Source organism: Lentzea sp. NEAU-D7, assembly GCF_026242055.1.
Taxonomy (GTDB): Bacteria; Actinomycetota; Actinomycetes; order Mycobacteriales; family Pseudonocardiaceae; genus Lentzea.
This window is the reverse complement of record NZ_JAPJDL010000016.1, coordinates 1-113,090: the sequence shown is the minus strand read 5'-3', so window position 1 is coordinate 113,090 and position 113,090 is coordinate 1. Positions and strand designations below refer to the sequence as shown.

Below are 113,090 nucleotides of genomic sequence, written 5' to 3'. Positions count from 1 at the left end.
CCGGCTCGACGTCGAAGCTGACGCCGTCGACCGCGCGGAACGGTTCCTCGCCACGACGCTGGAACACGACGGTGAGGTCACGAACTTCGAGCAGTGCCACGACGACTCACCGCCTGTTCTTCGGGTCGAGGGCTTCGCGCAGGGTCTCGCCCATGAGCGTGAAGCCGAGCGCGACGATGATGATGCAGACCGCGGGCCACGCGGCGAGGTGCGGATGCGTGTCGAAGACGTTCTGCACGTCGCCGAGCATCTGCCCCCACTCCGGGATCCGGTCGTCCGGGTTGCCGAGGCCGAGGAACGACAGCGCCGCCGCCTCGATGATCGCGGTGGCCAGCACGAGCGTCGACTGCACGATCACCGGGCTGAGCGAGTTCGGCAGCATGTGCCGGAACACGATCGCGCCCTTCTTCACGCCGAGCGCCGTCGCCGCGAGCACGTGGTCGCTGTGCCGTTGCGCGAGCATCGACCCTCTGAGCAACCGGGCGAACACCGGGATCTGCACGATCGCGACCGCGAGGATCACGGTGAACTGGCTCGGTCGCGCGAACATCGCCGCGATCGAGAACGCCAGCAGCAGCGACGGCAGCGACAGCATGACGTCGACCAGGCGCATGACCATCGAGTCGACCCAGCCGCCGATGGCGCCCGCGAGCGTGCCGAGGATCAGGCCGCCGGTGAGTCCGATCAGCGTCGCACCAACGCCGACGATCAGCGTCTGCTGCGAGCCGACGAGCAGGCGCGAGAAGAAGTCGCGGCCCTGCAGGTCACCACCGAGCGGGTGGCCGGGCTGGGCGGGCGGGATCTCGTTGCGCGCCTTGACGACCTGGTCGATCAGCATCTTGTCGGACGGGTCGTGCGGGGCGAGCCACGGCGACAGCAGCGACACCACGATGAAGATGCCGATGATCACCGCGCCGATGATGAACACCGGGCTGCGCTTGAGCCGCTTCCACGCGCTCGCCGCGAGCGAGACGCCCGCGGTCTCGGCGAGGTCGTCGATCTTTTCCTTCTTGGAGACTCCGAGTGCCACTGCGCTCACCTCGTCCTGATGCGCGGGTCGATGAGCGCGTACGAGAGGTCGACCAACAGGTTGACCACGACGTAGACGATCGTGGCCATGATGATCAACAGCAGCAGCACCGGGTAGTCACGCCTTTCGAACCCGATGGCGAGCGCCTGACCGACACCGGGGATCGAGAACACCTTCTCGGTGAGCACCGCGCCGGAGAGCAGCGCACCGGTCTGCAGGCCGATCGTCGTGACGACCGGCAGCATCGCGTTGCGCATCACGTGCCGGCGGCGGATCAGCGGTGCGGTGAGGCCCTTGGACTCGGCGGTGCGCACGAAGTCCTCGTCGAGCACGTCGAGCACGGCCGCCCTGGTGATGCGGAAGATCACCGCGAACGGGATCGTGGCGAGCGCGATGGACGGCAGGATCAGGTGTTCCAGCGCGTCCAGAGTCGCGTCGAACTCACCGGTGAGGATGCCGTCCAGCGTGAAGAAGCCGGTGACGCGGGTGGCGTTGATGTCGCCCTGCCTGCCCTGCGACGGCAGGCCGAGCCCGACCGATGCCGCGTCCTTGAGCACGTAGGCGAGGAAGAACACCGGCACCGCGACGCCGATGAGCGAGCCGATGACGCTGAGGTTGTCGAACCAGCCGCCGCGGCGCTTCGCGGCGAGGTACCCGAGCGGAACGCCGATCGCGATCGCGATGACGATCGCGAAGAAGCTGAGCTCGATGGTCGCGGGGAACCGCTGGAGGAAGATCTCGAGCGCCGAGTCACCGGGCTGAACACCGGTGGAGACGCCGAAGTCGCCGCTCGCGGCGCGACCGAGGAACTTGAAGTACTGCACGATGATCGGCTGGTCGAGGCCGAGCTGCTTGGTGAGGGCTTCGCGCGACTCCGGCGTAGCGCGCTCTCCCAGGAGGGCCGAAACCGGCCCTCCTGGGAGGAGTCGCATCCACGCGAAGAGCAGCAGCGAGAGCACCAGCACCACGCCGACCAGCTGAACCAGCCGTCGAATGGTGTAGCGGAGCACTTGAGCTACCCCGTTGTTCTCTTGTGGTGGGAGCTAGTCAGCTCAGCCCTTGGAGGCCGGGCCGAACTTCTCGTCGGTCAACGGGCTCGGGACGACACCCTTGATGTCCGACTTCAACACCAGAGCGGGCGGGGAGTGCGAGATCGGGATCGCGGGCAGGTACTCGTCCATGATCTTCTTGTTGATCTCTTCGTACAGCTTGGTGCGCTTGGCCTCGTCCGGCTCGGAGTTGGCCTTGGCCAGGTCGTCCTTCAGGGTGTTGCCCCACGCCGACACGCCGGTGTTGAAGCGGTTGTCGGTGCGGCCGAAGAACGTGCCGACCCAGTTGTGCGCGGTGCCGTTGTCACCGGTCCAGCCGAGCAGGAACAGGTCCGGGATGCCCTGGTCGACGTCGGTCAGGTAGCCACCGTTCCACGGCTTGGTGACGACGTCGATCTTGATGCCGGCGGCCTGCAGGTCGGTCGAGATGGCGCCGAACAGGTCCTTCGGGGACGGCATGTACGGACGCGTGACCTCGGACGGCCAGTAGAACTTCAGCGTCAGGTCGGAGGCACCGGCCTCGGCCAGCAGCGACTTGGCCTTGGCGGCGTCGTAACCGACGGCCTTGATGTCCTTGTTGTAGCCGTTGACGGTGTCCGGCATGAACTGCGTCGCGACCTTGGCGCCCTCGGGCAGCTGCGACTTGACCAGCTGCTCGCGGTTGATCGCGTACATCAGGGCCTGGCGGACCTTGAGGTCGGCGAGCTTCGGGTTGTTCTTCTGGTTGATGCCCAGGTAGAACACGTTGAACGCCGGGCGGATCGCGACGTTGAAGCCGTCGGACTTCAGGCCGGCCCAGTCAGCCGCGTTCGGCAGGTCGTACCCGTCGATGTCGCCGGCCTTGAGCGCCTGCTTGCGGGCGGTCTCGTCCGGGATGATCTTGAAGATGATCTTGTCCAGCTTGGCCTTGGCGCCGTGGTAGGCGTCGTTGCGCACGAGCTCCACGGTGTTGTTGGCCTTGTCGTACTTGCCGAACTTGAACGGGCCCGTGCCGGTCGGGTGCTCGTTCGCGTAGGCCGGGTAGGTGAACGCGTCACCGGCGGCCTGGACGTTGTCCGCGTCGTACTTCTTCAGCGCGTCGGGGCTGGAGATCGAGAACGACGTGAAGCCGAGGACCGACGGGAACTGCGAGGTGACCTCGTTCAGCTCGACCACGGCGGTCTTGGCGTCCTTGGCCGTGCAGGCCTTGAACAGCGAGGGCTTGTCCGGCGTGGTCGCGAACCCGCCGAAGTTGTCCAGCCAGTACTGCGAGACGGCGTCGGACTGGCCGGCACCCTTCTGGTTGTACCAGCGGTTGAAGTTGAAGCACACGGCCTCGGCGTTGAAGTCCGTGCCGTCGTGGAACTTCACGCCCTCCTTGAGGGTGAACGTCCACGTCTTGCCGTCGGCACTCGGCTCGTACTTCGTGGCCAGCGCGGGCTCGACCTCGGCGGTACCCGGCTTGAAGCCGACCAGACCCTCGAACATCTGGCGGGAGACCCGGAAGGTCTCACCGTCGGTCGCGTAGAACGGGTCGAAGAGCTTCGGCGCGCCGGCAGCGCCGAAGGTCAGCGTGCCGCCTTCCTTGCCGCCGCCGCCAGAGTCGCGCTGGGATTGCGCGCAACCGGACAGGGCGAGCGCGCTGACGCTGAGGAAGCCGATCGCGGCAACCCAACGGCGGCGAGCCGTTACTGAGTGGACCATCAAACACCCCTTGGACAATCCGCACATCTCACGGTGTGGTCGCCGACCATAACCGTTGTAGATACCCCGTCCGGGGTTACTCAGGTCACGATCCGGCCACTAGACCAGGCATTCTGATACGTCCGGCGCACGACCGCTGACCCAACGTGAGCACGGCAGATGCGTCGGACGCTCTCTTAGGCTGTAGAAACAACACCGACACGCGGAGGAGGTCACATGAGCAGAATGGTCGAGTTCCGCGTGCTCGGCCCCCTCCAGGTCCTCCTCGACGGTGAACCTCTGCTGGTCAGGGCGGGCAGGCAGCGTGCTCTGCTCGTGTCGCTGCTGCTGCGCGCGGGCACGTCGGTGTCCGTGGACGAACTCGCCGGAAACGTGTGGGGTGAAGATCCACCCGCACGTGCGCGCGCCACGCTGCAGACATATGTGATGCGTCTCAGACAACTGCTCGGGCCGTCCGTGCCGATCAAGACGGTGCCCGACGGATACCTGATCGACGTGGACGAGAAGACCATCGACCTGATGCGCTTCGAACCCCTGATCGAACAGGGCGAGCAGGAGCGCGCCGCCGGAAACCTGCAGGCCGCGTCGGCCGCGTTCGCCGCCGCCCTGGGCCTCTGGCGGGGTCCGGCCCTGGTCGACGTGCCGTCGGAGATCCTGCACCGCGACGAGGTGCCGCGGCTCAACGAGCGCCGCCTGCACGTGCTGGAACGCCGGGTCGAGGTCGATCTCGAACTGGGCCGCCACGGCGAGCTGGTCGCGGAGCTGTCCCGGCTGACCAGCGAACACCCGTTGCGCGAGCGGTTCTGGGCGCAGCTGATGGTGGCGCTGTACCGGTCCGGCCGGCAGAGCGAGGCGCTGGCCGCCTACCAGCGCGTTTCGCGGTTGCTGGGCGACGAGCTGGGCATCGACCCCGGCGACGAGCTGCGGCGCGTGCACAGCCAGGTGCTGTCCGGGTCGATCGACGCGGTGGCGGCCTCGGCCGGTGCGCCGGTGGTCGCCGCGAAGCCGGAACGGGTCGTGCCGTCGCAGCTGCCCGCGGACATCCCCGACTTCGTCGGCCGCGACGAGGCCGTGTCGCTGATCGTGGCCCTGCTGCGGACCGCGCAGGGCGTGCCGGTCGTGACGCTGGCCGGGCCGCCCGGCGTGGGCAAGACGGCGTTGGCCGTGCACGCGGCGCACCGGATGCGTGCCGACTTCGCGGACGGTCAGCTGTACGTCAACCTGCGCGGATACGCCCCCGGACCGCCGTTGAGCGCGGTGGACGTGCTCCCCCGGTTCCTGCGGGCGCTGGGCACCGAGCCCGACCAGGTGCCGCTGGACCAGGACGAGCAGGAGGCCATGTTCCGGTCCACGTTGACCGGTCAGCGGGTCCTGCTGCTGCTGGACAACGCGTCGTCCGCCGAGCAGATCCGTCCTCTGCTGCCCGGCTCGCCGGGGTGCGCGGTGCTGGTGACCTCGCGCGACACGCTGCGGGGTCTGGCCGTCTCGCACGCGGCGTCGAACGTGCGGCTCGACGTGCTCGACTGGCACGAGACGAAGTCACTCCTCGCAGGCATCCTGGGCGCGGACGAGGTGGCGTCCCAGGAGGACGCCGCGCTGGAGCTGGCGGCCCTCTGCGCACATCTGCCATTGGCTTTGCGTATCGCAGCCGCGAACCTCGTGTCGCGCCCGGAGCTGTCCATCGCGGACTACGTGGAGGAGCTGCGGGCGGGCAACCGGCTCGCGGCCCTGGCCGTCGAGGGCGACGAACGGGTCGCGGTGCACGCGGCGTTCGACCTCTCCTACACGGCGCTGAAGCCCGAGCTCGCGCAGATGTTCCGGGTGCTGTCGCTGGTCCCCGGCACGGACTTCACGCCCGAGATGGCCGCCGCGCTGAGCGGTCTGACCACTCAGGACGCTCGCCGGCGGCTCGACCGCCTGGCCACCGCGAACCTGATCTCGAACCACGCGCCGTCCCGCTACCAGTTCCACGACCTGCTGCGCGACTACGCCTCCGAGCGCCTGGCGTTCGAGGAGGGCCGTGCGGACGCGCGGCTCGCGTTGCGCCGCCTGCTGGACTGGGCGGTGCGCTCGGTCGACAACGCCACCGCGGCCATGAAGTCGACGCTGTTCCGCTTCCCGCGCCCGGCCCCGCTCGAAGGCGTGGTGCCGCGGACGTTCAGCACCTCCACCGAGGCCCTGACCTGGCTGGACGTCGAACGCGCCAACCTGGTCGCGCTGGTGGCGCACTCCGTTGAGCGCGATCCCGAGAATTCGCCGTGGCAGCTGGCCGACGCCCTGCGCGGCTACTTCTACACGCAGTCGTTGACCGCGGAGTGGCGAGAGACCGCGAAGGCCGGCCTGCTGGGTGCGCGTGCGCCCCGCGACGAGCTCGGCCAGCTCGCGATGCTGTCCTCCCTGGGCACGCTGTACTGGGTGACCGGGCAGCACCGCAACGCGCTCGGCTACTACCAGCAGGCCATCGCGCTGCAGGAGCACATCGACCTGCCCCAGGCCGAGGCCGCCGTCCTGTCCAACGCGGGCAGCGTCTACATCGACCTCGGCGAGCTCGAACACGCCGCCGACCACCTCGAACGCTCCCTGGTGATCGCCCGCCGGGTCGGGGCGCCCCAGCTGCTCGCGAACGCGCTGTTCAACCTCGGCGGCGTCTACATGCAGCTCGGCCAGCTCGACCGCGCCGCGTCGACGTTCGAGGAGGCGCTGGAGGACGGCAAGCGCCTCGACTCGTGGATCCTGCAGGCGAACTCGATGCGCGCACTCGGCGAGGTGCAGGCGTGGCGCGGCAAGCCGGACCTCGGCGAGGACTACTTCGTGCGCGCACGGGAGCTGTACGAACGTGCGGCCGCCCGCAACTTCGGCCACACCATGCACGAGGGCATGGCCATCACGCTGATCATGCGCGGCCGTTACGAGGAAGCCGCGCTCGAGGCGTCCGCAGCCATGCAGATCGCGCAGGACCTGGAGAACGTGAAGAGCGTCTGCGACGCGCAGAACCTGCTCGGCCGCGCGCTGGAAGGCGGCGGCCGCTACGAGGACGCCCTGGAGCAGTTCTCGGCCGCGCTGGCCATCGGCCTGGAGACCGGCTACTCGTGGGGCATCTGCTCGGCCCGCCGCGGCCTGGCCTCCTCCTACCGCGCGGTCGGCCGTTACGAGGAGGCTCTGGCCACGGCCACCGCGGCGCTGGACGAGGCGGGCAGGTCGCAGTTCCGCCTGGCCGAGATGGAGGCGCTGCTCGTGCTCGGCCGCACCCACCTCGACACCCTGGACGCCGCCGAGGCCCTGGACTGCGCGCTGCGAGCCGTCTCGGTCGGCGCGGACTCAGGTCACCGCTGGGTGTTCGGCCGCGCGCTGCAACTGGCCGGCGACGCGTCCGCCGCGCTGGGGGATGCCGCGGCCGCCCGGTCGTACTGGTCGACGTCGCTGGAGGTCCTCAGCGCGATCGGGACACCCGAGGCGTCCGTCGTCCAGGCTCAACTGCTTGACGTGACAACGTAGTCAGCTCTGGCCCTGGTCTCGTCGACCGCGAACCAGCCCCGTTCGTACTGCTGCCAGCGGATGAAGTGCTGGCGCTGATGCTCGCCGTCGCGTTTCACCGCGCGTTCCAGCCTCGCTCGTTCGTCCTCGTGGTCCACGAAGATCGCGAGGCTCAGGCGGGTGTTCGCCTTCCTGGCCGAGGAGAAGCCTTCCAGGATGATGGTCCTCTGTGGAGTGATGACGACCTCGTCGCCGTCTCCGATGCACGGAAACCCTTGGGACCAGTCGGTTTTCCGGTAGCGGCCCTCGCGGTTGTGCGCCACCTCGTCGAGTGCTCGTTGCAGCCGCGGCCACCACTGCGTCGTGGGGTCGTCCCACGTGGCGAAGTGGTCGGTGCTGATGAGCTGCGCGCCGAGCTCGTTCGCCAGGCTCCTCGCGAACGTCGACTTGCCCGCACCCGACGGGCCGTCCACCGCGACCAGGCGGGTGTCGCCCAGCCGCGGTGGAGTTCCGGCTACATGCTCCGGCGACCAGATAGCGCACGTCCCAGCGTCAGCTCGTCCGCGAACTCCAGGTCGCCGCCCATCGGCAGACCGCTGGCGAGCCGCGTGACGGTCAGGCCCGGGAAGTCCCTGAGCATCCGGACGAGGTAGGTGGCCGTGGCCTCGCCCTCGGTGTTCGGGTCCGTGGCGATGATGACCTCGGAGATGTCGACACCGTTGACGGCCGTGCCGATGCGGTTGAGCAGCTGCCTGATCCGGAGCTGGTCCGGCCCGACACCGCTCAGCGGGTCCAGCGCGCCACCCAGGACGTGGTAGCGGCCCTTGAACTCCCTGGTGCGCTCGATCGCCTGGACGTCCTTGGGCTCCTCGACCACGCAGACCAGGCTCAGGTCCCGCTTGGGGTCGCGGCAGATGCGGCACGTCGTCTCCGCGCTCACGTTGCCGCAGACGTCGCAGAAGACGACGCCTTCCTTGACCTTCTGCAGTGCCTGCTGGAGCCGTTCGATGTCAGCGGCTTCCGTTGCCAGCAGGTGGAAGGCGATGCGCTGCGCGCTCTTCGGGCCAACGCCCGGGAGTCTGCCCAGCTCGTCGATGAGGTCCTGTACCGGGCCTTCGTACATCGGTGTTAGCCGAGCAATCCGCCGAGGCCGCCCTGGGCGAGCGGGCCGAGCTTCTGCTCCACCAGCTCCTGCGCCTTGGCGTTGGCGTCCTTGATCGCGGCGATCACCAGGTCCTGGAGGGTGTCCACGTCCTCCGGGTCCACGATCTTCGGGGCGATGGCGAGGTTGACCAGTTCGCCGCCGCCGGTGACCGTCGCGGTGACCAGGCCGTTGCCCGCGTTGCCGGTGACCTGCGTTTCGGCCAGCTGCTGCTGGGCGTCCGCCATCTGCTGCTGCATGTTCTGGGCCTGCTGGAGAAGGGCCTGCATGTCGAACTGACCGGGTTGCACCGCTGGTCCTCTCGGTGGGGTTTGTTGTGGTCCAGCGTACGGGGGTTGGCGCTTCGGGTTTCGGAGGCAGTCCCTGTTTCCTGGGGCTCCGCCCCAGACCCCGCCAATCTGATCCAAAGCCGGGTCCACGCCGCACGCGGGTAGATGGCACGCCTGTTGCGTTGGGCGGCTGCCTGTTGCGTAGAGGGGCGCGTCGGTGGGGGGGGGGGGGGGCGGCCAGGGGCCCGAGCGGCGCGCCCGGGGGGGGGGGGGGTGGCGCACCCCCGCGACCCCCCCCCACCCCACCCAGACCTTTTGGTAACGACGGCTCGCCTTCGGCATCGCTTGAGTGTCAGACCCCGTCGCTATGTTGGGTCGCGGGGGACCCAGATCTGAAGGGGACCCCTGCGTGAGCGTGCATTGGGCGTCGCTCCTGGGTGCGGCTAGGCCCCTTTCGCGGGCGGCTAGGCCTTCTTCAGGGGGCGGGCGCCCAGTTCGTCTGCCAGCAGCTGGAGCATGACCGACTCCGGGTCCTTGGCCTGGACCTCGTTCACCGAGCCCGGATCTGCCGGGCGGGCGGCCTCGGCCAGCATCGCTTCTTCGTCGTCCGGTTCCGGCGGGAGCGGGTCGTCGGGCTCCGGGGGCTCCGGCGGCGGTGGGACGTCGTCCTGCGGCGGGCGCGGGGCTTGGGTCTGCTGCGGTTCTGGCTGGGGGCGGGCCTGCTGGTTCTGCGCCTGGCTCGGGCGGATCGGGGCCGGGCGGGCCGCCTTCACCTGGGTTGCCTGCTGCGGGGTGGCGCCCGGTGTGCCGTGGGTGCAGCGGACCTGCCAGGTGCCGCCCAGCACCGAGGACAGGGCTGCGGCGATCGCCTCGGTGTTGCGGGGCTCCGCCAGGCGGCGGGCCAGGGGGGCCGAGGTGTGGGTGATCGTCACCACGTTGCCGTCCACCTCGCCGACCGTGGCGTTGGTCAGCATCGCCTCGGTGCTGCGGCTGGTCGCGCGGACCGCGGCCAGCAGTTCCGACCAGATTCGGCGCACCGCCGTGGCGTCCATGCCACCGGACGCGGCAGGAGCGGAAGGGGCCGGAGCAGCTGCGGCGGGCTGCGGGGTGGCGGCAGGTGCCGCTAACGGGGGTGCGGGCTGCGCTGGGGCCGGGGTGGGCACTGCCGCCGGTGCCGGAGTGGCGGCCGGTGCGGGCTGGGCTGATACCGGGGCTGCGACCGCGACCGGGGTCGGGGCTGCTCGCTGGGGTTCCGGCTGGGCCGGGGGCTGGTCCGCCGGTTGCTGGGACCTGCGGGTGAAGACCGGGCCGCCGGTCGGGGCCGCGGGGTCGCCCGAGGTTGCCGCGATGGCGGCCGGCGGGCGGCGTTCCAGCTGTTCCAGGCGTTGGAGCAGGGCGGCTTCCGACTGGCTCACCGACGGCAGGAGCATCCGGGAGACGAGGAGTTCCAGCAGCAGGCGGGGGGCGGTGGCGCCCCGCATGTCGACCAGGCCCTGGTGCACGATCTCGGCGTAGCGGGTCAGCGCTGCCGGGCCGATTCGTTCTGCCTGGGCCGACATCGTGGCCAGCTCGTCCTCCGGGGCGCTGACCAGGTTGCGGTCCGCCGCGTCCGGGACCGCGCAGAGCAGGACCAGGTCGCGGAGGCGGTCGAGCAGGTCGGAGGCGAAGCGGCGGGGGTCGTGGCCGGCGTCGACCAGGCGGTCGATGGTGCCGTAGACCGCGGCGCCGTCGCCTGCCGAGAGGCCGTCGACCACGTCGTTGATCAGGGCCGAGTCGGTGACGCCCAGGAGCGAGATGGCTCGTTCGTACTTCACCCCGTCGGGGCCCGCGCCGGAGAGGAGCTGGTCCATGACGGACTGGGTGTCCCGGGCCGAGCCGCCGCCCGCGCGGATCACCAGCGGGAAGACGGAGGGTTCCACCGCCACGCCCTCGGCGGCGCAGTTGCGTTCCAGCAGGGAGCGCATGACGCCGGGCGGGATCAGGCGGAACGGGTAGTGGTGCGTGCGCGAGCGGATGGTCGGGAGGACCTTGTCCGGCTCGGTCGTGGCGAAGATGAAGATCAGGTGCTCCGGCGGCTCCTCCACGATCTTCAGCAGGGCGTTGAAGCCCTGCGTGGTGACCATGTGCGCCTCGTCGATGATGAAGACGCGGTACCGGGACTCGGCCGGGGCGTAGAAGGCCTTGTCACGCAGGTCGCGGGCGTCTTCCACACCACCGTGCGAGGCCGCGTCGAGCTCGACGACGTCGACACTGCCGGTGCCGTTCGGGGCGAGGCCGATGCAGCTGTTGCACTCGCCGCACGGATCGGGCGTCGGGCCCTTCACGCAGTTGAGCGAGCGGGCCAGGATGCGGGCCGACGACGTCTTGCCGCAGCCGCGGGGACCCGAGAACAGGTAGGCGTGGTTCACCCGGCCTGCCGACAGGGCGACGCGCAGCGGGTCGGTCACGTGCTCCTGGCCAACGACCTCGGAGAACGTGGCCGGACGGTACTTGCGATACAGAGCGAGCGCCACGCCGCAGACAGTACCGGTGGACCCCGACACGAAAAGGGGACCCCGTGCACCCACCAGAGCCCGCTTATCCTTGCTGCCTTCCGGCCCTGGGGAGGTTCGCGAGATGTGTGCCGCACGAGGTCCGACGCTAGTGTAGCGAACCCTCTAGATCGAACGTGTGTTCGAGTTGCCCACAGTGTTGTCCCCAGGTGTGGACAACTTCCGGCCCGTGGCGATCATCAGCAGGTCAGGGGCAGGAAGATCGGAAATTCCGGACTCCCGAAAACGCTTGCGAGCACCCCAGAACGGACTCTTCAGCACGTGTTCGAGGGCGGCCTGGGCCGGTTCGAGCGGCATCTCGCGGACGCGGCCCAGCGGGCGCGCGATGTCCTGGCCGTGGACGAGGAAGTCGACCAGCGGGTCGATCGGGGCGGCCATCGGCGCGCGCTTCGGCGAGGCGGCGGTCTCGCGGATCTGTGCGATCAACTCCGACCGGGTGAACCGTGCGGCGATCGCACGGGCCTTCTGGTCCTCCATGCGCTCCCAGTCGAAGCGCGCCTTCACGACGCCGGTGAGCACGTCGCGCCAGCCCGTGCGGGTGGACGTGGTCAGGTGGGCGGCCATCGTCTGCATGGTCCAGCCGGCGCAGAGGGTGTCGCGCCGCCACTCGTCGTCGGTGAGGTCTTCGAGGAGGTCGGCGACGCCCAGGCGTTCGGCCTCCAGCCATTTCATGATCATGATTGCTCCTCGACGGCGGTCAGCCTGCGGCGCAGGAAGTCCTGTTCGGATTCGGTGCCCGCGAGCGCGATGGCCTCGCGGTAGGCCTCAGCGGCCTCGGCGTCGCGGCCCAGCCGGTGCAGCAGGTCCGCGCGAGCCGCCCGGTACGGGTGGTAGTCGCGCAGCCTGGGTTCGCCGGCCAGCGCGTCGAGCAGCGCGAGGCCGGTTTCGGCACCGTCGCGCATGGCGATCGCGGCGGCCCTGTTCAGGGCGACGACGGGCGACGGCGCGAGCTTGCCCAGCACGTCGTAGAGCGCCACGATCTGCGGCCAGTCGGTGCTGTCGAAGTCCGGCGCCTCGTCGTGCAACGCGTTGATCGCCGCCTGCACGCCGTACGGCCCGTACCCGCCCGTCAGCGCCCGTTCGGCCAGCGCGCTGCCCTCGTCGATCATGTCGCGGTCCCAGAGCGCGCGGTCCTGGTCCTCCAGCAGCTCCGCGCGGGCGTCGCGGCGGGCGTGGATCAGCAGCATCAACGCCAGCAGCCCCGTGACCTCCCGGTCCGGCAGCAGGTCCTGGAGGATCCGCGCCAACCGGATGGCCTCGTCGGCCAGGTCGTCCCGCTGGGCCGCGTAGCCCTCGGTGAAGATCGAGTAGACGGCCTGCAGGACGCCGGGCAGGCGTTCCGGGAGCTCGTGCGGGTCCGGCACGCGGAACGGGATGCGCGCTTCCTTGATCTTCTTCTTCGCGCGCACGATCCGCTGCTGCATGGTCGTGACCGGCACCAGGTAGGCCCGCGCGACCTCGGGCGTCGTGAAGCCGGCCAGGCAGCGCAACGTCAGCGCGCCGCGGTCCTCCTCGGCCAGCGCCGGGTGCGCGCACGTGAAGAACAGCTCCAGCCGCTCGTCCGGCAGCCCGTCCCCGGCCGGCGGATCCGCGCGGTCGACCTCCACCTGCAACAACGCCAGCCGTGCCGCGTGGACCTGGTCGCGCCGCAACCGGTCGACGGCCTTGCGGCGCGCGGTCGTGAGCAACCACGCGCCAGGCCTGTCCGGCACCCCGTCCACCGGCCAGTGCTTCAGCGCCGCCTCGATGGCGTCCGAGGTGACCTCCTCGGCCAGGTCGAGGTCGCCGAAGCGCTTGACCAGCGTCGCGAGCAGCCTGCCGCGCTCCTCCCGGAACACCTGCCCGACGTTCATCGCGCCGGGCTCAGAAGTCGAACTCGGCGATGGGCCGCACGACGACCGCCCCGCCGTCGCGCGAGCCGGGGCACTTCGCGGCCCACTCCAGCGCCGCGTCGAGGTCGGGCACGTCGATGACGTCGTAGCCGCCCAGCACCTCGCGGGTCTCGGCGAACGGCCCGTCGGTGACGGTGCGCTTCCCGTCCTGTCCGACCTGGACGGTGGTCGCGGTGACCAGGTCGGCCAGCGAGTGCCCGGAGACCAGGACGCCCGCGTCCCTCATCTCCTTCTCGTAGGCGATCCAGTCCGCAACGGTGCAGGTAGGCTGCTGGTCGGCGGCCGCGTAGATCAACAGCATGTACTTCACGTTCGTCCTCCTCGGTTCGGTCTTACGGGATCACGACGAGCGGCCCCCCGCCAGATCGACACGGACGTCAGGATTTTTCCGGCGCCGCGTCGGCCCCGGACTCCGGCGCGGGCGGGAGGTCACGCCGAGCGCGTCGGGAGCGGACGAGGGTGACGATCGCGGCGGGAACGGCTACGAGAGCGCTGAGGATTCCCGCGACGTCGTTGAGGACGTCGAGAACGGCGAGCACGTTGGAGCCTCCGGTTTAAGCGCATGGCAGCTAAACCGGAGGTCTCCTCCACCAGCGAAACGATCTCGTTGGCCAACGGCACCGGGCGCCCCGCAGTGGGCTCCGTGTTGACGACACCGCTGCTTCGGGAGTACTCCCCTCCACATGTGTTCACCAGGCTAGGCGCGTTGCCGGACGGGGTCTGCGTCCACGCGGGTGACGGGAGCCGGACCGGAGGTCCACCCCCGTTTTGGGCCCCGGAACACCCGTCCGGTAGGGTTCTCCACGGAGGATTCGCATAGCGGCCTAGTGCGCACGACTGGAAATCGTGTTGGGTTCACCCCCTCACGGGTTCAAATCCCGTATCCTCCGCTCAGGTCAGAGGCCCGGCACCTACTCAGGTGGCTGGGCCTTTGTCATCTGCGGGTCTCAGTCGCTCTGGCTATCAGACTGCGCTGATGGTTGTCGCACCCGCTTACGCCGACACGGGAGCGCCGTTGGGACCGTCCTCCTCGGCGTCGCCTGGGAGCACATCGGCGAGCCTCGTCGCCAACTCCGCGGCAGGGTGGAGACGAGCTGGACAAGAGCCGCGCGTTGCTCCTCGATCAGCTCGGCTTCGTCGACCGCTGTCGGAGTTGCCCACGAGGGCCTGCCAACCCGCGCCACGATGGCGTCGGTCAGTTCGTGCGGGATGTGCAGGTACCGCGTCAACATCGCGTGTTCGGACCATTGTGCGGTGAAGGAGATGCGCCGTGCCCGGCTCCAGCCCGTTCGCGATCATCCGGGCGTGGAGAACTTCCAAGTGCCCAGGCCGCAAGCGGTCGATGCGGCGCAGCCAACGCCGAGATGAGATGCTTGTGGACCGACGCGCGATAGACCCACCATCGTGTTTGGTCAGGCTGTGGGCGCAGCGATGTTCTCCACCAGTGCGTCAGCCACTTCTCAACGACCATGCACGACGCTTTCTTGACCTTCCGCTGTCGCGCTGCCGCTTGAGTTCGCGGAGGCGACGAGCTCCGCTGCTAATGAGGCTTGTGCTGCTCGGAATCACCGCCTTCGTGCGCCCCGCTCGCCATCATCTCGTCCGGCACCGCCGCTCTGGACACCGCTGCATTGGACACCGTCACGCCCAGTTGGACATCACGGCGTCCAACGGCCACGTGCTGTGACCAGCCGGCAGAAGACCCCAGCTGAACCATTGATCTCGCGGACGAAGCGCTGCGACTCGCTAAGCCCTACGCGGCGACCATGCTCCACCCTGGTGGACGAGGGCGCCATGACGACCTCAGGCCAACTGCGCGAGCTGACCGGCATGCAGGAGCTCAACTGCTCGACGGGAACCTGAGGGGACCGTCCGCAATCTGCCGAAGGAGCCTGGACGGCCGTTCACAGATCCTATGCCGTGCCCGCGCTCAGCCTTCGGGGAAAGGCTGAGCGACGTGCGCGAGCAAAGCCGCGAACTGCAGGCGGGGGGCCGTGCTGCTTTGGGACGCCACGCTCAAACGGCGCGGCCACTGACCCGCGCTGAAGCTGCGTTGTCACTGGAACGATCAACCGTCGTTCAGCCAGCCTTGAGTTGGACGGCCCAAAGCAAAGCCCCAGATCACGCGCTGCGGCGGGCGATCTGGGGCTCCGCGGTGTTATCGGTGATGGCTGCCCGTTGCCGCGGACAGGTCCATCGTTTTGTTCCTTCCGGCGGTGCCCGACTGCATCCCTCTGCGAGAGCACCAATACAGAACGACCTTTAGCTTCCCTAACTGCCGTTCCGCGTACACGAATACTAGGTACGTCCAACGCTTGCATGGTGTCCAACCGGACGTTGGAGTTTCGCAAGGGCCCTGAACAGCGCCGATGCCCTCGATGAAGTTCGAGTGAGACACTCGCGTCGCGAAATCCAGACGAGTTGGAATGGGCTCTGTTGGACACTGAAAGCATTTCCAATGGCAAACGCACGCTTCCAAGACGTCGTGAATCTGGCCTCCGCTGGACACCTTCTCCCTCGCGAGTCTGTTTTCCGACTTACACGCGTGAAAGCATGATCGTCGTATCCCTCTTGGTCCGACGCCAAGAGGGTGCCTGTCGTTCGGATTGCCGTCCACTCGACAGGTGTCGGGCTCTCGTTCCTACTGGCGAGCTTGACTGCATCCCTCAGCGGGGGCCCTGGACGTCCCGCTTCCGTCCGCGGGAGCTGGGCTCCAGGGCCCCCGCAAGCGGCCAGCCCCGCCTCGGGGCTGGCGGAAGCGAGCATCGACGTGCCGCCGAACAAGAAGGCGCCACGGGGCGCAAGTCCCCGAGCTAACCGGGGCTCAAGCCTCAGCTTGAACAAGAACAGGGACTCAAGCCCGAACCGGCCGGAGACAACACAACGGGCCAATGAAGAGCCAGCACACCCGTCGATGACGTGGCCCCAAGCAGCGGCGGTGTGCGCCACGGTCGTCGGCGGCTTCATCTTCGACTTCCTGCTGATCTTCCTGGTCACGCTCGATCCTCTGGTCGCGACGGGTCTCACCGTGGTCTTGGTCGCTGCGATCGTGACCGTGATCATCCCCCCACGAAACGGCCTGCTGCAGCGCCTCAGTACCGCGGTTCAGGCGTTCTTCACCGCGTTGTTCGGTTCCGGAGGTGCGCGATGAAGCCGCAACCGCACCCCCTGGGCCGAATCGATCGCGGGCCGGACGAGTTCGATGAACAACTCGTGCTCGACGCAACGGACGAGCTCGAGTTCGTCGCGATGATGCGCAGGATGGTGGAGTGGTCCGGGCGGACGCGAGGTCAGATCGCCCTCTACGGTGGCCTGCCGAGGTCGTCGGTCTATCACTTCGTGGCGCCGAAGACGCGCACGATGCCGAGGAAACCCGACCAGGTGCGGGCGTTCGCGCAGGCGTGCCAGCTGAACCCCATCGAGATCCGCAGGGTGATGTGGTTGTGGGAGAGGATCCGCGAGACCCAGCCTCGCGACGCGCGGAGCTACGCCATCCCCACCAGCATGATGGATGAGGCGATTGATGAGGAGGTGGTCAGCGAGCTGGTCGAGGACAGGGCAGCAGACTGCTTCGACGCGCTAACCCCTCAGGTTCGGGCACACTTGCTCCGGGTCATCAGTGAGCGTCACCTGAGCGGGGTCGGTGCAGATGTGCTTGAGCGAAACCGACTTGCTGGCGACCAGGCAGACGAACCAACGGCCAGCACCACGCGGGACGTCGTCTTTGACGGCAACCTCACGGTGAACAACCGTCTCGAAGACGCCAAAGACGATGGCGAGCAAGAAGACGGTGATCTTCCGAACACGGGACATAGGGTCGGCGACCGTAGTCATTCCCCGCGCATGGCAGCGCTGCGTGATGACGTGAGGTTCCATCGGATGCTGATCTCGATCAGCATCATACTTGCTGCAGTGGTCCTCACCTTGGCCGTCGTCGTCGCCGCCGTGACCCTCGCTTCGACCCTTGAGCTAATGGAAGCCCTGATCCTTGGAATCGTGTTCGTGGTGAGCACGTCGATGGTGTGCAGCATCTGGCGACTGTCTCGGAGACTTCGAGGGACGGACGACTGGTGGAGCTGATCTCCAGCAGTCAAGGACCCAGCCCGAGAACGTTCGGGCTGGCCCTTGGCGCCTAGTGTGACTTCTGGCGGTTTTGAGGATGTGCAAAAGGTCAGGTGCGGCCACCGGCGTTTTGTGTTCCCGCTTGCTGACGCCGCCCGCCTGAGCAGAGAACGTCACCTGCGTAACCCCGTTCCCGACGTGGTCCGATGACGTCGCCCTAACTCGCACGAGCGCGGCGGCATCGGCGCGCTGGCGGCCGTATCCTCCGCTCTCTTGGAAGGGCGCCGAACTTCAACGTTCGGCGCCCTTCCGGCGTTAACGTTGCATGATGCTGGCCGAAGACCTGATGCTGCTCTTCCTCGACGAGGTCGCCGGCGGCGTGCGGATGGACTCGACGTCGGTCCAGAACGCGCTCGCGGGCGCCGTGCTGCTGGAGCTGGTCGACTCGGGGCGGGTGGCGTTCGAGGCGGACGGCAGGAAGCTCGCGGTCGTGGACCCGGCGCCGCTGGACGACGAGTTCCTGCAGGAGTTCCTCGGCAGGATCACCAAGCCGATGAAGCCGCAGCGCGCGGTCGAGAAGCTGCGGAACCGCGTGAAGGACCACGTGATGGCGCGGCTCGAGGCGCGCGAGGTGCTGACCGTCGAGAAGTCCAAGATCCTCGGGATCTTCCCGACGAAGACCTACACGCTCGACGATCCCGGCGCGGTCATCGACCTTCGTCGTCAGGTGGGCGACGTGGCGCAGGGGTACAGGGCGCCGGACGAGCGCACCGGTGCGCTGATCTCCTTGCTGTACGCGGTGAAGGGCCTGCACAAGGTGTTCACCGGTGACAAGCGGGAGATGAACGCGCGAGCCAAGCAGATCTCGGCGGGCAACTGGGCGGGGGTCGCGGTGAAGAAGGCGCTGGAGGCGGTGCACGCGGCGGTGACCGCGGCCGTGATCGCCTCCACCGTGGCCGCGTCCGGGGGAGGTTCGAGCTGATGTTGCAGGAAGATCTGGCTCTGCTGTTCATCGACAGCAGGACCGGCAGGGTGAACTCCAGTTGGGCGTCGGTGGAGAACGCGCTCGCCGGTGCCGTGCTGATCGAGCTCGTGGACACGGGACGTGTCGCGTTCGAGCCCAACGGCAAGAAGCTCGGGGTCGTCGATCCGACGCCGTTGCGGGATCCGGTGCTGCAGGAGGCGCTCGGCAGGTTCGACAAGCCGATGAAGGCGCACCGCGCGGTGGAACGCATCCGGAAGCGGCTGTGGAACAACGTGGTCGCGCAGCTCGAAGGCCGCGAGGTCGTGCGGGTCGTGCCGCGGAAGGTGTTCGGGATCTTCCCGGCGAAGAGCTACCCGATCGTCGACGAGGCGGCGGCCGGCGAGGTGCGGAAGGCGACCGGTGAGGTCGTGCACGGGTACCGGGGAGCCGACGCGCGCACGGGGTCGTTGATCACGCTGCTGCACGCCGTGAACGCGGTGCACGAGGTGTTCGAGGGCGACAAGCGCGAGATGAAGAAGCGGGCCAAGGAGATCGCCAGGGGCAACTGGGCGGGCGATGCCGTTCGCCGTGCCGTGGAAGCGATCCAGGCGGGTGTGACGTCCGCGGCCGCTGCCGCCGCGTCGGGAGAATGACGCGGCGGCAGCGGCAGGCGGTCACTTCTTCAGGCAGTCGATGAGGTCCTCGAGCGCGAACACGATCCTGTCGACGTTCGCGTCACCCGTGGACGGGCGGGCGCGGACGATCTGCGGGTCGTGGTCGCTCGCCTGGTCGGCGAACTCGGCGTTGATGTGGACGACGTCGTAGCTGAAGCGCGTGATGTTCTTGCTCATGACGAGGTGGTCGAGCGTCTGCGAGTTGCCCTCGAAGACGTAGCTGTACCGCTCGTTGGCGGGCAGCGACTCGATCAGCGCCTTGAGGTTGCCGTCACCGGTCAGCGTCTTGAGCGCGGGCGAGAACTGGTAGTCGTTCAGGTCGCCGGCGAGGACGACGTTGGCGCCCTTGTCGACCGCGCGCAGCTGCTCGGTGAACGCCTTCAGCGCTGCGGCCTGCTTGGCGCGCTGCACCTCGGACGTCCGGTTCGGCGGCTGGTTGCGGCCGTGGATGGCCTCGTCGCCGCCCTTGGAGTTGAAGTGGTTCGCGACCACGAAGACCGTGCGGCCGCGGAACTTGAACTCACCGGCGAGCGGCTTGCGGCTGTTCGCCCACGCGTCGTTCAGCGGGTCGATCCGGCCCGGTGACACGGAAAGCGCCGCGCGGCCGTTCTTCTTCACGACCTGGACGGGCGTGGAGAAGTCACCGCCCGGACGGTCCACGAAGGACACCCGCTGCGGGTTGAAGAAGAAGCCGACGCGGATGTTGCCGCCGGGCTCGCCGCCGTCCTTGAGGTTCTCCGGGTCGATCTGACGCCACTGGTAGCGCGGGCCGCCCTTGGCGACGATCGCGTCGGAGAACTTCTGCAGCGTCTGGTCCGCCGCGACGACACCGTCGTTGGTCGCGCCGTTGTTGTCCTGGATCTCCTCCAGCACGACGACGTCCGGGCTGCGCAGGTTCGTCGTGACGCCCTCGGCGAGCCGGTCGAACTTGGTCTGCGGGTCGGACGGGTCGAGGTTCTCGACGTTGTAGGTCGCGACCGAGAGCTCGGACTCCTTCTGCTGCTCGGTGATCTCGCGCTGCAGGTTGGACGACGTGTGCGCGCCGAGCGTCAGAGCGGCCAGCGTGTAACCGCCGAAGTTCGTGTACTCGATCGCACCCACGGTCGCGCCGGCGAACACGTCACCGACGTTGGCGGCGGGCAGCGTGCCGACAGCCTTGATCTTCAGGCGGCCGCTGTTGGCCTGGTCGTAGGCGGTGTAGGTGGTGCCGCCGCGCTGGTTGCGGTTCTGGTCGGGGTTGACCGTCACCCAGACCTCGCCGAAGTTGTTGCTCGGGCCCACGACGCGGGCGTCGTCGACCTGGACCAGCGTGCCCTCGAGCGACTCGAAGTAGTCGAGACCGTACTTCGCGGGCTCCAGCGGGAGCTGCTCGATGCTGCCGCCCGGCGCGGGCAGGTAGCCGGCCGGGATGTTCTTCACGACGACCGGCGCCGGGACGGGGTTGCCCTTGGAGACGGTGATCGTGGTCGGCGCGGTGATCTCGGTGAGGGTCTGGTTGGACCCGGTCTCGCCGCCCGGCCGGTACTCCGCGATCGTGCCGCTGACCAGCACGCTGTCGCCGACCGCGACGGTCGGCGCGCTGCCCGCGGTGTAGACGAAGACGCCCTCGCTGGTGCGCGGGTCGGCGTCGGGGGCGGTCGTGTCCTGGATCCAGAAGCCGCGGTCACCCGTGGCGCGCGTGCCGGTGACGACGCCGGGGACGTTGGTGACCTTCTGGCCGTTCAGCGGCGAGATGCGCGTGACGCCCTGGATGTCGTGGATGCGCTTGTCGCCGGGGGTGGGGTCCGGGTCGGGATCGGGATCCGGGTCGCCGCCGCCCGGGGTCTCGCCCTTGGAGTTGGTCGGGGTCGGGTTGCCGACTGCGAAGTCGGCGGAGTTGTCGTCCGTGTCGGGGAGCCCGGTCTTGCGCGCCGCCGAGGTGGTGTTGCCCAGCGCACCAGCCGCGGTGGCCTCGCGGACGACCGCCGTGCCGTAGCCGACGAGGTCCTTGATCCGCGTGTCCGCGGCGCAGTCGGCGGCCGTCTTGCAGGTCAGCGCCGTGGTGCCGGCGACCAGTGCGATGGTGCCGTTGGTGCCGCTCATGGCGATCGTGCCGGTGGCGTCCGGGGCCGGCAGCTCGACGGTGCCGCCGGTGCCCTTGGCCTCGGCGACGAGGAACGTCTTGCCGGGCGCGATCGAGCCGGTCAGCGGGGTGACGCCCCACTGCGTGGTCGCGCCGGGGGTGGCCGAGATGTACTGGACGCTGTAGCCGTCCAGGCTGACCGCGCTCGTGCCCTTGTTGGCGAGCTCGACGAAGTCCTGCGTCAGCGTGGCGCCGGAGTTGCCGCCGCCTCCGTAGACCTCGGAGATCAGCGCGTCGGTGCTGGGTGCGGCGACGGCGGGGACGGCGGCGAGCACGAGTGCCGCCACCGCTGTCCCGACGACGGGCAGGGTGGGTCTCAAAACTTCCTCCAGGGGATGCGGCGGACCGACGCATCTTTCCCCGATCGGGTGAGCTTTGGTAGCCGTTGTTACTAACGGTTAACCGGTTGGCCCATCAATGATCACTCGAACAAGTGTTCGATCATGGTGTATGCTCACTCTCGGAACGCCGGCCGGTGGGCCCCTCCCAGGCACAGGCCGGCGTCCCTACATTCGGACGTGTGGGGATTCCGAGCTACGAGCGCCGCTGCGCCGAGATCATCAACCAGACCGACCTGCTGGTCTCTTCCCTGAACGACGCTGACCTGCGCATACAGGTCCCGTCGACTCCGGACTGGACCCTCAACCAACTGCTGCGCCACGTCGGCCACGCACACCGCTGGGCCGACTCGATGCTGCGCGACAGACTTCCGGAGATCGACTTCTCGCGCAACGGCGCGCAACACCTGTCGTCGTACGAGGGTGAACGCGCGTCCACGCTGATCCCCTGGCTGACTGACGGCGCGGCGTCGCTGGCGGAAGTGCTGCGCGAGGTCGACCCGGACGAGATGATCGCGCCGGTGAACGGCCATCCCGGCCCGCGGGTGTGGTCGCGGCGGATGGTGCACGAGACGGCGATCCACAGGTGGGACGTGTGCAACGCCCTGGGCGTGCCGTTCTCGCTGGACCCGGAGATCGCCCAGGACACGCTGCGCGAGTGGACCGGTCTCGCCCTGCCCTACGCGTTCCAGCGGTGGCCTTCCGAGACCGCCGCCCTCGCCGGTTCCGGGACCGTGCACCTGCACGCCACGGACGTCGAGGCGGAGTTCGTGATCGATCTCACCGGTCCCGCGCCCGTGGTCACGGAAGGGCACGCGAAGGCGGCCGTCGCGGTGCGCGGCCCCGTCGTCGACCTGGTGCTGGCCGTGTACCGGCGGCGGCCGGTGGACGGGCTGGAGGTGTTCGGGGACGCGGACCTGCTCTCACTGCTGCTGGAGCACGTGCGTTTTTGACCATGGGCGCGATGAGGTTCTGAGAACGCAAGAAGGGCCCCGGATCGCTCCGGGGCCCTTCAACAGCGGTGGCGGTGGGATTTGAACCCACGGAGGCTTTCACCTCACACGCTTTCGAGGCGTGCTCCTTCGGCCGCTCGGACACGCCACCGGTAAGAACAATACACAGCCCTCGCAGGTGGCTTAACGCTGGGTCCGGAAGAAGCGTTCCAGCAGGTCAGCGCACTCCTGCTCCAGCACGCCGCCCTGCACCTCCGGCCGGTGGTTGAGCCGGCGGTCGCGCACGACGTCCCACAGGGAGGCGACGGCGCCGGTCTTGGGCTCCCAGGCGCCGAAGACGAGGCGCGACACGCGGGCGAGCACCAGGGCGCCGGCGCACATCGTGCAGGGTTCCAACGTCACCGCGAGGGTGCAGCCGTCGAGGCGCCAGCCGTCGCCGTACCTGGCCGCGGCGGCGCGCAGCGCCAGGATCTCGGCGTGCGCGGTCGGGTCGCCCAGCGTCTCACGGGCGTTGCAGGCCTCGGCCAACACCGTGCCGTCCGGTGCGTAGACGACGGCGCCGATCGGGACGTCCGCGCCCGCGTTCGCGGCCGCCTTCAGGGCGGCTCGGACCATGTCCTCTGAGGAGATCACGCCTGGATCGTGTCGAGCAGCTTCGTGAACTCGTCGATGAAGCCGATGCGCTGGGCGATCATCTGGAGCTGCTCGTCCGGGTAGAGGTCGACCTCGTCGACGATGATCTGGAGTTCGTGCGCGGGCATGCCCAGGTCGGTCAGGACGCCGAGGTCGCCTTCCGGCCAGAGCTCGTTGTCCTCCTCGTCCGGCGGGTCGACGCGCAGGAGGTCGAGGACGTCGGCGGCGATGTCGTAGTCGAGGGCCGCGGCCGCGTCGGACAGCAGGAGCGCGACGCCGCCCGGCACGGGGCGCAGGATGATGAAGAACTCGTCGTCCACGGCGAGCAGCCCGAACACCGCTCCGGTCGACCTCAGTTGGCGCAGCTGTGTGATCGCCGCGTCCAGCTCCGACAGCGCGGAGCTGTCCATCCTGCTGCACCGCCAGCGGCCGTCCTCTCGGACGACCGCGACCGCGAAGCCGTTGACCGGCTCCTGCTGTGTCATGTGCACACCGTAGGGCCCAGACGACCTTCCCGGTAGCCGAGGTGGTGGCACCATCGGGAGATGAGCACAACTACGCCGGACCCGCGTCTCGCCGGACTGCTCGAAGGGGCGCGCTCGCTGCAGCCCCGCACGGTGGCGCTGCGTCGTCAGATCCACCGGCACCCTGAACAGGGCCTTCACCTCCCCAAGACGCAGGCCGCGATCCTGCACGCGCTGGAGGGGTTGCCCGTCAAGGTCACGAAGGGCGAGTCGACGACCTCGGTCGTGGCGGTCCTCGAGGGTGACCAGCCGGGGCCGACGGTGCTGCTGCGCGGCGACATGGACGGGCTGCCGCTCCAGGAGGAGACGGGGCTGCCGTTCGCGTCCGAAGTGGACGGCAACATGCACGCCTGCGGTCACGACACGCACGTGGCGATGCTGGCCGCCTCCGCCCGGCTGCTGTCGGACCGGCGTGACGCGCTCAAGGGCCGCGTGCTGTTCATGTTCCAGCCGGGCGAGGAGGGCCACCACGGCGCCCGGTACATGATCGAGGAGGGGCTGCTCGACGACGGCGTGGAGAAGGCGTTCGCGTTGCACATCACCTCGACGATGAAGTCGGGCGTGGTGACCTGCCGGCCGGGGCCGATGATGGCCTCCGCGGACACGTTCCACGTGCACGTGAAGGGCCGCGGCGGACACGGCGCGATGCCGCACAACGCGCTGGACCCGGTGCCCGCGGCCGCGGCGATGGTCGGGGCGATCCAGACGATGCTCGGGCGGCGGGTGAGCGTGCACCAGCCCGCGGTGGTGACGGTCGCACAGATCAACGCCGGTACGACGACGAACATCATCCCCGAGGTCGCGACCCTCGACGGGACGATCAGGACGTTGTCGGAGGAGACGCGGACCCTGGTCCACAAGGAGCTCAAGCAGGCCGTCAAGCACACCGCCGCCGCCTACGGGTGCCACGCCGAGGTCAGCATCGTGCCGGGGTACCCGGTGACGGTGAACGACGACGTCGTCGGCCAGCACGTGGTGGACCTGGCGGCCGCGGCGATGGGTGCTTCGTGGAGCGAGCCGATGCAGGATCCCTTGATGGGCGCTGAGGACTTCTCCTACGTGCTGCAGCGGGTTCCCGGGGCGTTGGCGTTCCTCGGGGCGTGCCCGCGCGGGATCGACCTGGAGGAGGCCGCCCCGAACCACTCGAACCGGGTGCTGTTCGACGAGGCCGCCATGGAGCACGGGGTCGCGATGTACGCGGCGTTCGCGCTGGACGCCCTCCGGTAGTTGCAGGTACGCGTCACACGGAATGATGGACGCCGTGCGAGACGTGTGCGTGATCGGACTGGGACTGATCGGCGGCTCCGTGCTGCGAGCCGCCAAGGCTGCCGGGCGCACGGTGTGGGGTGCGACGGCGAGCAAAGAGGACGCGGACAAGGCACGTGCTGAGGGCTTCGACGTCGTGAACGTGGACGAGGCCCTCAGCCGCAGCCCCGAGGCGCTCGTCGTCCTCGCCGTGCCGCTGCCCGCCCTGCCCGACCTCCTGCGCAAGGTTCCCGCAGGTACGAGGCTCACGGACGTCACGAGCGTCAAAGGTCCCGTGCACGACGCCGTGCACCGGTACGCGCCGCACGCGCGCTTCGTCGGCGGGCACCCGATGGCCGGCACGAGCAGGAGCGGGTGGGACGCGGGCACCGCGGACCTCTTCGACGGCGCCGCCTGGGTCGTCACGCCCGAGGAGGCCGACGACCACCTCAACGACGTCATCCGGCTCGCGCTCGACCTGAAGGCGCACGTGGTGCCGACGACGCCGGAGGAGCACGACGAGGCCGTGGCGCGGATCAGCCACCTCCCGCACATCATGGCGGCGATCCTCGCGGCGGTCGGAGCCGACGGCGGGCCGCTCGCCATGGCGCTCGCGGCCGGCAGTTTCGGGGACGGCACGAGAGTCGCGGGCAGCCGTCCCGAGCTCGTCAGGGCGATGTGCGAGGGGAACCGGGACGCACTGCTGATGGCGGTCGACGACGCGCTGGGCAGGCTCGGCGCGGCCAGGGGCTCGCTGGCGTCCACCGGAGGCCTCGCCAAGACCATCGAGGCCGGTCACGAGGGCCGGAACGCGCTGGTCAACCAGCCGGGCCGCACCCCGGTCACGATCGACCTGACCAAGCCGGGAGCGCTCGCCGCACTGCGCAACCTCGGCTCTCGTGGCGGACGCCTGGTTGGTCTGAACGGCAGCACCGCCCAAGCGGAAACGTCGTAAGGTCGCCGGGTGGATCGACGGACACTCGCCGGTGGGCTCGGTGGTCTCGCTCTCGTCGTCGCCGCCGTCGTGGCGCTCCGCAGCGGTGACGCGCCGGACACCCTGAAGAAGGAAGTCGCGGACGGCGTCGAGGTCGTCGCGCTCCAGGAACCGATGAAGCCCGCGAACCCGAGGGCCCAGGCGCTCGACGCCGACGCTGTGCAGATCGCGTGGAACGGCTCGGCGTCCGCCTACGAGGTGCGCTGGAACGGCAACGAGCAGCTGGTGCCCACCCCCGAGGTCGAGCTGCCGGGGCTCGATCCCGAGCAGGAGACCCAGGTCGAGATCCGGGCGGTGAGCGCCACCGGCAAGCGCAGCGAGCCGCTCAAGATCGCCGCGAAGCCGAAGGACCTCTACAACGGCAAGTGGGACGACCAGCTCGTCGGCCAGCCTGACAAGTTCGGCGGCCCGGAAGCGCTCGACCCGCGCAAGTGGCGGGTCGAGGCGGAACCGGACTGCCTCGGCCTCAGGCCGTTCGGGCCGGGCAAGCGCGTCGACGTCGACTGCCCGATGGCGGCTTTCCAGTCGAACACGCCCATCCGCTTCGGCGTGCCGGCGAACGACGGCGCGACCGGCCGGGCGATCATCAGCGTCGCGGGCGCGGTCGAGTCCAGTCACGTGCGGCTGACGTTGCTGCCCGACCCGTGGCAGTACCTGCCGGAGACCGAGGCGCAGCCCAGGGGCTCGGTCAGCCTCGACATCACGACGCAGGGCACGCGGATCGTCGCGGACCCCGAACTGCCCCGCACCGGCAAGCAGGTCACCCTCGGCGACTCGCCCATGACCGGGCTCGTCGCGGGCGTGCGGCACCGGTGGGAGATGCGGGTGCTGCCGGACGCGGTGGTCGCGCTGCGGGACGGCGTCGTGGTCGCCTACGAGCCCGTCGCGATCGCGGAACGGGTGGTGCACCCGCGGATCCGCATCGACGGCGGGGGCTTCCTGGACGCGTTCGGCGTCGGGGGCGTGCCGGAACGCGTCGTGCCCACCGAGGTCATCCCACTCGACCAGGACGTCGCACTGCCCCAGGACGTCGTCGCCGTGAAGCTCGTCAAGGCCGGTCAGGACAGGCAGGTCACGATCACCGACGTGCCCCTCGACGCCGGGCGGATCGCCGCCCAGGACGCGCGGCTCGTCGTCATCCGCAAGCCCGAGAGCCGTCCCGGCGCACTCCCCCGGCTCGCGGACCGGCCCGGTGGCATCAAGACCGGCGGCCCCCGGCTGCACGTCATGCACGAGGACGGCGCGAAGCCCCCGCAGCCGTTGCCCGGCAGGGGACGCGTCCTCGTCACGGCCGAGGTCAACGACATCGGGCACCGCGGCATCGAGCTCGAACTGGACGGCAAGCGGATCGTCGCGCTGCCCACCGACGAGCAGGGCCCCGGCAGGCACGAGTTCTGGCTCGACACCGGGAACCTGACCCCGGGGTCGGTCGCTCGGCTCAAGCTCAGCGTCCTTCCGGCGGACGGTGGCGAACCCGTTATCGCGGAAACCGTGTTCGAGCTGGGGTGAACGCCTTAGCGTGACCGCTATGAAGCGGGTCGTCCTCGTTGCCGCGGGACTCGCGCTGGTGGCCGGCGTGATCGTCCTGCGCGACACCGGCGGGGGCGACCTGCCCACGGCTCCCCCGCCGCCGACGAAGCTCAAGGCGTACGCGGCGGAGAAGATCCTGGTGCCAGGCCCGCAGAGCCGTCCGGCCACGCCGTCCGGTGTCGTCGCGCGGGCCGGGCACCACAAGATCCAGCTCAACTGGACCGGCGACGCGCCCGCGTACGAGGTGCGGTGGGGCGAGCAGGTCAGGCTCGTCACCAGGCCCGGCACCCAGCTCAACGGCCTCGAGAACGACCGCGAGCAGCAGGTCGACATCCGCGCGGTCGACGCGTTCGGCCAGCGCTCGCAGCCCGTCACGACCAGGGCGACCCCGCGTGCCGACAGCGCCCCGTACACGTTCGCCGACCGCTTCGACAGCCGGACCGGGCCCGACCCGCAACGGTGGCGGCTCTCCAAGCGCACCGACTGCGCCCGCGCCACCTCGGGCGACGGGGACGACGACGACCGGCTCGTGATCAGCAGCAGCTGCGGCACCCGCGCGGTGACGCTGAGGTCGCGCACTCCGTTCGTCCGCAACGACGACGAGAGCCGCCTCGTGATCGAGACCGACGCACCGGGCACCGGCGGCAAGCTGCTGCTCGACCTCGTGCCGGGCCCGGTCAGCGTGCAGGGCGAACCGGTGCCGCCGAACACCGTTCGCGCCACGATCTCCACGGACAACTCCGGCAACTCGATCGTGGAGCTCGTCCCGGACGGCACCCCGGTCAAGCCGGTCCCGGCCGCGGTACCGGGTGTGACCGTGCGCTGGGAGGTCGTGCTGACGCCCGCCGGTGTCCGGGTCGTGCGCGACGGTGACGTCGTCGCCACCTCGCCGTTCGTGCCGCAGTGGCGCGAGGCGACGGCCCTGGTCGGCGTCGCGGCGCTGGCGGGCGACCGGATCCGCGCGGGCGTCGACCTGATCGGTTACCGCACCGCCAAGGCCGACGTCCCGCTCACCGGCCCGACGCCGCAGGTGCGCGTGGACGGTCCGGCCGGCACCAGCAACAGCCCCATCGCGGACGTCACCGCAGGTCAGCTGCGCATCGCCATGATCCCGTCGCGCGAGAGCCCGCCCATCACCGAGATCAAGGTGAACGGCGTCCAGGTGCCGCTCAAGCCTGCCGTCGAGGGCTCGCCGTGGAAGCCGGGCGCGGAGTACCCGGCCGTCGCGGACCTGCCGGCGGAGGCCTTCACCGACAACCTGAACGTCCAGCTGGTCACGGAGGAACGCGTCCAGATCACCCACACCGACGTCGAGCTGACCGGCCCCGAGAGCAGCGCGCGGCGCGAGTCCGAGGCACCGCTGGTGGACGCGAAACCGACGCTCGCCGACCCGATCCCCGAGGTCCTGGACGCCAGTGGCCAGCCCATCGAGAACGGCGCCGCGTTCAACCGCGGCCGCGTGGTCCTGGAGGTGCGCGTCAACGCCCTCGACGCGTCGGTGGCGGGGCTCGCCGGGTTCGAGATCAGGCTCGACGGCACCCACGTCGCGACCATCCCGACCACGGCGGACGGCCCCGCCGCGGCGGGCCGGTGGCGGATTTCACTCAACACGGGGGCGCTGACCGCCGGAGCGCACGCCATCGAGGTGAAGGCCTTCAGCACCGATTCAGAGGTGCACCCCGAAACGGGCTACGTTCCTTTTTTGCTCAAGGCCTGATTGCTCCAAGATGGAGCGCATGGCACGCGCACTGATCATCGACGCCGCCCGCACGCCGTTCGGCAGGTACCGGGGAGGTCTGTCCGGCATCCGCGTGGACGACCTCGCGGCGCTGCCCATCGTCGACCTGCTGCGCCGCTACCCGTCGCTCGACCTGGCGCGCATCGACGACGTGCTGCTGGGTGACGCGAACGGCGCAGGCGAGGACAACCGCAACGTCGCCCGCATGGCCGCGTTGCTGGCGGGCCTGCCGGTCTCGGTGCCGGGCGTGACGCTGAACCGGCTGTGCGCCTCGGGCGGTGAGTCGATCATCCAGGGTGCTCGGGCGCTGATCACCGGGGACGCCGACCTGATCGTCGCCGGTGGTGTCGAGGGGATGTCGCGGGCTCCGTTCGTGACGGCCCGCCCGGACAAGGCCTTCCCGGACCGGCTGGAGACCGTGTCGACGGCGCTGGGCTGGCGGCTCGTGAACCCGCGCATGCCCAAGCACTACACCGTCCCGTTGGGACTGGCCGCCGAGAACGTGGCGCACGAGCTCGGGATCACGCGCGAGCAGATGGACAACTTCGCCCTCCGCTCGCACCGCCGTGCCGCTGCCGCCTGGGACGCGGGCGTGCACGAAGGGTTCGCGTTCCCCGTGCAGCTGCCGGACGGGACGGCGGTCCGGCGCGACGAGAACGTCCGCGCGGACACCAGCCTCGACAAGCTCGCGAAGCTGAAGCCCGCGTTCTCGGAGAGCGGATCGGTGACGGCGGGCAACGCGTCGCCGCTGAACGACGGCGCACTGGCCGCTCTGCTCGGCACGGAAGCGATCGCGTCCGAACTGGGTGTCGAGCCGCTGGGCGAGGTGCTCGGATCGGCGACGACCGGCGAGGAACCGCACCGGTTCACGGTCGCGCCCGTCTCGGCGATCCGGAAGTTGTTGAAGCGCCTGCACCTCGAAGCCGGCCAGGTCGACCTGTGGGAGATCAACGAGGCATTCGCGGCGATGGCCCTGTCCGTCGTGCACCACCTTCCCGAGATCGACAAGGAGAAGGTCAACGTCCACGGCGGCGCCATCGCCTACGGCCACCCGCTCGGCGCCTCGATGCCCCGCGTGATCATCGACCTGTGCCGCCACCTGCGGGCGCGTGGTGGCGGCGTCGGCATCGCGGCGGCGTGCGTCGGTGTCGGCCAAGGCGTGGCGGTCGCGGTCCGCGTCTAGGCCGGGTCCCGGAATTCCCGTCGGGCGGCAGTAGCGGGCGAGGGACCCGGCCTAGGCCCTGGAGTGCAGGATGTCGCGCGCCTGTTCGGCCGCGCGGACGATGCTCTCGCTGACGAAGTCGAGGAACCGCGCGATGTTCTCCAGCCGGACGGCCGCGGGCGTGCCGGGGCCGAGGCTGCTGACGCCCTGGCGCGCGGCCTCGGCCAGTGTGGTCGTACCGGCCGCGCTCGCGATCATCGACTGGTACCAGATGTCGCCGTCGTCGACGACGTAGCGCTCGCGGCGGCGTTCGTCGCGGACGCGGCCGATCAGGCCCTGGCTTTCCAGGTAGGACATGGCTTTCGAGACGGACGCCGGACTGACCCCCAGGTGTCCCACCAGTTCTGACGCGGTCAGGCTGCCGGAGTCGGTGGCGTAGAGGCTCGCGAGCGCCCTCGCCGTCATCTTCGGCAGCCCCTGGCCCATGAAGATGCCCGAGAACACCTCCTCGAACTCCCGCACGGCCTCGGGATCGCGCCCGTCCGCGCGCTCGACCGTCCGCCTCCGGGGCGCGGCCTGCTTGCGGCGCTGCGCACGGCGCTCGGTGGCGAGGTGGGCGATGTCGGCCTTGTAGCCGGCCGGACCTCCGTTGCGCATCACCTCGCGCGTGATCGTCGAGGTCGGCCGGTCGAGGCTCCTCGCGATCTCCGCGTACGCGAGGCCGTCGGCCAAGCCGATGGCGATCTGGCGACGTTCCTGCTGGGTGAGTCGACCTCCTGGCATGCGCCGATCATAGCGTTCACCGACATCTCATTGCAACGATCGTTGCGTTAGATCTACATCCGGTTGCAACGATCTTAGGCCTTTTAACTGCAAGTATGTGTTCTCTTCGCAACGAAGTTGTTGGCTCAATCTGGAAACGCAACGTAGCGTTTCGGCTATCAGAAACAACGAGCCACAGGAGCCAGAGATGCAGACCTTCGCCACCCCCGCCCCCATCGCCGCCGTTCTCGACATCCCCGCGGGCCGCGTCCAGTTCATCGCCGCCGACCGCTCCGACACCGCCGTCGACGTCCTGCCGGCCGACGCCTCGCAGAGCCGCGACGTGAAGGCCGCCGAGAAGGTCGCGGTCGACTTCGCCGACGGCGTCCTGCGCATCAGCGCCGAGGCCGGCAACAAGATCCTCGGCTCGTCCGGGGCCGTCGAGATCACCGTCCAGCTGCCCGCCGGTTCCCGCGTCGAGGCCAAGGCCGCGAGCGCCGAGTTCCGCGGTGTCGGCCGGCTCGGCGACGTCGAGGTCGAGGCCGCGCAGAGCGACGTCAGGATCGACGAGGCCTCGAACGTCCACGTGAAGACGCAGGCCGGTGACGTCACGGTGGGCCGCCTCAACGGTTCCGCCGAGATCAGCACCCAGAAGGGCGACATCACCGTCGCCTCCGGACTCTCCGCCTCGCTGGACGCCGGCACCTCCTACGGCCGCATCACCAACTCGCTGCGCAACGACGGCACGGCCGGCATCACCATCCGCGCCACCACGTCGTACGGCGACATCACCGCCCGCAGCCTCTGACCACACCACTCACGCACTGGGGAGAGACATGAGCACCGCCGCCAACTACCAAGCCGCAGAACAACTCCTGGGCCGCATCGCCCGCCCCGGACAGCTCGTCGTCGGCGACAAAGTCCGTCCACAGTGGATCGAGGACGGCAGGCGCTTCTGGTACCAGGTCCGCGATGGCGACACCAGGCAGTTCATCGTCGTCGACCCGGCCGCGGGCACCCGCACGCCGGACTTCGACCCGATGCCGTTCATCGCCGCGCCGGGCAACCCCCTGGAGGTCACCTCCCCCGACGGCGAGGTCGCGGTGTCGCGGCGCGGGCAGGACCTGTGGGCGCGCTCCGGTGAGCGCGAGTGGGCACTCACGACCGACGGGGAGGAGGACTACGGGTACGGCTACGGCCCGGACGCGTTGAACTACGGCACGCTGATGCGCAGGTTCGGCCTGCCGCACATGCCGCCGGCGCTCGCCTGGTCTCCCGACTCGACGAAGGTGCTCGCCCACCGCACCGACCAGCGCGCGGTCCGCCAGACCCACCTGGTCGAGTCACGTCCGGCCGACGGCGGCGTCCCGGTGACCCACACCCAGCGCTACGCCTACCCCGGCGACGCGGACCTGCCGTTCGCCGAGCTGGTCGTGTTCGACGTGGCGGCGGGCACGACGGTCCGCGCCCAGTGCGAACCGCTGCTCATGCCGGAGCTCTCCCCCATCTCGAACGGATGGGCGTGGTGGTCGGAGGACAGCTCGACCGTCTACTTCCTCAGCCGCCCCCGCGACCAGCACACCCTGACCCTGAACCGGATGGACGCCTCGTCCGGCGAGGTCAGCGTGGTGCTCAGCGAGACGGGCACCAACCGCGTCGGCCCCAACCAGCTGATCTACGGCATGCCCCTCGTCCGGGTGCTGGACGACGAGGTGCTGTGGTTCTCGCAGCGCGACGGCTGGGGCCACCTCTACCGCTACGACCTGCGCACCGGCGCGTTGCGCAACCAGGTCACCTCCGGCCAGTGGCTGGTCCGCGAGATCCTGCACGTGTCCGGCGACGTCGTGCGCTTCACCGCGTCCGGGCTGGTCGCGGAAGACCCGTACCGGCGCACGGTGTGCCAGGTCGGGCTGGACGGCACCGGGTTCACGATCGTCACGGACGACTCCCTGGACCACGTCGTCACGGTGGCCCCGAACGGCGAGTACTTCGTCGACTCGGCATCCACTGTGGACACTCCGCCGGTGACGACCGTGCGCTCGTGGACGGGTGAGGTGCTGGTCCCGCTGGAGAAGGCGGACATCAGCAGGATGCTCGCCACGGGCTGGACCGCGCCGGAACGGTTCCGCGTCAAGGCGGCCGACGGCACCACGGACATCTACGGCGTGCTCTACAAGCCGCGCGGCTTCGACCCGGCGCGGAGCTATGCGGTGGTGGACAGCGTTTATCCCGGCCCGCAGGTCACGAGGGTCGAGCCGTGCTTCGACCCCGGCGGCATGGGGATGGACGGAGAACCGTTGGCGGCGGTCGGTTTCGTGGTCGTCGCACTGGACGGACGCGGCACGCCGGGCCGTTCGAAGGCCTTCCACGACGCCTCGTACGGCAGGCTGGCCGACGCGGGCAGCCTGGAGGACCACGTCGCGGCGCTGCACCAGCTGGCGGAGTCGCGGCCGTGGATGGACCTCTCACGCGTAGGCGTGATGGGCCACTCCGGCGGCGGATTCGCTGCGGCACGGGCGATGCTCGCCTACCCGGAGACCTTCAAGGCCGGTGTCGCGTTGTCCGGCTCGCACGACGCCACGTGCTTCGCGCAGGGCTGGGCGGAGAACGTCGACGGCCCCGACAACCCCTCGGCCTGGACGCGGGCGTCGAACGTCCTGATCGCGGACAGGCTGGAAGGGAAGCTGCTGCTCATCCACGGCGAACTGGACGACACCGTGCACCCGGACCAGTCGCTGCGGCTGGCCGACGCGCTGATCGTCGCCGGCAAGGACTTCGAGCTGCTGATCGTGCCCGGCGCTGAGCACCTGCTCCTCGACCGGCTCGCCTACGTGCGGACGCGGGCCTGGGACTTCCTGGTCCGGGCGTTGATGGGGGTCGAGCCTCCGGCTTACCGGCCCGCGCCGATCGTCATCGACCCCGAGGTGCTGGGAGAGATGCTCTAGCGAGCGGACTTCACCCTGGTCAGGAACGCCGACCACGCCTTTCCCGACACGGGCAGGTGCGTGGTCGGCGCCTTGCTGTCGCGGATGCCGACGCCATGACCGACCTCGACGCAGTCGCTCTGGTTCACGCTGTAGCTGCTCTTCCGCCACGTCGACATCCCCAGCGCCTCCTCAAGACACGATGCTGATGATCAGCTCCCTCGATGTCGAGCAGCTCGGCGATCTGCCGCTGGGTCATCCCCGTGGACCGGATGTTCTTGGAGCGGTTCTAAATCCGCTTCGAGATCAGCGGGTACTCGACGACCAGGCCGTTGGGGTCGACCTTGATGTTCTGCTCGAACCCACCGCTCTTGAACCGCACCACCGAGACCTCGTCACCCACCGACACGGTCTTGTAGGTCTGGGTGACGGCCTTCACCGCCAGGTCGGGCAGCGACACCCGCACGACGGGCAGCGCGTGCTCGCCCGGTTCGCGGTGCAGCCCCAGGCGCCGGATCGGGATGGCGTTGAACAGCACGGCGAACTGCACGTCGACGTCGAGCGCGTCGTTGAACGTCTCGCGCTTGCTGCCCTGGCCGTGGTCGACCAGCCAGGCGCCGTCCTCGGTGCGGGAGAGAGAGCACTGGCGCTCTTCCAGCACTGTCGCCGTGCGCAGCAGCAGCCGGTTGACCTGGCCGCTCTCGCCCACGGACACCTCGAAGGAGGCGTTGAACTGCTCCTCGGGGCCGGCGGCGACGAGGCGGCCCGACGCGCGGAGGCGCTGGTCGCTCGACAGGAGCAGGCGGACCTGCTCGAGGCGCGGCTCGTGGATGCCCTGCCAGGTGAACATCTCCGGCCGGCGGGCAGAAGGAGAGCGGGTCTCTCCGGTGGAGGTGACCCGCCCAGCGTCAGTGGCGTTGAAGGAGTTCACTCATCCACCTGGAAGGATGTCCTTGATCTTCTCGGCGACCGAGTCGACCTGGTCTGCGTGACCGAACTTGCCTGCGACGAAGTCCGCCGCGGCGTCGATGCCCTGGTCGACCTTCTCGTGGTTCTGCTCGGCCAGGTCCAGGGCCTTGTTCTTGATCTCGTCGAAGTTCATGTGGTGCTCCTTCGTCCCTGACGCAGGGTACCCGAGTAGGCCCCGCGTGTTGATAGCCGCGATCACGCTAACTGCGCCTGGACAAGTCGGCTCGGTGACAACGAAGATGTCGTCACCGCCGCCTGGTCGGCCGCCTTCGCGGTCAGAACCAGGAGGAAGTTCCATGACACGGCTCCTGCGTGGAGTTATGTCCGCAGTGCTGCTGTTGCCGCTCGTCGCGGTCTCCTCGGCCAACGCCACGGCCGATGTTCAGGGGAAAGCGAAGTTCACGGTGACGACCACGGCCACGAGCGTCGCGGCCCGCAGCGACCGGCGTCCGGTCGCCGGTGGGGTCTACGACAAGAAGGCGAACAAGACGTTCATCTCGTGGGCCGGCCAGTACGAGGACAGCTACGTCCAGTCGTACGACCACCGCAAGTCCACCTGGTCCGCTCCGAACCGGATCGCGGACGGTGCGTCGGACGCCCACAACTACCCGACCATGGTCCAGGCCGGGGACGGGCACCTGCTCATCTTCCGCGGCATGCACAACGTCGAGCTGCGCATGTCCCGCTCGCCCCGGCCGAACTCGGCCGACGGCGTCTGGGAAGAGACGCTGATCTCGAAGAACGCGGCCACGTACCCGATGCCGTTCGTCACCCGCGACGGCACGATCTACGTCTTCTACCGCGAGACGACCCGCGACCTCGACGGCACCACTCCGACGGACACGCGCCCGATGCTCTACGTGGTGTCCAAGGACAACGGCAAGACGTGGAAGACCTCCACGGAGCTGACCGGGGACCGCTTCGCGATCGGCTCGACCGCCCGCGCGGACAACATGAACGAGATCTACATCGGCCAGCTCCGCCAGGAGGAGAACGGCCGCGTGCGGATCGTCTACACGCTCGCCGGCGGTGGGCCCGAGGGCAACAAGCACGACCGCTACCACCGCAACATCTACTACACGTGGTTCGACCCGCAGAACCGGCACTTCTACTCGGCATCCGGCAAGGACCTGGGCACCCAGATCGACGACGCCGACCAGGAGAAGCACCTGAAGGTCGCGGAGACCCCGCTGACCCTGCCGAACAACGTGAAGTCGCCCGACTACATCCAGCAGGTCGGCACGGTCCTGGGCCGGCCGTTCCTGTTGTGGTTCATGGGCGACGAGGCCGGTGGCCCGCTGCGCAACTACCTGTCCACCTGGAACGGTCGCGGTTGGGAGACCAAGGAGGTCGCACGGGGCCTGCGCACCCGTGAGGTCGAGAAGGTGGACCCGTTCACCTGGCGCGTCTACGCCACCGAGGACGGCAAGCCGAACGTGAACACGTACCTGGTGCGGCTGGGCCGTTTCTGGTCGCCGGAGACCGTCATCCCGACGGCCAAGCCGGTGCAGCGCGTCGAGATCGTGGAGAACTTCCGCGATCCCGCCCGCGCGATCTTCTCGGGGGCTTCGTCCAACCGGGACGTCGCGATCGCCGACGGCGACATCTACGTGGCTGGCATCAGCCGCCGGTAAGTCCTCCTGAGAACGGCAAACGCCCCCTGCTCCGGCGCGGAACCAGGGGGCGTTCGTCTTGGGGGCTGGCTGCCTAGATCAGGCGCCGGCCTTCTTGCGACGGACCACGAACAGCGCACCGACACCGGCGCCGACGAGGACCAGACCGCCGAGCAGCGGCCACAGGATGGACGCACCGGTCGACGCGAGGTCGTCCTCGCCGCCACCCGGAGCCGGGTTGGCCGGGGTGGAGGAGGTCGTGGACGGAGTGGTCTCCGGCGCCGTGGTGGTGGTCGTGGTGGTGGCCGTCGTGGTCGTGGTGGTCGGCACGACGCCGGCCTTCCAGGACGCCTTGGCTTCCTTCTCGACCTTGGCCTTCTGCGGCTGCGCGACGACGAGCGACTGCGCCTTGTCGTCCTGCTTCTTGTTGTGCGCGACGAACAGGCGGCCCAGGGCGATCTCGGCCTCGGCCGAGAGCTTGAACTTGGCCTCGCCGTCCTTCGTGCCTTCCGGCACGTTCACGAAGAACTCGGAGACCTTCTCACCGGTGCCCTTGACCGAGAGCTCGTCGCCCTTCTTCTGCACGGCGAGCGGGTTGCCCTGCGCGTCGGTGACGGTGACGCCCTCGGGGAGGTTCGCGGTCAGCTTGACCTCGGAGGCCGTGGTCGTGACCTTGAACGGACCGATCTTCTCGCCGGTCTTGCCTTCCTTGGACGCCGGGTCGATCTCCAGCGTCGGCTTCGGCTGTTCCTTGATCTCGTTCGCCGTGGCGTCCTTGATCAGGCGCTCGTAGAGCTTGATGACGTCGGCGTGGTTCTTGTCGGGGTCGAGCGCGGCACCGTCGGAGAAGTGCCAGATCGCGGCCTGCGTGGCGGCGATCGTCTCCTCCTTGTCGAACTGGTCGCCGAACGCCTTCTTGACCTCGGGCATCTTCTTGCCGGGGTAGGAGTTCTGCAGGATCCACAGAACCTTGCCCGCGTTCGTCGGGAACTGGGACTTGGGGTTCGGGTGCGTGCCCCACGGCGCTTCCTTGAGCGCGTCCGAGTCCTCCAGCGGCGTCGGCAGCTCGACGCAGTACGCGAAGACGTTGGAGCGGTCCTTGTCGTCCTCGATGCGGAGCTTGATGACCGCGGTGCCCTGGTTGAGCTCGTTCGGGTCCTTGATGTTGCCGACCGGGAGCAGAACCACGGTGTGGCCCTTCTCCTGGCCGCCCTGGTCCGGCTTGATGACCACGTCAGCGTGGGCCGGGAGGGCCGAGAACGCGAGGGCGGCGGTCGCGCCGAGCAGCGCGGTACCGATCCTGAACCGGGAAGCCATGGGTCTCCTCTTGCTCACTGAAGTTAGCCCGAACGCGGCGGGAAGTCGTCATCCGTCGGGACGGTCGGCACGTCGTCATCGACACTGAACCGACAGGAAGCGAGCGGGACGTTAGCCGATGGGGTGACACACGTATGAGTGAGGTAAGGAGAGGGTGTCGCACAGGCAGTGAGCAGCGAAAACATACTCAGGGTGTCCACAGTGGATAGGCCTGTGATGCATTCATTCCGTCAGGTGACGTTAAATTCGTTGCCGAACAGTTATCTGCGGCCGCGTTTCGCTACGGATGATCGACACCTTCGGTTCAAGACCTAGGCCACCAATTCGGTAACTTCCGCCGGGCGAATGTCGCCGGGGCGCAGTGAGGTGCCGCGCAGGCACATCTCCCTGGGCTCCGGGCGGTCGCCGGTGAGAATCCACCTGGTCAGTCCGGCCAGCTGGTAGGCGATCAGCGGCGGAACGGCGTCGCCCACGTGCCGGTACGCGTTCCCGAGAATCGAGACGTCGAACTTGAACTGGCGCGGGAACCCTTGCAGCAGAGCCATCTCGCGGACCGTGCACAGGCGGTGCTGGACCGGGTGGGCATAACGCCCGTTGCCGACGTGCCCGCATTCGCGCTTGATCGTCCTGGCCGGTTCGTCCCACCACAACCGGCCGTAGACATCGGGGTGGGAACCCCAGTTCTGCTGCTCGACGATCTTGCGTTGTGCAGGGTTCAACAACTCCGCCGTCTCGGGTGAGCGGAGCAGATCAGCCCACGATCCGCCGTTCGCAGGAATCGCCCGCATTCTTTCGAGACTGCGGTCCTGGGAAAAGGTCGGCGAGACGTGAATGGGGTCCTCCGGGTCCGCGACGCCGGCCTCGAGGACGGGGAGCTTGCCGATCGCGCGCCGGACCGTGATCGCCGACGGGCGGATGACCCGGCCCGCCCACAGGTCGTCCAGCGTGAGCAGCGGCAACCCGCCGTCGACCGCCACCATCAACGTCCGCTCGCGCAGCTGCGGCAGGCCGAACCTGGACAGCATGTGCGTGCCACCCCAGACGGAGTACCCGATTCGGGTGAGTTCCTCGGCGAGGCTGTCGAAGTGGTGGCGCTGCTTGCCCTTGACGAGCTCGCGGGCGTTCTCCATCAGCACGACCTTGGGACGCAGCTCCTGCGCGTACACCGCGATCCGGCCGACCAGCGAGTTCCGCGGGTCGTCGCGCAGGTGGTTCTGCGAGGTGATGCGGCTGAAGCCCGAGCACGGCGGGCACGCGAGCAGCACGTCCAGTTCACCGCGTTGCAGGCCCCAGACCTCGCGCAACGCCGCGGGCGAGACCTTCGCGAGGTCGACCTCCAGCGGGTCGACGCCGATGTTCGCCCGGTAGGTGTCGTTGCAGCGCAACGACCCCAGCTTCGAGCTGGGCTTGCCGATCTGCGCGTCGGCGGCACCGACGACCCGGAAGTCGCGGTGGGCGTGGAAGCCGAAGCTCATGCCGCCCGCACCCGAGAAGATGTCGGCCACCGAGAAGGACACGGCGAGATCGTACGGGCGAGGCGCCGAGGACCTTTCCCTGACATCCCGTACCTTTCCCGCCTATGGAGCTGCCGCGCGCCTGGCAACGGCCTGACCCGTTGCGCGGACTCGACAGGATTTCCTGGAGCGAGGTCTACGACGGCCGGGGTGGCGCCGGTCGCGTGCCCCGCCTGCTGCGCTCCCTGATGGACCCCAGCGAGGACGTGCGGCAGAGCGCGCTCTCACAGCTCGCTGAGCGGATCCTCACCGACGACACGGTCTCCGAGGCCTCGTTCTGCGCCGTGCCGTTCCTGGTGGAACTGGGAGCCTCGTACAAGGTCGCCGGGGACGTGCGGGACCGGGTGATCTTCCTGCTGGCCGCCGTGGCGTTGGCGGGCAAGGGGTTCACCGAGGACGGACGGCGCACCCACCGCCGGTGGAACGCCCTGGGCCGGGAGCTGCCGAGAACCGCTCCGGACTGGCTGACGCAGACCCGGCACGCCGTCGCCCAGGGCGCGCCGAAGATCTTCGAGGCGCTGGCGTCCGAACGGGTCGCGTGCCTGGTCGCGCTGGCCTGCGCGGTGCCGGAGAGGCTGCCGCCGTTCGTCGGTGCGCTGATGAGCGACATGGTCGAGCTGCCGGGCGAGGAGATGCTCGCGGACGCCGCCGAGATCGCCGTGGCGCTGCTGAAGGGCTCGCCCGAACTGCTGGGCGTGGACCTGCCCAAGGTGCTGGGCGAAGGGCTGGTGCGTCCGGTGCACCAGCCCCGCGAGGTCGCCGCCGCCCTGATGGGCTACCGGTTCGCCCTCGTCTCCGCGTACGGCGACGAGGGCGCCTGGTGACCGGTTCCTACGCGATCACGGCCTCTTCGACGGCCTGCTCGACCTGAGCCTCGTCCTCGACCGCGATGGCGGGCTCGAGGGCACCGAGGCCCGTCCCCCACTCCTGGTCCGCCAGCGCGAACGCGGCGACCGTCAGCGCGGCCACGGGAGCGCCCACGGGCATGTTCTCGCGGTGCAGGTCGAGGTCGAGCCGTCCGCCGATCGGCGACGGGCTCAGCCGCAGGGTCGCGTGCGCGGCCTCGTCGGCGTGCGCGAGCCGGCACGCCCAGCCGGTGAAGATCACCCGGCGCTCGTCGACCGTCGTCGGCTGCACCGCGCGCACGTTGGCGCCCACGGCCCCGGCGCGGTGGTTGTCCGCGGCCTGCAGGACGAGCTCCTCGAACTCCATCGAGGAGATGCCCAGGTCCCAGCCGGCGACCAGGGCGACCTGGACCAGCGCGAGCGGCAGCGTCGGGACGGCGTCCTCGAAGCACACCATCGCGCCGCCGTAGCGGGTGTTGATCTCGGTCGGCAGGAAGCCGTCCTCGGTCGCGATGCCGTCCAGCGTGAACGTGCCGCGGTAGCCGACGGTGCCGCGCAGGTGCTCGCCGACGCGGCGGGCCAGGTTGCGCATCTCGTCGCGGATCCACACGGGCGGGTCGTAGTACGACGCGCAGCCCGCGTAGAGGAACTTGGCCTGGCCCTGGCGGCGCGGCACGACCATCTCGATCGGACGGAGCACCGCGGTGCCGTCCGGGAAGACGATGCCGTGCACGCTGACCGGGATGCCCTCCAGGAACGGCATGACGCGGACCTGGTCGCACTTCGGCGCGAGCACGTCGAAGGCTTCCTTGGCCTCCTCGTACGACCGCACGCGGCGCACGAAGTTGGCACCGCCGTTGATCGCCGGGCCGTCACCGGACCAGACGACGCCCGCGCCGCGGTCCAGGATCTCCGAGGCGCCCCAGAGACGTTCGAAGTCGAGGTCGAACACCATCGCGGGCGCGCGGCGGGCGGACAGCTCGTCCCAGAGCGCGTCGATGGTGGTCTTGTTCTCCAGCTCGACCCAGTCGTGCCGGCGGGCGTTGAGCACCGGGCGGCCCTCGAACGAGCTGATCTCGTTGTAGGGCGTGCTGATCACGACGGCTTCACCGCGGGCGTCGAAGTCGTTCAGGATCGCCTTGACCTCGGCGCCCGGCTTGGTCAGCAGCTTGCCCAGACGGCGCTGCTCGACGGCGACGAGGCTGCCCTTGATGCCCAGCGACACCCAACGCGCGATCACCGAATCATGAAGCGGGGCATGATCGTCGGTATCGAGCACGAGCGTATGGCGGGCGCCGAGCGTATGCAGCTCATGCGCGCGCTTTGCCAGACGCGTGCCACCGGCCAGAACTACCAGCCGGTCACCGAACAACCTGCCGAGGCGCTCGTTGAGCGCTGAGAGGACATGATTCATCGCCGAAAACTCGCTTAAGAGAAGCGGAGGACGTGACCGGCGATCGCCGGGTGACGCGTAGCGTAGAGCCACCCGGTATGCGTGTCGAAGCACGGTCCGGCAACAGCCGGATGAATCTTGCGACGGGCCCGTCGGCGCGGGCCCGGCTCGATGTGGATCAGCTGCTGATCTCGGTGCTCACTGGGAGCGTGCCGCGTCCCGAAGGACCTGGTCAACGCGGTTGAGGAAGCTGCGCTTCGGGTTGATCGACGGCAGCGGTGCCGTGAGCTCTGCGGACTGCGGCGCGGGTGCGGCTCCCACGATCTCAGCCACGTTGCGCAGGAACTCCTGCCGCTTGAACTCGAGCACGGCGTGATCGTGCAGGAGCCCGGCGATGCTTGTGTGCACAGCGCGATGGGGGTAACTCACTCGTGTGTTATCGGCGCGGTCTCCGTCGACCTTTAGGGTCAACTCGTGCGAGTTCTGGTGACCGGTGCCACTGGGTACGTCGGCCGCGCCGTGGTGCGTGAGCTGCGGGTTCACGGGCATGAACCGGTCTTGTCCCGGCAACGCCTCTCTGAGCCGTTCGAGCTGGACGACGTCGACGCCGTCATCCACCTGGCCGCCGCGGCCCGTGTCCGGGAGTCGTTCCTCGATCCGCTCCCCTACTGGGAGACGAACGTGGGCGGGACGCTGAATCTGCTCAAAGCCCTGAAGGGCCAACGATTCCTGCTCGCCTCGACTGGCACGGTGTACCGGCCATCCGAGGCCGTCCTGACCGAGGAATCGGCCAGGGAGCCGTCCTCCCCGTACGCCGCTTCCAAGGCGGCGGCGGAGGACCTCGTGGCGTGGGCGGCGCGGTCCGGGCAGATCGGGGCGACCACTCTCCGTTTGTTCAACGTCGCTGGAGGTGGTGACACGGACACCACTCGGGTGATCACACGGGCCGTCGCGTGCGCCGCCGGGACGGTCCCCGGCATGGAGGTCTACGGCGACGGCGGGGCCGTGCGCGACTTCGTGCACGTGCGCGACGTCGCCGCAGCCTTCGTCGTGGCTCTGGAGGCGTGCTCCGTGGGCACGTCGTCGGTCTACAACGTCGGCGCGACCGCTGCTTCCGTCCGGGACGTGCTGGACACAGTGGCCGAGGTGACCGGACGGACCGTGGACGTGACGTGGAAGCACGCCGTCCCCGGAGAGATCCGTTCACTGCGGGCCGACGCGTCACGGCTGCGGGCGTTGGGCTGGGAGCCCCGTTCGTCGGCGCTGACGGAGATCGTCACCGACCAGTGGCTCGCTTCGGCACCGGCACCCGGTCCAGGTCCTTCGCGATGACGATCTCGCCGTCGAACTCGGCGGCGGCCTCGGCGAGGAACTCGGCCGGGTCGTCGTAGCGCTGGGAGAAGTGGGTCAGCACCAGCTTGCGGACGCGGCAGTCCTTCGCGACGCGGGCGGCCTGCTGGGCGGTGAGGTGGCCGTGGTCGCCCGCGAGCTTTGTGTCGCGAGCGAGGTAGGTGGACTCGATCACCAGCATGTCGGCGTTGTCGGCCAGCTCGAAGACGTTGTCGCAGAGCCTCGTGTCCATGACGAACGCGAACCGCTGGCCCTTGCGGGGTTCGCTGACGTCGGCGAGCTTGACGCCGTTGAGCTCGCCCTGCTGCTGGAGCGTGCGGACCGCGGGGCCCCGGATGCCGTGCTCCTCGAGCTTCTCGGGGAGCATGCGGTGGCCGTCGGGTTCGATCAGGCGGTAGCCGACGCTGTCGATGCCGTGGTCGAGCGCGTGGGCTTCGAGCCGGCCGAACCTGCCGCTGGCGATCTCGCCGTCCTCGACGACCGGCACCTCCTTGATGTCCGCGGCGTCGTAGAAGGCGCTGGCGTGGCGGAGGCGTTCGAAGAAGTGGGCACCCGACTGCGGGTAGTGCGCGTGGACGGTGTGCGGGACGCGGTCCAGGGACAGCCGCTGGACGATGCCGGGGACGCCGAGGCAGTGGTCGCCGTGGAAGTGGGTGATGCAGATCCGGGTGATGTCGCTCGCAGCGGCACCCGACCTGAGCAGCTGCCGCTGGCTGCCGTCGCCCGGGTCGAACAGGAAGCCCTCGCCGTCCCACCTGAGCAGATAGCCGTTGTGGTTGCGCTGGCGGGTCGGGACCTGGCTGGCCGTTCCCAGGACGATCAGTTCCCGGACTGTCACCCCCTGACGTTAACGTGCGTCCTATGCAGAGCGTGGAAGTTGCGGCGTCTTGGCCTGTCGGGAACGTGGCGGTGGCGGTGGTCACGCCCGACGGCGTGGCCGGCTCGCTGGGTGATCAACAGCGCGTGTTCCCGCTCGCGTCCGTCACGAAGCTGCTGACGTCGTACGCGGTGCTGGTGGCCGTCGAGGAGGGCGCGGTCGAGTGGGACCAGCCGGCCGGCCCCGAGGGTGCGACGGTCCGGCACCTGATCGCGCACACCGCCGGTTACGCGTTCGACAAGCCCGAGGTGCAGGCCGCGCCCGGCACCCGCCGGATCTACTCGAACGCCGGCTTCGACGTTCTGGCGTCTTTTGTGGGCGAGGCGTGCGAAATGCCGTTCGCGACCTATCTGCACGAGGCTGTTTTCGCGCCGCTGGGGATGAATTCGTCCACGCTGGCCGGTTCGGCCGGGGCCGGCGCCGAGTCCTGCGCCGCCGACCTGGCGTTGTTCGCGGCCGAGCTGCTGTCGCCGCGCCTGGTCTCCGCCGAGCTGGTGGCCGAGGCGACGTCGGTCGTGTTCCCCGGCCTGAACGGCGTGCTGCCCGGTTACGGAATGCAGAAGCCGAACGACTGGGGGCTCGGATTCGAAATCCGCGACTCGAAGTCACCGCACTGGACGGGGCTGTCGTTCTCGCCGCGCACATTCGGCCACTTCGGGCAGTCCGGCACGTTCCTGTGGGTCGATCCGGAGATCTCCGCGGCCTGCGTGGCCCTGACCGACCTGCGTTTCGGACCGTGGGCGGTCGAGGCGTGGACGCCGTTCTCCGACGGCGTCCGCGCCGAACTGGTCAGTCGGCGAGCCTGATCGCGAGCTGCCGCAGGACCTCCTGCACGTCGGCTTCCTCGTAGTCGTTCTCGTACGCCTGAGCGACGCCGTGGAAGGCGTAGAGCAGCCCCGCCGTGAACCAGCCGAACTGCGACAGCACCTGGTCCATCGCCTGCTTGAGGGCCTGCTGACCGGCCTCGTTGAGCTCGCCGTCGACCTTGACCTCGTAGCTGAACACGCCCTCCTGCAACGACTTGAGGGCCATGCGCAGGTAGTCGTTGGATCCGGCACCGTCGTAGGTGAGCGTCAGGACGCCGAGCGCCCGCTGCATGATCTCCCGCTGCTCCACGCCGCCACTCTGCCTGGAGATCAGCCATCCGTCACCTTCCGACACCCGGCCCCGTCTCCCAGACGCAGGATACGGGGCCGGTTCGCTCAGATCAGGCGGGCTTGCGCGCGACCCACCGCGCGACGGAGAAGACACCGGCGGCCCGCGCGGCATCGAGCACGCGCTTGCCGTCGTGGATCACGGTGTCCCGCTCCCCGGTGTACTCGCCCCAGCCCTGACCGTCGTCCGGCGGCGTGCTGCCCCAGCACTCGACGTCCGGGTAGAGGTCCTCGGCGATCTCGACGTCGAAGCCGGCGGCCGACATCATCTCGCGGTACTCGTCCAGCGAACCGAGCTTCGGGATGGAGATGACCTGCTCCACCGGCCCGATGAACGGCGCGATCTGCTCCTCGGTCAGGTGCTCCCCGAACGGCCGGCGGATCCAGTCGACCCCGACCAGGCAGGCACCGGGCTTGAGGACCCGGAACGCCGCCGTGAAGAAGGCGGCCTTCTCCGGCAGGTGGCACACCGACTCGTAGAAGCTGACCATGTCCAGCGACCCGTCCGGCCACGCGACCAGTGTCTTGTAGTCCTCGTCGCCGACCGTCAGGAACGCGGCCCGCTCACCCATCCCCTGCTCGGCCGCGTACGCGCGCGCCTGAGCCGAGAGCCACTCGTTGTTGGAGATGCCGACGACGTTCGCGCCGGAGACCGAGGCCATGTAGACGGCCGTCCCGCCGACGCCGCTGCCGAAGTCCAGCCCGGTCCCGCCAGGCCGCAACCCGGCGGCGTCGATCTGCTTGCGCGCCAACGCCTTCGCCGCCTCCTCCGGCGACAGCCCGGCCCGTTCGGCTTCCAGGTCCCCGTGGTGCCAGAACTGCCCCATGAGCGCGTGGTAGGCGGGTCCTGCGTGGTCGTAGTACTCGCGGACCTGTTGCTCGACGGTGGTGTTCACCAAACCCGGCCTTTCGTGTTGAGCTCGCGGCCGCTCATCGCGGGGCCAGCGAGAACTCGTCGGCCACACCGAAGTCGACCAGCACCGGCGAAACTCAACGTAGTGTCCGGTTCAACCAGTTGTCCACGGTCCCGGTTGTGGGCTGGACGTGGTGCTGATCATGACTCGCGGGGTTGACCCGCACGGCTGCATTCGGGTGAACGAGGTCTGTGGGCGGCAACCCCTTCTCCGGTGCCGGCGTGTCGTGTTGCGGGCCCGGAACCTGCCGGGCGCTTCGACCGCGAAGGGGATTTCCTTGTTCTCCACGTTGAGGTCCGCACCGGCCACACGCCGCGCTGCCCTGGCAGCCGTAGCCGCTGCGGGACTGGTTCTCGCAAGCGCGCCCGCGGCCACAGCCGTGTCGGCGACCGTCGTCAAGGAGTTCTACGTCGACTACGGAGCCAGCTACGCCACTGGCACCGTCACCTTCAGCAACCGGTGGGCGACGATCGAAGGCACCCTGCACGCGGTCGGATGCGGCCGGGTCGTCTACGGAGACGCCTACGCGTGGCCCAACTACCTCGACAGCGCCAGTTCAACCCCGCGCTGTGACGGGAACTGGCCACTCGACATCCCGATTCCTGCGAACAAGCCAGGTGGCGCCAACCGCGTCTTGATCACGCTGGCCGCACCGGACGGCACTGACGCGGTGTGGGTCGACCGCTGAGCCGACGGTGAAACGAGAGAAATAGCTCCCACATGACAGATGCCCCGCTGAACCGAAGTTCAGCGGGGCATCTGCGAAGTGCGCTCGGCAGGATTCGAACCTGCAACCTTCTGATCCGTAGTCAGATGCTCTATCCGTTGAGCTACGAGCGCGTGTATTCAATTGTAACCGATCCTCAAGAGGCTCGGCCTTGCGGAGGCTCCGGGATTTGAACCCGGGATGGGGGGTTACCCCAAACCGCATTAGCAGTGCGGCGCCATAGACCAGACTAGGCGAAGCCTCCCGGGACCATCCTTGGCCACGGGACATAGGTTACACAGGTCCTCAACCGAGTTGCAAAACGCCCCCCTCTAACACCAGAACCTGCTGGTCAGAGCACGTTCAGAGGGTCGGAGGGAGGCGTTAAACGCCTGGTCGCCGCGCGCGGAGTGACCTAGATCATTCCGAGGCGATTTCCAGGAACGGTTGGAGGGACTCGGGATTGCGGAGTGCGCCTCGGCTGACGGCTCGGTCGGGGTCCATGCCGGCGAGGATCTTCTTGACCGGCACCTCGCACTTCTTGCCGTTCAGGGTCCTCGGGATCTCGGCCACGGCCACGAAGCGGTTCGGGACGTGACGGGGGGACAACGACGCTCGCAATTCGCGGCGCAGCAACGGTTCCACGTCGGGCAGCGTCACGCCGTCCAGCACGACGAAGCAGAGCAGCTCGCCCTCGGTCACGCCCGAGGTGTCGATCACCAGGGAGTCGACGACGCCGTCGACGGACTCGACCACGCGGTAGAACTCCGAGGTGCCCATGCGGACGCCGCCGCGGTTCAAGGTCGAGTCGGAGCGGCCGTAGATCACCGCCGAGCCCCGCGGGGTGATGCGGATCCAGTCGCCGTGGCGCCAGATTCCCGGATATGTGTCGAAGTACGCGTCGCGGAGGCGGGAGCCGTCCTCGTCGCCCCAGAAGTAGACAGGCATGGAGGGCATCGGCTTGGTGATGACGAGTTCGCCGACCTCGTCGTCCAGGGCGTTGCCGGACTCGTCGTAGGCGAAGACCGCGGCGCCCAGGGCTCGGCAGGAGAGCTCGCCCAGCCACACCGGGCGGTCCGGGGAGGCTGCCACGAAGGCGGTGCAGAGGTCGGTGCCGCCGGAGACCGAGGCGATCTGGACGTCCTTGCCCACGGCGGAGGCGATCCAGCGGAAGCCCTCCGGGGTGAGGGGTGCGCCGGTCGAGCCGACGACGCGCAGGCCCGTCAGGTCGTAGCGGGAGGACGGGTCGAGGCCCTCCTTCAGGCACGACTGGACGTACGGGGCCGAGGTGCCGAAGTAGGTCACTCGGTGCTGTTCGGCCAAGTGCCACAACGTGTTCAGCGACGGGAACGCCGGGCTGCCGTCGTACAGGACGATGGTGGTGCCGACCATGAGGGCGCCCACCAGGTAGTTCCACATCATCCAGCCGGTGGTGGTGAACCAGAAGAAGCGGTCACCGGGGCCGAGGTCGCTGTGCAGGCCCAGCATCTTGAGGTGTTCGAGGACGATGCCGCCGTGGCCCTGGACGATGCCCTTGGGCAGGCCCGTGGTGCCGGACGAGTAGAGCACCCACAGCGGGTGGTCGAACGGCACCGGGGTGAACTCCAGCGCGGCGCCCTCGTGCGCGGTCAGCAGTTCCGAGAACGACAGCGCGTCCGGCAGGGACGAGCCGTTGTCCAGGTAGTCGACCAGGACCGTGGCGCGCAGCGACGGGATCTGCGCGCGGATCTCCTCCACGACCGGGCGGCAGTCGAACGACCGTCCGTTGTAGACGTAACCGGAGACCGCCACGAACACCACGGGCTCGATCTGGGTGAAGCGGTCGGCCACGGCGCGGGCGCCGAAGTCCGGGGAGCAGGACGACCACGTGGCGCCGAGCGAGGCGGCCGCCAGGAACGCGATGAGGGCTTCGGGCGCGTTGGGGACCAGTGCCACCACCCTGTCGCCCTTGGAGACGCCCAGGGAGGTCAAGGCGGCCCGGAACGCGGCCACGCGCGAGCGCAGGGCGCCGAACGTCAACGAGGAGGTGAGGCCGTCTTCGCGGTGGAAGATCACGGCGAGGTCGTCGTCGGCTCCGCGGCGCAGCGCGTGCTCGGCGTAGTTCAGCGTGGAACCGGGGAACCACTGGGCGCCGGGCATCTCCGCGGAGCCCAGCACGCGCGACGGCTCGGTGTGGAACCTGACGTCGAAGTACGAAGCTATGGCGCCCCAGAACCCCTCGAGGTCGGAGACGGACCACTCCCACAGCGACTCGTAGTCGGGGAGGTCGCGGCCCTGCTCGGAGAGCCAGGCCCGAAAGGCGGTCATCCCGTTGTCCGTCGTGGGGTCCGGGCGCCACAGCAGTTCGACGTCGGTGTCGGTCATGCCCCATGTCTAACCGAGGCACAACCGCACGTCCATGTGTGATTGGCGGACTTGCGGTAGCCCGGCGGTGTGGAACTATCCCGCCGCGATCAGCTCGTCGACGGCGCTGGTCAGGCGTGCGGCGTCGGCCGGGGCCAGCACCAGCCAGCCGTCCTGCCTGCGCAGGAGGTAGCGCCCCTCGCGGGTGTCGAGCCACTGCACCGATCGGCCGGTCGGGCGGGGCACGCCGTCGCGGTTGCGGGCGGTCAGGCCCAGCTCGCCGCCGCCGATGCGGGAGGTGACGATCCGCATCAGGTTGTGCGCCTCCGGCTCGCGGATGCCCGCGTCGCGCAGGACGTCCAGGAACGCCTGCTTGCCGTCCTGCTCCCCCGCCTTGCCCGCGCGGACGTAGTCGTCCCAGCGGACGTTCACGGCACGGCCGTTGCCCGGCGCGAGGCCTGGCAACGACGACACCGTGGCCGAGGCCAGCGACGTCGGGTGGAACGGGTACAGGTGCACCTCGCCGTTCACGCGGGCGGCGAAGGCACCGCCCCAGCCGGCGCACGCGACGCCCCTGGCCAGTTCGGTGCCCTTGAAGTACGCGATCTCCAACGCGCGGTCGAACTCACCGAGGCCGCTGACCAGCGCCCTCAGATCGGGGTCGGGGCGTTGGACCGTGCCCAGCCGGCGAGCCAGCAACGTCTGTGAACTCGCTTCGACGAGGCGCTGCCGCGCCGCTCGGGTGGCCCCGAAGTGGGGCGTGCCGAGCGGCACGACGCGGTCCTCGCCGTGCACGGCCTGCCACAGCAGGAAGAACTCCTGCGAGCTCACCGTGAACTGGCGTTCGATCACTGACCGATCACCGGCGGGGCCGCCTTGCGGTCCAGGCCGAAGACGTTGTCGTCCTCTTCCAGGTAGCTCGCCGTCTTGTGTTCCTTGGAGTCGTTCTGGCCGCCGGCCCCCACGGGGGCACCGGCCATCGGCGCGCCGCCCATCGCGAGCGGGTTCTGGAACGCCTTGGTCGTGTTGCCGGGTGCGGCGGAGGCCGCTGCAGCGGCACCGCCGGCGCCACCACCGCGCGAGCCGTCGCTCACACCGGCCGCGCCACCAGCGGACACGGGACCGCCGGCGCCACCCGCAGCAGCACCCTGGCCGCCGCTGCCGGAACCGAACGGACGCGCCATGCCGCCGCCGAAGCCACCGGCCCCTCCGGCGCCACCACGGCCACCGCCACCTCCGCCGCCGTAGCGCGAGGACGTGTTCGTGGTGCCGCGGTTCTGGTTCTGCGTGCCGGTCGTGACGGGAGCAGCCGCGCCACCGCCCGCGCCGCCGTCCGGGGGCGTCGTCGGCGTGCGGCCGGTGAGGTCACCGCCGACCGGGGTCGGGTTGAGCGGGTTGACGGGTGGCGTGAACTGCGCGGGAACGGTCTGGTCGACCGCGGCCGAGTTGCGCTGGAACGCCGCCATGACGTCCGCCGCGAGGCGGTGCGAGGCGTCGTTGGCCGCGAGGGTGTCGACGGGGCTGGTGCCGATGGTCTCGAAGCCGGCGAACTCGGTCTGCGGCTGCGCGATCAGGCGCGGTTCCCGCAGGCTCTCGGCCCCGAACCCGTCGATCTGGTCGACCGTCCGCAACCTGTCCTGCAGCGCCGTCCTGGGCAGCGTCGTCTCCGCGGGCACCGGCGGTTCGGGCGCCTTGGGAGGCGGCGGCATCGCGGCACGCGCGGCTTCGACGTTGCTGGTCTCGGTCGTGATCGCGTCCGAGACCTTGGTCGCGTAGTTCGCGGTGTCGTCGACCCAGTTGGTGACCTCGGTCAGGCCGTCGCGGGCGAGCCGCGCGGACTCGCTGTCCCAGCCGACCGACGAGTCCTCGACGGCCTTGAGCAGGTTCGTGCGCACGCCGGCGATGTCCTCGCCGATCTTCTTCCAGTTCGTGGCGGCGGCCTGGGCGCCGGCGAGGTTCACGCCCGTGTGCACCATTTTGTAGAGCGCCTCGTGGCTGTACGTCATCCAGTCGACCGGCTCGTGCAGATCGCTGCGGTCGTACTTGTCGTCGTGGTGCGACGACTTGCCGTCCCCGTTTCCGTTCCCCTTGTTGTCGTGCGATCCGTAGCTCACCAGGACCCCCCGGCGTTCTTCATCGACTTCTCGGCCTCTTCGTCGGTGTCGCGAATGGTGTCGCGGTTGCGGCGCAGGGCGTTGCCGATGTCGTCGAGGACCTTGAAGAGGTCCAACAACGCCTTCGCGGCACCTGAGTCCTCACCGACGGCCAGGTCGGCGAACCGCGCGCTGATCGCCTTGGCGACCGGGTTCTCCCCCAGCTGCAGCGGTGTGGCGAGCTGGTCGGTGGCGCGCTTCCACAGGTCCATCACCTGGTCCCGGGCCGCATCGACGGCCTTGATCAACGCGTCCGCGGCGTCGACGTCGAGCGTCAGCTTGCCGCTGTCCGCCGCCTGGTCGAGCTTGGCCGCGGCGTGGCTCGCCTCCGCCTTGTCCGTGAGCATCTGCTGCTGGAGAGCAGGTTTCACCGCCGCCAGCTGCTCAGCCGTGATCGGCACGGTGGTCGACGTCGTGACCGGCGGTGTCACCGCCGGTGGTTCCGCCGGCGGCACGGTGCCCGCCGTCGCCGTGCCAGTCGTCCCGGTACCTGTCCCAGTGCCTTCAGCCATTCCCAACAACCCCCTGCACTGCTAACTCGTCACCGCAGCACTGGGTGTTACGCGCAGCTACACCCAGTCAGCCGTCCGAAGCACTCCTTAGATGTACCTGGAGGACGGTTCGGTTCCAATCCGCCGTAAAGACCCTTACCTCATGTGAGCGTCAAACCAGTTCAACGCACGAACCCAGGCTTCGTCACTCGAAACGTTGAAACGGACCAGATCTGACGCGGTTTCGGAGCTGATCACAGCATCACGAAGCTTGCTCACTTCTTCCGAGTCGTCGTCGCTGAAGATGCCGAGCCACGGGCACGTGAGGTCGGCGGCGACGTCCACCAGCGCGGGGAGACCGTCCGAGAGGGGTTCGAGGATGCCGGGCGCCTGCACCGTGACGGCCGCGCCGATCGTGCGGCTGGCGGCGACCACCATGGCGACGGTGCCGCCGATGTCGAAGCCGACGACGCCCATCCGGTCCGCGCTCACGCCCTGCTGGCCCAGCCAGACGAACGCGACGTCGGTGTCGGCGAGCAGCCGGTCGCCGTTGAGCTTGCTGACCTGGTCCTTGATGTCGTCACCGTGCACCCGGTCCGCGTCGTAGAGGTGCGGCGCGATCGCGAGCCAGCCCTCGTCGGCGAGGCTGCTGACGAGCGTGCGCACACCCGCGGTGATGCCGCGGGCCTCGTGCAGCACCACGAGTCCGCCCCGCACGGCGGAGTCGGGTTCGGCGATGGTCACCCGCAGCTCACGGCCGTCGGTGAGGGAAAGCGTCTCGGTGCGGGTAGTGGTCATGATTCCCACCCTTCCACGAGGGGGTGAACTCCAGTCAACGTGACCAATCGGACGGAGCAATGCGAGGATCGGTGACATGACCGTGCGAACCCGTGCTGACCTGGCGTCCCTGCCGTCCTACGTGCCCGGCAGGACCATCCCCGGCGCCATCAAGCTCGCGAGCAACGAGGTGTCGGCCGGACCGCTGCCCAGCGTCGTCGAAGCGATCGCCGAAGCGGCCACCGGCATCAACAGGTACCCCGACTCGGGTGCCGTCGAACTCACCGGGCGACTTGCCGACAAACTCGGCGTCCCGGCTGACCACCTGGCGATCGGCTGCGGCTCGGTGACCCTGTGCCAGCAGCTCGTCCAGGCCACCTGCACCGAGAACGACGAGGTGCTCTTCGCTTGGAGGTCCTTCGAGGCCTACCCGATCGTCACGCACGTGGCGGGCGCACGGCAGATCCGCGTGCCGCTGAACTCGGAGCACACGCACGACCTGGACGCGATGCTCGCGGCGATCACGCCGAACACGCGGATGGTCTTCGTCTGCAACCCGAACAACCCGACCGGCACCGCGCTGCGCACCGAGGAGATCGAGTCGTTCATCGCTCGAGTCCCCCGCGACGTGCTCGTCGTGCTCGACGAGGCCTACAAGGAGTTCGTGGACGACGCCCACGTCCCGGACGGCGTCGAGCTCGCGAAGCAGCAGTGGGCCGCGGGCCACACCAACGTCGCCGTGCTGCGGACGTTCTCGAAGGCTTATGGCCTCGCGGGCCTGCGGATCGGCTACGCGGTCGCTCCGCCGGTCGTCACCGACGTGCTGCGCAAGGTGTACGTGCCGTTCTCGGTGAACGCGCTGGCCCAGGTGGCCGCGATGGCGTCGCTGGACGCCGAGGACGAGCTGATGGTCCGCTGCCGCGCGATCGTGGCGGAACGGGGTCGCGTGCGCGGCGAACTGCTGGCGATGGGCTTCGAGGTGCCGGAGACCCAGGCGAACTTCGTGTGGCTGCCGCTGGGCGAGCGCACGGGAGCGTTCAACGAGCACTGCCTGGCGCACAAGGTCGTCGTGCGCGCGTTCGTGGGCGAGGGTGCCCGCGTGACCATCGGGGAGCCGGACGAGAACGACGCGTTCCTGGCAGCGGCTCGCGCCTTCACCTCGTGAGCAGCTGAACGATCGCCGCGACTCCCACCACCACGATGACGCCGCGCAACACGGCGGGTGGGAGTTTGCGGCCGATCTTGGCGCCGATCTGGCCGCCGACCACGGACCCGACGGCCAGCAGCAGCACGGCCAGCCACGCCACGTCGGCGATGAAGATGAACAGGACGCCGGCGACGAGGTTCACGAACGCGGTGAGCACGTTCTTCAGCGCGTTCATCCGCTGCAGGTGCTCGCTGACGAGCACACCCATGATGCCCATGACCAGCACGCCCTGCGCGGCACCGAAGTAACCGCCGTAGACGCCGGCGGCGAAGACGCCGAACCACAGCAGCACACCGCCGTCGTTGTCGTTGCGCCGGTGCGCGAGCTTGCGGTTGAGCCACGGCTGTATGAGCACCAGGACCAGCGCGATCACGATCAGCACCGGCACGATCGCGGTGAACGCCTTGTCCGGCAGCGTCACCAGCAGGATCGCACCGACGATGCCGCCGAGGATCGACGCGGGCAGCAGGCGCTTGACGCGGTCCGACTGCCCCTTGAGCTCCTCGCGGTAGCCCCACGCGCCCGACAGCGAGCCGGGCACGAGGCCGAGGCTGTTGGACACGTTCGCCACCACGGGCGGGTAACCGACAGCGAGCAGCACGGGGAACGTCACGAGGGTGCCGCTGCCGACGACGGTGTTGATGCCGCCTGCGAACACACCCGCGATGACCACCGCGATTGCTTCCCAGACCGTCATGTCACCCCCAGGTACCCGATGGTTCGCGACGCTAACACTCCACTCGGGACAGCAGAGTGTGTCGCTCATGACAGCAGGCCCGGCACTCAGAGTGAGCACCGGGCCTGCTGTCCCACCATTCGGTCAGGCGACCTGGCGGCGGCGTCCGATCAGGCTGGCGCCGAAGCCGAAGGCCACGAGCAGCGCGCCGAGCAGGCCGAGGCCCAGAACGGACGCACCGGTCTTGGCCAGCGCGTCACCCGAACCACCGTCGGCACCGGAACCACCGTCGCCGGCTCCGCCTGCGGCAGCCACCGCGGCGGGCGTCGAGGCGCCCGGTGTCACGGGCTTCGGGTCCGCGACGACCTGGAAGTCGTTCTTCGACTCGCTGCCGGCGAAGACCTGCACGTGGCCGCTGTACCGGCCCTCGAACTTCCACGGCCCGTCGACCCAGGCCCAGAAGTCACCGGCGGGCACCTTGTCGAAGTGCACGTGCCCCTTGTCGTCGGAGAACGTCTCGGCGACGTCCACACCGAGCTCGCGGTCGCGCAGCACGATCCGGGTGTTGCCGATCATCTCGCCCGCGTCGGGCCGGTAGTCGCCGTCGCGGTCGACGAAGAGCTCACCGCTCACCGAGCCGAACCCGCCCGGCACGCGTGCCGTGTCGTACGCGAAGGGCGCGTCGAAGTTGTCGATCGCGTTCGGCGCGAACCTGCACCCCACCACCACGGTGCCGAACTTCAGGGCTTCCTGCGGCACCGCCTCGATGGCCACGAACGTCTTGGTCTCGCCCGCACCGACCGTCACGCCGGGACCGAACAGGTCACCCCAGCCGTGGCCTGGCTTGTTCGAGGCACCGAGCTCGTTGCCGTTGCCGGCCCCGTTGCAGGCGGCGACGATGCCGCTGATCTCGTGCTGGCCCTGGTTGGTCAGGGTGACCGAGATCTTGGCGGCCTCACCGGGCTGGTAGACGTCCTGGTCCAGGGTCACCTTCGGGATGAGCGACTCGTTGTACGGCCGCTCACCGCGCGCCACCACGTGGGCGGAAATGCCAGGCCCCACGCGGACCGCGCGGTCGCTGCCGTCGCTGTGCACGACCCAGTTCCAGGGGAAGGCGTAGGTCAGGTAGTACTTGCCCGACGGCAGATCCGAGAAACCGAAGCGGCCGTCAGCGAGCGTGGTGGTCGTGAAGTAGCCGGACTGCGTGCCGCCGCGAGCCTCGACCACGACACCCTCGACTGCCTCGCCGGCGTCCTGCTCCTTGTTGCCGTTCTTGTCCGCGTAGGCGACACCCGAGATCGCGCCCACCGTCAGCACGACCTCGGCAGAGGCGTCGAAGGTGGTGCTGGAGGGAGTCGGTGCGCCGAGGTAGCTGATGGACCCCTGGACCAGCAGCCTGCCGACCGCGGGGTCGCGAATCGTGCCCGAGGCCTCGAACGTGCGGGACTCGCCAGCGGGGATTTGAACACCGGGAGCGAACTCCGCGAAGTCGCCCCAATGCGCGGCCGGGATGTCCATCGAAGTGGGTGAGAGGGACAGGTGGACGCGCTCAGCGAGGCGACCACCGACGTTCGACACGGTCAGCGAGAGCTTCACGGTCTCCTGCGACTCGTAGCGCGGCTTGTCCAGCTTCAGCGTGGCGCGCAGGTGCGGGGCGTCAGGCCCCGGCTTCAGGCGGGTGAGCACGCTGCTGCCCCACCCGACGACCGGCACCTGGTCGGCGTCGGCCGGACCGTCGAAGGCCCACGGACCGAGGATCACGGCCCGGTAGGTGCCGACCGGCACGTCGACGAAGTCCAGCTGGCCGTACTCGTTGCTCACGCCCTCAGCGACCTTGTCGCCCGTCACCTGGTCGACCAGGATGATCTTGAGGTTCGCGACCGCCTCTCCGGGGTCGGTCATCCAGTTCTGGTTCTTGTCGTCGGTGAGGTGCATCGTGTAGCGGCCCTTGCCGCCGGTCACGCTCGCCTTGACGCCGACGTGGGGACCGTCGGTGTTGTACCCGGGGTTCGGCTGGAAGTCGCAGGCCAGCCAGACCTCGCCCGCCTGGGCGGCTCCCTCGGGAACGGCCTCGTTGATCACGACGGTCTTCGTCTCACCGGCCGCCAGGTCGACGCCGACGCCGAACGTCGCGTTCCACTCGGGACCGAAGCCGAAGTGGTTGCTGTTGCCGACGCGGTTGCACCCCGCCTGGATCTTGCCGATCGCGTACTGGCTCGTGTTGGTGAGCGTCACCGTGATCTTCGCGGTGGCCGGGTAGGCGTAGGTCGTCTTGTCGAAGGACGCCGTCGCGGTCAGCATCTCCGAGTACGGACGCTCGGCGGGGCTGACCACCTCGGTCGTCTGGCCAGGCGCGACCGTGATCGACTCCTGGCCGGACTGGGTGTGCACCATCCAGCCGCCGGGAAGCTCGTAGTACGGCGGGTAGTACGTGCCGGACGGAATTCCGGTGAAGGTGTACCGGCCGTTGGCGTCCGTCGTCGTGCGGTGCTCGGCGACGGGGCTGCCGCCGTAGATGCTGACGTTCGAGCTTCCGAGCGACTCACCGGCGTCGGGCTGGCCGTTGCGGTTCACGTCCGCGAAGACCAGGCCGCTCACGTTGCCCACGGTCCTGGTGACGGTCGGCTGGAAGGCGACGAAGTTGTCGTTGCTGTGGGCGTCGCCCGCCTCCGCCAGCGCGTGGACGGTGAGGTCGAGCTTGTCGCCGTTCAGCTGGGAGATGCTTCCGGCGACCTCGACCGTGCGCGACTCGCCCGGCGCGAAGGTCGTGCCGGGGTATTCGAGGCTGCCCCAGGAGCCGTACTTCACCTGGATGCCCCAGGCGCTCGCGCGGACGCGCTCGGCCGGGAACGCGCTCTGGTTCGTGACGGTGACCTTGACCTTCACGGACTCGTGCGACTGGTAGTGCGTCTTGTCGATCGACGCGGTCACCTTCACGTCCGGCAGCTCCGCCGAGGCCTTCTGCTCGGCTTTCTGCTCGGCCTGCGCCGGAGCGTTGGACGTCTCCGCCGGTGTGCTGGTCGCGGGCTGCTCGGCGCTCGGCGGCGTGGCCGTTTCACCGGGCTGCGTCGTCGACGGCGGCGCCGGGTCGGTGGTCGACGGCGGTGCGGGCTCGGTCGTCGACGGCGGCGCCGAGTCCGTTGTGGACGGCGGCGGCGTGCTCGGCTCGCTCGTCGGCGTCACCTCGACGCTCGACGTGGGCGTCTCCGGCTCCTGCGCGAGCGCACCGGTGGTGGCTCCGCCGAACGCCAGGACGACAGCGGTGGTCAAGGCCCCGAACTTGAGCAGGGCACGGCTGACCGATCTTTCGGACAATGGATCCCCCATAGACCCTGTAACTGGTGGTCCGCCGACGTCAGAGCCCCCGCACGCGCCTGGCAGACGTGGGGACGGTACCTGACGAAGTGCCCGCTGGAAAGAGATCTACAACATCAACAATCCACTCTGGACAGTGGCGTGCACGACACCGTTTCTCTAAGTGGTCCGGTGGCGGCCGATCATCCTGGCGCCGACGCCGAACGTCACGAGCAGCGCCGCGAGCACACCGAGCCCGAGCACGCCGGCCCCGGTCTTGGCGAGTGCGCCACCGGTGTCCCCTTCACCGACATCCCGGCCGCTGTCGCCACCTGGTGGCACGGGAGACGGACCGGGCTCCACGAACAGCAGGTAGAAGCCTTCCCCTGCCGCGTTGACCTCCACCACGGCGTTGGTCGGAACCGGGAATCGCCACGGCCCGTCGATCTCCAACCAGTAGGTGCCGAGCGGCACCTGCTCGAAGAACATGGACCCGTCGGCGTCCGTGACGGTCTCGGCGACGATGCCGCCGTACTCGCGGTCGGTCATCAGCCGGAGCCGGGTGTTCTGGAGCGGCTCTCCGGGGTCGACCCAGTAGTTGTGGTTCTCGTCGTACGCGATCGTGCCCCTCAGGGTGCCTGCCCCGCCCGGGATGCCGGCCCAGTCGTAGCCGATCGCGACGTCCTCGGCGTTCGCCTTGACCCAAGGCGCGAACCCGCAGTGCGCGGTCACCCGGTTCACCCCGGACGGCTCCGCGGGCACCTCCTCCAGAACGGTGATCGTCTTCGTCTCGCCGGCACCGAGTGTCACGCCCGGCTCGTGCAGGTCGCCCCAGCCGGCGGACACCGGCCAGGTGTTGCCTTCCCGTTCGCAGGCGGCCTGGACGTTCCTGATCTCGTAGACGGCCTGGTTCGACAGCGTGATCGTGATCCTGACGTCGTCCCCGGCCGCGTAGACCGGCTTGTCGAGCACCACCGCCGCCTTGAGCACCTCGGCGTACGGGCGTTCCGCGCGTGCGGTGACCTGGACAGGTGGCCCTGGCCGCACACGGACCTGCGGCGCGTTGCTCTCGGCGTGCACCACCCACCCTCCGGCCAGCGTGTGACCGATGAGGTAGTCGCCGGAGGGGATGTTCTCGAACGAGTAGCGGCCTTCGGCGTCCGTGGTGGTCCTGAAGTAGTCGTAGGGCGCGCCGCCGTTGGCCTCCACGACGGTCTCCGCGGCGGCCTCGCCGGGATCCTGCTGCCTGTTGTGGTTCCTGTCGACGTAGACGACACCGCTGACGTCACCGGTGGTCTGCACGACCTCGGCCTCGGCGCTGACGCTCGCCGGGCGGTCCGCCGAGCCGATGTGCTCGACCGAGGCCCACACCGTCAGCTTCCCGTCCTGGAAGTGGCGGATCGGGCCGGTGACGCTGTACGTCCGGGACTCCCCGGCCGGGATCCGGGCGCCTGGTCCCTCTCCCCTGACCTCGCCCCACTGCTCGGCGGTGGTGACCACGTCGTAGAACCCGTCGTGCACCTTGACCCGCTCGGCGGTCTGGCCGCCGTTGTTCGTGATGGTGAGGTCCACGCGAACCAACTCGTGCGACTCGTAGCGCGGCTTGTCGAACTTCATCGTCGCGACGAGAGACGCGGGCGCCGCGCGTTTGAGGAACTTGGTGCCGGTGCTGCCCTGATCGGTCACGCTCACGAGTTGCTGGTGGTCGTCGGTGAACGCCCACGGCCCGAGGAGGACGGCGCGGTAGTCACCGGCCTTCAGCCCGGTGAACTCGACCTTGCCGTCCGCGCCACTGGTGCGCTCGGAGACGCGGGCACCGGTGAGCAGATCCAGCAGGACGACCTTCACACCGCCGACGACCTCGTCCGCGCCGACGCGCTGGTCGGCGTTCCTGTCCTCGCCGAAGACCATCGTGTGGCCGAGGCGGCCCGACACCTTCGCCTCGGCGTGCACCGATGGACCGTCGGTGATCCAGGCGGCGTTCGGTGCGAAGTCGCAGTCGAGCGTGACGACGCCCGCAGCGAGGGCCTCCTCCCGGATCTTCTCGGTGATGGCGACCGTGTACTGCTCACCGGCGGCCAGCGTCACGCCTCGCGTGTTGAACACGTGCCACTCGGGACCGCCGTTGCCGAGCGTGTTCCCCAGGTTCGGGCGGTTGCACCGCGCCTGGACGGCACTGATCGTGCGGTCGGTCGTGTTGGTGAGACTGATCTTGATCTTCGCGTGCGCCGGGTACTCGTAGCTGCCGCGGTCGAGCGACGCGGTCGCCTTGAGCTGTTCCGAGTAGGGCCGCTCCGCACGCACCGCCACCTCGGTGGTCGTGCCGCCGGCTACCACGACCTCGTCCCCGGCGGCCTGGGCGTGGTGCACGACCCAGCCGTCCTTCAGTTCGTAGGTCGCCCAGTAGGTGCCCGGTGTGAGGCCCTGGAACGCGAACGTGCCGTCCGCGGCGCTCGTCGTCGTGTGCCTGGTGGTTCCGCCGAAGACGCTGACCTCACCTTGGACGGCCTCGCCAGGGTCTTGCCTGCCCTTGCGGTTCTTGTCGCCGTAGAGGACGCCGGAGATGCTGTTCTTCTGCTCCACCTGCGGCTTCTGCTCAGGGGCAGGAGGGGCGGGGTGGGCTGCGAGGCTGGCGCCGACGTGGTCTCGGTGGGCGACGGAGGTGCGCTCGTGGAGTCGTCCTGCGCGAAGGCGGACGAACTGAAAACCAGCGCCACGACCGCGGTCAGCGCACCGATCTGGAATATGGATCTGCCGGGCAACGGATTCCCCCCGAGTCCCAGTGTTCACGACGTCCGCCGATGTCAGAGCCCCCGCACGCATCGGCAAGACGTTCGGAAAGTACACCCGTTCCGAGATCGCGTGAAAGGGTCGAAAGGATGACGAAAAGGTGCCCGAGATTTTCTTTTGAGCAGGGCAACCGATGACGTTCGGAAAGCGTGAGCACCGCGGGGAGTCCTCTGCGCTCACGGCGGTGGCATGCTGGTCCGCGTGACGCCGGAGGACCTCGCGCACCTGCGCCGGGCACGTGACCTGATGGACCGCGAGTACGCGCGGCCACTGGACGTGCCCGCGATGGCCCGTGCCGCGCTGATGTCACCGTCGCACTTCGCCCGCCAGTTCCGCGTCGCGTACGGCGAGACCCCGTACGGCTACCTGATGACTCGGCGGATCGAACGGGCGAAGGCGTTGCTGCGCCTGGGAACGATGTCCGTGACCGAGGTGTGCGTCGAGGTCGGCTGCACCTCGCTCGGCTCGTTCTCCGCGCGGTTCACGGAACTGGTCGGGGAAACGCCGTCGGCCTACCGGGCATGCGCACACGACGCGCTGGCCGGGGTGCCGGGATGCCATTTGATGGGCCTGACGCGGCCGAGCAGATTTCGAGAAGCGACCCGTTCACCTCGTGCCTAGGGTTTCGCCCATGAAGCTTTCGCACACGTTCCTCTTCGTCCACGACCAGGACGTCGCGCTGAAGTTCTACCGCGACGTCGTGGGGCTCGAAGTGCGCACGGACGCCACCATCGAGGACGGTTACCGCTGGCTCACCGTCGGCCCCGCCGAGCAGCCCGGCGTCGAGATCGGCCTGTCGCACATCGGGCCGCCCGCTCCGCCGACCGACTACGAGACGCTGCACGCGTTGCTGGCCAAGGGATCGCTGCTCGGCGTCATCTTCGAGATCGACGACGTGGACGCGAAGTTCGAGCAGGTGCGTGCGGCCGGTGCCGAGGTGCTGCAGGAGCCGATCGACCAGTTCTACGGCGTGCGCGACTGCGCGTTCCGCGACCCGTCGGGCAACATGATCCGCTTCTCCTCGCCGCGCACCCAGCCGTAAATCGCTGTCCTCTTCCGCCCCCGGCGTGGTTGAGTGGTGCCTTCAGGCGTTCTCAGAGACAAGGTCGATGCCATGGGCAGCCCCGGACACACCGGGTGCCTTCGCAGTACCCGGTGACTCTCGCGTTCTTCTTCTCGCGATCACCAGGAGCACCACCTTGACTTGGTACACCTCTTTCTTCACCGATCTCGCCAACGGCTTCTGGCGCGGTGCGGTCCAGCCTGCGCAGACCTCTGCCGAGGTCGACTTCCTCGTCGGTCTCGGCACCGGCCCGCGGGTGCTGGACGCGCCGTGCGGCAGCGGCAGGCACAGCATCGAGCTGGCTCGCCGCGGCTACGCGGTCACCGGCATCGACATCTCGGACGAGGCCATCGCACACGCCCGTGCGCTGGCTCCCTCGCTCGACTGGCGGCAGGGCGACCTGGCGGCGCTGGGCTCGTTCGGCGTGACGGCCGACCTGGCCGTGTGCCTGGGCAACAGCTTCGGCTACCTCGACCACGCCGGTTCGCAGCGGTTCCTGGCCGATCTGGCCGCGGCCGCGCCGGTGCTGGTCATCGACTACGGCTGCGCGGCCGAGGCGTTGCTGCCCTCGTTGCCGGGCGAGATCCGGATGTCCGCGGGCGGCGTCGACATGGTCGCCGTCAACACCTACGACGTGGCGTCGGCTCGTCTGCTGATCGACTTCACGTTCACCGACGGTGAGCGGACGCAGCGGTCGGCCTGTGTGCAGCACGTCTACACGGCCGGCGAGCTGACCCGGATGCTGAACGACGCCGGGTTCTCGTCGGTGGAACTGTTCGGCGACACCGACGGCGGTGCGTTCGAGGTCGGCAGCCACCGGTTGCTGGCCGTGGCACGCCGCTGATCTCACCTGGCCCAGGTGGTAGCGCTCTCACGACCACCTGGGCCAAGGTCGAGGTCATGCGTGCCATCACCGCGGTAACAGCCCTGGCCTCGTCCCTGGTGCTGCTCGGCTCCACAGCGAGCGCAGCCACCGACCCCGCCCGCGACCTCTCCGCACGGGTGAGCGCGGACGGCGCCCAACGCCACCTGATCGCGTTCCAGCGCATCGCCGACACCCACGGCGGCAACCGGGCCGCGACGACCACCGGTTACGCGGCCAGCGTCGACTACGTGGCCGGACGGCTGCGCGAGGCCGGGTTCGACGTGACCACACCGGAGTTCGAGGTCAGGCGGAAGATCGACGACGCGGGCCGGGCGACGGTCGGCGGCGCCGCGCACGAGCTCGTGCCGTTCGGCGACACCCCGAACACCCCGGACGGCGGCCTCACCGCACCGTTGCGGGTCGTGCCCGAGGACGGCACGCCCGGCTGCGAGGCGGGTGACTTCGCCGGGCAGGACTTCAAGGGCTCCGTCGCGCTGATCCGGCGCGGTACCTGCACGTTCGTCACCAAGTACGCCAACGCGGTGAACGCGGGCGCGGCGGCCGTGATCATCTCCAACAACGTCGACGGCCACCTCGACCTGCGCATCCCCGGCACGATCCCGGGCGGCAGCACCTCGAAGGCCGACGGCACGGCGCTCGCCGCGCTGGCCGGCCAGTCCGTCACGCTCGACTGCGCCACCACGACGAGGTCCACCTCGACCGCAACGTCGTCGCCCAGACCCGCACGGGCCGCAAGGACAACGTGGTCGTGGCGGGAGCGCACCTCGACAGCGTCGACGCGGGACCGGGCATGAACGACAACGGCTCCGGGTCTGCCGCCCTGCTCGAAGTGGCGCTGAAGATGGGCTCCCGGCCCAAGCTGCCCAACGCCGTGCGCTTCACGTGGTGGGGCGCGGAGGAGGCCGGTCTGATCGGGTCGCGCGCCTACGCCTCGGCGCTGTCGTTCGAGCAGCAGCTCGACATCGCGCTGTACCTGAACTTCGACATGGTCGGCTCGCCGAACCCCGGCTACTTCGTCTACAACGACCCCGGCCTGCCCCACGGGTCGAAGCACGTCGAGAAGGCGTTCAGCGACTTCTACACGGCCCGCGGCCTCGGTCCCGAGGGTCTGAACGTCCGGGGCGCCAGCGACTACGGCTCGTTCACCGCGCTCGGCATCCCGGCGGGCGGCATCATCTCCGGCGGCGGCGAGGTCAAGACCGAAGCGCAGGCCGCGAAGTGGGGCGGCACGGCGGGCATGGAGATGGACCCCTGCTACCACCGCGCGTGCGACCACCTCGGCAACATCAACCGCGAGGCGCTGGGCCGCAACGTCGCCGCCGCGGCCCACGTCGCCGCCGCGGCCCACGTCATCGCCTCGTACGCCGTCACCACCGAGGGCGTGAACGGCGTCCCGTCCCGGCAGGAACGGGCCGCTCTGCGTTAGCCCAGGTTGTTCGTGTCGAACGTGTTGCAGCGGGCGGGGTCGCCCGTCTGCAACCCGGTCGTGAACCACTTCTTCCGCTGCTCCGAGCTGCCGTGGCTGAACTGGGTCGTGTCGACCCGCCCGCCGCCGAGCTCGCTCTGGATGAAGTCGTCACCGATGCGCGCCGCCGCGTCGAGGGCGGCGTCCACGTCTTCCTGGGTGATGTTCGAGATCAAGGGCTGTCCGTTGGCCGACGGGACGGTCGTCGCGGCCTTGCCCCAGGCGCCCGCGTAGCAGTCGGCCTGCAGTTCGAGGCGCACCGAACCCGAGGTGGGACCGGTCTCCCGGCCGACCCGGTCGGACGTGCCGAGCAGGTTCTGCACGTGGTGGCCGTACTCGTGGGCGAGCACGTAGGCCTCGACGAACGGGCCGCCGGTCGCACCGAACTTGGTGCGCAGCTCGTTGAAGAAGTCCAGGTCGATGTACACCTGGGAGTCCGCGGGGCAGTAGAACGGGCCGACCGCGGAGGTGGCGTTGCCGCAGCGGGTGTTCACGCTGTTGCGGAAGAAGTTGGTCTTGGTGACCTGGTAGGTGTTGCCCGAGCGGGCGAACTGGTCGGTCCAGAAGGCCTGGATCGAGTTGATCGTGGCCAGGACCCTGCAGTCGCTGTCGCGGTTCGCGTCGGCTCCCGTCTTGCACTTGTCGAGCAGCTGGCCGGACTCGACCTGGGTGTTGTTGCCCAGGCCCTCCAGCCCGCCCGCGGGCAGCTGGATGCCGGTGAACTGCTGGAACAGGAAGTAGATGATCAGGCCGACCACGCCGAGGCCGCCACCGACGCCCGCGACCCTGCCGCCTGAGCCTCGTTGGTCCGAAACCTGAGAAGTGTCGAGTTCCGCGCCTTCGTTGAACTGCACCGCATCCTCCTGCCAAGGACCCCATGGGTGCCGCAAACGATAAAGCACGAAACATGCCTTGGTGCGGAGCCCGACGTCGGGGCACCGCACCAAGGCTTTCCCATTTGGAAGTGACGACTACGGCCCACGAAGGTTGGCGTGGCGCTCAGCCGGTGACGCCATGAGACGACACCGAAGCCGAGCTCAACAGCGTCGAAGTGCGCCGAGCGACGCCTGATGGCGCCTGGGCACCCGAAACCTCGTGTCCGTCGCTACGCAGTCGCGCTCGGACCGTTCACGTCCGATCCGCTCGCGGGGATGCGACAGACCGCGTTTCGCCACAGCGAGGAGATACCTGCACAGCACCACCTACCCCTTCTGGGCGTGGCCACCGGGTGGTCAGTTTCATTCACCTACCGGTTGCCAGCTCGTTATCGACTATGCGCTTGATCGCCGCATTTCTCAACACCTCACGCCAAACCTGAATTGGTGAAGTCGGACGGGTGACCTGCGGAGATCGACACTGCGGACAGCAATCGCCCGGCGAGAGAATCTCTCGCCGGGCGATTGGGAAAAAACGATCAGATATTTGATCAGGCCTTGGTGGCGCGCCGCGCGCCGCGGCGGGCCATGACGCCCGCGGTCATCAGTCCGAGACCCGCCAGCAGGAATTCGAGCGGGTCGGCGCCGGTCCTCGACAGGTTCGGGATGACCGCCGAGGCGTGCCGCGAGGCCTTGTCGCCGGTCTGCGGGGTGCCGGCGCCGGAGTCGTCGCCCGTGGTGCCGCTGCCGGAGTTGTCGCCGCCGTTGTCGCCGCCGGGGTTGCCGTTGCCGGGGTTCTCGGTGCCCGGGGTCTCGTTGCCGGGGTTCTCACCGGGCTGCTCCGGGTTCTCGCCCGGCTGCTCCGGGTTCTCGCCCGGCTGCTCCGGCTGTTCCGGCTGCTCGGGGGTCTCGGTCTTGCCGCAGTCGCCGCTCGCCGTGCCGAGCACGCCCGCAGCGGTGCCGCAGACGGTGATGGGAGCCTCGACGGTGCCGTTGGGCTCCTCGGGCTTCGTCTGGCCGCAGCTGCCGTTGCCGCCGCCGGCGACGCCGACCGAGTTGCCGCAGACCGTGACGGGCGCGGAGACGAGTGCCTGGTCGGCCTGGGTGCGCGCGGCGGGCTTCTCGTCGCACGTAGCGTCGCTGTTGCCGAGCACGTTGATCGCGTTGCCGCAGACCTTGACCGGGACGCTGACGATGTTGCCGACGCGGACCTCTTCGTCGACGTCGAGCGGCACCGGGACGGCCTGTGCCCAGCCGGCGGTCGCGACCATCAGGCCACCGGTCAGGAGGGCCGCGGACATGGTGCGGTTCAGGTTCTTGCGCATGACTGTTCTCCCTGGAGAGTGACGGATCCCTGTGCTGCGTGCGGCACCCGCGGATCAATCAGGGGAGAACGTCGGCTCCTCCACGCGCACGATGCGCGGCACGTCCTGCTGTTCGGTGCTGACCAGAGACGCTGTGGTGGTGGGCGGCCGCACCGCGTTCGGCAACGTGCCCGCCGGAATCTGGAGGCTGCCCGCCGACGCCCCCGCGCCGCTCTGCGGGAGCGCGCCGGAGATCGGCTGCTCGGCTTGCGGTCGCGGTTGCGGGGTCACCGGCTCGGGGTTCGTGGGCCGCGTTGTCGTCGTCGGCTGCGGCAGCGGCTCAGGAGATGCGTGCTGCCGGGGCACCTCCGCCTGCGCGGGTGCTTCCACCGCCGGGACCGCGGGCGTCACGGGCACGGCTTCGGGAACCTCGACGCGCGGTGCCGGCTTCGGCGGGACGGGCGCGTCGGGCTGCCGCGGTGGTGTGGTGTCGATCCTGAGGCCGATGTCCGCGACGGGGAGCTCGACCTCGATCTCGAGCTGGTCGATCTCGACCCGCACGTCGGCGTTCGCCTCGCCCGCGCCGCCCAGCAGCCAGGCACCGGTCACCAGACCGGCGAGCAGCAGGAACCGACGCAACCAGGACATCGGCCCTCACCCTAGATCAAATGGAGCAACGCGTCACACGGAAAAGGCCATCCCGGCGACCTGGGTCGCCGGGATGGCCTTCAACTGCGTTCCGCGGTTACGGCAGCTGCGTGATCCGGCCGGTCGCCGGGGGCAGCTGGTTCGGGTGCGTCGAGAGGTAGGCGGCGAACCCGTCGAGGTCGATGCCGCCACCGGTGATCTCGGTGCCCAGGGTGAACTCGGGGAAACCGTCACCGCCGCCCTGCAGGAAGCTGTTGATCGTCACGCGGTACTTCGCGTTCGGGTCGACGGCGACACCGGCGATCTTGATGTCGGAGATCTTCGAACCGAACGGCGCGGAGGCCGACCACGAGTACGTGAAGCCCGCCGACGGCTGCAGGATGATCTTCCTGGTCGCGGTGAACTGCTGCTCCAGGGCGTTCTTGATCTGCGTGCCGGACAACGTGACGGTCTGCAGGATGTTGCTGAACGGCTGAACCGTGAACGCCTCGTCGTACGTCACCACGCCGGCGCCCTCGGTGCCCTTCGGCGCGTAGGTGAGGTCGGCGCGCACGCCACCGGGGTTCATCAGCGCGACCACGGCACCGTTGGCCTTGGTGGCCTCGAGCTGGGAGTCGGCGATCAGGTTGCCCAGCGGGGAGTCACCGGAGGCGGACGCGGCCCGGACGATGTCCGCGCCGATCGAGCCGATCGGCCGGTTCGCGATCGGGCCGGACTTCGCCTTGGCCAGGTCGATCACGGACTGGATCACCGGGTCCGGCGTGACGGTGCGCGTGACGATCTTGTTCTCGGCCTTCGTCTCGCCGCGGACGACGTCGCGCGTCCGGCGGTCGATCTTCAGGTCGACGACGCTGAGCTCGCGCCCGAACGCCAGGCCCTCGATGAACGGCCGCGGGTTGCCGGCCGGGTCCTTGACCACGCAGTTGTAGTGCTGGTGGCTGTGGCCCGAGAAGACCGCGTCGATCTTCGGGCTGACGTTGGTGGCGATGTAGCTGCCGGGGTTCTCCGGCGACACGTTGCACGCGTTGGGCCCGCCACCGGTCGACGTCACCTGGTCGCCCTGGTGCACGAGCAGGACGATCGACTTGACGCCGATGGCGTCGAGGAGGTTGGCGTACTTGTTGGCCGCCTTGACCTCGTCACCGAACTTGATGTCCTTGATGCCGTTCGGGTCGACCAGGATCGGCACGTCCTTGAGCGGCATGCCGATGAAACCGATCGGCATCCCGTCGCGGATCTCCACCCAGAACGGCGGAAGAGCCGGCAGCCCGGACTTCGCGTGCGTGACGTTCGCGCCGAGGATCGGGAACTTCGCGCCCTTGTACTCGTCGCGGAACTGGCAGCCGTCCACCGGGTGGCACCCACCGCGCTGGATCCGCAGGAGCTCCTTGTAGCCCTCGTCGAACTCGTGGTTGCCCGCCGCGGTCGTGTCCATGCCGACCTCGTTGAGCACCTCGATCGTCGGCTCGTCGTGGAACAGCGCGGACACCAGCGGCGAGCCGCCGATCAGGTCGCCCTGCCCGACGATGACGGAGTTCCTGACCTCCTTCTGGAGGTTCTTGATGTGCGTGGCGTTGAACGCGGCACCACCGGCGTCGACGGTCGTGCCGTCCGGCAGGATGACGCGCCCGGACGACCCGGTAGGCGGCTCGAGGTTGCCGTGCAGGTCGTTGATGCCGATCAGGCGCACGTCAACCGTGCCCCGACCGCGCAGTGACTGGACATCGGCCTGGGCAGGCCCGGTAGCGCTGATGACAGTGGCCGCGGCGGCGGTGATCGCCAGAACGGAAAGCCGTCTGAACGAACTCATGGATGGAGCCTTTCAAGGCTTGGTTAACGCGCGTGTACGGCGCAGGAGTCTGCCTTCCGATCGCCACGTTTTCCAGAGCAATGACTGGATCGTCATGCTCAGGACTAACCTTGTTCCCGTGACACCAAGTGAGCAGGAGCCGCACTGGCTCGACGAGGGCGAGATGCGCGCGTGGCGCACCTACGTGAACGGTTCCTCCATGCTCATGGACCGCCTGCACCGAGAGCTGCAGGACACCCACGGAGTGTCACTGGCGGACTACGAGATCCTCGTGCGCCTGTCCGAACAGCCGAACCAGCGCATGCGCATGACCCAGCTCGCCGAGGACGTCGCCTCCTCGAAGTCGCGCGTCTCACACCAGGTCGCGCGCATGGAGAAGGCAGGCCTGGTGTCCCGCCGCGAGTGCACCGAGGACGGCCGCGGCGTGCTGGCCGAACTCACGCAGAAGGGCATGGCGCAGCTCGTCTCGGCCGCGCCGACGCACCTGCGTGGCGTGCGGGAACACATCGTCGACCTGCTCACGCCCGAGGAGGGCGAGGTGCTGGCCAAGGTGTTCGACCGGGTCATGACACACCTGCGGGAGTCGAACGGCTAGGCTTTGTGCCGACGCTCCTGGCGTCGTGGAAGCGTGGCAGAGCGGCCGAATGCACCCGCCTTGAAAGCGGGAGACGGGCAACCGTCCGGGGGTTCAAATCCCTCCGCTTCCGCAGTTCAGAGGGGGTGTGCCCGGCCGTTCAGGCTGGTCACACCCCCTCTGGTGTAGCAACGGGTGTAGCAACGACCTCAGCCCAGCTCGTCCGTGAGCCGCTTCAAGGCCTCCCGCTTGTCCTCAAGGGAGACGGCCGCGTAGATCATCATCGTCACCTCAATATTCGAGTGGCCGACGATGTCTCGGACGATGTGCGGCGGCACGCCGAGCCTGAGCAGCAGCGTCACGCACGAGTGCCGGATGTCGTGAAAGCGCACGTTTTCCAGGCCGGCGCGCTTCCGGATCGGGTACCAACTCGACCTCAGGTAGGTCGGATCGATCGGCCCACCGAGGACCGTCGCGAAGATCAGCCCCGACTCCTCCCACCTGTCCCCTGCCGCTTCCGCTTCGTCGTCCTGGCCGTCCCAGTGATCGACCAGCGCCCAGGCGACGAGGAGCGGCAGCGGCATGACCCGCTCTGACCGGTCCGTCTTCGGCGGGACGAACACGAGCTTCGTACCCACCCGCTGAAGCGTCTGGCGGATCTGCAACGTCGGGAAGTGCTGCCCCGCGCAGTCCTCGCAGAAGTCATCCGCATGTTCGGCGCACGGCTCGTCCCACTTGTCCCAGTCGATGTCTTTCCATCGAAGGCCGAGCAACTCACCGCGTCGCATTCCGAGGTAGAGCGCCAGGACGTACAGCGCCTTCAGTCGATCGTTTTCCGCTGCCTTGAGTAGCGCCTTTGCCTGATCAGCGTCCAGGCCCCGATTCACGTCGTACCGAGGCGACCTGACCTGAACAAGCCGGGCGACGTTGCGCGGCACGACCTCCTCCCGCATTGCGTGCGCCAGCGCATTCCGCAGAACAGCGTGGATCTGTTGAATCGTTCGGTCGGAAAGAACCGTCTTGCAGCACTTCCCCTTGGCACAGCAACGTCGAGCATCCTTCGGCCGGTTGGCGTCGATCTTCTCCGCGCAGCACCGGCAATCGTTCCGAAGCCGCGTGATGAACGTCCGGACGTCCTGCGCCGACAACCGATGGAGCTTCTTCGTCCCGAGGTTGGGCACCAGGTGCCGCCGCACGACCACGCCGTACCCCTCGACCGTCCGAGGCCTCTTCGTCGCGGCCACAGTGGACAGCCAGTACTTGAGATAGCTCTCCAGCGTCCACGTCTCCGCAGCTACCGGGATGCCGGCGTCGGAGTCGGCGATCTTCTTCCTGAGCTTCTTCCAGGCCTCCGACTCCGTGGTTGCCGAAACAGTGACGCGCTTGCGATGCCCGGTCGTGGTGAGCACGTAGGCCGCGCCGACCCACAGCCCGTCCTTGCGCTGGTAGACCGAGCCCTCACCGTTGGACCGCTTGCCCCCGGCCATCACGCCGCCTCAGCGATCAGCCGAGACAGGTATGCCTGCACCGACGAGGCCGGAACCCGACGACTCCCGCCGATCTTGACGGACACCAGCTCACCAGCCCTGATCAAGTCGAACACCTTCGTCCGCCCCACCCGAAGGGCCCGAGCGACTTCCTCAACGCGATACGCGATGTCGTTCATGTCTTCCCCTTGGTTGATCAGGCCGCAGTTGCCGAAAGATCTGGAGGCCCGGCCGCGAGCAGCGCGCGGTCGTACTCGGCCTTCCACGTCACGCGTTGAGCGATCGCATGCATGAGCAGGTGCGCCCGTGGCGGCACGTTCGGATCACCAGGCCGCACCTTGTGCCAGACGAGCCGTGCCGGGTCCTTCTCTGGCTTCTCGATCCCCACTGCTTTGAGCGCCTGGAGGACGAAGCGCTTCCGGTCAGCCTTGTGGTCCGCGAGCGTCTTCCCTGACCACTTGCGGGACACCAGAACCCGCCGCCCAGGCAGCCCGAGCGTGGCCCTGCGGTGAGCCCTCCCCTTGCACCGTCCAGCCGTCATCCGCGAGTTGGCGCCTCGAGGCATGACGGCGTAGAGCAGCCAATTCGCGCATCGATCCGAGCACGGCGTGACGGCCAACTCGTCCGCCAGGCGGTCCGCATGCCGGCGTTGCCGTTCGTTGTCCTGCTCGACCACCTCACCAATGGACTTCGTGAGGTACTTCGTCAGGTAACCGATGTGTCGCCCAGATTCCTCGGAGCCGCCGAGGATGCCCTTGGAGTGCACCTGCCGCCCGAACTTCGCGACGTGCGCCGGTTCCTCGACCTCCGCGTCTTCCCAGGTGGTCAGGGCCTTTCTGGTGTCCGGGTCGATGAACGCCTTGAGATCGAAGTCCCAGACCGGCAGCCGGTCCACGTAGACGCGTTCGTCGTGCTTCGGCCACCACACCTGGTGGTAGGTAGCCGCCGTGACCAGCCGAATGACCTCGTGAGGGATCGAACCGCGGAGTGCTGCGTGCAGGTGCGGAGCGGCGCGTTTCTGAGGCTCGACCGTGGCGAAGTACTGGACGTCCCAGCCAGCCACCCGCCGCAGGTTCTGCCACCACCGGTCAACGAGCGACGCGAAGTGGACCGCATCCCTTGCCGCACGGCGGTAGTCGTAGCTGTCCGGGTCAACGGGCGTGCCGTCGTCGCGCACCTTGCCGTAGGTGTCGAGGGTGAGCGTCACGAACATCGAGGGACGGAAGGCTCCCGCGAACTCCCGTCCAACCGTCCGCCTCTCCACGCGCCGCCGAGGCAGGTCCGGCGCATCCTGCCGACGCTTCGTCGAGCGCTTCACGGGCCGCTTGCCGGGATCGTCCGGTGAGGGCAGGCGACCACGGACGCCGAGTTGCCGAAGTTCTTCGTCGACGCTGTGGATCTCCTCCCGCAGTTCGTCCGCCTCAGCCGAGCTGCCCTCCTCCTTGAAGGCCTTCATGAGGTCAGCGCGGTACTCCAGCAGCTCCGTCTGGTCCTTTGTGGGCGGTTCCGGGGTGAAGTCGGGCTCCACCTCCATGTGCCAGCCTTCGCGGCACTGAGCCATCCGCAAGGCCTTGGCTTTCTTGGCGCAGGGCTTGCAGACGCTCTCCACCGTCGAGCCACACGGCACCGCGACGTACCGAACCTCGTAGGACTCGTGGTCTTCGACTTCCATCGTGAACGGCCGGACGCACACGCCGTGCTGCTCGGCGGCAGCCTTGGTGACGTCGAGCGCGGCAGGCTGCCTCATCCGTTCCGCGCGGGTCTGGCCTGCAACATCGCCGGGAAACGTGGTGACGTTCGTGCTCATGCTGCCCTCCGCTCGCTGCTTGCCGGGAAGTCGTGAACGGTGGCCGGGGCGAAGTAGACGCCCAACTCGACCAGGTCCGCGTCCGTGACGTGGAAGGCCCTCGCGCGTTCCGGTTCGCGCTGCCCGTCCTCTTTGAGCCAGGCGACACCAGGCGTGCTCTCGCTGATCTCATGAGCAGCCGCGCCACGCTGCCGAACGCCGTCGCCCAGGACCATGTCCACCTGAATCGGCTCGTCCAGGCGCAGCGCCACCCGAGTGGTGAACAGGTGCCGAAAGCTCACGACTTCCTTGCGCGGGTCCTGCACCAGGGCGACCGTGGCCACTCCGGGAGCGCGTCCCTGCGAGCTGATCGTCTGGACAGCACGCCCGGCACGTTCCCGGAGCTGCTTGTCCTGCTGGTAGGCGACGAGGTCCGCCAACTCGTCGACCACCAGGACCGTGAACGGCTCACCGGCGTTCCGAGTCCAGAGCCGACGAACGCCCCGGTACCTCGAAGCGCGAGCCTTGACCTCCGCTGCGATCTCTTCCAGCAGTTCAACGGCTTCCGGCCCGTTGTCGTAGACGACTTTGTCGAAGGCGTCAGGACACTGGCCGAGTTCCATCCCGCCCTTGGGGTCGATGCCGACGAGCCGAACCAGGCCGGCGCGAATCGCGGGGGCGAGCTGCCAGACGATCGACCAGAGCACCGAGCCCTTACCCGCGCCAGGGACGCCGACGACAAGGATCTGAGAGCCGAGCAGCTTCAACCTCCACGGCTTACCGGTCTCCGTCCTCCCGACGACCAGCTTCTTCAGATCGACGTCCGCAGAATCCCCCAGCGGCGGAACTGCCACGGGCCGCGCCAGCGGGTCAGCGTGGATGAAGTCGAGCTCAAGCAGCCGAGGCTTCAGTACCCGCACCCGGCAGGACCGAGCGTTGAAGGAGTGCGCCAGGTTGTCCCGTCGCGCTTCCCACTGCTCCGGGGACTGCGCCGGGATCATCCGTACCCGGACCTTGTCCCGCCAGCCCTCAGCCCGGACGCGCCGCAGCTCAGGCCGGTACTCCTTGCCCCGGTGTTCCTTGGCGAGATCAGCCAGCCGCATGACAGTGCGCCATTTCGACACGTAGACCGTGGCCCGCCGCCACTCAGTGACCGCCCGGTACCAGCAGTGCCGCAGAAACGACCGCTGGTGGAGCCCGAACCAGATCAGCAGCGCAGCAACGAGCGTGAGCAGTGCCAGCACGAGCGGGGAGAGCCCGAACTTCTGATAGGCCGCGAGCCCGACGACAGCCAGGCCAGCCACGACCGGGTACCGCACCGCGACGAGCACCAGGCGGACGCCGAGCCACACGGCGAACCCCGCCAGCACGAACGGTGCCGCAACAACCTTCGCCCACCGAGGAAGCCAGATCCACCACGGGAAACGCGGCCGAGCACCCTCGAACGGAGCCGGATCGACCCACTTCGTCCCGCTCATGCCGCACCGTCCAGGCACGAAACGCAGCGGAACACCATGCCAGTACTCGGGATGAACCCCACGGGCTTGAATGCGCTCAACCCGTTGCCGCACAAGCGCTTACACGTCAGGCACTCGAACCCTTCGGCCTGAGCCTGAGTGAGGTCGAGGCTGACCAGCCCGCCGCCGTCGACCATCACCGTGTAGGTGTCGACAGCCTGCAAACGCTCCACCATCGCGGCGAGCCGGTCCTGTCGACTTGACGCACCCCAGGTACGCGCAGATACCCTATGCATGACTCGAATCTCCTTGTGTCCCAACGATTTCAGGGTCGTTCGAGTCGGTGTACGTCGCCGGGAACAGTCAAGGCCCGCCAAGACTTTGGACTGTTTCCGCGCGACACACACCAACGCTGTTTGTTCAGTTGTGGATCAGCTCTGAGCGAGCTTCTTCGCGAGCGCTCTGCACCAGGAGCAGAGCGGCCGTCTCTCCGTCTTCCGGAACCACCCGCCACCCAGACACCGCGAGCAGTTCCGGTACTCCATCCGAACCCGCCCGGTCACCGGGTGCTTCGCGGTCAGGTTCATGCGGTACATCAACCGAGCCAGCAGGCGAGGCCTCACCGGCACCACCGCCTAACGCGGCTAGATGTGCGGAAGCCCGCAACAGCACCGGCCACAGTCACACCGGCAGGCGTCGAGGACCGGGCCGAAACCCAACGCCTTGCGCACCGACAACCCGAGCGGCACCGCCATCGTGTGCAGCACCTCGAAGTTCGCCCGGATCAGCCACCGCGACGACCGCAGCCCGTCCGGCGAGACCCAGTACCGCCAAGGCCGTTCCTGCTCCGGCCAGAACGGAACCCGTTGCACCAACCCGCAGCGGCGCAACCGCTCCATCCGCCGGTAGACGGTCCACAGCGGTTGCCGAAGAAACTCGGCAAGCTTCGGCACGGTCCACAAGCTCCACGGATCGTCGAGCAGGGCCACCAGCATCAGCTGAACCTGCACGTCGTCCGCGAACTCACCGAGCACTGCGTCAGACAGCTGAAGTACGTCGAGCATGGCTAACCCCACTCAGTCAGTGGCCCAGGCGTGTTACCAACCCAGCCAGCACCCTTGGACGGTTCGAGCACCGCAGCCAACAGGCCGGCGTGCTGCGACAACGTCCGCAGGAACGCCGCCAACTGCTCCCGACCGTCAGGCCCGTCCGGCACATGGATAGCGATCTGCGCCGGATCGAGGTTCAGCCGCAGGCAATGTTCCGCAGCGGCCGAGTCGGGCCATGCCACGATGTCCGCCGACGCCGCAGGACCAGGCGAGATCATGAGCTTCAACATCACGACTCCTCCCCAGAACGGGACTGTTCAAGCCGCGCGCGACGCTCGAACTCCTCAGCGGCGATGGAGCAGGCGTGACGAGCCCAAAGCGGCACCGCCAGATCAGCGGCCAAGATCCGCCACGCCTCCGCCACCGCGGAGTAGCCCAGAGCCAGACGAAGAAGTGCCTGCTTGTCGCCCGTACGGGACGCCGCGAACAGGGCCGCCGTCTGCTCCGCATACGCGGTGTTCCACCGGGCGACCGCCTCACGCGACGGCCGCGCCATTGTTAGGCCGCCGACTTCTGGTCGGTCTGACCCTGCTGACCCGCAGGCTTGTTCTCACGCTTGGGCGGAGCCCCGACCTGAGGCGCGCTGATACCCGTGGCCCGGATCGTGAAGCCCTGGTACTTGAACCGGTCCCCCATGACGCGCGGCTCGACCGTCAGTCCTTCGAACGCGACGGGCCGGACCTCAACGCCGGGCATGACCTGCACGGCCTGAGGCGGGACGGGCTGGACGTCCGCGAGCACGGTGATCGTGACCGACGCGTCCCGCTCCTTCTCGGCCGACGGGTCGGTGACGACGACCTTCCACTGACGCTTGCCGGACCGTTCGTCGACCTTCTGCTTGGCCTGCTTGCCGCGCGCCTTGTCCTCGTTGCTCATGTACTCCATGTCCGGAGCGACCACGCCGACCATCAGCGCGCCCTGCGGAAAGACCTGGTCAAACGACGCCTCGAAGCGAGTGCCGTACGGAACCGCCATGACTGCAACCTCCCTAGCCCCGCTAGGTCGCCTGTTCAACCTAGCCAAGTTTGAAACTAGCTAGGTTGTCTAGCCAGGTCAAGTAGTTCACGGTTTTCGCAGGTGAGCTAGCTCCCTAGGCGGGCTAGACAGGTTCCCGCTGGTCTCAGTACCGTCTACCTGTAGGCGCTTAGTAGGCGATCTGTAGGCACTTGGAGGAGCTGTGGCTCTCGACCCCGACGACCCGCGACCGCCGTACATGCAGGTGGCGAACGCGCTTCGGGCTGCCATCCTCACCAAGGTGTTCAAGGCCGGCGACAAGTTGCCCTCGCGCGCCGAGCTGGCGAAGAAGTACGAAGTCGCCCCGATGACCGTGCAGAACGCGCTACGCGAACTGCGCGATGAAGGTCTGATCGTCTCCCGACAGGGCAGCGGCGTCTTCGTCCGCGAGCGCACCGAACGCCCGGTAGGACTCCGGCCGCACATCGAGCGTGCGTTCGAGGCCGAGCACGTCTCCATCGCCTTCTCCGGCTTCTCTGGCGAGACACTGCAAGGCGTCATGCAGGAACCGCTGGACAAGATCCGAATCGGCCGACTGACACCTGCCTCGATCAACATCCGGATGCTCGTCCCGGACACGTCTCAGCCGTGGGCGATCCCGTGCCAGGTCGAGGACTTGCAGGACAGCCCGGGCTTCCGCAAGCGCATGGACGAGATCATGCGACGCCACACACTCGCGATCGTCGACAACGTCCAGGAACTCGGAGACCTTGGTCTGGTCAAGGACGTCTCCGTCGAGATCAAGGTCCACCGCGCCGCACCGCTGTTCAAGCTCTACCTGCTCAACAACGAGGAAGCCTTCTTCGGCTTCTACCCAGTCCGCGAACACGTCATCCGCTTCGATGGCGAACCCAAGCCGATCTACGACCTAGTCGGCAAAGAAGCCATTCTCTTCCACCACAGCGTCACCGATGACGACACCAGCACCGGCAGCCAATACGTTCAACAAGCCCGCATGTGGTTCGATTCCATGTGGGACACCGTATCCGTGGAGTACAAGCGATGACCAAGAGCGGAGTATCACCACTCGTCAACCCGGCAGCGCTGCAACGCCTTACCAAGAAGAGTAATGCACTTTTCCTAGATTTTGACGGACCAGTCTGCTCCGTATTTGCCCAGTTTTCACCAGAAATAATCGCCGGCAATCTTCGCGACGTATTGCGCGCACGCGGTCATCGACTACCAGAAAATTTGAATAACTCAAGCGATCCATTCGATATTCTTCGACATTCCGCGAAACTCGGAATAGTTGAAGCGAATCTAATTGAGACAGAGCTGACAGCCTGTGAGATCGAAGCGGTCTCCACAGCTGAACCGACGGTCGGCACCGAGAAGCTCATGCACGCGTGGACATCGCGCGGCGGAAAATTAGCAATAGTAAGCAATAACAGCCGCCAAGCCGTTCAGCGCTATCTTGAGAGGTTCGATCTCGTGCGCTACGTAGGGCTGATTGCAGCGCGAGAGTCATCGAACCCAGAACTCCTTAAGCCGAGCAGCTTTCTCATCAAGCAGGCATTGACAAGGTTGAACGTTTCCGCGGACACGGTGATAATGGTCGGCGATTCGGTCGATGACGTCCTCGCGGCAAAGCAGGAACAGGTAGAAGTGATCGGCTACGCAAATAAGCCTGGCAAGGACAGCATCCTGCTCAAGCATGGCGCAACTGCAGTAGTTAGTTCAATGGCAACGTTAACTGAATATATTCATCCTGTGTCGTAGGTACGCCGCAACCTTTTAGACTTGGAAGAAAATGGAACCCGTTACTGCACTAAGCGCTCTAAGCAAGGCGATCGGTGGGGCTGTCGCTAAGGTTGGCGGAAGCGCATTTGTAAATTTCCGTGAACGCAGGAAGCTTACTGAGGCAATGAAGGAGGCCAGTAGCCCTCCTTCAAGCATGCGACTGCACAACTTCATAGACAGTGTGCAGCCTGAAGGCGCCGCCGCGTTGTCAAACTTCGTGCGTTCAGCCGAATTCAATAGCATCGCCATGAAGATTGTCGCCGAATACTTTATCAAGAAGAAGCCGGGTCAGGTCGATGAGGCGCGCTACGACGCGGAGAAAGAGCTAGCAGCGCTTCTGAAGCTACAGATGCCGTCTTTCTCCAACGCCTTGTGTGCCGAAGCATCTAGTCTTCTAGTTGAGCAGATTGTTCTTGACGCTAGCTCATATCTGACTGACTCACACCTAAGCAAGTTTCTTCCTAAGCAGGCTGCTGGGGAGATCGCGAGGATTGCAGCAGGCCAAGCATCAAACGTAGATCAGGACTGTTCCGTAATTTCCGCAATTAAGTCTCTGGCAGAAATTGAGAAGTTCGAGCGTGATCTTCGAGAGCAGATCAAATCGACCCACTCCAAGATGCGCCTTCCACATTGGGGGACAAAGAAGCTAGTGGCGTGGGAATCACTCTACGTACAACCAAGAATTGCTCTCGTCTCCAATAATGAGCGACGCGAAGTTCATCGTGAGCATGTTAGCCTGACGGAGATATTTGCAAGTTCTACGCGGTGTGTGATCCTTGGTGATCCGGGGGGCGGGAAATCTACTCTCTCGTTTAAAACAGCTTACGATCTTGCAATTGGATCAGACCACAAGGTCGCCTCCGCTAGCGTTCCAATGGTTGTTGTGCTCCGTGATTTCGCTGTTGCATTCCAAAGCAAGAAGGCAACGATAGCGGAGCATCTTGCAGACCTCTGTCGCTCACCTTACGAGTTGAACCCACCGGACGGCGCAATCGAATATTTGCTTCTTACAGGGCGCGCCTTCGTCATCTTTGACGGCCTAGACGAGCTGATTGACACATCGTTGCGGGTTCAAGTCGTTGACGCCGTGCACGCTTTTGTAAATAGGTACCCTACGACGCCAGTGCTTGTAACATCACGCCGAATCGGGTACGAGGAAGCACCGCTCGACCCTGAGCTGTTTCCCGTAGTATCACTCGGCCAGTTTTCTGATCAGCAGGTGTCAACCTATGCTCGCCAATGGTTCTCTCAAGATGAATCATTGAGTGCAGACCAGAGCGAAACAATGGCCAAATCGTTCTTGGCCGAAAGTATTGTTGTTCAAGATCTTAGGCAGAACCCTCTCATGCTCTCACTGATGTGCGGGATCTACTCGGTCGAGAACTATATTCCACGAAACCGTCCCGATATCTATGAAAAATGCGCCACAATGCTCTTTGAGCGATGGGACAAACAACGTAGTATTGTAGTCCCTCTCCCGTTCGATGCGCTTATTAAGTTCGCGCTTTATGCACTTGCCCTGTGGCTATATGAGACGCCTGCACGCCAGCAAGGACTCACCCGGGGTGCGCTGATTAAGTTCATGGCGAATTACCTTCGAGAAAAGCGCTTCGATAACGACGAAGAAGCTGAGAATGCGGCTACAAGTTTCGTTGATTTTTGCACTGGCCGAGCATGGGTCATGACGGATGTTGGATCGAACCCTAGTCAATCGCTATTCGGTTTCACACACCGAACATTCCTCGAATACTTCGCGGCATGCCAAATTGTGCGAGTCCGTCGCGATGCGGTTCTTTTGCATGATCTTCTTGCCAGCAAAATCAAAAAGGCGGAGTGGGACGTTGTAGCTCAGCTCGCCCTGCAGCTATTTAATGAAGCTGCGGAGGACGGCGCCGATGACTTTATGGCTCTTCTGCTATCCGAGCGTCATGTTGCCGATCTGGACGAGCGGACCAACATCGAGTCATTCCTTGCTCGATCCTTGTCTTTTGTTGTCCCAAGGCCAGACTTGGTTAAAGAGATAGTCTCTGCAGCGTTCGAAGCATACTTGCTTCAAGATAATTCGGTGGATTCGCACCTTGTCTCGGGAGCTCAGATAACCGAGGTTGCTTGCGCGGCTTCTGAGCTATTGCCGAAAGTCCGAGATATCCTACTTGATCTTGTTCGTAGCAGACTTGGTACGGAAGATGAAGAAAAGGCGCTCTTCTTTGCGCTTTATGTTGAGGATTTCTCAAGGCAGCGGAACCAATCTCGGTCATTTCTCTCAAGAGAAGGCTTGGATTTTTGGAAATCGGTCGGTGAAGACTGGCGCGCGAAATTCAATTCCTACGTGACCAGAGAGGCTTCCTGGCCCTGGCTCGACGAGTACGCAGTTGCGCGAGGGATAATCGGAATAAATGAATACCTATTCCGCAATGATCTAGGAACCCTATTTATCCACGGTCGATTCGGCTTTGGTGACGCGTGCTCCATTGCAAGTGCGTTGTTCACGTCCTTCCGAGGAGGCCGCTTCAGAACGGATCTAGACTGGCAAAAGTGGATATCTAATGGAAACTTCGATGAGCTTGTGAATCGCTTGCTTGTCGCGCCGACACCCTGGGTGGATCTAGGTCAGTTTAACAAGCACCTTGGATTCAGTCTTGGATCCTTTTCTGACGCCGAGTCCTTTGATGAAAGAGGAGCCCGACTAGAGCTTTTCCTTCTTTTGCTCGCCTTCCATGTCGAGTACAATATCGTCGTGGGCTTGCTTTCTGAAGGTCGAAATAGAGTCTCTACATTCCGAAGCGTGCTAGTTGCTTCAGGAAATGACGTTGGACGCAAAGTACAGGATATTTTGTCCTACCTGCAGGAGCTCGGCGTGCACGCGGCGGTCATTGAGCTCCTGTCACGCTGGCTAAGTCGACAAGTTGACCTAGTCAGGGATGTAGTAGCGGTCAATCATGGTACTTAATAGGTGGATTCCCTGCGGATCTCGCCCGCTGTAGTCCCTGCTGTAGTCCTTTTCTTGCCGAGTTGGGCTCTATGGGATCAAGGCGCGCCGCCGTCGGCGGCGCGCACGGGGCCTGTCACGTTGGCACCGGCTCCCCATCCATCCCGGCACGCCGGGCTCCCGCTTCGCTCCGCCCGTCGGCCGTGCGGCGCGGCCGGCGTCCATCCACGGCAGCACGCCACCGACGGCGACGCGCAGGAGCTCCCAGCACCCAGGCGTCGGGACGATCGCGCGATCCAAGAGCTGACCGAGCCGGGCACGGCGATCGACGCCCGCCAACGCTCCGCGTCATCGGCCACCGGACATGCCAAAGCCGCCCCACCGAGGATCAGCGAGACGGGACAGCTACCAGGAAGAGGTGTAGCTACGGGTGTAGCAACGGTCCGGGACGGGTTGGGACGGGACAGCACCCCTGACCAGGCAACACCGACAACCGCGGACTAGCCCGAACGAGCCTGGACAGCCAGATGCAGCCTTGAAAGCGGGAGACGGGCAACCGTCCGGGGGTTCAAATCCCTCCGCTTCCGCAAGCGATCATTGGTATTGGTCACGTCATGCAGACACAGATGTGGCCCGCGGTCCTTTCTCTGGTCGGAGTGCTGTTCGGCGGTGGCCTGTCCTTCCTGGTGCAGACCACCGTGCAGCGCCGCGTCGAGCGCAGCGAGCAGAGGAAGCTGACCGCTGAGCGCGCTGAAGCCCGGCGGGTGGAGCAGCTGGAGCTGTTGCGGCAGTTCATCCGGGCCGGGCAGCAGGCCGAACGTGCGGCCGAGGACCGGGACGGCACGGCGGCCTGGAAGTCGGCGGCGCTGGACGTCGTCGACGAGCTGTGGGTCTGTGAGCGGATGATCCACGTGCTGTTCGCCTCGTCGCTGCACGAGTTGGCGCGGGCTTATGTCAAGGCTCTCGACCACGTCCTCTGGCAGGAGCCCGGCGGTGGCTCGCTGTGGGACCACCTCAAGGGGCCGAAGGCCGCGTTCCTCGCTGCGGCACGGGACGAGTTGGGCCGCTGAACGAAACGGCGGCGGTGCCCCGGAGGACACCGCCGCCGATGCAAAGCGAACTACGAGACGGCCAGGTGGTTGTGGTCGTCGTGCGCGGCGGCCTTCATCAGGGCCGCCGAGGAACGGACCTCAGCGCGCTGCGCGCGTGGCGGCACGCCGTTGACGTCCTCTGTGGACACGCCGTAGGCCGCTGTCACGAACGCGATGGCGCCGGCGTTGCGGCCCAGGGCCACGCGGTCGACGTTGCCGAGGTTGTCGCACTTCGAGTGGTAGCACGGGTCGTAGGCGATGCCTGCCGTGCCGCCCCACTTGGCTGCCTGTGCCTCGGTCTTGACGCCCTCGGCGCCGGTGAACAAGCCACCGGCCGGGATGCCCTGCGCGATGAACTCGCCGTAGTCCGAGCGGCCCGAGAAGTCCGTGCCCTCGGTGGGGACGCCCTTGGCGGCGAAGTAGTCGGCGAAGGCCTTTTCGATCTGGGCCGAGCCGTACGGGCCCGCGCCCGCGCCCACGCCGTCGGAGTTGTCGCCGTCGTAGATGAAGTACGCGGCGTTCGGGGAGCCGACCATGTCGAAGTTCAGGTACAGGGCGATGTCCAGCTGCTGCTCGAACGTCAGCGAGCGGACCCACTCCTCGGAGCCGATCAGGCCGCGCTCCTCCGCGCCCCACCAGGCGAAGCGGATCGCGTTGTCGACCTTCGGGCGGGAGCCGAGCTGGAGGGCCGTCTCCAGGAGTGCGGCGGAGCCGGTGCCGTTGTCGTTGATGCCCGCGCCCAGTTCGACGCTGTCGAGGTGTGCGCCGGCCATGACGACGTTGTTCTTGCGGCCGGTGCGGGTCTCGGCGATGACGTTGCGCTGGGTGCGGGTCTCGTTGTGGAAGCGCATGTCCACGGTGACCGAGGCGCCCGCCTTGCCGGCGAGCGTGGTGCCGTCGGCCTGGGAGATGCCGCCGGTCGGGATCTTGCCGGGGTTGGTCAGCGTCACGTTGGACAGCGGGCCCGCCGTGTTGTTCGAGACCAGCACGGCGATGGCGCCCGCGGCGAACGCGTTGAGGTGCTTCTGCTCGAACGTGCACCCGCCGCGGCGGATGAGGGCGACCGAGCCGGTGAAGTTCTGGCCGGCGAAGTCGGTCGCCTCGCAGCCCGTGGTGGCGTCCTCGGGGACGACGCGCAGCGGGCCGGTGACGCCGCCGACCGGCGTCTGGGGCGAGGCGGTCAGGATGAGCGCCTGGTAGTTCACGCCGTCGACGCGGGCGGTCTCGGCGTCGGTGACGGGGACTTCGAAGCTGAAGTTCGGCGTCGTGACGATGAAGCCCTCGTCGCGCAGCTTGCCCGCGACGTAGTCGACGCTCGCGTCGTAGCCGGGCGTCAGGGCCGCGCGGTTGCCGCCGTTGCGGTCGGCGATGCGCTGGAACGCGATGAGGTGCCGGTTGACACCCTCGACGGTCACCTTCTTCGCGAGCTTCTTGGCGAGTGCGGGGCCTGCCGGGTCAGCGGCGGCGGACGCCGTGGCGGTAGGGGCTGCGACTAGTGCCGAGATGGCAAGCACAGCCGCCAGCTTGGTTCTGCCGGACATGAACGTTCCCCTTCGTTCGAGATGGCTGCACCCTCACAAAAGGGAGACGCAGGACACAATCCGTCGGTCGGCGGGAGTTCAGCTGGTGATCAGGTGAACACACTCCGCTAGCCCCTCGACCGCGACGTTCCATTCCGGGCGCACGAAACTCGCCTCGTCCAGGCGCAATCGCACGTGCTCAAGGCGTTCTCCGCGCGGTGCCACGCCGATCGTGCCGTCGTGCACGTAGCCGAGCTTGGCGCTGACGCGGTTGGACGCGTGGTTGCCCTGCCAAGCCGCCGAACGAGCGATGCGCGCGCCCAGGTGGTCGAACGCGAACTGCAGGACGCCCACACGCATCTCAGTACCGAGGCCGCTGCCCTGGAACTCCTTGCCGAGCCACGAGCCGGTGTTCACCTCGCGCAGCGCGCCGAAGTCGCGCGCACCCAGCTCCTGCACGCCGATGACCTTGCCCTCGTGCCGCACGAGGAAGCAGATGGCCCAGTCCTTGGCGGCCAGCTTGGCGCGCACGCCCCAGAAGAACTGGACCATGCCGAGCCCGTGGTCGTCCGCCAGGCTGTCGGTCCACGGCACGTTGAACGGCATCTCGGCCGGGTCGTGCACGCCCGCCTTGGCGACCTCGACGAGCTCGAACAGGCCGGAGTCGTCGTCCGGGCGCAGCTCCAGGCGCGGGGTGCGGAGGACCAGGTGTCGCAGCGGCCAGGCGTCCATGATCCGATGGTGCCGGACCTGTCGAACGGTATTACGGTCGACTGCATGCGTGCCATCACTGTTCGCGAACCCGGCGGTCCGGACGTGCTCGAGTGGACCGAGGTCGCCGACCCGGTGCCCGGCGAGGGCGAGGTGCTGATCGACGTCGCCGCGAGTGCGGTCAACCGCGCGGACCTGTTGCAGCGGCAGGGTTTCTACCCGCCACCGCCCGGCGCTTCGGACGTCATCGGCCTGGAGTGCTCCGGCACGATCGCCGCGCTCGGTGACGGCGTCACCGGCTGGCAGGTCGGCGACGAGGTGTGCGCGTTGCTGGCCGGCGGCGGTTACGCGGAGAAGGTCGTCGTGCCCGCGGTCCAGGTTCTGCCCGTCCCGCGCAACGTCGACGTCGTCACGGCGGCCGCGCTGCCCGAGGTCGCGTGCACGGTGTGGTCGAACGTCGTGATGGACGGCCGGCTCAAGCTCGGCGAGACGTTCCTCGTGCACGGCGGTGCGGGCGGCATCGGCACGCACGCGATCCAGGTGGCCAAGGCGCTCGGCGCGACCGTCGCGGTCACCGCGGGATCGGACGAGCGGCTGCGCAAGTGCGCCGAGCTCGGCGCGGACATCACGGTCAACTACAAGACGCAGGACTTCGTCGCCGAGGTGAAGCAGGCGGACGTCGTCCTCGACAACATGGGCGCCTCCTACCTCCCCCGCAACATCGACGTCCTCGCCCCGGACGGCCGGTTGATGATCATCGGCATGCAGGGCGGGGTGAAGGGCGAACTGCCGATCGGCAAGCTCCTCACCAAGCGCGCCTCCGTGATGGCGACGGGTTTGCGCGGCCGCAGCGTCGACGGCAAGGGCGCGATCGTCGCCCAGGTCCGCGAACACCTGTGGCCGTTGATCGAGAGCGGTGCGGTCAAGCCGATCGTCGGTCAGGTCGTGCCGATGTCGGACGCAGCCGAGGCGCACCGCCTGCTGGAGGCGAGCGACGTCTTCGGCAAGGTCCTGCTCAAGCGAGAGCGGTAGCCGCGGCCAGCGAGGTCCGGGGAGCCGTGCGGAACTCCAGCCCGAACTCCTCGGACCACCGCGTCAGCACCGCCTGCTCGTCCGGGCGGTCGGCGTCGTCGGCCAGCACCGTCGCCCCCGGCGCCAGCACGGCGCTGAGCACCGGCAACGCCGGATAGCGCGAGTCGCCGAACCCCGGTCCGTCCACCAGCAGCAGGTCCACCAGACCGAACCGCTCGACGTACCCGAGCACTTCGTCGTGCACCAGCTGCGGCGCGTACCACTGGCCGTGCCGCGACAACGCCGCCGGATGCCGCGACAACGGCGCGTGCACCACGCGGGCGGCGGAGCCGAGACCTTCGCGTCGTAGTTGCGAGGCAACGAAAGCAGCCATGCGTTCGTCGTGCTCGATCGACAGCAGGTGCCCGAACCCCCGCTGCTGCAACAAACGCGCCAGCAGGACCGAGGAAGACCCGCAGCCCAGTTCCACCAGGACGGTCCGGGCGCCCAGCACGATCTCGTCCATCACGGCGACGAGCGCCGCCGGCCTGAGGTCGCCGGAGAGCTGCGGCAGGTACTCGGTGTTCAACGAGCCGAGGCGCTGCAGGGCCGAGAGATCCGCGAGCTCGCGAGCCAGCGAGTCGTCCAAAGATGATCTCCCAAATCCCTCAGCCGAGTTCGGCCACCGCCCGCACCAGGTCGTCCATCTCGACCGCGTTCGTGTAGTGCGCGAGCCCGATGCGGATGGCGCCGCCGATCTCGCCGACGCCGAGCACCGAGAACACGCCGTGCTGGCCGGGGTCGGCGAACGCGCAGACACCCCGCGACGCGAGGTGTTCGACGCCGTCCTCCGCCTTGACCCCGGCGATCGAGAACGCCAGCGCGGGCACCCGCCGCATGGCGTCGCCGATCACCATCACGTGTCGCAGCGAACGCAGTTCGTTGATCAGATTAGCGAGCAGCCCGGCCTGGTAGGCCTTCACCGATCCCAGCGACGTGAGCAGCCGCTCGCGGCGCGTGCCGGAAGCCGCGTCGTCGAGGTCCGCCAGGTACTCCACCGAGGCAACGAGCCCGGCGAGCATCGGATACGCGTGCGGGCCGAGCTCCAGCCGTTCCGGGCCGCGCGCCATCGGGTCGACCGAGACCGACGGCAGCCGCTCCAGCACCGACGGGTCGCGGAACACCAGCGCGCCGACCGGCGGACCGCCCCACTGACCGGCGGAGAGGGCGACGACGTCCGCACCCATGCCAACGATGTCCAACGGCACGAAAGGCGCCGCGGCCGAGGCGTCCACCACCATCATCGAGCCGTGCGCGCGAGCCACCGCGGAGATCTTGCCCAGGTCAGGACGGGTGCCGACCACGCCGGACGCCGCCGTGATGGCGATCAGCTTGGTGCGGTCGGTGACCAGCTCGTCGAACTGCCAGCTCGGCAGCTCGCAGGTCTCGATGTCGATCTCCGCCCACTTGACCGCGCTGCCGGTGCGCTGGGTGGCGCGCAGCCACGGCGCGATGTTCGCCGGGTGGTCGAGCCGGGAAACCAGGACCTCGTCGCCCATGAACCAGTCGTCGGTCATCGCGTCGGCGAGACGTTGCAGCAGCACAGCGGAGGAGGGGCCCAGCACGACACCGGCGGGATCGCCGCCGACGAGGTCCGCGACGGACCTGCGGGCGGCGTCCACGATGCCCTGGGCCCGCTGGGACGCGGGGAAGATGCCGCCGGGTCCGGAGACCGGGGCGCGCAGCGCGGTGGAGACGGCGGTGGCGACCTGTTCGGGCACCTGCATGCCAGCCGGTGCGTCGAGGTGGACCCAGCCGTCGCCGAGCGCGGGGAAGAGCCCTCGTACCCGTGCGACGTCGAACGCCATGACACACACCGTACGTATGCGAGCAAACACTGCAACGACCAGCCCCACCCCGATTGGTTTCGAAAACGTGAATCGCGCGAGGATGGAGACCATGAACCAGGAGCAGCCCGTCGTAATCGTCGGTGGCCAGGACGGCGACATCGCCGACCTCGTCGAACAGCCGGCGAAGGTCATGCGGATCGGCACGATGATCAAGCAGCTGCTGGAGGAGGTGCGGGCGGCGCCTCTGGACGAGGCCAGCCGCAACCGCCTCAAGGAGATCCACAAGCGGTCCATCGAGGAGCTCGAGGACGGCCTGGCGCCGGAGCTGCGCGAGGAGCTGGAGCGCCTGTCGCTGCCGTTCACCGAGGAGGGCACCCCCTCCGACGCCGAACTGCGGATCGCGCAGGCTCAGCTCGTGGGCTGGCTGGAGGGCCTCTTCCACGGCATCCAGACCGCGTTGTTCGCCCAGCAGATGGCGGCGCGCGCCCAGCTGGAGCAGATGCGCGGCCGCGCGCTGCCCGCCGGCAGCGGCGCCGAAGGTAACGAAGGCGGAACAACAGGCAAAGGGACGGGTCAGTACCTCTAGCTAAGCCACGCGGTGGTGGCTCTACGATGCGCTGACCGTTCTGGAGAGGAGCCACCGTGCTCGACCGAGTCCGCAATGGCCTGCAGGCCAAGCAGCTTCGTCACAAGCTTCGTGTCAAAGCGCTCGAACTCATCCAGGACGCGTTGAAGCCGCAGCAGGAGCAGATCGAGCGGATCCAGGCCCAGCTGGACGGCCTGCGCGACGAGGTCGCGCAGCAGGCGAACCGGATCGTCGACCACACCGTGGGACATGAGGTGCGGGCCCGCCGCGACATCGTGTTCGCCGCGGACAGGGAAGCGGCGCTGCAGAGCGCTCAGTTCGTGCACAAGAACATGCCGCGGGTCCCGCACTTCGGCTCACCGCAGGAGACGCTCGAGTTCGCGCTGGCCCAGACGCCCGAGGGCGGCATGGCGCTCGAGTTCGGCGTCTACACCGGCGGCACGCTCAAGATCATCGCGAACGCCAGGGAGGGCGCCGAGGTCTACGGCTTCGACTCCTTCGAGGGTCTGCCGGAGAACTGGCGCAACGGGTTCCCCGCCGGCACGTTCACGATGGACGGCCTGCCGGACGTGCCCGGTGCCGAGCTCATCGCCGGGTGGTTCGACGAGACGTTGCCGAAGTTCCTCGCCGACCACGAGGGCCCCGTCACGTTCCTGCACGTCGACTGCGACCTGTACTCGTCCACCAAGACCGTTCTCGACCTGGTCGGGCCCCGTCTGGTCGAGGGCAGCGTCATCGTCTTCGACGAGTACTTCAACTACCCGCAGTGGCAGGAGCACGAGCACAAGGCCTGGCTGGAGCACGTGGCGGCGCACGGCGTGGAGTTCGACTACCTCGGGTACACCTACGACCACGAACAGGTCATCGTAAAGGTGATCAAGGTCTGATCGCACCGTGACCGACCGGTAAGCATGGCCGTCGGTGGTCGCCGGTACGCTCAGTCCTCGTGCAAGCCACCAGTACGCTCGACCAAGCAGAGGCGCCCCCTGCCGTCAAGTCGCGCAGCTTCAAACGCGCGTTCGCGGATGTGCGGGAGGCGTGGGACCACCGTGAGCTGTGGGGCCACCTCGGCTGGCAGGACATCAAGCAGCGCTACCGCCGTTCGGTCATCGGCCCGTTGTGGATCACCATCTCGATGGGCACCACGGCGCTGGCGCTGGGCTTGCTGTACTCCGTGCTGTTCGACACGAACGTCCCCACGTTCCTGCCGTACGTGACGGTCGGCTTCATCATCTGGAACTTCATCCTCGGCTGCATCACCGAGGGCACGGACGTGTTCATCGCGAACGAGGGGCTCATCAAGCACCTCCCCGCGCCGATCACGGTCCACGTGATGCGGATGGTGTGGCGCCAGGTGCTGTTCCTGGCGCACAACCTCGTGGTCTACGCGGTGGTGCTCGCCATCTTCTTCACGGCGCTCGACCACCCGTACACGATCACCAAGGGCGGCATCGAGCACCCCGGCATCAGCTGGACCATCGTCCTCGCGATCCCGGGCTTCGCGCTGCTCGCGGTGAACGCGGTGTGGATCGCCCTGCTGTTCGGCGTCATCAGCACCCGCTTCCGCGACATCCCCCCGGTGGTGAACAGCTTCATCAACCTGGTCTTCTTCATGACGCCGATCGTCTGGGACGCGGGCGTGCTGCAGAGGGTCACCGGTGGCAGCGGCGACAACGACTGGCGCATGCTCATCGCCGAGCTCAACCCCGTGTACCACTTCGTCGAGGTGGTCAGGGCCCCGCTGCTCGGCCACGCGGTCGACTGGCACCACTGGGCCGTCGTCGGCGGCTTCACCGTCGTCGGCTGGTTCGCCGCGCTGGTGATCCTGCGCAACTACCGCGCCCGCGTTTCCTACTGGGTCTAGAAGGAGGTCGACACCCATGGTCAGCATCGACGTCTGGAACGCATCGGTCGACTTCCCGATCTTCGACGCGAAGTCGAGGTCGCTGAAGAAGCTCGCGCTCGGCAAGGTCGGCGGCAAGATCGAGTCCGAAGGCCGCGTCCCGATAATCGAAGCTCTGCACGACATCACGCTGTCGCTCAAGGACGGCGACCGCGTCGGCCTGGTCGGCCACAACGGCGCCGGCAAGTCGACGCTGCTGCGCCTGCTGGCGGGCATCTACGAGCCCACCCGCGGCCAGTCGCGCATCATCGGCAAGGTCGCGCCGGTCTTCGACCTCGGCGTCGGCATGGACCCGGAGATCTCCGGGTACGAGAACATCATGATCCGCGGCCTGTTCCTCGGCATGAGCCGCAAGCAGATGGAAACCCGCGTCGACGACATCGCGCAGTTCACCGAGCTCGGTGACTACCTGCAGATGCCGCTGCGCACGTACTCGACGGGCATGCGCGTCCGGCTGGCCCTCGGCGTCGTCACGTCGATCAACCCGGAGATCCTGCTGCTCGACGAGGGCATCGGCGCGGTCGACGCGGCGTTCATGGCCAAGGCCCGTGACCGCCTGAAGGACCTGGTCGCCCGTTCCGGTCTGCTGGTGTTCGCGAACCACTCCGACGAGTTCCTCGGGGAGTTCTGCGACAAGGCGATCTGGATGGACGAGGGCCACGTCAAGATGTTCGGAGGCCTGCGCGAGGTGCTGACCGCGTACAAGGGGTACGACCCCTTCGAGCGCAAGCACCCGCACGAGGAAACCCCCGTCCTCAGCGGAAACGGCGGCGAGTAGAGCATGAACCTCGAGGCACTGCCCAAAGGCTCCGTCGTCGCGGTGGTGGTCACCCGCCACCGCAGGGACCTGCTGGCCGAGTCGCTGAAGGCCCTGGCGACCCAGACGCGCGTGCCCGACCACCTGGTCGTCGTCGACAACGGTCCCGACCAGCCCGTCGGCGACCTCGTCGAGCAGTGTCCGCTCCCCACGACCTACCTGCCGTCGCACCGCAACCTCGGCGGTGCCGGCGGCTTCGCGCTGGGCATCCTGCACGCGCTCTCGCTGGGCGCGGACTGGGTGTGGCTGGCGGACGACGACGGCCGCCCGGCCGACGAGCACGTGCTGGCCGTGCTGCTGGAGGAGGCGGAGCGCAGGGGTCTCGCGGAGATCTCCCCCGTCGTCACCAACATCGACAGCCCGGACAAGCTCGCGTTCCCGTTGCGGCGCGGCCTGACGTGGAAGCGCTCGGCGGCCGAACTCGGCACGGACTTCCTGCCGGGCATCGCCTCGCTGTTCAACGGGGCGCTGTTCCGCGCCACCACGCTGGACGTCGTCGGCGTGCCGGACTACCGGCTGTTCTTCCGCGGCGACGAGGTGGAGGTCCACCGGCGCATGGTGCGGTCGGGGCTGCCGTTCGGCACGTCGCTGCGGGTCGCGTACGTGCACCCGGACGGCTCGGACGAGTTCAAGCCGATGCTGGGCGGCAGGTTCCACGCCCAGGACCCGGAGAACCCGATCAAGCGCTACTACACGTACCGCAACCGCGGGTACCTGCTGTCGCAGCCGGGCATGCGCAAGCTCGGCGCGCTCGAGGTGTTCCGGTTCGGGCTGTACTTCCTCGCCGTGAAGCGGGACCCGAAGGCGTTCGTCGAGTGGCTGAAGCTCGTGCGCCTCGGTCAGCGGGAGCGCTTCTTCCGCAAGTGAGCCGGTCTGCCGAGGGCGGAATCGCTACGAGCGGAACCGCCCTCCGCAGGGCTCCTGAACGCGGTTGGCTGCTCTCATGAGCAAACTCGTGCTGTTCCTCGCCGCCAACCCGAACCCCATCTCCCTGCCGGTCACCGACGAGACGCGGGACGACCTCGCGCCGCGGCTGACCCAGATCGTCCGCAACGGACACACCCAGCCGATCCCGGGGCCCGACGGGCGCGAGTACGTCGTCAACTTCGCCAACGTCGTCGTCGCCCACTTCGAGTAACCGCTCGCGCACTTCGAGTGATCGGAGTAAGACGGGGTGGGTGATTTCCCGACGCAGACTTCTGTCCCTGGCCGGCGCGGGCGCGTTGCTCGCGGCGTGTGGTTCGAACACCGGCAGGGGCGGCAACGGCCAGGCCCTCGAGCAGTGGTACCACGCGTACGGCGAGCCCGGCGTGCAGCAGGCCGTGGAGCGCTACGCCAAGGCGTACACCAAGACCCAGGTCGACGTGCAGTGGAACCCCGGCGACTACGACTCCAAGCTCGCGACGAGCCTGCTGTCCGACGGCGGACCGGACGTCTTCGAGTCCACCCCGCAGATCAGCTCGGTCCGGGCGGGTCAGCTCGTGCCGCTCGACGACGTCTTCGGCGACGCCAGGAGCGACTTCTCCGCCTCGATTCTCGACACGCACACCGTCGACGGGAAGATCTACGGCATCCCGCAGGCCGTCGACATGCAGATGTTGTTCTACCGCAAGAGCTTGTTCGTCCAGGCCGGCGTGCGACCACCGTCCACGGTGGATGAGCTGATCGACGCGGCTCGGCGTCTGACCACGGGTTCGGTCAAAGGGCTTTTCGCCGGCAACGACGGTGGTGGCGGCGTGCTGGGCGGGCCCGCGCTGTGGTCGGCCGGGCTCGACTACGTGCGGGACCACCAGGTCGGGTTCGACGATCCCCTCGCCGCGACGGCGATCGGCAAGCTCCGCGAGCTCTACACGAGCGGCGGCCTGTTGCTGGGCGCGGTGAAGGACTGGGCCGAGCCTGACGCGTTCGCGCAGGGCCTGGTCGCGATGCAGTGGACCGGGTTGTGGGCGGTGCCGGCGGTGCAGAAGGCGCTGGGTGACGACTTCGGCGTGCTGCCGTTCCCCTCGCTGCGTGAGGGCGGGTCGGCAAGCGTGCCGGTCGGGGCGTTCGGCGCGATGGTCAACGCGAAGTCGAAGCGGATCGACGAGGCCAAGGACTTCGTGCGGTGGCTGTGGATCGAGAAGACCGACTACCAGGAGGACTTCAACCTGAGCTACGGCTTCCACATCCCGCCCCGCAGGAGCATCTCGGAGAAGGCCTCGAAGCTGACGACGGGCGCGGCGGCCGACGCGGTGAAGTTCGTGCGGGACAACGCGAAGGCGTCCAACCCGCCGGACTGGACCTCGGTGATGCGGACGGCGTTCAACGACGCCGTGTCGCGCGTGGTCCGCGACGGCGCCCCGGCCGACGCCGAACTCCGCGGGGCGGCCGACGTAGCTCGCGGCGAGCTGAAGCGCCTGTACGGATGAGGCACGGACGCGCGTTCTGGCTGTTCGTGGGCCCGTTCGCCGCCGGGCTGCTCGTGTTCGTGTACGTGCCGATCGGGTGGAGCCTGCTGCTGTCGTTCTTCGACGCGCGCAACACGGTGACACCGACCGAGTTCGTCGGCCTGCGCAACTACGCGGACATGCTGACCGACGGCCCGTTCCTCAGCAGCCTCGGCACCTTCAGCGTGTTCGCGGCGTTCATCGTGCCGTTGACGTTCGTACTGGCCCTCGCGCTCGCGTTGCTGGTCAACCAGATCAGCTTCATGCAGGCGTTCTTCCGCTCGGTGTTCTTCCTGCCGACGGCGTGCTCGTACGTCGTGGCGTCGCTGGTGTGGAAGCTCTCGATCTTCAACGGCCTGCGGTCCGGTGTGGCGAACACGGTGCTGGGCTGGTTCGGTGCCGATCCGGTGGCGTGGACGGTGTCCACGTCCCCGCCCTGGTACTGGCTGGTGCTCGTGACATTACGGCTGTGGTTGCAGCTGGGGTTCTACATGATCCTGTTCATCGCTGGGCTGCAGCGGATTCCCGTTGTGCTGTACGAGGCAGCAGCACTGGACGGCGCGCGGTCGTTGCAGGCGTTTCGGTTCGTGACGTTGCCGCAGCTGCGGACCACTTCGGTTGCCGTGTTGTTGCTGCTTTTGATCGGTGCTTACCAGGCGTTCGACGAGTTCTACAACGTGCTCGGCACGGATCGCGGCTATCCGCCGTTCGCCCGGCCCCCGTTGATTTACCTGTACTACACGGCTTTGGGCAGTGGTGGTCAGGACTTCGGGCACGGGAGCGCGGGCGCGGTGATCCTGACGTTGCTGATCGTCGGTGTCACGTTGCTGCAGGGGCGGGTGGTGCGGCGATGAAGGCCTTGCGGTACCTGGCTTTGAGCGTGGCGGCTGCGCTGTTCCTGCTGCCGTTCTACCTGGTGGTGCGCAACGGGCTCGTGTCGGAGGCGGAGATCAGTGCGACGTCCTGGACGTTCCTGCCGTCGTCGGTGCGCTGGGAGAACTTCGCCGAGCTGTTCAGCGATCCCGCCGTGCCGTTGGTGCGGAGCATGGTGAATTCGCTCGTGGTGGCGGTTCTGCAGACTCTTGGCCAGCTGCTCTTGTGCTCGCTGGCCGGTTACGGGCTGGCGCGGATTCCCTACCGGTACGCGAATGTCGTGTTCTACTTCGTCGTCGCCACCCTGATGATTCCGGCCGCGGTGACGTTCGTGCCCACGTTCGTCGTCGTGTCGACGCTGGGGTGGGTCTCCGACCTGCGCGGACTGGTTATTCCCGGGCTGTTCAGCGGGTTCACGGCGTTCCTGTTCCGGCAGTACTTCCTCGGGTTTCCGCGCGAGCTGGAGGAAGCAGCTCGGATCGACGGGCTCGGACACTGGGGGACGTTCTGGCGCGTTGTCGTGCCGAACTCACGTGGGTTCTTCGCGGCTTTGGGCGTGATCGCGTTCGTGACTTCGTGGAACCAGTTCCTGTGGCCGTTGGTGATCGCGCAGGACCAGGACTCGTGGACCGTGCAGGTGGCGTTGTCGACGTTCCTCACGGCTCAGTCGATCAACGTGCACGAGCTGTTCCTGGCCGCGGCCGTCTCCATCACCCCGCTGGTCGTCGTGTTCGTGGTGATGCAGCGGTGGCTGGTGCGCGGGGTGGCGGAGTCGGGGATCAAGGGCTGATCGTGATCGGTTCGTCGGTGTCGCAGTAGAGGACGAAACCCGCCTCCGGGTCGCCGGCGGACTCGGCCGTGCCGAACCCGAGCACCAGCACCGGCCGAGGCAACCAACCCGTGTCCCGAGGCCGGTCGAGCCTCGTGACCGACCGGACCACGGCGTCGGTCTCGGGGATGAACAGCTCGACCACGTCACCAGGCTGCAGGACCCACGGATCGCACTTGAACCGCCAAGGCGTGTTCCGCCACTCCGAGCTCTCGGCGAACCGGGAGAAGGCGACGGTCCCGTCCCAGGAGAACTCCGAGTTCGGGTCCTTCGCCTTCCACGGCCACTCGAGGTGGACGTGGTGGTGCGAGACGCGCGCGACGGTCGTCGAGACGACCGGGCTGGACACCACGACCACGTCACCCTCGTAGAGCTTCGGAACCTCGTGTGCACGCAAGAACCGCTGCCCTCCCGCCGCGAACGGAGCGTCAGGCTACCGAACTGGCGAAGTCGCCCGGCGGAACCCACGGGACACCGGGGTGGAAGATCCGGCCGTCCGGCGCGTACCGCCTGCTCATCGCCGCCCGCCAGCTCCACTGGTTCAGCTCCGGGTCGTGCGGCCAGTACTCGTCCCAGATCTCGGTCTTCTTGTCGCGCAGGAACCCGCTGATGTTCTCCGGCAGGTTGAGCACCCGGTAGCCGGTGTACTCGAAGCGGCGCACTGCGGTGCGGCCGTGGTCGTCGGTACTCGCGTCGGCGACGAGGATCGCGGCCGCCGTGTGGTCGATGTGGTCGCCCTCGCGGTGGCCGATCGAGCTGCCCGTGCGGATGAAGCCAGGGCCCACGTGGTCGATGATGCCGCGGATCATGCCCACGAACTCGGCGTACGTGTACGCGGGGCGGCCGTCGATCGGCTTGGCCGTGAAGCCCGGCACGTTGAGCAGGCGCCACAGGTCGCCGAAGTTGTCCTCCGGGCCGGCTGCGGCGTGGACGTAGGTGTAGACGATGTGCACGTTGGTGCCCGCGAGCCTGTTCGTGGGCACGGGGTGGCCGCCGAACGTCATCGGCTCGTAGTGCCAGTTGTTCGCCACCCCGGCGGTCTTGGCATAGGCGGCGCGCACGCCGTCCAGGCGCATTTCCGCGTACTGGATGCCCCCGTAGGAGCTGCCGGGGCGGTGCGGGATGTCTCCCGCGGTCAGGTACACGATCCAGACGTCCTGGCCGTCCCACACGTCCGACGCGATGTCCGGATTCATGAAGAGCAGGTCGTCGTCTTGATGCGCGACAAAGCTGAGCGTGGTCACGGTTCCCTCCCAAGGCCGTGCCAGGTCCGTCGCTCATCCGATGAACGACGGACCCTGCCCTGAGAAGGAGGGGCGAATCAGCCCTCGAATACCTTCCGCCACGACTCCGTCGAGGTCAGCTCCGGCAGCGCGGCGCGGTACACGCGCTTGAGCTGGTCCCACTCCTGCCCGAGCCGGCGGTAGTTGCGGGCCGCCCGCTTGGCCAGTGCGCGGAACTCCTGCGGGTCGCGCTTGTAGAACGCCACCGCGGTGCCGTCGGCGGTGGAGACGGTCGCGCTGTCCAGGTTGCCGAGCAGGAACCAGCGGGCGCTGAGCGCCGGCACGTTCATCTGCGGGCGGCCCGCCGCGTCGGGCGCCGGGCTGCGGAAGTTGTGCAGCAACGACTTCGCGGCGCGCTTGGCGGTGGTGATCTTCGACTGCGACGGCTGCAGCAGGGCCTCGGCGCGCACCTGGTCGAAGGTCGGCGGCGGGAACTCCCTCGCCGACGGCAGGGTCTGCGCGTCGGAGTACTCGGCACGCAGCCTGCGCACCTCGGGCAGTGCGGTGCGCAGCGAGTCGAAGAGCAGCGACGGGCCCGCGAGGAAGTCCTCGATCGCCTTCTGCTGCAACATGACCGTCGAGTACTCCATCGACAGCAGGTGGCGCAGCGTGAGCTTCAGCCCGTGCTTCACGATGCCGTTCTTCACGTCGTACGGGCTGTGCAGCGCGGCGAGGATCAGGCGGTTGCGCGTGTGGAAGTACGCCTGCCAGTCCGTCGAGTCGTTCTTGTCGGTCCACGGCATGTGCCAGACCGCGGAGCCGGGCAGCGACACCGTCGGGAAGCCGTGCTCCAGCGCCCGCAGCGAGTACTCGGCGTCGTCCCACTTGATGAAGAGCGGCAGCGGGTAGCCGCTGCGGCGCACGACCTCGCGCGGGAACAGGCACATCCACCAGCCGTTGTAGGTGGCGTTGACGCGCGGGTGCAGTTCCTTGGTGTCCCGCAACGAGTCCGTGGCGAAGTTGTGGTCGGTGACCGCGCCCGGCGCCGCACGCCAGAAGCACGTGTTGAGGTCGACGATCTCCGCGAAGCTGTGCAGGCGGGCCCGCGAGTACAGGTTCAGCATGTGGCTGCCGACGATCACCGGCTGGGCGGCGGCGCGGGCGAACGCGTTGGAGCGCAGCACCGCGTCCGGTTCGAGCCGGATGTCGTCGTCCATCAACATGATCTGGTCGGCGTCGGTGTTCTCGATCGCCTCGAACATGCCGCGGGTGAACCCGCCGGAGCCGCCCAGGTTGTCCTGCTCGATGACCTCGAGCTTGTCGCCGAGCAGTGCCGCGGCCTCCGCGAAGCCCTTGGTGTCACGGACCTTCACGGCACCCTGGTCGGCGACGAACACCTTGCAGAGCACGTCGAGCACTGCCTTGTCCTCGCCGAGCGCGCGCAACGCGATCACGGCGTCGACCGGGCGCATGGTCGTCATGCCGATGGCGACCGACTGCGCGGGCAACGGCTCGCGCACGGTCCAGGCCGCCTCGCGGATCTCGAGCGGGGCGTCGTCGGTGAAGACGTCGAACCAGATCCAGCCGCCGTCCTCGAACGGCTTGAGCGACACGGTGAACTCGACGTCGGTCCACTCGGCCGCGTCACGGACGTAGTGGCCCTCGATGTGGATGATGTCGCCGGACGGACGCGAGCGGTACACGTCGACGCGACCGGTGCCGCGCACCGCCATGCGCAGCACGACCTCGTCGACGGTCGTCCAGCGCTTCCAGTAGGAGGCGGGGAAAGCGTTGAAGTAGGTGGAGAAGGAGACCTTCGCCGACGGGGGAACCGTGGTGCTGCGGCGGGACGCGACGTGGCAGTGCACCGAGTCCGGCTCGTCCAGGTAGAGCGGCCGGACATCGAGCGGGTCCTCGTCGCGGGGCAGGATCACCCGTTGCAGCACGCAGTTCTGGTCCACAGACCTTTCCCCTCACTAGAGCGGGCGGCCCGGAAGATCCGGACCGCCCGTGCAAAGCGTTGTGTGAATCAGAGGTCGTACAACCGCGACCAGGTGTCGCGACTGGTGAGCTTGCCCATCGCGGCCCGGTAGGAGCGCTGCATCTCCGGAGCCCTGCGGTACAGCTCGCGGAAGACCTTGGCGCCCTGCTTGGACAGGCGCACGGCGAGTTCCTTGTCCCGCTTGCGGACCCGCACGCCTTCCTGCGACGCGTCGGTCACGACCGCCGTGTTGAACAGCGAGACGTGCCACCACGCCGAGTCACCGGCGGGAACGGCACCGGCCTCGTGCACGGACTTGCCGAGCAGCTGGTTCACGAGCCGCTTGGCGAACACCGGCGCGATCAGCTTCGGCGTCGGCGCGGCGCTGATCATCGGCAGGCTGCCCGGCTTGAAACCGGGGATCTCCGACGCCGGGTGCCGCACCGTCTCCGGGAACTCGGCGCGCAGCTTGCGGATGTCCGCCGCCGCCTGCACACCGCCGTCCGCCAGGAAGTCCGGGCCCTTCAGGAAGTCCTCGATCGCCTTGAGCTGGGTGGCGGCGAGGCCGTACTGCATGCCCAGGATGTACGTGGCGAACTGCTTGGCCATGCCGCGCACGATCATCTTCGGGTCGAAGCGGCTGTGCAGCGCGGAGGTGATCAGGGCGTTGCGCAGGTTGAAGTACCTGTGCCAGTCGTCCCAGTCCTTCCAGTGGAAGTCCGCGTGCCAGACACCGGCGCCGGGCAGCGACACGGTGGCGAAACCGTGTTCACGCGCGCGGTAGCCGTACTCGATGTCGTCCCACTGGAAGAACAGCGGCAGCGGGTAGCCGACCGCCTTCACGATCTCCGACGGGATGAGGCACGACCACCAGCCGTTGTACCCGGCGTCGACGCGCTTGTCCTGGACGTTGCGCTTGCCCGTCTCCTCGTCGTACCCGGTGAGGTCGGCGTTGAACAGCGCGCCTTCCACGACCTGGCCCGGCGCGAGGGTGTCGAGGTTCGCGTACTCGGCACCGACGTGCAGGAAGTTCGGGTGCAGCAGGTAGAGCATCTGACCGCCGACGATCGTCGGCTGGGTCGTGCGGTTCGCGAACGCGGTGAGCCTGATGACGATCTCGGGCTCGCACAGCACGTCGTCGTCCATGAACAGGACGTTGGCGTGCTCGGCGTGGTCGATCTCGGTGACCTCGTAGAGGCCGCGCGTGAAGCCGCCGGCACCACCGAGGTTCGGCTGGCGGATGTAGCGCAGCTTGGGCCCGAGCGCGGCCGAGACCTCGGCGAACCGCTCACGCGACTCGACGGCGTCCGTGCCCTGGTCGACGACGTAGACCGTGTCGACGAGCTTCAGCGGCTCCGGGTCCGACGCGAGGGCCGCCATCGTGTTGAGGCAGTCGTCGACGCGGTTGAACGTGCAGATGACCACGGCGGTCGGCCGCACCGTCTTCGGCGGCGCGACCGTCCAGCGGACCTGCTCCACGACGAGCGAGTCGTCGGCGGTGGTCACGTCGAACCAGAGACCACCGCCGTCGGTGAACTTGTCGATCTTCGCGGTCAGGCGCACCTTCTGCGCTTTCGCGCCGGCGACCTTCTCCGCGACGACCGTGCGGGTCTCACCCTCGGAGTCCGAGGCGACGAGGGCGACCTGGCCGGAGCCGGTCACCTCGAGCTCGAGCTCCACCTCGGGGCTCACGCACCACCGCTGCCAGTACGACGCGGGGAAACGCCCGAAGTAGGTGTTCATCGAGACGGTGGCGTTCGGGTGGACCACCATGCGGTGACGTTCCCGCTCCGCGATCCCGCGCTTCACCTCGGCGTACAGGTCCTCCGAGACGATCTGGGAGGGCCCTGCGAACAGGCCGCGCTGCGTCAGCAGCTTCTCCGGCGCCTCGTGCTCCACGAGGTTGGACTTGCCCGGCATTGCGATTCAGTCCTCCAGCGACCCGTCCAGCGCCTGACCGGACGCCAGGTGCGGAGCGATCTTGTTGTCGAACACGCTCAGCGCAGAACCGATCGCCATGTGCATGTCCAGGTACTTGTACGTGCCGAGGCGCCCACCGAAGATCACGTTGCGCTCCGAGGCTTCCTTCTTGGCCAGCTCGCGGTAACGCTCCAGCTTGGTGCGGTCCTCAGCCGTGTTGATCGGGTAGTACGGCTCGTCGTCCTTCTCCGCGGCGCGGGAGAACTCCCGAACAATAACCGTCTTGTCGTTCGGGTACTCGCGCTCCGGGTGGAAGTGGCGGAACTCGTGGATGCGCGTGTAGGGCACGTCCGCATCGTTGTAGTTCATGACCGGCGTGCCCTGGAAGTCGCCGATCGGCAGCACTTCCTGCTCGAAGTCGAGCGTACGCCAGCCGAGCCAGCCCTCGGAGTAGTCGAAGTAGCGGTCGACCGGGCCGGTGTAGACGACCGGCGTGCCGGCCGGGATCTCGTCCTTGACGTCGAAGTAGTCCGTGGACAGCTTGACGTCGATGTTCGGGTGGTCCGCCATCTTCTCGAGCCACGCGGTGTAGCCGTCGACCGGCAGGCCCTCGTAGGTGTCGTTGAAGTAGCGGTTGTCGAAGGTGTAGCGCACCGGCAGGCGGCTGATGACCGCCGCGGGCAGCTCCTTCGGGTCCGTCTGCCACTGCTTGGCCGTGTAGGCCTTGATGAACGCCTCGTAGAGGGGACGGCCGACCAGCGAGATGGCCTTCTCCTCGAGGTTCTTCGCGTCCTTGGTGTCGATCTCCGCGGCCTGCTCGGCGACCCACGCCTTCGCGTCCTCGGGCGACATGTACCGGCCGACGAACTGCGACAGCAACCCGAGACCCATCGGGAACTGGTACGCCTGACCGTTGTGCATCGCGAACACGCGGTGCTGGTAGCTCGTGAACGAGGTGAACTGGTTCACGTACTCCCACACGCGCTTGTTGGACGTGTGGAACAGGTGCGCGCCGTAGCGGTGCACCTCGATGCCTGTCTCGGGCTCTGCCTCCGAATAGGCGTTGCCTCCGATGTGGTCACGCCGCTCCAGCACCAGCACCCGCTTGTTCAGCTGGGACGCGGTGCGCTCGGCGACCGTGAGGCCGAAGAATCCGGAACCGACGACGATCAGGTCATAACCTGCGAAGCTCACGGCAAGCGAGGTTACCTGCATGCCCCGAGTGGCCCGAATTCAGGGCTGGGCTCGGAGAAGTTGTTCTTCGGTCGTCGTGACGCGCTTGTCCAGCTCGGCACGCACGCCTTCCAGCTCACAGCGCAGCAACGCGATCTCCTCCACCGTGGTGCGCACCTCTTCCTCGAGGTGACCCACCTCGCTGGACAGTTGCAGCACGACGAAGAGCAGCGTGAACGCGGCGGCGGCGAACAGGAAGTTGGCCGCGAGCTGGATCCCGGTGAGGTTCGACAACCACGTCGGGAGGCCGGGGATCGCGCCCAGGAGGACCACACCGACACCGACGAACAGCCACATCGCCGCGTACTTCTCGCGGAGCTTGCGACGCCGCATCATTTCGACGACGACGATCAGCACGACCGCCGCGACCGCAATCGCCAGCAAACGGAACGCAGACACGGGAGCCTCCTAAGCGGCTTCGAAGGAGCCGGTCTTGGGCTTGCGGCGAACGAGGGCGAGTGTCAGCGCCAGGGTGGCCCGCAGCAGGTAGACGGCGGACTTCACCGGCGACGTGCTCGGCGTACCGCCGGCGCGCACGCGCATCTCCACGGGCACCTGGACGATCTTCAGATCGGCCCGTGCCGCCATGACGAGCGCCTCCAGCGTGTCGCCGAGGTACTCCGCCGGGTAGTGGGCGGCGAACAGCCGCACCGCGCGCGGACCGGACGCCTTGAACCCCGACGTGACGTCGGTGAGCTTGGTGCCGGAGATCGCCGAGATGACCACGGCGAAGAGCTTCATGGCCCAGCGGCGCGGGCCGCGGGCCTTGTAGTCGCCCTTGCCCGCGAACCGGGCGCCGATGGCGATGTCCGCGTGTTCGAGCTCGCGCAGCAACTCGGGCACGTGCGCCGGGTTGTGCTGACCGTCGGAGTCCACCTGGACCACGACGTCGAACCCGTTGCGCACGGCGTAGCGGAACCCGGTGCGCATCGCACCGCCGACACCGAGGTTCACCGCGAGGCGCGCCACCTGGGCGCCGCTCTCCCGGGCACGCAGCGAGGTCTGGTCCGTGGAACCGTCGTCCACGACCAGCACGCCGACCTCGGGGAGGGCGGCCTTCACCTCGGCGATGACCTTCTCGATGTTGTGCTCCTCGTTCAACGCGGGAAGCACGATGAGCACTCGTCGCAAGTCGACAGAGTCAGACACGTCGAGGAGCCTAACCAGTAGAGGTTTCAGCACGGACACCAGGCCGCAGCACGAAAGCCATGGCCACGAACGCACCGATGGTCGGCGCGACCACCAGACCGAGCACGGCGCGCAACACCAGGTCACCGGGCGCGAACGTCAGCACCAGCACGCTGAGTGCCGCGACGAGCGCCCACAGGAGCAGGACCTTCGCACCCTCGGTGCGTGCGACCAGCACGGCGGCGAGCAGCATCACGGCACCGAGCAGCACCGAAGACCACACCAGGCCTGCGACGACCCAGCCGGGAACGTCGTACTGGGAGCCGAAGAGGAGCTCGACGACCCACGGGCCGATGAGCCAGCCGAACGCCGCACCGACCGCCGCCAGCCCGAACGCTCCTGCTGAACCTTTGACCAACAGGGCACGAAGCCTTCCGTGCCCCTCCTCGTCCTGAGAGAGCCGCACGACGGCCGGCACGGCCATCGCCTGCACCGGCGACAGCAGCAGCAGCGGCAGCCTGGCCACGGTGAGAGCCAGGAACAGGCCGCTGAGCGCCTCCAGCTCCTCCCTGGTGGTGGCGAAGAGCTTCACGATCGCCGGGTAACCGGTCAGCACCGACGCGGTGAGACCGGCGCTGAGCATCAGCACCAGGATCCGCCTGGCCACGACGCCCCACGGCTCGGCGCCGCCGCGCAGGTCGAGGTGCTTGCGCGCACGGAAGCCGAACGGGAGGAACGCGAACGAGCCCGCGGCGACGGCGATCGCGAGCGGCACCACGCCGTTGAGACCGAGCACGACGAAGAGGCCGAGCAACCCGATCCGCACGGCCGCCTCGGTGACCACCAGGCCACCGAACGACTTGGCCTCGTGGAAGCCGATGAGCGTGCCGCGGGTGCCGAACTGCACGGCGAACGCGAGACCGGACGCCAGGGCGACGAGCGCGAGCACCGTGTGCTCGCCGAAGAGCCTTGCGCTCACCGGCGGCAGGGCGACGAGGAGTCCGAACAACCCCACGGCCGCCGCCGCGACCGCGACCGTGCGCAGGGCGGTGGCGTCGGCCCGCTTGCCCGCCACGTCGGCCACCGCGGCCAGGCGCGACAACTCCTGCTCGACCGGCGCGAGCGTGCTGCCGACACCGAAGACGATGCCCCAGAACGTGAGGAAGACCGCGTTGTCCGCCGGGGACAGGGTGCGGGCGGTCACGATGAGGATCGGATAACCCAGCCCTGCCGCGATCAGCACCGCGATTCCCACGGTGCCGAGAGAGCGGCCAGCGGTCTTCTCGGTCACCTGGTCAGTGCCTTCTTCAACGCGAGGAACAGACCGCGCACCACGCCCGAGCCGAAGCTCGCCGCGAACACCGGCAGCAGCTTGGACACGGCCAGCGCCTGCCCCTTGGACGCGCCGGCCTTGCGGGCCACCGCGCCCGCCGCGACCATGCCCAGCAACACGAGCACGAGAGCCGTCTTCGGGAACTTCGCCGCGATGACGAGCCCGACCACGCCGACGGCCATGGCGGCGAACAACGCGTTGCGCGCGGGACCGGGCGAGTCGAGGTAGCTGTCGACGAAGGTGGTGCCGCGGAAGTACGCGTGCTTCACGAACTTCTTGAACGAGTCACGGCTGTTGTAGGTGGCCGCGAACTCCGGCGTCAGGTGGATGTTCTCCCGTTCGGCGATCCACCGCAGCATGCGGGTGTCGTCGCTGGCCAGCTTCACGTCGTCGAACAGCGACTCGAACGACCGCGCCGCCGCTTCGAGCAGGTCGCGCGGCGCGCAGAAGAACCCGGTGCCCTTGGGGTAGACGTCGAACTCGTCCGCGCCGAACGACACCAGCCGCGGGTTCGCCATGTAGCGCCGCCAGCCGATCGCGACCAGCCCGGCCCAGAACCCGCCGTAGGGGTTGCCGTCGGTGCTGACGTTGATGTGGCCGTTCCACACCTTGCGGTCCGGGTGCTGCAGGAACTGGTCCTTCAGGAACGCGAAGGCGTCCGGCTCGATGATGACGCGGGCGTCCAGGAGCAGGACGCGCTCGCCGGTGGCGGCGCGGATGCCGGCCTGGCGCGCGGCGAAGCGACCCGCGTTCTCCTGGCTCACGACGGTGATGCCGAACCGCTCGGTGAGCTCGACGAGGCGCTTGGGCGTGCCGTCGGTGCTGCCGTCGTCCACCGCCACGATCTCGGCCGGCCAACCAGCGCGTTCGAGCGACACCGTCAGCGCCTCGACGGAGCGCCCGATCCAGTCCTGTTCGTTGTAGACCGGGATCACGATGCTGAGGCTGGGGACGTCGGGGAGGGATTTGCTCCGGCTCGTCACACCTGACAGTATCCAGGCGGTCCGTTGATCCCCAGCCTCAGGGGTCCTTCCCGTGATCGCCTTCATCGCAGGTACCACCGCTGAACTCATCAAGGTGGCGCCCGTTTACCACGCGCTCGTCGCCCGCGGTTCGAAGCCGCTGTTGTGGTTCACCGCGCAGCACTTCGACGAGGTCGCCGACGTCCTCGAAGACCTCCAGCTGCCTGAGCCGGACCTGTGGCTGGTGCCGCGGGGCAAGGCGCGCAACCTGGAGACTCCCAAGCAGGTTCCCGGCTGGGCGCTCTCCGTCGCCCAGACCGCGTGGGGCCAGCGCAAAGAACTGCGCCGATCGCTCACCACCGACGGCAAGCCCGGCCTGGTGGTCGTGCACGGCGACACCTTCACCACCCCGTACGGCAGCCTCATCGCCCGCCGCCTCCTCGGCGCCCGCGTGGCCCACGTCGAGGCCGGCATGCGCTCCGGCAGCCTGCTCTCGCCGCTGCCGGAAGAGCTCAACCGCCGCATTGCGACGAAGCTCACGGACGTCCACTTCGCCCCGTCGCAGAACGAGGTCGACAACCTCCGCGGCGCTCGCGGCGTCGTCGTGAACACCGGCGCGAACACCGTCATCGACGCGATGCGCCTCGCGATCAACGCGAACACGACCGAGGACCTCCCCGAGGAGTTCGGTCTCGCCACGCTGCACCGCTTCGAGCTCGTGTCCCGCACGGACAAGTTCCGCGAGGCGCTGGAGCTGTTGAAGAAGGCCAGCGAGAAGACCCCGATGCTCTACCTGGCCGGCGCGCCGGAGCGGGAGCGCATCGAGCGGCACGGCTGGGGCCACCTGTTCGACAACGAGCGCTTCATCATGCGCCCCAAGAAGCGTTACCTGCAGTTCCTGCCGATCCTGGCGCGCGCCAAGTTCGTCGTCACCGACTCCGGTGGCCTGCAGCAGGAGTGCTCCTACATCGGCATGCCGTGCGCGATCCACCGCGAGCGCACCGAGACCAAGCAGGGCCTCGGCCAGAACATCGTGCTGACCGGCATGGAGACCTCTCGGCTGGAGAAGTTCCTCGGTGAGTACGAGACGCTGCGCCGTCCGTCCATCATGGAGAAGTACCACCCGAGCGAGATCATCGCGGACACGCTGACCCAGCTCGGTTACGTGTAGGTCCTCACCGCGCGAAAGAGGGGCCCGCCTGCCGGCGGGCCCCTCTTCTGCTTGTGCCGTCAGGAAGTCTGACCGGTTCCCGGTTCGACGAACTCGTAGATGGTGGCCTGCGGGTTCTCGTAGACCTTCCGCACCTCGGGCAGCCGTTCCAGGGCCATCAGCCCCGGCGCGGGCCGCGAGTTCGACCGCACGTAGCCGGCACCGACGAGGGCGTACTTCACGCCCAGGGCGTTGATGGCCTTGCGGACGTTCGGGTCCTTGTCGATGTCCTGCAGGTGCCAGGTGATCTGCCCGGCGTTGGTCTTCTCGTCCGCGCCGTAGAACGTCCACTCCACGGGCTTCACGCCGGCCAGCGCGTACATCCACACGGAGCCGTCCAGCCTGTCGTTGACGACCGGGCGGTCCTTCGAGTGCTCGGCGAGCCACTTGTAGGCCTCGCGTTCGCCCCTCGTGACGGTCGCGCCCTCGTTGTTGGTCTCCGACAGGCGTTCCGCGTTGCGTCCGATGTAGGCGCCCTTGCCCAGCAGGCCGAGCACGAGCACACCGGCGAGGCCGAACGCGACGGGCACGACGAACGCGGCGCGCTGCGGGCTGACGCGGGAGCCGAGCTTCGCGGTCAGGCCGGTGGCGACGGTCTGCCCCAGCTCACCGACGGCGATGGCACCGGCGAGCGGCAGCAGCGCCGCGAACCGCCAGGCGTCGTTGTAGAACGGCCCGCTGAGCGAGTTGATCAACGGGTTGTTCAGCGACGCGGTGCCGGCGTACAGCGCACCCAGCAGGATCCACGCACCGACGACCCACAACATGGTGCGGTGCTTGATCATCAGCACGATGCCGGTGATCGCCGCGACGCCGAGGAACCACTGCGGGAACGCGACCACCGGGGAGAACAGCAGCGTCTGGCCGATGCCCTCCGCGGGTGACGCGAACTCGTCCCACTGCGCGCCGGTCACACCGGCGGACTGGACCAGGGCCGGCAGCATCACCGGGATGACGGCGAGCAGGCCGAGCGCCGCGGTGAGGGCGAGCGGCTTCCAGGTCGCCTTCCAGTCGATCGGCTCCAGCTTGAAGGCCAGCGCCAGCGCCAGCATCAGGATGTACGCGAACGCGATGAACACGAGGCTCGTGTGCAGGCCGGTGAGACCGGCGACCGCGAGCGCGAGGCCGAGCGGGCCGGTCAGGCCGCGCGTGGTCATGATCTTGCGGGCGATGGCCAGCGTGGCGGGCACCAGGGCGACACCGGCGACGTAGGGCCACAGCGGACCGCGCCACAGCGAGTCGTACGGGAACGCCGTGAACCACGTCGACACACCGGCGGCGATCGCGGCGCCGAGCGGCGGCATGCGCCACGCGAGCGCCAGTGCCGCGATGCCCAGCGGCCACGCGAGGATCACCGAGAGCGCGGCGAGGTTCAGCAGCTCCGGCATGCCCACCGCCTTGTCGAGCAGCGGAGCCAGCAGCGCGTGGTAGGTGTTGGGGTAGAAGTACTTCGTGCCGGCCGGCAGGTTCGCGATCTGCGCGAGCGCGGACGGCAGCGCGGTGGAGTGCTCGGAGATCCACCGGATGGCGTTGCCGTGGTACGGCGCGTCCCAGTCCTGGTTGACCGTGCTGAGCGTGCCGCCGATGCCGCGCAGGAACGTCGCCGCGCCCACGGCCATGCCGAGCACGACACCGCCGAGGACGACGAGGTTCTCGCCGAGCGAGCGCTTCGGCTCCTCGATCAGCGGCTCGTCACCGGTGCGACGGGAGACGAGCCACGTCACGACGCCGACCACGGCGGCCAGCACCACCGACCACAGCGCGAGCGACAGCAGGTTCCACGAGATGCCGAGGTTGCCCAGCACCAGTGTGCCGAGCGCGACGGTGCCGAAGGTCAGCACCGGCGCCGCGGCCGCGAGGGTCCAGCCTCTCAGCCGCAGCGCGAGCCCGACCGCGAGGCCGGGCAGGATGAACGCCAGAACGACGAATGCACCCATCAGAGTTCAGTTCCTCGGGGTCAGCCGGCGACCGCGGCGGACTTCGCCTTGACCTCGGCGACGGCGCGGTGCGATGGCAGGATGCGGCGGCGCTCGTCATCGGCGTCCAGGTTGCCCGCGATGAGGTCGATGAACCGGTCGAGCTGGGTCGCGAGCGGCTCACGCGCCGTGACCAGCTCCGGGATCTCGATGACGGTCTGCTGGCGGTAGCCGCGGCCGTCCGGGTCGGAGTCGTGCGAGATGTGCTTGTAGATCGTCACGTCGCGGCGCAGCAGGTCGACCTCGATCGACCGGTCCAGCTCCTGGATCGTCAGCAGGCGGATCTTGCGCTGACCGATCCGGCTCGCCGAGACGCTCGCGATGCCGCCGGAGGGGAACGTGAGCAGCGTGTCCACCACGTCCTCCGCGCCCGGCACCGACGACGGGTGGAACTGGGCCACGCCGGCCGAGACGCGCTGGGGCTCCGCGCCGCCGAAGCACTGGATGGCCAGGTCGACGTCGTGCACCAGCAGGTCCCAGGCCACGCCGGTGAGGATGCGCGGCGCGTACGGCGAGTGGCGCTGTGCCGAGACGTACACCGGCTCGGTGATCAGGCCGAGCGCCGTCATCACGGCCGGGTTGTAGCGCTCCAGCAGACCGCACATGATCGGCAGGCCCTTGGCCTCGGAGATCTTCAGGACCTCCTCGGTCTGCTCCAGCGAGGCGCAGACCGGCTTCTCGACGAGCAGCGGCTTGTCCTTCTCGAGGACCTCCAGCGCGAGGCCGTGGTGGCTCTCGGTGCTGGACGCGAGGATCACCGCGTCGATGCCGTCGAGGTCGCCCATCTCGGGCGCCCACGTCGTCTCGAACTTGTCCGCGGCGGCCTTGCCGATCTCCTCGCGCGGATCGACGATCAGGGCGAGCTCGGCGCGTTCGGACTGGGCGGTCACACGGGCGTGCAGCGAGCCCATGTTGCCGACACCGATGACGGCGATGCGGGGCAGGTTGCTCATGCTCCCAGCACCTCGCGGACCGTCGTGATGATCGTGTCGAGCTCGGCGTCGGTCAGCTTCGGGTGCACCGGCAGCGACAGCGCCTGGCGGGCGACGCGCTCGGCGACCGGCACGTCGGAGATGACGACCTTCGGGTTGTCCCGGTAGCAGTCGTAGTCGAACACCGTCTTCGGGTAGTAGATCCCGTTGCCGATGCCCTTCTCGGTCAGCTTGGCGGCGAACTCGTCGCGGCTGATCGGGGCGTCGTCGGTGATCAGCACGGTGTACTGGTGCCAGACGTGCGTGCGGCCCGGCAGCACCTGCGGCAGCTGGAGGCCCTTCACGCCGGCGAGGCCCTTGTTCAGGGTCTCGGCGTTGGCCTGGCGCGCCTTGGTGATCGTCTCGAGGTTCTCCAGCTGCGGGATGCCGATCGCCGCGTGGATGTCGGTCATGCGGTAGTTGTGGCCCGCGACCTCGTACTGGTAGCGGGCGCGCATGCCCTGGTTGCGCAGCACGCGCAGCCGGTCCGCGAGGGTGTCGTCCGACGTCGTGATGACGCCGCCCTCGGCGGTGGTGATGTTCTTGGTCGCGTAGAGCGAGAAGCAGCCGAGACCGAAGCTGCCCGACGGGCGGCCCTCGTAGGTGGCGCCGACGGCCTGCGCCGAGTCCTCGACGAGCGCGAGTCCGTGCTCCTGCACGACGGGCATGATCTTGCCCATGTCCGCCATCTGCCCGTAGAGGTGCACGGGCATGAGCACCTTGGTGTTCGGGGTGACGGCGTCCTCGACCTTGTCCGCGTCGATGTTGAAGTCGTCGTCGCGGATGTCGGCGAACCGAGCCGTCGCGCCGGCTTCGAGGATGGCGTTCAGCGTCGCCACGAAGGTGAACGGCGAGGTGATGACCTCGTCACCCGGCTGCAGGTCGAGGACCTGCAGCGACGCCACGAGCGCGGTGGTCCCGTTGTTCACGGCCACGGCGTGCGGAACACCCGCGACGCCTGCGAAGGCATCCTCGAAGCGCTTGACCATCGGGCCCTGGGCGATCGCTCCCGAGCGCAGCACCTGGACCACCAGCTGCTCGGCAGCGGCGACGTCAACAACAGTAATCGGGATCATTCAGCAGTCTCTCGCCTTCGGGGATGTCCACCGGCGCGGCCGGTACAGTGCTCTGGCCTGCACGCGGGGCCCCACGCTACCCGTATGGGCTATGCCGCCTGTTTCCACCTCCTGATCGGACGCCCGTGGTCAACCACATCCATCCCAGTGCTGTTGTCGGTGACGGCGTCGAACTCGGCGACGGGATCACCATCGGTCCCGGCGCGGTCGTGCTGGGACCGTGCGTCGTCGAGGACGGGACGTGGATCGGACCGGGCTGCGTCATCGGCACTCCCCCGGAGATCACCTCGGCCGAGCACAACCGGGCGTGGGACGGCTCCCTGGCGCACGCGGGCGTGCACATCGGCGCGCGGGTCGTGATCCGCGAGCTCAGCACCGTCCACCAGGGCTCGTACCGGGCGACGACCATCGGCGCCGACTCGTGGCTGCTCAACCGCGTGTACGTGGCGCACGACAGCCTGGTCGGCACGGGCGTCACGCTGTCGGCCGGTGTGTCGCTCGGCGGCCACGTGCAGATCAACGACAAGGTCAACGTCGGCATGAACGCCTCGGTGCACCAGCGCCGCGTCATCGGCGCCGGCGCCATGATCGGCATGGGCACGCCCGTGTCGAAGGACGTGCCCCCGTTCGCCCGCGCCTACGGCAGCCCGATCCGGGTGCACGGCGTCAACTCCGTCGGCATGAGCCGCTCCGGCGTCTCCGACGCCGCGATCGAGGCGCTGACCAGCGCGTACGACGCCGGACGACTGCCGGAGGAGATCCCCGCCGAGCTGGAGGTCGCCTTCAAGTGGTGGACCGAGGCCGAGGCCGCGAAGCCGTTGGTGGGCTAGAACCAGCGTTCTAGGACCATCGCCACGCCGTCCTCGGAACTGGGCGCGGTGACCTCGTCGGCGGCGGCGAGCGCGGCCTCGTGCCCGTTCGCCATGGCCACGCCGTGACCGGCCCACCTGAGCATCTCGACGTCGTTGGGCATGTCGCCGAAAGCGATCACGTCCTGCGCGGACACGCCGAACCGCTCGGCCACGTCGGCTAGTCCGCTCGCCTTGGTGACGCCGTGGACCGCGAGCTCGATCAGCCCGTTGTCGGTCGAGTAGGTCAGGTCGACCTGCCCGTCGAGCATCTCGCCGATGCCCACCGCCATCTCACCGCTGGTCATGCCCGTGTGCCTGACCAGCAGCTTGATCGCCGGGTGGCCGAGCGTCTCGCCGCGGGTCACGCCGACGTTCGGCCCCTCGGGCCACGGGTGCGAGTAGCTGAGCTCGGCGACGAACGTGGCGTCGTCCTGCGCGGTGCCGACGCGTTCGACCGCGAAGGTGCAGCCGGGCAGGGAGTGGTCGATGGTGGAGACGATGTCGTGCAACTGCATCGGGTCGAGCGTGCGCGCCCAGACGATCTCGTCGCGGCCGACGTCGTAGAGGACCGCGCCGTTCGCGCACACCGCGAGGCCGTCGAGTCCGGCTGACTTGGCGATCTGCGGCACCCACCGCGGCGGCCTGCCGGTGGCCAGTACGAACGGCACGCCCGCCTCCAGCACGCGGCCGACGACCGCGGCTGTGCGCGGGGTCACGCCTTCTCGCGGAGGGGGGCCGAGCAGGGTGCCGTCTACGTCCGATGCGACCAATCTGGGCTGTTCCACGCCCCCATGGTGCCTGGTCCAAGTTCGTCAGGGGCTGAACAGCTGGTTACCTTAGCGATCGTGCGCGCTGGAATCGTGATCCTTCCCGAACACCGGTGGTGGATGGCCGAACCCAAGTGGCGCGCCGCCGAGGAGTACGGCTTCCACCACGCGTGGACCTACGACCACCTCGGCTGGCGCACCCTGGTCGACGGTCCGTGGTTCGGCGCCGTCCCGACGCTGACAGCCGCGGCCATGGTCACGTCGCACATCCGGCTCGGCACGTTCGTCGCGAGCCCCAACTTCCGCCACCCCGTGCCGTTCGCGCGGGACCTGCTGGCGCTCGACGACGTGTCGGACGGCCGGTTCACGCTCGGCGTCGGCGCAGGTGGGGCGGGGTACGACACGACGGTGCTCGGCGACAAGCCGCCACTGCCGCAGGACCGCACGGCCCGGTTCGCCGAGTTCGTCGAGCTGCTCGACCAGCTGCTGGTCAGGGACCGCACGACGTGGCAGGGCCAGTTCTACGCGGCGGACGAGGCCCGCGGCGCGCCCGGCTGCGTGCAGCGGCCGAGGCTGCCGTTCCTGGTCGCCGCGAACGGCCCGAAGGCGATGCGGATCGCCGCGAGGTTCGGCCAGGCGTGGGTCACCACCGGCCCGCCGACCGAGGACGTCGAGGCGTGGTGGCGCGGTGTGCACACGCTGTCGGAGCAGTTCAGCGAGACGTTGGCCACAGAGGGCAGGACCACGCGGATGCACCGCTACCTGAACCTCGACTCCGCTCCGGTGTACTCGCTGTCGAGCGCGCAGTGCTTCCAGGACGCCGTGGGCAGGGCGGCCGCGCTGGGCTTCACCGACGTCGTCGCGCACTGGCCGCGGCACGACGGCGTGTACGCGGGCAGCGAGTCGGTGGTCGAGGAGGTCGCGGCGGACGTTCTGCCCGTTCTCGGGCATTAGCGTGTACGGGGTGCGACATGTCGTGGTGATCGGTGGCGGAATCGTCGGGCTCGCGGTGGCGAACGAGCTCGCGTCGCGGGGCTCCCGCGTGACGGTGCTCGAGAAGGAACGCGTCTGGGGCGCGCACCAGACCGGTCACAACAGCAACGTCGTGCATGCCGGCCTCTACTACAAGCCGGGCTCGCTCAAGGCGCGGATGTCCGTCGCCGGCAACGCGTCCATGATCGCGTTCGCCCGTGACCACGGCGTCCCGGTCGACGTGTGCGGCAAACTCGTGGTCGCGACGGCGGAGTCGGAACTCCCCCGCCTGCACGACCTCGCGGCACGCGCGGAGGCCAACGGCGTCCCGGCGAAGCTGATCTCGGCCTCGGAGGCCCGCGAGCACGAGCCCGAGGTGTCGTGCGTGGCGGCGTTGCGCGTGGAGAGCACGGCGATCATCGACTACTCCGCCGTGTGCACCGCTCTGGTGGGGCTGCTGTCGTCGCACGACCTGCGCCTGAGCTCCCCCGCGCTCGCCATCCGTCCGGCTTCCTCGGGCGGCGTGGAGGTCGCGACACCACAGGGCGTGGTCAAGGCGGACGCGCTGGTGAACTGCGCGGGCCTGCACAGCGACCGGGTGGCGCGGCTGGCCGGCCTCACCCCGGCGGCGCGCATCGTGCCGTTCCGCGGCGAGTACTTCGAGCTGCGCCGCACGTCCCTGGTCCGCGGCCTGATCTACCCGGTGCCGGACCCGACGTTGCCGTTCCTCGGCGTGCACCTCACCCGCATGCTCGACGGCAGCGTGCACTGCGGCCCCAACGCCGTCCTGGCGCTGCGCCGCGAGGGCTACCGCTGGCGCGACTTCTCGCTGACCGACGTGGCCGATGTCGCCCGCTTCCCCGGCACGTGGCGGCTGGCCCGCAAGTACGCCCGCACCGGCGCCGAGGAGGTGCTGCGGTCGTTGTCGCGCAAGCGGTTCGCCGCCTCGCTGGCCCGGCTGGTCCCGGCCGTGCGCGAGGACGACCTGGTGCGTTCCGAGGCCGGTGTGCGAGCGCAGGCGATGCTGCCCGACGGGTCGCTGGTGGACGACTTCCTCATCGAGACCGCGCCACGCCAGGTGCACGTGTTGAACGCGCCTTCACCGGCCGCAACGGGCTCACTGGAGATCGCGAAGCACGTCGCCGACCGCCTGACCAGCTCGCTTTCCTGACAACGCTCTGCAGGGCCGGACGAATGTCCGGCCCTGCAGGAAAGCTCTCGCGTCAGACGATCGCCTTGTAGCCCGCCCAGTGGGCGCCGGTCCACATGGAACCGCCCCAGCCCAGACCACCCGCGCCGTTGCCCGCGTAGTACTCGAGGTTGCCGACCGCGTCGATTCCAGCGACGTCGACCTTGCCGTCACGGTTGTAGTCACCAGAAGTGATCAGACGCTGACCGGCCCAATGACCCGGACCACTCATCGCATTGCTGTACCCCAGACCACCAGCACCGTTCCCGGAATACAACTCCATCGTGCCGTCCGACGAAACCGCCGCAACATCCGACTTGCCGTCACCGTTGAAATCACCGGCAGTGATCATCCGCTGACCCGCCCAATGACCCGGACCACTCATCGCATTGCTGTACCCCAGACCACCAGCACC

The 113,090-nt window shown here is 68.3% G+C and carries 108 protein-coding genes, 5 tRNA genes and 1 other RNA gene (1 of these 114 running past the window's edge); 46 read left to right on the top strand and 68 right to left on the bottom strand.

Annotation, left to right across the window (positions count from 1 at the left end; genetic code table 11):
* The 4 genes in view from ORI60_RS28965 to ORI60_RS28950 are tightly spaced (at most 42 nt apart) and all read right to left on the bottom strand, a layout consistent with a single transcriptional unit that may run on beyond the window.
* Positions 1-100, bottom strand: partial view of an ABC transporter ATP-binding protein gene (locus tag ORI60_RS28965; RefSeq protein ID WP_266041167.1) — the 5' portion only. It extends 899 nt beyond the left edge of the window; 100 of the gene's 999 nt are visible here — the first part of the coding sequence; it begins with the start codon at positions 98-100; its stop codon lies beyond the left edge, outside the window.
* 6 nt (positions 101-106) lie between these two features.
* Positions 107-1,030, bottom strand: a complete 924-nt coding sequence (locus ORI60_RS28960) for an ABC transporter permease (RefSeq protein ID WP_266041166.1) — start codon at positions 1,028-1,030, stop codon at positions 107-109.
* 5 nt (positions 1,031-1,035) lie between these two features.
* The gene (locus ORI60_RS28955; protein WP_266041165.1) at positions 1,036-2,040 is read right to left on the bottom strand and encodes an ABC transporter permease; all 1,005 of its coding nucleotides are present in this window, start codon (positions 2,038-2,040) and stop codon (positions 1,036-1,038) included.
* Between the two features lie 42 nt (positions 2,041-2,082).
* Entirely contained in the window at positions 2,083-3,762 is a 1,680-nt protein-coding gene (locus ORI60_RS28950; RefSeq protein ID WP_266041164.1) for an ABC transporter substrate-binding protein, read from the bottom strand.
* Positions 3,763-3,978: 216 nt separating this feature from the next.
* Between ORI60_RS28950 and ORI60_RS28945 the strand changes: the two genes are divergently transcribed.
* Positions 3,979-7,257: an AfsR/SARP family transcriptional regulator gene (locus ORI60_RS28945; RefSeq protein WP_266041163.1), complete on the top strand. Its 3,279-nt coding sequence runs from the start codon at positions 3,979-3,981 to the stop codon at positions 7,255-7,257.
* On the opposite strand, the gene ORI60_RS28940 is transcribed toward ORI60_RS28945, so the two are convergent.
* The 9 genes from ORI60_RS28940 to ORI60_RS28900 all read right to left on the bottom strand — a co-directional run bounded on the left by ORI60_RS28940 (position 7,233) and on the right by ORI60_RS28900 (position 13,650).
* The gene (locus ORI60_RS28940) at positions 7,233-7,709 is read right to left on the bottom strand and encodes a uridine kinase family protein (protein WP_266041162.1); all 477 of its coding nucleotides are present in this window, start codon (positions 7,707-7,709) and stop codon (positions 7,233-7,235) included. The two genes, ORI60_RS28945 and ORI60_RS28940, sit on opposite strands and share 25 nt — an antisense overlap.
* 41 nt (positions 7,710-7,750) lie before the next feature.
* The gene (gene recR, locus ORI60_RS28935; protein WP_266041161.1) at positions 7,751-8,359 is read right to left on the bottom strand and encodes a recombination mediator RecR; all 609 of its coding nucleotides are present in this window, start codon (positions 8,357-8,359) and stop codon (positions 7,751-7,753) included.
* Between the two features lie 5 nt (positions 8,360-8,364).
* Positions 8,365-8,667: a YbaB/EbfC family nucleoid-associated protein gene (locus ORI60_RS28930; protein ID WP_266041271.1), complete on the bottom strand. Its 303-nt coding sequence runs from the start codon at positions 8,665-8,667 to the stop codon at positions 8,365-8,367.
* Positions 8,668-9,131: 464 nt separating this feature from the next.
* Positions 9,132-11,180: a DNA polymerase III subunit gamma and tau gene (locus ORI60_RS28925; protein WP_266041160.1), complete on the bottom strand. Its 2,049-nt coding sequence runs from the start codon at positions 11,178-11,180 to the stop codon at positions 9,132-9,134.
* A gap of 31 nt (positions 11,181-11,211) precedes the next feature.
* Positions 11,212-11,306: signal recognition particle sRNA small type (gene ffs / locus ORI60_RS28920), an RNA gene on the bottom strand.
* Positions 11,307-11,324: 18 nt separating this feature from the next.
* Entirely contained in the window at positions 11,325-11,897 is a 573-nt protein-coding gene (locus tag ORI60_RS28915) for a maleylpyruvate isomerase family mycothiol-dependent enzyme (protein ID WP_266041159.1), read from the bottom strand.
* Entirely contained in the window at positions 11,894-13,072 is a 1,179-nt protein-coding gene (locus ORI60_RS28910; protein ID WP_266041158.1) for an RNA polymerase sigma factor, read from the bottom strand. The genes ORI60_RS28915 and ORI60_RS28910 overlap by 4 nt, the downstream gene beginning before the upstream one ends.
* Positions 13,073-13,082: 10 nt before the next feature.
* Complete coding sequence (locus ORI60_RS28905; RefSeq protein ID WP_266041157.1) at positions 13,083-13,421, bottom strand: YciI family protein; 339 nt, start codon at positions 13,419-13,421, stop codon at positions 13,083-13,085.
* Positions 13,422-13,488: 67 nt separating this feature from the next.
* Positions 13,489-13,650, bottom strand: coding sequence for a hypothetical protein (locus ORI60_RS28900; protein WP_266041156.1), 162 nt, complete (start codon positions 13,648-13,650; stop codon positions 13,489-13,491).
* 266 nt (positions 13,651-13,916) lie between these two features.
* On the opposite strand from ORI60_RS28900, the gene ORI60_RS28895 reads away from it, so the two are divergent.
* The 5 genes from ORI60_RS28895 (at position 13,917) to ORI60_RS28875 (ending at position 18,790) form a co-directional block, all read left to right on the top strand.
* Positions 13,917-14,001, top strand: a tRNA-Ser gene (locus ORI60_RS28895).
* Between the two features lie 1,946 nt (positions 14,002-15,947).
* A complete protein-coding gene (locus ORI60_RS28890; protein ID WP_266041155.1) occupies positions 15,948-16,262 on the top strand; it encodes a hypothetical protein in 315 nt (104 codons plus the stop codon).
* On the top strand, positions 16,259-17,191 hold the full coding sequence (locus tag ORI60_RS28885) for a hypothetical protein (protein ID WP_266041154.1): 933 nt from the start codon (positions 16,259-16,261) through the stop codon (positions 17,189-17,191). The genes ORI60_RS28890 and ORI60_RS28885 overlap by 4 nt, the downstream gene beginning before the upstream one ends.
* A gap of 310 nt (positions 17,192-17,501) precedes the next feature.
* The gene (locus ORI60_RS28880; protein WP_266041153.1) at positions 17,502-18,155 is read left to right on the top strand and encodes a GOLPH3/VPS74 family protein; all 654 of its coding nucleotides are present in this window, start codon (positions 17,502-17,504) and stop codon (positions 18,153-18,155) included.
* Positions 18,155-18,790 (top strand): GOLPH3/VPS74 family protein, encoded by a 636-nt coding sequence (locus tag ORI60_RS28875; RefSeq protein WP_266041152.1) that lies wholly within the window; start codon positions 18,155-18,157, stop codon positions 18,788-18,790. The genes ORI60_RS28880 and ORI60_RS28875 overlap by 1 nt, the downstream gene beginning before the upstream one ends.
* A 21-nt stretch (positions 18,791-18,811) precedes the next feature.
* Here the strand turns inward: ORI60_RS28875 and ORI60_RS28870 are convergent, their stop codons facing one another.
* A complete protein-coding gene (locus tag ORI60_RS28870; RefSeq protein WP_323055955.1) occupies positions 18,812-21,253 on the bottom strand; it encodes an endonuclease/exonuclease/phosphatase family protein in 2,442 nt (813 codons plus the stop codon).
* Positions 21,254-21,453: 200 nt separating this feature from the next.
* Here ORI60_RS28870 and ORI60_RS28865 point away from each other — a divergent pair, with 200 nt between their 5' ends.
* Complete coding sequence (locus ORI60_RS28865) at positions 21,454-22,224, top strand: maleylpyruvate isomerase family mycothiol-dependent enzyme (RefSeq protein ID WP_266041151.1); 771 nt, start codon at positions 21,454-21,456, stop codon at positions 22,222-22,224.
* A 66-nt stretch (positions 22,225-22,290) separates the two neighbouring features.
* Here the strand turns inward: ORI60_RS28865 and ORI60_RS28860 are convergent.
* The 3 genes from ORI60_RS28860 to ORI60_RS28850 form a co-directional block, all read right to left on the bottom strand.
* A tRNA-Ser gene (locus tag ORI60_RS28860) sits at positions 22,291-22,375 on the bottom strand.
* Positions 22,376-22,407: 32 nt separating this feature from the next.
* Complete coding sequence (locus ORI60_RS28855) at positions 22,408-22,839, bottom strand: nucleoside deaminase (protein WP_266041269.1); 432 nt, start codon at positions 22,837-22,839, stop codon at positions 22,408-22,410.
* Positions 22,840-22,853: 14 nt separating this feature from the next.
* Positions 22,854-23,342, bottom strand: a complete 489-nt coding sequence (locus ORI60_RS28850) for a tRNA adenosine deaminase-associated protein (RefSeq protein WP_266041150.1) — start codon at positions 23,340-23,342, stop codon at positions 22,854-22,856.
* Positions 23,343-23,402: 60 nt separating this feature from the next.
* On the opposite strand from ORI60_RS28850, the gene ORI60_RS28845 reads away from it, so the two are divergent.
* The 5 genes from ORI60_RS28845 to ORI60_RS28825 are packed head-to-tail and all read left to right on the top strand — an operon-like array spanning position 23,403 to position 30,071.
* Positions 23,403-24,608 (top strand): M20 metallopeptidase family protein, encoded by a 1,206-nt coding sequence (locus tag ORI60_RS28845; RefSeq protein WP_266041149.1) that lies wholly within the window; start codon positions 23,403-23,405, stop codon positions 24,606-24,608.
* 25 nt (positions 24,609-24,633) lie between these two features.
* Complete coding sequence (locus ORI60_RS28840) at positions 24,634-25,581, top strand: prephenate dehydrogenase (protein WP_266041148.1); 948 nt, start codon at positions 24,634-24,636, stop codon at positions 25,579-25,581.
* Between the two features lie 9 nt (positions 25,582-25,590).
* Positions 25,591-27,129 (top strand): hypothetical protein, encoded by a 1,539-nt coding sequence (locus ORI60_RS28835; protein ID WP_266041147.1) that lies wholly within the window; start codon positions 25,591-25,593, stop codon positions 27,127-27,129.
* Positions 27,130-27,148: 19 nt separating this feature from the next.
* On the top strand, positions 27,149-28,867 hold the full coding sequence (locus ORI60_RS28830; protein ID WP_266041146.1) for a hypothetical protein: 1,719 nt from the start codon (positions 27,149-27,151) through the stop codon (positions 28,865-28,867).
* 19 nt (positions 28,868-28,886) lie between these two features.
* Complete coding sequence (locus ORI60_RS28825; protein WP_266041145.1) at positions 28,887-30,071, top strand: thiolase family protein; 1,185 nt, start codon at positions 28,887-28,889, stop codon at positions 30,069-30,071.
* 51 nt (positions 30,072-30,122) lie between these two features.
* On the opposite strand, the gene ORI60_RS28820 is transcribed toward ORI60_RS28825, so the two are convergent.
* Positions 30,123-30,833 carry a helix-turn-helix domain-containing protein gene (locus tag ORI60_RS28820; RefSeq protein ID WP_266041144.1) on the bottom strand — a complete coding sequence of 237 codons (711 nt, stop codon included), beginning with the start codon at positions 30,831-30,833 and terminating at the stop codon, positions 30,123-30,125.
* A gap of 187 nt (positions 30,834-31,020) precedes the next feature.
* Between ORI60_RS28820 and ORI60_RS28815 the strand changes: the two genes are divergently transcribed.
* Both ORI60_RS28815 and ORI60_RS28810 read left to right on the top strand, forming a co-directional pair.
* Complete coding sequence (locus tag ORI60_RS28815; protein ID WP_266041143.1) at positions 31,021-31,620, top strand: DUF4097 family beta strand repeat-containing protein; 600 nt, start codon at positions 31,021-31,023, stop codon at positions 31,618-31,620.
* 28 nt (positions 31,621-31,648) lie between these two features.
* The gene (locus tag ORI60_RS28810) at positions 31,649-33,757 is read left to right on the top strand and encodes a S9 family peptidase (RefSeq protein ID WP_266041142.1); all 2,109 of its coding nucleotides are present in this window, start codon (positions 31,649-31,651) and stop codon (positions 33,755-33,757) included.
* On the opposite strand, the gene ORI60_RS28805 is transcribed toward ORI60_RS28810, so the two are convergent.
* The 3 genes from ORI60_RS28805 to ORI60_RS28795 form a co-directional block, all read right to left on the bottom strand.
* The gene (locus ORI60_RS28805; RefSeq protein ID WP_266041141.1) at positions 33,754-33,915 is read right to left on the bottom strand and encodes a DUF397 domain-containing protein; all 162 of its coding nucleotides are present in this window, start codon (positions 33,913-33,915) and stop codon (positions 33,754-33,756) included. The genes ORI60_RS28810 and ORI60_RS28805 overlap by 4 nt on opposite strands.
* Before the next feature lie 110 nt (positions 33,916-34,025).
* The gene (locus ORI60_RS28800) at positions 34,026-34,667 is read right to left on the bottom strand and encodes a putative glycolipid-binding domain-containing protein (RefSeq protein WP_266041140.1); all 642 of its coding nucleotides are present in this window, start codon (positions 34,665-34,667) and stop codon (positions 34,026-34,028) included.
* Positions 34,668-34,838 carry an antitoxin gene (locus ORI60_RS28795; RefSeq protein WP_266041139.1) on the bottom strand — a complete coding sequence of 57 codons (171 nt, stop codon included), beginning with the start codon at positions 34,836-34,838 and terminating at the stop codon, positions 34,668-34,670.
* Between the two features lie 187 nt (positions 34,839-35,025).
* Between ORI60_RS28795 and ORI60_RS28790 the strand changes: the two genes are divergently transcribed.
* Positions 35,026-36,339 (top strand): BNR-4 repeat-containing protein, encoded by a 1,314-nt coding sequence (locus ORI60_RS28790; protein ID WP_266041138.1) that lies wholly within the window; start codon positions 35,026-35,028, stop codon positions 36,337-36,339.
* 78 nt (positions 36,340-36,417) lie between these two features.
* Here ORI60_RS28790 and ORI60_RS28785 read toward each other — a convergent pair whose 3' ends face one another.
* Positions 36,418-37,635, bottom strand: coding sequence for a thioester domain-containing protein (locus tag ORI60_RS28785; protein ID WP_266041137.1), 1,218 nt, complete (start codon positions 37,633-37,635; stop codon positions 36,418-36,420).
* 311 nt (positions 37,636-37,946) lie between these two features.
* Positions 37,947-39,152 (bottom strand): DNA cytosine methyltransferase, encoded by a 1,206-nt coding sequence (locus ORI60_RS28780; protein ID WP_266041136.1) that lies wholly within the window; start codon positions 39,150-39,152, stop codon positions 37,947-37,949.
* Positions 39,153-39,214: 62 nt separating this feature from the next.
* On the opposite strand from ORI60_RS28780, the gene ORI60_RS28775 reads away from it, so the two are divergent.
* Complete coding sequence (locus ORI60_RS28775) at positions 39,215-39,973, top strand: hypothetical protein (protein WP_266041135.1); 759 nt, start codon at positions 39,215-39,217, stop codon at positions 39,971-39,973.
* A gap of 7 nt (positions 39,974-39,980) precedes the next feature.
* On the opposite strand, the gene ORI60_RS28770 is transcribed toward ORI60_RS28775, so the two are convergent.
* Positions 39,981-41,234 carry an ATP-grasp domain-containing protein gene (locus ORI60_RS28770; protein ID WP_266041134.1) on the bottom strand — a complete coding sequence of 418 codons (1,254 nt, stop codon included), beginning with the start codon at positions 41,232-41,234 and terminating at the stop codon, positions 39,981-39,983.
* Between the two features lie 18 nt (positions 41,235-41,252).
* Between ORI60_RS28770 and ORI60_RS28765 the strand changes: the two genes are divergently transcribed.
* Positions 41,253-41,393, top strand: a complete 141-nt coding sequence (locus ORI60_RS28765) for a hypothetical protein (RefSeq protein WP_266041133.1) — start codon at positions 41,253-41,255, stop codon at positions 41,391-41,393.
* Positions 41,394-41,585: 192 nt separating this feature from the next.
* Here the strand turns inward: ORI60_RS28765 and ORI60_RS28760 are convergent, their stop codons facing one another.
* A complete protein-coding gene (locus ORI60_RS28760) occupies positions 41,586-41,756 on the bottom strand; it encodes a hypothetical protein (protein ID WP_266041132.1) in 171 nt (56 codons plus the stop codon).
* Between the two features lie 105 nt (positions 41,757-41,861).
* On the opposite strand from ORI60_RS28760, the gene ORI60_RS28755 reads away from it, so the two are divergent.
* On the top strand, positions 41,862-42,719 hold the full coding sequence (locus ORI60_RS28755; RefSeq protein WP_266041131.1) for an NAD-dependent epimerase/dehydratase family protein: 858 nt from the start codon (positions 41,862-41,864) through the stop codon (positions 42,717-42,719).
* On the opposite strand, the gene ORI60_RS28750 is transcribed toward ORI60_RS28755, so the two are convergent.
* Positions 42,664-43,575 carry a ribonuclease Z gene (locus ORI60_RS28750; protein ID WP_266041130.1) on the bottom strand — a complete coding sequence of 304 codons (912 nt, stop codon included), beginning with the start codon at positions 43,573-43,575 and terminating at the stop codon, positions 42,664-42,666. The two genes, ORI60_RS28755 and ORI60_RS28750, sit on opposite strands and share 56 nt — an antisense overlap.
* A 23-nt stretch (positions 43,576-43,598) precedes the next feature.
* Between ORI60_RS28750 and ORI60_RS28745 the strand changes: the two genes are divergently transcribed.
* Positions 43,599-44,420, top strand: a complete 822-nt coding sequence (locus ORI60_RS28745) for a serine hydrolase domain-containing protein (protein ID WP_266041129.1) — start codon at positions 43,599-43,601, stop codon at positions 44,418-44,420.
* Here ORI60_RS28745 and ORI60_RS28740 read toward each other — a convergent pair.
* Together ORI60_RS28740 and ORI60_RS28735 are read right to left on the bottom strand one after the other, a co-directional pair.
* The gene (locus ORI60_RS28740; protein WP_143027745.1) at positions 44,404-44,730 is read right to left on the bottom strand and encodes a hypothetical protein; all 327 of its coding nucleotides are present in this window, start codon (positions 44,728-44,730) and stop codon (positions 44,404-44,406) included. The genes ORI60_RS28745 and ORI60_RS28740 overlap by 17 nt on opposite strands.
* A gap of 91 nt (positions 44,731-44,821) precedes the next feature.
* The gene (locus ORI60_RS28735; RefSeq protein ID WP_266041128.1) at positions 44,822-45,664 is read right to left on the bottom strand and encodes an SAM-dependent methyltransferase; all 843 of its coding nucleotides are present in this window, start codon (positions 45,662-45,664) and stop codon (positions 44,822-44,824) included.
* A gap of 397 nt (positions 45,665-46,061) precedes the next feature.
* On the opposite strand from ORI60_RS28735, the gene ORI60_RS28730 reads away from it, so the two are divergent.
* Positions 46,062-46,370, top strand: a complete 309-nt coding sequence (locus ORI60_RS28730) for a hypothetical protein (protein ID WP_266041127.1) — start codon at positions 46,062-46,064, stop codon at positions 46,368-46,370.
* A gap of 79 nt (positions 46,371-46,449) precedes the next feature.
* Here the strand turns inward: ORI60_RS28730 and ORI60_RS28725 are convergent.
* The 7 genes from ORI60_RS28725 to ORI60_RS28695 form a co-directional block, all read right to left on the bottom strand.
* A tRNA-Arg gene (locus ORI60_RS28725) sits at positions 46,450-46,522 on the bottom strand.
* Positions 46,523-46,563: 41 nt separating this feature from the next.
* Positions 46,564-46,653: transfer RNA gene (locus ORI60_RS28720), tRNA-Ser, on the bottom strand.
* A gap of 155 nt (positions 46,654-46,808) precedes the next feature.
* A complete protein-coding gene (locus ORI60_RS28715; protein ID WP_266041126.1) occupies positions 46,809-48,752 on the bottom strand; it encodes an acetoacetate--CoA ligase in 1,944 nt (647 codons plus the stop codon).
* 75 nt (positions 48,753-48,827) lie between these two features.
* Positions 48,828-49,583 carry an ESX secretion-associated protein EspG gene (locus ORI60_RS28710; RefSeq protein WP_266041125.1) on the bottom strand — a complete coding sequence of 252 codons (756 nt, stop codon included), beginning with the start codon at positions 49,581-49,583 and terminating at the stop codon, positions 48,828-48,830.
* The gene (locus tag ORI60_RS28705) at positions 49,580-50,845 is read right to left on the bottom strand and encodes a hypothetical protein (RefSeq protein ID WP_266041124.1); all 1,266 of its coding nucleotides are present in this window, start codon (positions 50,843-50,845) and stop codon (positions 49,580-49,582) included. Before ORI60_RS28705 ends, ORI60_RS28710 begins: the two co-directional genes overlap by 4 nt.
* The gene (locus ORI60_RS28700) at positions 50,842-51,396 is read right to left on the bottom strand and encodes a hypothetical protein (RefSeq protein WP_266041123.1); all 555 of its coding nucleotides are present in this window, start codon (positions 51,394-51,396) and stop codon (positions 50,842-50,844) included. The genes ORI60_RS28705 and ORI60_RS28700 overlap by 4 nt, the downstream gene beginning before the upstream one ends.
* Positions 51,397-51,531: 135 nt before the next feature.
* Positions 51,532-52,173 (bottom strand): dienelactone hydrolase family protein, encoded by a 642-nt coding sequence (locus ORI60_RS28695; RefSeq protein ID WP_266041122.1) that lies wholly within the window; start codon positions 52,171-52,173, stop codon positions 51,532-51,534.
* A 76-nt stretch (positions 52,174-52,249) separates the two neighbouring features.
* Here ORI60_RS28695 and hisC point away from each other — a divergent pair, with 76 nt between their 5' ends.
* Positions 52,250-53,317, top strand: a complete 1,068-nt coding sequence (gene hisC, locus ORI60_RS28690; RefSeq protein WP_266041121.1) for a histidinol-phosphate transaminase — start codon at positions 52,250-52,252, stop codon at positions 53,315-53,317.
* Here hisC and ORI60_RS28685 read toward each other — a convergent pair.
* The 3 genes from ORI60_RS28685 to ORI60_RS28675 form a co-directional block, all read right to left on the bottom strand.
* Positions 53,307-54,056: a sulfite exporter TauE/SafE family protein gene (locus ORI60_RS28685; protein WP_266041120.1), complete on the bottom strand. Its 750-nt coding sequence runs from the start codon at positions 54,054-54,056 to the stop codon at positions 53,307-53,309. The genes hisC and ORI60_RS28685 overlap by 11 nt on opposite strands.
* 123 nt (positions 54,057-54,179) lie before the next feature.
* Positions 54,180-57,305 (bottom strand): SdrD B-like domain-containing protein, encoded by a 3,126-nt coding sequence (locus ORI60_RS28680; protein WP_266041119.1) that lies wholly within the window; start codon positions 57,303-57,305, stop codon positions 54,180-54,182.
* Between the two features lie 204 nt (positions 57,306-57,509).
* Positions 57,510-59,912, bottom strand: coding sequence for an SdrD B-like domain-containing protein (locus ORI60_RS28675; RefSeq protein WP_266041118.1), 2,403 nt, complete (start codon positions 59,910-59,912; stop codon positions 57,510-57,512).
* A 396-nt stretch (positions 59,913-60,308) separates the two neighbouring features.
* Between ORI60_RS28675 and ORI60_RS28670 the strand changes: the two genes are divergently transcribed.
* The 5 genes from ORI60_RS28670 to ORI60_RS28650 all read left to right on the top strand — a co-directional run bounded on the left by ORI60_RS28670 (position 60,309) and on the right by ORI60_RS28650 (position 63,494).
* The gene (locus ORI60_RS28670; RefSeq protein WP_266041117.1) at positions 60,309-60,740 is read left to right on the top strand and encodes a helix-turn-helix transcriptional regulator; all 432 of its coding nucleotides are present in this window, start codon (positions 60,309-60,311) and stop codon (positions 60,738-60,740) included.
* 10 nt (positions 60,741-60,750) lie between these two features.
* Positions 60,751-61,161, top strand: coding sequence for a VOC family protein (locus ORI60_RS28665; protein ID WP_266041116.1), 411 nt, complete (start codon positions 60,751-60,753; stop codon positions 61,159-61,161).
* Between the two features lie 157 nt (positions 61,162-61,318).
* Entirely contained in the window at positions 61,319-62,026 is a 708-nt protein-coding gene (locus ORI60_RS28660; protein ID WP_266041115.1) for a class I SAM-dependent methyltransferase, read from the top strand.
* Between the two features lie 56 nt (positions 62,027-62,082).
* Positions 62,083-62,862 (top strand): PA domain-containing protein, encoded by a 780-nt coding sequence (locus ORI60_RS28655; RefSeq protein ID WP_266041114.1) that lies wholly within the window; start codon positions 62,083-62,085, stop codon positions 62,860-62,862.
* Positions 62,817-63,494 (top strand): M28 family peptidase, encoded by a 678-nt coding sequence (locus ORI60_RS28650; protein ID WP_266041113.1) that lies wholly within the window; start codon positions 62,817-62,819, stop codon positions 63,492-63,494. Before ORI60_RS28655 ends, ORI60_RS28650 begins: the two co-directional genes overlap by 46 nt.
* On the opposite strand, the gene ORI60_RS28645 is transcribed toward ORI60_RS28650, so the two are convergent.
* The 4 genes from ORI60_RS28645 to ORI60_RS28630 form a co-directional block, all read right to left on the bottom strand.
* Entirely contained in the window at positions 63,491-64,387 is an 897-nt protein-coding gene (locus ORI60_RS28645; RefSeq protein WP_266041112.1) for a neutral zinc metallopeptidase, read from the bottom strand. The two genes, ORI60_RS28650 and ORI60_RS28645, sit on opposite strands and share 4 nt — an antisense overlap.
* Positions 64,388-64,959: 572 nt before the next feature.
* Entirely contained in the window at positions 64,960-65,733 is a 774-nt protein-coding gene (locus ORI60_RS28640) for a hypothetical protein (RefSeq protein ID WP_266041111.1), read from the bottom strand.
* A 54-nt stretch (positions 65,734-65,787) separates the two neighbouring features.
* Entirely contained in the window at positions 65,788-66,360 is a 573-nt protein-coding gene (locus ORI60_RS28635; RefSeq protein ID WP_266041110.1) for a hypothetical protein, read from the bottom strand.
* A gap of 97 nt (positions 66,361-66,457) precedes the next feature.
* Positions 66,458-68,170: a bifunctional metallophosphatase/5'-nucleotidase gene (locus ORI60_RS28630; protein ID WP_266041109.1), complete on the bottom strand. Its 1,713-nt coding sequence runs from the start codon at positions 68,168-68,170 to the stop codon at positions 66,458-66,460.
* 163 nt (positions 68,171-68,333) lie between these two features.
* Here ORI60_RS28630 and ORI60_RS28625 point away from each other — a divergent pair, with 163 nt between their 5' ends.
* Together ORI60_RS28625 and ORI60_RS28620 are read left to right on the top strand one after the other, a co-directional pair.
* Positions 68,334-68,765, top strand: coding sequence for a MarR family winged helix-turn-helix transcriptional regulator (locus ORI60_RS28625; protein WP_266041268.1), 432 nt, complete (start codon positions 68,334-68,336; stop codon positions 68,763-68,765).
* A gap of 27 nt (positions 68,766-68,792) precedes the next feature.
* Positions 68,793-68,877: transfer RNA gene (locus tag ORI60_RS28620), tRNA-Ser, on the top strand.
* 76 nt (positions 68,878-68,953) lie between these two features.
* On the opposite strand, the gene ORI60_RS28615 is transcribed toward ORI60_RS28620, so the two are convergent.
* The 8 genes from ORI60_RS28615 to ORI60_RS28580 all read right to left on the bottom strand — a co-directional run bounded on the left by ORI60_RS28615 (position 68,954) and on the right by ORI60_RS28580 (position 75,558).
* Complete coding sequence (locus ORI60_RS28615) at positions 68,954-70,231, bottom strand: tyrosine-type recombinase/integrase (protein ID WP_266041108.1); 1,278 nt, start codon at positions 70,229-70,231, stop codon at positions 68,954-68,956.
* Positions 70,231-70,410 carry a helix-turn-helix domain-containing protein gene (locus ORI60_RS28610; RefSeq protein WP_090074583.1) on the bottom strand — a complete coding sequence of 60 codons (180 nt, stop codon included), beginning with the start codon at positions 70,408-70,410 and terminating at the stop codon, positions 70,231-70,233. The genes ORI60_RS28615 and ORI60_RS28610 overlap by 1 nt, the downstream gene beginning before the upstream one ends.
* A 17-nt stretch (positions 70,411-70,427) precedes the next feature.
* Positions 70,428-72,038, bottom strand: coding sequence for a replication initiator (locus ORI60_RS28605; protein ID WP_266041107.1), 1,611 nt, complete (start codon positions 72,036-72,038; stop codon positions 70,428-70,430).
* The gene (locus ORI60_RS28600; protein WP_266041106.1) at positions 72,035-73,495 is read right to left on the bottom strand and encodes an FtsK/SpoIIIE domain-containing protein; all 1,461 of its coding nucleotides are present in this window, start codon (positions 73,493-73,495) and stop codon (positions 72,035-72,037) included. Before ORI60_RS28600 ends, ORI60_RS28605 begins: the two co-directional genes overlap by 4 nt.
* Positions 73,492-73,710 (bottom strand): hypothetical protein, encoded by a 219-nt coding sequence (locus tag ORI60_RS28595; protein ID WP_266041105.1) that lies wholly within the window; start codon positions 73,708-73,710, stop codon positions 73,492-73,494. Before ORI60_RS28595 ends, ORI60_RS28600 begins: the two co-directional genes overlap by 4 nt.
* Before the next feature lie 408 nt (positions 73,711-74,118).
* Positions 74,119-74,538: a hypothetical protein gene (locus ORI60_RS28590; protein WP_266041104.1), complete on the bottom strand. Its 420-nt coding sequence runs from the start codon at positions 74,536-74,538 to the stop codon at positions 74,119-74,121.
* 2 nt (positions 74,539-74,540) lie between these two features.
* Positions 74,541-74,813 carry a hypothetical protein gene (locus ORI60_RS28585; protein WP_258946798.1) on the bottom strand — a complete coding sequence of 91 codons (273 nt, stop codon included), beginning with the start codon at positions 74,811-74,813 and terminating at the stop codon, positions 74,541-74,543.
* 268 nt (positions 74,814-75,081) lie between these two features.
* Positions 75,082-75,558: a hypothetical protein gene (locus ORI60_RS28580; RefSeq protein WP_266041103.1), complete on the bottom strand. Its 477-nt coding sequence runs from the start codon at positions 75,556-75,558 to the stop codon at positions 75,082-75,084.
* A gap of 238 nt (positions 75,559-75,796) precedes the next feature.
* Here ORI60_RS28580 and ORI60_RS28575 point away from each other — a divergent pair, with 238 nt between their 5' ends.
* From ORI60_RS28575 to ORI60_RS28560, 4 genes are all read left to right on the top strand, one after another.
* The gene (locus ORI60_RS28575; RefSeq protein ID WP_266041267.1) at positions 75,797-76,603 is read left to right on the top strand and encodes a GntR family transcriptional regulator; all 807 of its coding nucleotides are present in this window, start codon (positions 75,797-75,799) and stop codon (positions 76,601-76,603) included.
* Positions 76,600-77,316: an HAD family hydrolase gene (locus ORI60_RS28570; protein ID WP_266041102.1), complete on the top strand. Its 717-nt coding sequence runs from the start codon at positions 76,600-76,602 to the stop codon at positions 77,314-77,316. The genes ORI60_RS28575 and ORI60_RS28570 overlap by 4 nt, the downstream gene beginning before the upstream one ends.
* A 175-nt stretch (positions 77,317-77,491) precedes the next feature.
* Entirely contained in the window at positions 77,492-80,287 is a 2,796-nt protein-coding gene (locus ORI60_RS28565; protein ID WP_266041101.1) for an NACHT domain-containing protein, read from the top strand.
* Positions 80,288-80,880: 593 nt separating this feature from the next.
* The gene (locus tag ORI60_RS28560; protein ID WP_266041100.1) at positions 80,881-81,336 is read left to right on the top strand and encodes a hypothetical protein; all 456 of its coding nucleotides are present in this window, start codon (positions 80,881-80,883) and stop codon (positions 81,334-81,336) included.
* A 50-nt stretch (positions 81,337-81,386) separates the two neighbouring features.
* Here the strand turns inward: ORI60_RS28560 and ORI60_RS28555 are convergent, their stop codons facing one another.
* On the bottom strand, positions 81,387-82,898 hold the full coding sequence (locus tag ORI60_RS28555; RefSeq protein WP_266041099.1) for a M28 family metallopeptidase: 1,512 nt from the start codon (positions 82,896-82,898) through the stop codon (positions 81,387-81,389).
* A gap of 78 nt (positions 82,899-82,976) precedes the next feature.
* A complete protein-coding gene (locus tag ORI60_RS28550) occupies positions 82,977-83,609 on the bottom strand; it encodes a GNAT family N-acetyltransferase (protein WP_266041098.1) in 633 nt (210 codons plus the stop codon).
* Between the two features lie 45 nt (positions 83,610-83,654).
* Here ORI60_RS28550 and ORI60_RS28545 point away from each other — a divergent pair, with 45 nt between their 5' ends.
* The gene (locus tag ORI60_RS28545) at positions 83,655-84,620 is read left to right on the top strand and encodes an NAD(P)H-quinone oxidoreductase (protein ID WP_266041097.1); all 966 of its coding nucleotides are present in this window, start codon (positions 83,655-83,657) and stop codon (positions 84,618-84,620) included.
* On the opposite strand, the gene ORI60_RS28540 is transcribed toward ORI60_RS28545, so the two are convergent.
* Together ORI60_RS28540 and ORI60_RS28535 are read right to left on the bottom strand one after the other, a co-directional pair.
* Positions 84,604-85,248: a class I SAM-dependent methyltransferase gene (locus ORI60_RS28540; protein WP_266041096.1), complete on the bottom strand. Its 645-nt coding sequence runs from the start codon at positions 85,246-85,248 to the stop codon at positions 84,604-84,606. The two genes, ORI60_RS28545 and ORI60_RS28540, sit on opposite strands and share 17 nt — an antisense overlap.
* Positions 85,249-85,267: 19 nt before the next feature.
* Positions 85,268-86,467 (bottom strand): cysteine desulfurase-like protein, encoded by a 1,200-nt coding sequence (locus ORI60_RS28535; protein ID WP_266041095.1) that lies wholly within the window; start codon positions 86,465-86,467, stop codon positions 85,268-85,270.
* A gap of 82 nt (positions 86,468-86,549) precedes the next feature.
* Between ORI60_RS28535 and ORI60_RS28530 the strand changes: the two genes are divergently transcribed.
* The 9 genes from ORI60_RS28530 (at position 86,550) to ORI60_RS28490 (ending at position 93,844) form a co-directional block, all read left to right on the top strand.
* Positions 86,550-87,035, top strand: a complete 486-nt coding sequence (locus ORI60_RS28530) for a bacterial proteasome activator family protein (RefSeq protein ID WP_090072219.1) — start codon at positions 86,550-86,552, stop codon at positions 87,033-87,035.
* A 56-nt stretch (positions 87,036-87,091) separates the two neighbouring features.
* Positions 87,092-87,922 (top strand): class I SAM-dependent methyltransferase, encoded by an 831-nt coding sequence (locus ORI60_RS28525; protein ID WP_266041094.1) that lies wholly within the window; start codon positions 87,092-87,094, stop codon positions 87,920-87,922.
* A 59-nt stretch (positions 87,923-87,981) separates the two neighbouring features.
* Positions 87,982-88,899, top strand: coding sequence for an ABC transporter permease (locus ORI60_RS28520; protein ID WP_266041093.1), 918 nt, complete (start codon positions 87,982-87,984; stop codon positions 88,897-88,899).
* Positions 88,900-88,915: 16 nt separating this feature from the next.
* A complete protein-coding gene (locus ORI60_RS28515; RefSeq protein ID WP_266041092.1) occupies positions 88,916-89,716 on the top strand; it encodes an ABC transporter ATP-binding protein in 801 nt (266 codons plus the stop codon).
* 3 nt (positions 89,717-89,719) lie between these two features.
* The gene (locus ORI60_RS28510) at positions 89,720-90,622 is read left to right on the top strand and encodes a glycosyltransferase (protein ID WP_266041091.1); all 903 of its coding nucleotides are present in this window, start codon (positions 89,720-89,722) and stop codon (positions 90,620-90,622) included.
* A 76-nt stretch (positions 90,623-90,698) separates the two neighbouring features.
* Positions 90,699-90,893: a hypothetical protein gene (locus ORI60_RS28505; protein WP_266041090.1), complete on the top strand. Its 195-nt coding sequence runs from the start codon at positions 90,699-90,701 to the stop codon at positions 90,891-90,893.
* Between the two features lie 40 nt (positions 90,894-90,933).
* Positions 90,934-92,163 carry an ABC transporter substrate-binding protein gene (locus ORI60_RS28500; protein WP_266041089.1) on the top strand — a complete coding sequence of 410 codons (1,230 nt, stop codon included), beginning with the start codon at positions 90,934-90,936 and terminating at the stop codon, positions 92,161-92,163.
* Positions 92,160-93,035 carry a carbohydrate ABC transporter permease gene (locus tag ORI60_RS28495; protein ID WP_266041088.1) on the top strand — a complete coding sequence of 292 codons (876 nt, stop codon included), beginning with the start codon at positions 92,160-92,162 and terminating at the stop codon, positions 93,033-93,035. Before ORI60_RS28500 ends, ORI60_RS28495 begins: the two co-directional genes overlap by 4 nt.
* Positions 93,032-93,844, top strand: a complete 813-nt coding sequence (locus ORI60_RS28490; protein WP_266041087.1) for a carbohydrate ABC transporter permease — start codon at positions 93,032-93,034, stop codon at positions 93,842-93,844. Before ORI60_RS28495 ends, ORI60_RS28490 begins: the two co-directional genes overlap by 4 nt.
* Here ORI60_RS28490 and ORI60_RS28485 read toward each other — a convergent pair.
* From ORI60_RS28485 to ORI60_RS28445, 9 genes are all read right to left on the bottom strand, one after another.
* Entirely contained in the window at positions 93,834-94,280 is a 447-nt protein-coding gene (locus ORI60_RS28485) for a hypothetical protein (RefSeq protein ID WP_266041086.1), read from the bottom strand. The genes ORI60_RS28490 and ORI60_RS28485 overlap by 11 nt on opposite strands.
* Before the next feature lie 31 nt (positions 94,281-94,311).
* Entirely contained in the window at positions 94,312-95,127 is an 816-nt protein-coding gene (locus tag ORI60_RS28480) for a PIG-L family deacetylase (RefSeq protein ID WP_266041085.1), read from the bottom strand.
* A gap of 77 nt (positions 95,128-95,204) precedes the next feature.
* Complete coding sequence (locus tag ORI60_RS28475; RefSeq protein ID WP_266041084.1) at positions 95,205-97,067, bottom strand: glycosyltransferase; 1,863 nt, start codon at positions 97,065-97,067, stop codon at positions 95,205-95,207.
* A 68-nt stretch (positions 97,068-97,135) separates the two neighbouring features.
* Positions 97,136-99,007: a glycosyltransferase gene (locus tag ORI60_RS28470; protein WP_266041083.1), complete on the bottom strand. Its 1,872-nt coding sequence runs from the start codon at positions 99,005-99,007 to the stop codon at positions 97,136-97,138.
* Between the two features lie 6 nt (positions 99,008-99,013).
* Positions 99,014-100,222, bottom strand: coding sequence for a UDP-galactopyranose mutase (gene glf / locus ORI60_RS28465; RefSeq protein WP_266041082.1), 1,209 nt, complete (start codon positions 100,220-100,222; stop codon positions 99,014-99,016).
* A gap of 18 nt (positions 100,223-100,240) precedes the next feature.
* Entirely contained in the window at positions 100,241-100,639 is a 399-nt protein-coding gene (locus ORI60_RS28460; RefSeq protein WP_266041081.1) for a DUF2304 domain-containing protein, read from the bottom strand.
* A 9-nt stretch (positions 100,640-100,648) separates the two neighbouring features.
* Positions 100,649-101,389 carry a glycosyltransferase family 2 protein gene (locus tag ORI60_RS28455; RefSeq protein WP_266041080.1) on the bottom strand — a complete coding sequence of 247 codons (741 nt, stop codon included), beginning with the start codon at positions 101,387-101,389 and terminating at the stop codon, positions 100,649-100,651.
* A gap of 10 nt (positions 101,390-101,399) precedes the next feature.
* Complete coding sequence (locus ORI60_RS28450) at positions 101,400-102,659, bottom strand: lipopolysaccharide biosynthesis protein (RefSeq protein WP_266041079.1); 1,260 nt, start codon at positions 102,657-102,659, stop codon at positions 101,400-101,402.
* Positions 102,656-103,684, bottom strand: coding sequence for a glycosyltransferase family 2 protein (locus ORI60_RS28445; RefSeq protein WP_266041078.1), 1,029 nt, complete (start codon positions 103,682-103,684; stop codon positions 102,656-102,658). Before ORI60_RS28445 ends, ORI60_RS28450 begins: the two co-directional genes overlap by 4 nt.
* Before the next feature lie 52 nt (positions 103,685-103,736).
* Here ORI60_RS28445 and ORI60_RS28440 point away from each other — a divergent pair, with 52 nt between their 5' ends.
* Positions 103,737-104,834, top strand: coding sequence for a UDP-N-acetylglucosamine 2-epimerase (locus ORI60_RS28440; RefSeq protein WP_266041077.1), 1,098 nt, complete (start codon positions 103,737-103,739; stop codon positions 104,832-104,834).
* A gap of 59 nt (positions 104,835-104,893) precedes the next feature.
* Here ORI60_RS28440 and ORI60_RS28435 read toward each other — a convergent pair whose 3' ends face one another.
* Genes ORI60_RS28435 through ORI60_RS28425 form a run of 3 tightly spaced genes read right to left on the bottom strand, consistent with a single transcriptional unit; the run spans position 104,894 to position 108,896 of the window.
* Positions 104,894-106,810: a DUF6541 family protein gene (locus ORI60_RS28435; RefSeq protein WP_266041076.1), complete on the bottom strand. Its 1,917-nt coding sequence runs from the start codon at positions 106,808-106,810 to the stop codon at positions 104,894-104,896.
* Positions 106,811-106,830: 20 nt separating this feature from the next.
* Positions 106,831-107,802: a Gfo/Idh/MocA family protein gene (locus ORI60_RS28430; RefSeq protein ID WP_266041075.1), complete on the bottom strand. Its 972-nt coding sequence runs from the start codon at positions 107,800-107,802 to the stop codon at positions 106,831-106,833.
* Complete coding sequence (locus ORI60_RS28425) at positions 107,799-108,896, bottom strand: DegT/DnrJ/EryC1/StrS family aminotransferase (protein WP_266041074.1); 1,098 nt, start codon at positions 108,894-108,896, stop codon at positions 107,799-107,801. Before ORI60_RS28425 ends, ORI60_RS28430 begins: the two co-directional genes overlap by 4 nt.
* 125 nt (positions 108,897-109,021) lie before the next feature.
* Here ORI60_RS28425 and ORI60_RS28420 point away from each other — a divergent pair, with 125 nt between their 5' ends.
* Entirely contained in the window at positions 109,022-109,726 is a 705-nt protein-coding gene (locus tag ORI60_RS28420) for a UDP-N-acetylglucosamine acyltransferase (RefSeq protein ID WP_266041073.1), read from the top strand.
* On the opposite strand, the gene ORI60_RS28415 is transcribed toward ORI60_RS28420, so the two are convergent.
* Positions 109,723-110,532, bottom strand: coding sequence for an HAD family hydrolase (locus ORI60_RS28415; protein ID WP_266041072.1), 810 nt, complete (start codon positions 110,530-110,532; stop codon positions 109,723-109,725). The two genes, ORI60_RS28420 and ORI60_RS28415, sit on opposite strands and share 4 nt — an antisense overlap.
* Before the next feature lie 60 nt (positions 110,533-110,592).
* Between ORI60_RS28415 and ORI60_RS28410 the strand changes: the two genes are divergently transcribed.
* Together ORI60_RS28410 and lhgO are read left to right on the top strand one after the other, a co-directional pair.
* Entirely contained in the window at positions 110,593-111,468 is an 876-nt protein-coding gene (locus ORI60_RS28410; RefSeq protein WP_266041071.1) for an LLM class flavin-dependent oxidoreductase, read from the top strand.
* A 10-nt stretch (positions 111,469-111,478) separates the two neighbouring features.
* Complete coding sequence (gene lhgO / locus ORI60_RS28405; RefSeq protein WP_266041070.1) at positions 111,479-112,657, top strand: L-2-hydroxyglutarate oxidase; 1,179 nt, start codon at positions 111,479-111,481, stop codon at positions 112,655-112,657.
* 52 nt (positions 112,658-112,709) lie between these two features.
* Here lhgO and ORI60_RS28400 read toward each other — a convergent pair.
* Positions 112,710-113,090 (bottom strand): FG-GAP repeat domain-containing protein (locus ORI60_RS28400; RefSeq protein ID WP_266041069.1); only part of this gene is annotated, 381 nt, incomplete at its 5' end.

What these genes read in the sequence shown, in the direction of transcription:
- ORI60_RS28950 (WP_266041164.1), bottom strand. Translation starts at nt 3,762, where the DNA reads ATGGTCCACTCAGTAACGGCTCGCCGCCGTTGGGTTGCCGCGATCGGC.
- ORI60_RS28945 (WP_266041163.1), top strand. Translation starts at nt 3,979, where the DNA reads ATGAGCAGAATGGTCGAGTTCCGCGTGCTCGGCCCCCTCCAGGTCCTC.
- recR (WP_266041161.1), bottom strand. Translation starts at nt 8,359, where the DNA reads ATGTACGAAGGCCCGGTACAGGACCTCATCGACGAGCTGGGCAGACTC.
- ORI60_RS28930 (WP_266041271.1), bottom strand. Translation starts at nt 8,667, where the DNA reads ATGCAGGCCCTTCTCCAGCAGGCCCAGAACATGCAGCAGCAGATGGCG.
- ORI60_RS28915 (WP_266041159.1), bottom strand. Translation starts at nt 11,897, where the DNA reads ATGATCATGAAATGGCTGGAGGCCGAACGCCTGGGCGTCGCCGACCTC.
- ORI60_RS28910 (WP_266041158.1), bottom strand. Translation starts at nt 13,072, where the DNA reads ATGAACGTCGGGCAGGTGTTCCGGGAGGAGCGCGGCAGGCTGCTCGCG.
- ORI60_RS28885 (WP_266041154.1), top strand. Translation starts at nt 16,259, where the DNA reads ATGAAGCCGCAACCGCACCCCCTGGGCCGAATCGATCGCGGGCCGGAC.
- ORI60_RS28880 (WP_266041153.1), top strand. Translation starts at nt 17,502, where the DNA reads ATGCTGGCCGAAGACCTGATGCTGCTCTTCCTCGACGAGGTCGCCGGC.
- ORI60_RS28875 (WP_266041152.1), top strand. Translation starts at nt 18,155, where the DNA reads ATGTTGCAGGAAGATCTGGCTCTGCTGTTCATCGACAGCAGGACCGGC.
- ORI60_RS28855 (WP_266041269.1), bottom strand. Translation starts at nt 22,839, where the DNA reads ATGGTCCGAGCCGCCCTGAAGGCGGCCGCGAACGCGGGCGCGGACGTC.
- ORI60_RS28850 (WP_266041150.1), bottom strand. Translation starts at nt 23,342, where the DNA reads ATGACACAGCAGGAGCCGGTCAACGGCTTCGCGGTCGCGGTCGTCCGA.
- ORI60_RS28845 (WP_266041149.1), top strand. Translation starts at nt 23,403, where the DNA reads ATGAGCACAACTACGCCGGACCCGCGTCTCGCCGGACTGCTCGAAGGG.
- ORI60_RS28840 (WP_266041148.1), top strand. Translation starts at nt 24,634, where the DNA reads ATGGACGCCGTGCGAGACGTGTGCGTGATCGGACTGGGACTGATCGGC.
- ORI60_RS28830 (WP_266041146.1), top strand. Translation starts at nt 27,149, where the DNA reads ATGAAGCGGGTCGTCCTCGTTGCCGCGGGACTCGCGCTGGTGGCCGGC.
- ORI60_RS28825 (WP_266041145.1), top strand. Translation starts at nt 28,887, where the DNA reads ATGGCACGCGCACTGATCATCGACGCCGCCCGCACGCCGTTCGGCAGG.
- ORI60_RS28820 (WP_266041144.1), bottom strand. Translation starts at nt 30,833, where the DNA reads ATGCCAGGAGGTCGACTCACCCAGCAGGAACGTCGCCAGATCGCCATC.
- ORI60_RS28815 (WP_266041143.1), top strand. Translation starts at nt 31,021, where the DNA reads ATGCAGACCTTCGCCACCCCCGCCCCCATCGCCGCCGTTCTCGACATC.
- ORI60_RS28810 (WP_266041142.1), top strand. Translation starts at nt 31,649, where the DNA reads ATGAGCACCGCCGCCAACTACCAAGCCGCAGAACAACTCCTGGGCCGC.
- ORI60_RS28805 (WP_266041141.1), bottom strand. Translation starts at nt 33,915, where the DNA reads ATGTCGACGTGGCGGAAGAGCAGCTACAGCGTGAACCAGAGCGACTGC.
- ORI60_RS28795 (WP_266041139.1), bottom strand. Translation starts at nt 34,838, where the DNA reads ATGAACTTCGACGAGATCAAGAACAAGGCCCTGGACCTGGCCGAGCAG.
- ORI60_RS28790 (WP_266041138.1), top strand. Translation starts at nt 35,026, where the DNA reads ATGTCCGCAGTGCTGCTGTTGCCGCTCGTCGCGGTCTCCTCGGCCAAC.
- ORI60_RS28785 (WP_266041137.1), bottom strand. Translation starts at nt 37,635, where the DNA reads ATGGCTTCCCGGTTCAGGATCGGTACCGCGCTGCTCGGCGCGACCGCC.
- ORI60_RS28775 (WP_266041135.1), top strand. Translation starts at nt 39,215, where the DNA reads ATGGAGCTGCCGCGCGCCTGGCAACGGCCTGACCCGTTGCGCGGACTC.
- ORI60_RS28765 (WP_266041133.1), top strand. Translation starts at nt 41,253, where the DNA reads ATGATCGTCGGTATCGAGCACGAGCGTATGGCGGGCGCCGAGCGTATG.
- ORI60_RS28745 (WP_266041129.1), top strand. Translation starts at nt 43,599, where the DNA reads ATGCAGAGCGTGGAAGTTGCGGCGTCTTGGCCTGTCGGGAACGTGGCG.
- ORI60_RS28715 (WP_266041126.1), bottom strand. Translation starts at nt 48,752, where the DNA reads ATGACCGACACCGACGTCGAACTGCTGTGGCGCCCGGACCCCACGACG.
- ORI60_RS28700 (WP_266041123.1), bottom strand. Translation starts at nt 51,396, where the DNA reads ATGGCTGAAGGCACTGGGACAGGTACCGGGACGACTGGCACGGCGACG.
- ORI60_RS28695 (WP_266041122.1), bottom strand. Translation starts at nt 52,173, where the DNA reads ATGACCACTACCCGCACCGAGACGCTTTCCCTCACCGACGGCCGTGAG.
- hisC (WP_266041121.1), top strand. Translation starts at nt 52,250, where the DNA reads ATGACCGTGCGAACCCGTGCTGACCTGGCGTCCCTGCCGTCCTACGTG.
- ORI60_RS28685 (WP_266041120.1), bottom strand. Translation starts at nt 54,056, where the DNA reads ATGACGGTCTGGGAAGCAATCGCGGTGGTCATCGCGGGTGTGTTCGCA.
- ORI60_RS28670 (WP_266041117.1), top strand. Translation starts at nt 60,309, where the DNA reads ATGCTGGTCCGCGTGACGCCGGAGGACCTCGCGCACCTGCGCCGGGCA.
- ORI60_RS28665 (WP_266041116.1), top strand. Translation starts at nt 60,751, where the DNA reads ATGAAGCTTTCGCACACGTTCCTCTTCGTCCACGACCAGGACGTCGCG.
- ORI60_RS28655 (WP_266041114.1), top strand. Translation starts at nt 62,083, where the DNA reads ATGCGTGCCATCACCGCGGTAACAGCCCTGGCCTCGTCCCTGGTGCTG.
- ORI60_RS28640 (WP_266041111.1), bottom strand. Translation starts at nt 65,733, where the DNA reads ATGCGCAAGAACCTGAACCGCACCATGTCCGCGGCCCTCCTGACCGGT.
- ORI60_RS28635 (WP_266041110.1), bottom strand. Translation starts at nt 66,360, where the DNA reads ATGTCCTGGTTGCGTCGGTTCCTGCTGCTCGCCGGTCTGGTGACCGGT.
- ORI60_RS28630 (WP_266041109.1), bottom strand. Translation starts at nt 68,170, where the DNA reads ATGAGTTCGTTCAGACGGCTTTCCGTTCTGGCGATCACCGCCGCCGCG.
- ORI60_RS28625 (WP_266041268.1), top strand. Translation starts at nt 68,334, where the DNA reads ATGCGCGCGTGGCGCACCTACGTGAACGGTTCCTCCATGCTCATGGAC.
- ORI60_RS28615 (WP_266041108.1), bottom strand. Translation starts at nt 70,231, where the DNA reads ATGGCCGGGGGCAAGCGGTCCAACGGTGAGGGCTCGGTCTACCAGCGC.
- ORI60_RS28610 (WP_090074583.1), bottom strand. Translation starts at nt 70,410, where the DNA reads ATGAACGACATCGCGTATCGCGTTGAGGAAGTCGCTCGGGCCCTTCGG.
- ORI60_RS28605 (WP_266041107.1), bottom strand. Translation starts at nt 72,038, where the DNA reads ATGAGCACGAACGTCACCACGTTTCCCGGCGATGTTGCAGGCCAGACC.
- ORI60_RS28600 (WP_266041106.1), bottom strand. Translation starts at nt 73,495, where the DNA reads ATGAGCGGGACGAAGTGGGTCGATCCGGCTCCGTTCGAGGGTGCTCGG.
- ORI60_RS28595 (WP_266041105.1), bottom strand. Translation starts at nt 73,710, where the DNA reads ATGGTGGAGCGTTTGCAGGCTGTCGACACCTACACGGTGATGGTCGAC.
- ORI60_RS28590 (WP_266041104.1), bottom strand. Translation starts at nt 74,538, where the DNA reads ATGCTCGACGTACTTCAGCTGTCTGACGCAGTGCTCGGTGAGTTCGCG.
- ORI60_RS28585 (WP_258946798.1), bottom strand. Translation starts at nt 74,813, where the DNA reads ATGTTGAAGCTCATGATCTCGCCTGGTCCTGCGGCGTCGGCGGACATC.
- ORI60_RS28580 (WP_266041103.1), bottom strand. Translation starts at nt 75,558, where the DNA reads ATGGCGGTTCCGTACGGCACTCGCTTCGAGGCGTCGTTTGACCAGGTC.
- ORI60_RS28575 (WP_266041267.1), top strand. Translation starts at nt 75,797, where the DNA reads ATGCAGGTGGCGAACGCGCTTCGGGCTGCCATCCTCACCAAGGTGTTC.
- ORI60_RS28570 (WP_266041102.1), top strand. Translation starts at nt 76,600, where the DNA reads ATGACCAAGAGCGGAGTATCACCACTCGTCAACCCGGCAGCGCTGCAA.
- ORI60_RS28565 (WP_266041101.1), top strand. Translation starts at nt 77,492, where the DNA reads ATGCGACTGCACAACTTCATAGACAGTGTGCAGCCTGAAGGCGCCGCC.
- ORI60_RS28560 (WP_266041100.1), top strand. Translation starts at nt 80,881, where the DNA reads ATGCAGACACAGATGTGGCCCGCGGTCCTTTCTCTGGTCGGAGTGCTG.
- ORI60_RS28555 (WP_266041099.1), bottom strand. Translation starts at nt 82,898, where the DNA reads ATGTCCGGCAGAACCAAGCTGGCGGCTGTGCTTGCCATCTCGGCACTA.
- ORI60_RS28550 (WP_266041098.1), bottom strand. Translation starts at nt 83,609, where the DNA reads ATGGACGCCTGGCCGCTGCGACACCTGGTCCTCCGCACCCCGCGCCTG.
- ORI60_RS28545 (WP_266041097.1), top strand. Translation starts at nt 83,655, where the DNA reads ATGCGTGCCATCACTGTTCGCGAACCCGGCGGTCCGGACGTGCTCGAG.
- ORI60_RS28535 (WP_266041095.1), bottom strand. Translation starts at nt 86,467, where the DNA reads ATGGCGTTCGACGTCGCACGGGTACGAGGGCTCTTCCCCGCGCTCGGC.
- ORI60_RS28530 (WP_090072219.1), top strand. Translation starts at nt 86,550, where the DNA reads ATGGAGACCATGAACCAGGAGCAGCCCGTCGTAATCGTCGGTGGCCAG.
- ORI60_RS28515 (WP_266041092.1), top strand. Translation starts at nt 88,916, where the DNA reads ATGGTCAGCATCGACGTCTGGAACGCATCGGTCGACTTCCCGATCTTC.
- ORI60_RS28510 (WP_266041091.1), top strand. Translation starts at nt 89,720, where the DNA reads ATGAACCTCGAGGCACTGCCCAAAGGCTCCGTCGTCGCGGTGGTGGTC.
- ORI60_RS28505 (WP_266041090.1), top strand. Translation starts at nt 90,699, where the DNA reads ATGAGCAAACTCGTGCTGTTCCTCGCCGCCAACCCGAACCCCATCTCC.
- ORI60_RS28495 (WP_266041088.1), top strand. Translation starts at nt 92,160, where the DNA reads ATGAGGCACGGACGCGCGTTCTGGCTGTTCGTGGGCCCGTTCGCCGCC.
- ORI60_RS28490 (WP_266041087.1), top strand. Translation starts at nt 93,032, where the DNA reads ATGAAGGCCTTGCGGTACCTGGCTTTGAGCGTGGCGGCTGCGCTGTTC.
- ORI60_RS28470 (WP_266041083.1), bottom strand. Translation starts at nt 99,007, where the DNA reads ATGCCGGGCAAGTCCAACCTCGTGGAGCACGAGGCGCCGGAGAAGCTG.
- glf (WP_266041082.1), bottom strand. Translation starts at nt 100,222, where the DNA reads ATGCAGGTAACCTCGCTTGCCGTGAGCTTCGCAGGTTATGACCTGATC.
- ORI60_RS28435 (WP_266041076.1), bottom strand. Translation starts at nt 106,810, where the DNA reads ATGGGTGCATTCGTCGTTCTGGCGTTCATCCTGCCCGGCCTCGCGGTC.
- ORI60_RS28430 (WP_266041075.1), bottom strand. Translation starts at nt 107,802, where the DNA reads ATGAGCAACCTGCCCCGCATCGCCGTCATCGGTGTCGGCAACATGGGC.
- ORI60_RS28425 (WP_266041074.1), bottom strand. Translation starts at nt 108,896, where the DNA reads ATGATCCCGATTACTGTTGTTGACGTCGCCGCTGCCGAGCAGCTGGTG.